Source organism: Undibacterium sp. JH2W, from assembly GCF_049340425.1.
GTDB lineage: Bacteria > Pseudomonadota > Gammaproteobacteria > Burkholderiales > Burkholderiaceae_D > Undibacterium.
The window spans coordinates 1-115,343 of sequence record NZ_JBMPOT010000002.1 but is presented as its reverse complement, the minus strand read 5'-3'; the positions used below and the strand labels follow the sequence as shown (position 1 = coordinate 115,343).

Genomic DNA, 115,343 nt, shown 5'->3' with positions numbered 1-115,343 from the left:
TAGGCAACCCTGTCGCCAACTTGCACATACTTGACGCCAGGTCCAACTGCTTCAACGACGCCGGCGGCTTCCATGCCCAAGCCACCAGGCAAGCTTTGTGGATAGAGCCCCGTACGGAAATACACATCGATGAAATTCAAGCCGCAAGCCTTGTGGCGAACCATGACTTCACCAGCGCCCGGCGCTGCCAGTTCCACATCCACATATTCCATGACTTCCGGGCCACCCGTCTGCTGCATGCGAATTGCCTTGACCATTTATATCCCCTAAGTGAGCTGAGTGATTACATGAAGCTGTTTCCAACTTAAGTCTTTTTCACAGACAGCAAATACATGCCACCCATGACCAATGCCGTGCCTGCCATTTGCCAGCTGGTGATAGGTTCCCCCAAGAAATAGGCACCCAGAAACAAAGTCGAGACCGGGCCTATCATGCCTGCCTGTGAAGCAGTGGCTGCGCCTATGCGCTTGACTGCGATCATGGTCAGGAACACGGGCAATACCGTACACATGATGGCATTCACCATGGAAAGTGAATATACAGCAAGCGGTTGCACCAACATGCTGGCGGGACGCAAAATAAAAAATTGCCCTATGCAGGCAGCACTGGAAACGCACATTGCATACGAGACCAGACGCAAAGAACCCAGCCTTTGCACCAGTTGACCCGACTGTATTAAATAGATGGCATACGAAATCGCCGCCCCCAGCACCAGTGCAGACCCCAGCATGACATAGTCACCACCCAGCTTGAGGTCATGAAAAAACACCAGGACTATACCCAGGTAAGACACTAATAATGCTGCCCATTCGATCAAGCTGACAGCACGCTTCAAAAAGAAAGCGGATATCAACAGGACGAAGGAAGGTGTCAGGAACAGGATCAGGCGCTCAAGACCGGCACTGATATATTGCAGCCCCAAAAAATCCAGAAAAGATGAGAGGTAATAACCTACCAGCCCCAAACCTACCAGACGCCAGCGATCTGCCTTGCTCAGACTGCCAGCCTTGTGCATTTGCCAGATAGCAATTGCAGCGAAAATCGGCAGTGAAAATGCCATACGAAAACAGATCAGGGTTACTGCGTCAACGTGATAGCGATAAATCAGTTTAGCGACGATGGCTTTGGTAGAAAACAGGATTGCCCCTGTCAGGGCAATTGCCAGCCCTGTTAAATAATGACGCCGGGCAAGAACACTTGATGGATCAGTTTGCATAAGTATCTAAATAAGGAACTAAATAAGACCAGCGATAGCGTTAACTGTTACATCGCTCAAATTTGCGACTTCACACTTCAATTAGCTTCATGGAAGCATTTTATTTTCCACTTGGAAAATATTTAACAATCCCTGACAGGAAATATTACATTTAGTTGCCAAATTTGACTTTGCGTAACCATTAAGTCATGCATCTTTGATTACACTTCTTTGCATGAACCACATCGCAGGAGAATAGCAAATGTACACGCCACGCTCACAATATGCAGACCAACCGGTACTCCGCCCGACACGTACCCAGACTGAGTTACCACAAAGGCAGACCAAAAAAGTGTCTCCAAAGCAAAATGATAGTTCCCTGAACAGCATTTTCAGGCGTCTGGCCAACAGCAATAGCCAGGATCAAGTATAAATCTGTCCCCAACATCGTGTGCTAAGGCTATTGGGCTGTTGCTGCGACAGCCTTTATTTTTTCAGAATGGAACCAAGCACGCCGCGAATGATTTCGCGCCCTACCGTAGAGCCCATGGTCCTGACTGTGGACTTGATCATGGTCTCGACCACATTATCCTTGCGTCGCAAACCACCACCGCCTAGTAAATTGCCAAATACACTCTTCAGTGTATCGCCCACGCCACCACCACTCTCCTGTTGCTGTACAGACGGCGTCGCAGGTTCGGAACTGGCAACTTGCTTGGCGGAAACAGAGGGGGCATGTCCCCAGCCATTGGCATCTGCTGCTGATTCATTCCTGTTGGCAGGCCTGTTATCAAGCTCTGATGTAGTCGCGGCTCGCGCAGCCACCCTCCCTGTCAGCTTTTCATAAGCAGATTCACGGTCTACATGTTTTTCATAGACACCAGCAACGATGGAAGTTTGTATGACTTGCTGACGTTCATCTGCCGTTATCGCACCTATTTGCGATGAAGGCGGCACGATCAGGGCACGTTGCACGATGTTGGGCCTACCTTTATCGTCCAGGAAGGAAATCAGTGCTTCACCGACACCCAGCTCGGCAATCACCGCCGCCGTATCCAGCTTGGGATTGGGTCGGAAGGTTTCTGCCGCAGCCTGGACTGCCTTTTGATCTCGGGGCGTATAGGCACGCAAGGCATGCTGGACACGATTGCCGAGTTGCCCTAGTACAGTATCTGGGATATCTAGCGGATTTTGTGTGACGAAGTACACGCCGACACCTTTCGAACGTATCAGTCGCACCACCTGCTCTATCTTTTGCAGCAAGACCTTGGGCGCTTCATCAAACAGCAGATGGGCCTCATCAAAGAAAAACACCATCTTGGGCTGATCGACATCACCCACTTCAGGCAAATGCTCATACAACTCGGACAGCATCCATAGCAAAAAGGTGGAATACAGGCGTGGTGACTGCAGCAATTGATCTGCCGCCAGGATATTCACAAAACCACGGCCATCGCCATCAGTCTGCATCATGTCATCCAGGTTCAGCATGGGTTCGCCAAAGAATTGCTCGCCGCCCTGCTCCGAGATTGTCAGCAGTGAGCGCTGGATAGCGCCGACACTCGCGGCAGAGATATTGCCGTATTCGGTCTGGAATTCAGAGGCATTCTCGGCCAGGTATTGCAGCATGGCACGCAAATCCTTGGTATCTAATAGCAGCAAGCCATGGTCGTCAGCGATCTTGAAAGCCAGCTGCAAGACGCCTCCTTGTGTTTCATTCAAGTTCAGCATACGGCCCAGCAGCAAGGGCCCGAGGTCGGATACCGTGGCACGCACCGGGTGACCCTGCTTGCCAAACACGTCCCAGAATGTCACAGGGCAAGCCTGCCACTTGGGCTCATCCAGTTGCAAGGCTTGCAATCTTTGCTGCATCTTGCTGGTGGCGCTACCAGCTTTGGCCATGCCAGACAGATCACCTTTGACGTCTGCCATGAAGACTGGCACGCCAATTCCAGAAAATGCCTGAGCCAGGGTTTGCAAGGTGACGGTCTTGCCAGTACCCGTAGCACCAGTGATACAACCATGGCGATTGGCCCAATCTGACAGTAAATTCAAGTCGAATTCGGTGTTTTTAGCGATCAACAAAGGTTTTGACATAGTTTTGGAGGGTGATTTGGGGAAGTCGGTCGGTGCCACTATGGTAAAATACTGGTCTTCATTATAAAACCAAGCCAGGCAAAATTGCCGCCCTCAGGGTGAGCTATTGTCAATTCAGGAAAGAGCGATCATGGCAGGACATAGTAAATGGGCCAATATCAAGCATAAAAAAGCAGCAACCGATGCCAAGCGCGGCAAGATATGGACGCGTCTGATCAAGGAGATCACGGTTGCAGCACGCATGGGTGGTGAGGATGTCGATTCCAATCCCCGCCTGCGTCTGGCAGTAGACAAGGCGGCTGACGCCAATATGCCAAAAGAAAACGTCACGCGCGCGATACAGCGCGGCGCGGGCACACTGGAAGGTGCAAATTACGAAGAGGTGCGCTATGAAGGTTATGGCATAGGCGGTGCCGCCATCGTGGTTGACTGCATGACCGACAACCGCGTGCGTACCGTGGCAGAAGTGCGCCATGCCTTCAGCAAATACGGTGGCAATATGGGTACTGAAGGCTCGGTGGCCTTTTTGTTCCAGCATTGCGGCCAGATGCTCTTTGCCCCAGGCACGAATGAAGATGCCCTGATGGAAGCTGCCCTGGAAGCCGGTGCTGACGATGTCGTCACCGACGATGAAGGCGGCATAGAGGTCATCTGCGCACCATTCAGCCTGTCTGATCTGCGTGCCAGCCTGGAAAAAGCCGGTTTCAAGGCAGAAGTCGCTGAAGTCGTCATGAAACCAAATACTGAGACTGTATTTGCCGGTGACGAAGGCATCAAGATGCAAAAGCTGCTGGATGCCCTGGAAAACCTCGACGATGTACAAGAAGTATTCACCAACGCCATCATAGAAGATTAAGATGAAATTACTCGTAGTCGGCTCTGGTGGCCGTGAACATGCTCTCGCCTGGAAACTCGCACAATCTGAACGCGTACAAACTATTTTTGTCGCCCCCGGCAATGGTGGTACGGCTGCTGACAGCCGTCTGAAAAACATCAACATCACAGACCCGGCAGCGTTGGCAGACTTTGCCGAGCAAGAAAATATAGGCATTACCGTAGTCGGCCCTGAAGTGCCGCTGGCTGCTGGCATCGTCAATATCTTCCGCGACCGTGGCCTGAAAATCTTTGGCCCGACCAAAGAAGCCGCACAACTGGAAAGCTCCAAGGATTTCGCCAAGGCTTTCATGCACAGGCATGCTATTCCTACGGCTGAATACCAGACTTTTTCTGAACTGGCCCCTGCGCATGACTATATCAATGCCAAGGGCGCACCTATCGTCATCAAGGCTGATGGCCTGGCGGCAGGCAAAGGCGTGGTGGTTGCCATGACCGTTGAAGAAGCGCATGCAGCAGTCGACATGATGTTGTCTGACAATAAGCTGGGTGATGCTGGCGCGCGCGTGGTCATCGAAGAATTTTTGGCAGGCGAAGAAGCCAGTTTCATCGTCATGGTGGATGGCAAGAACATTCTGGCACTGGCGACCAGCCAGGACCACAAGCGCCTGCTCGACAATGACGAGGGCCCCAATACTGGCGGCATGGGTGCCTACTCCCCTGCCCCTATCGTGACGCCACAACTACATGCCCGCGTGATGCGCGAAATCATTGTGCCTACCGTGCAGGGCATGGCCAAGGATGGCATCGTATTTACCGGCTTTTTGTATGCCGGCCTGATGATCGATGACCAGGGCAATCCAAAAACCCTGGAATTCAATTGCCGCATGGGCGACCCGGAAACCCAGCCTATCATGGCACGCCTGAAGACAGATTTCCTGCATGTCGTTGAACATGCGGTCAATGGCACACTGGACACAGTAGAGCTAGAATGGGACAGGCGCACTGCCATGGGTATCGTCATGGCAGCTGCTGGCTACCCTGATACGCCACGCAAAGGTGACAAAATCACTGGCATCCCTGCAGAAACAGCAGAAACTGTGACCTTCCATGCCGGTACATCTTTAAATGAAAAAACTTTGAATGTGACTGGTGGCCGTGTCTTATGCGTGGTTGGCCTGGGTGACACCGTCAAGCTGGCGCAAAAACATGCTTATGACGTGGTGGAAAAAATCCATTTCGATGGCATGCAATACCGCCGTGACATAGGCTGGCGTGCGCTGAACCGCAAACACTAAATCCTTAGGTCCAAGTCTGGCGTATATTTCGATATACGCCACCGATCTTTTAAAGCGGGTTGAGAATAGTCCAAAGACTAGTCCAGCCCCTTGCGCTTTTTAGAGTAGATAGCAGAATGACAGACACACTCGCGGTTAAAAATTACTTCCTGGGCTTGCAGGCTGGTATAGTCGCGGCTCTGGAAGAAGTTGATGGCCACACTTTTATTACGGATAGCTGGGAACGCCCGGAAGGCGGCGGAGGTATCTCGCGCGTAATAGAAGAAGGCAAGGTCTTTGAACGTGGCGGCGTGAATTTCTCGCATGTCATGGGTAAAAACCTGCCACCGTCTGCTGCTGCCAGCCGCCCTGAGCTGGCTGGCCGTCAATGGGAAGCCATGGGTGTCTCGCTGGTCCTGCATCCGCGCAACCCCTATGCACCTACCGTGCACATGAATGTACGCTTTTTCACCACCCGCGCTGAAGGCCAGGAAGATGTCTGGTGGTTTGGTGGCGGCATGGACTTGACGCCTTATTACGGTTTTATTGAAGATGCGGTGCATTTTCACCAAACCTGTAAAATAGCCGTCCAGCCTTATGGCGCAGACTTGCATGCCCGCTTCAAGAAATGGTGTGACGAGTATTTTTACCTGAAACACCGTAAAGAAGCACGTGGCGTAGGTGGCATCTTCTTTGATGACTTCAATGAGCAGGATTTTGCCAGCAGTTTTGCCATGATGCGTAGCGTCGGCGATGCCTTTATTCCGGCTTATCGCCCTATCCTGGAACGTCGCAAAGACCAGGAATATGGCGAGCGTGAACGTGATTTCCAGGCGTATCGCCGTGGCCGCTATGTAGAATTCAACCTGGTATTTGACCGTGGCACGCATTTTGGCCTGCAGTCTGGCGGCAGGACAGAATCCATACTGATGTCCATGCCCCCCGTCGTCAAATGGCGTTATGACTGGAAGCCGGAGGCAGGCAGCCAGGAAGCAGTACTGGCCACAGACTTTCTGGTACACCGGGAATGGGTATAGACACTGCGACACCACCTTGTATCCTGGTACTGGGTGGCAGCTTTGACCCTGTGCATCTGGGGCACGTCGCCCTTGCTCATAGTCTGGCAACGGTATTGCAGCCGGATGAATTGCGTATCATTCCCGTAGGCCAGCAATGGCAAAAGAATGAGTTGCAAGCCACCGCGACACAAAGACTGGCCATGCTGAAGCTGGCCTTTGAAGACTGGCAACTCTGCCCTGTCAGGATAGATGAGCAAGAAATCATCCGCGCAGATCAGGGTAAAAGTAATTACACCATCGATACCTTGCACCAGCTACGCAGAGAAGTTGGCGACGAGGCATCACTGGTATTTGCCATGGGTGCAGATCAGTTGCAAAATTTGCACACCTGGCGCAATTGGCAGGCCTTGCTTGAGGTAGCGCATTTATGTGCTGCATCACGCCCGGGTTTCAGCCTCGATATCAGCAGCCCCGACATTGCTGACATCTGGAAGAAAAATGCCATCAGCGCCCTGGAAATGCGCACACGGCCAGCCGGTGGCACTTATCTGGAGAGAAATCTGGCGCAAGATGTATCTGCGACCCAACTACGTACTGAATTAAAACAGCATAACCCGACAACAAGATTGCTAGTCCCGCACAAGGTGCTAGACTACCTACAACAACAAACTATCTACCAATAAAAATATGGATATTAAAAAACTGCAAACTCTGGTCATTGACGCTCTGGAAGACGTCAAGGCACAAGACATACAATTATTTGAAACCACTCACCTGACCAGCCTGTTTGACCGCGTTTGTATCGCCTCTGGTACATCCAACCGTCAAACCAAAGCTTTGGCAGCGTCCGTACGCGACAAAGTCAAGGAAAACGGCGGCACTATCGTCAGTATGGAAGGTGAAGCGACTGGCGAATGGGTACTGGTCGATCTGGGTGATATCGTCGTCCACATCATGCAACCAGCCATCCGCGCTTACTACCGCCTGGAAGAGCTGTGGGGCGACAAGCCTGTCAAATTCGGCGCGGCCAAGCGTACTTCGGCTAAAAAGGTCGAGACTGAAGAAGACAGCGACAAGCCTAAGCGCGTCCGCAAAGTGGCTGGCAAAGCTGCTCCGCTGGAAGTCACGCATGACATGATGGCTATCCAGACCACGCTGGACGATGAAAAGAAACCAGCACGCAAACCACGTGTCACTAAAACTACTGGCGATGCTGAAGGCAAGCCAGCACGCAAACCGGCCGCCCGCAAAGCTGCTGATGGCACTGCTGCTGCCAAACCTGCCAAGATACCAACCGGTGGCCGCGTCAAAGTGGCAGCGACTAAAACTGCCGTTGCTTCTGCCAAGCAAGCCGCAGAAAAACGCACTGCCAATGCTGCCGCAGCGCCAGCTAAACGCGCTCCGGCACGTAAGAAAGCGACAGAGGAATAATTCTCTGTCTCGTTTTGAATCCAAATGGCTGCCTCGTGCAGCCATTTGTTTAAGCAATACGCAGTTCCAAGACCCTATTTGCAGCAAGCAGAATAAAACATGCAATTGATCATCGCCGCCGTCGGCCACAAAATGCCCTCCTGGATAGAAACCGGCTTTCAGGAGTATGCCAAACGCATGCCGCCAGAATGCCGCGTCATCCTCAAGGAAATCAAACCGGTAGAACGCTCAGGCAGCAAAACGGCAGAAACCGTCATGGCACTGGAGCGTACCAAAATCGAAGCCGTGATACCCAAAAATGCCCGCATCGTCGCCCTGGATGAACGCGGCAAGGACTGGACCAGTGTCGCCCTGTCGCAAAACCTCACGCAATGGCAACAGGATGGCCGCGATGTGGTCTTCATCATCGGTGGTGCAGATGGCCTCGATGCAGAATTCAAGGCCAAAGCAGATACCCTGATACGCATTTCCAGCCTGACCCTGCCGCATGGCATGGTAAGGGTGCTGCTGGCTGAACAGTTATACCGCGCCTGGTCAATTACCCAGAACCACCCTTATCACCGGGTATAAGTCATACCAAGGAGACCGCCATGCTAAAAGAAAATAAAATCTACCTGGCATCAAAAAGCCCAAGACGCCGCGAATTGCTGCACCAGGCAGGCATAGAGTTTGACCTGCTGTTGCTACGCGATGCCGCACCGCGCGGGCCGGATGTAACCGAGATGGTCTTGCCCGGCGAAGCACCAGAAGCCTATGTCAGCCGCGTCACCCAGGAAAAAGCAGACAAGGCATGGGAAATCATGCATATGCGCAAAATGCTGCCGCGACCAGTACTGGCAGCCGACACCACCGTGGTACTCGGCAAACAAATACTGGGCAAGCCTGCCGACAAGCAAGAAGCCATACAAATGCTAAGTATGCTGGCAGGCCAGACACATATGGTGCTGACCAGCATTGCCGTGCATTCTGCACTGGGCAGTGCCGCTGTCACCCAATGTTCAGAAGTCAGTTTTGCTAAGCTGGATGAACAACAGATACTGGCCTACTGCAATAGCAATGAACCCTACGACAAAGCCGGTGGCTATGGCATACAGGGCGCGGCTGCCCGTTTTATTTCACACATCAAAGGGAGTTATTCTGGCATCATGGGATTACCTTTATTTGAAACCTGCCAGCTGCTGCGTCAGGCAGGTATCTTTATTCCCTAAATTGAAGTATCAGAGAAGCTTATGAGCGAAAACCTCCTCATCAATATCACCCCTCAAGAAACCCGCGTTGCCCTGATGTTCCAGGGCGCGGTACAAGAACTCCATATAGAACGTACATTATCACGCGGCCTGGTAGGCAATATCTACCTGGGCAAGGTCGTGCGCGTCTTGCCTGGCATGCAGTCTGCCTTTATCGACATAGGCCTGGAACGTGCCGCCTTTTTGCACGTGGCTGACATCTGGGATGCGCGCTCGCAAGATGCCAATGGCAATACCAATGCACCGCTGACACCAATAGAAAAATTGCTGTTCGATGGTCAGTCCGTCACCGTACAAGTCGTCAAAGACCCGATAGGCACTAAGGGTGCACGCCTGTCCACCCAGGTTTCTATCGCAGGCCGCATGCTGGTCTACTTGCCGCAAGATTCGCATATAGGCATCTCGCAAAAGATAGAAAATGAAGCAGAACGCGAAGCCCTGCGCACCAAGGTACAGAACTTGCAGCAGCCAGAAGAAAAAGGTGGCTTCATCGTCCGCACCATGGCAGAGGATGCCTCCGATGAAGACTTGAAGGCCGACGTCGATTACCTGCGCCGCACCTGGTCCACCATACTGCAATTAGCCAAGACCCAGCCACCGACTACCCTGCTATATCAGGACCTGAATCTGGCACAACGCGTCTTGCGCGACTTTGTCAATGAAGAGACTGACAGCATACAAGTCGACTCGCGTGAAAATTACATCATGCTGCAAGAGTTTGCAACACATTACATGCCATCCGTACTCGGCAAACTGCAACACTATATAGGCGAACGTCCGCTGTTTGATTTGCATGGTGTGGAAGAAGAAATCGAACGTGCCCTCGGCCGCCGTGTCGATCTGAAATCTGGCGGTTACCTCATCGTCGACCAGACCGAGGCCATGACCACCATCGACGTCAATACCGGCAGCTTTGTTGCAGGCCGCAATTTCGATGACACCATCTTCAAGACCAATCTAGAAGCAGCCCACGCCATAGCCCGCCAGCTACGCCTGCGCAACCTCGGCGGCATCATCATTCTCGACATCATCGATATGGAGAATGAAGAGCACAAGACTGCTGTATTGTCAGAACTCAACAAAGCATTGTCGCGCGACCGTACCAAGTTATCCGTATCCGGCTTCTCTGCCCTGGGCCTGGTAGAAGTCACCCGCAAACGCACACGCGAATCCCTCGCCCATGTCCTGTGCGAACCCTGCCCCGCCTGCAGCGGCAAAGGCCAGGTCAAAACCGCCCGCACCATCTGCTACGAAATCCTGCGCGAACTGCTGCGTGAAGCCAAACAATTCAACCCCAGAGAATTCCGCATCATGGCCTCACAAGTCGTAGTCGACATGTTCCTCGAAGAAGAGTCCCAGCACCTGGCCATGCTCGGCGACTTCATCGGCAAACCCATCTCACTGCAAGTGGAGAATGTGTTTCATCAGGAGCAGTACGATATTATTTTGATGTGATCTGTGAAGAGGCTGGACAGAAAAGTCTTCATGATCGAAGCAGTCGCAGTCCCTTCAATACAAGAGTAATCGTCATGCACAACATGCGAAGCAAGACTGCAATGGTTTTGCTTCAGTATGTCAATTAGCGGCCAGGTAATCCTGATGAGCACACCCCCACCCAGTCCAAGACTATTCGTCATTTTTGCCAAGGAGGCACATGTAGCGCTGATCTTCGCTCGTGGGCCGACCAGTTGGTTCCATCTGACTCGCTGGGATACCCGCAATGACACATTCGAATCCGGCGCATGGATACGTGGTCGGCTCTATCCCGAGCGCTGTGATCTTTCACCAGATGGTGAGCTATTAGTTTATTTTGCACACCAGGGACGACGCCGTCGTACCAGTTACACCTCGGCCTGGACAGGCGTCAGCCGTATGCCCTGGTTGCATGCACTAGGACTCTGGCCGCAGGGCCATACCTGGGGCGGCGGTGGTTATTTTGAAATGAATCGCTGCCTCTCTCTTGCCACGGGCTGGGTGTATAAAGCTCACCATGACCATATTCCGCATGGACTGGACGTTTTCTACGGTGGAGGAAAGCGCCAATCATCTAGCAATGAAGTCGCTGGTGCAGAATGGTCAGGCCGCGACCAAAACAAGCGTCTGGTATTTACTGCCAATGGAAAACTGCGCTGGCAGCGTGATGACCAGACTGTGCAGGTATTAGCCGACTTCAACGGCGACAAACCCAACCCGTGCGAAGCACCGGATTGGGCTAAACGACCATTGACGGACTAGACCTTAGGGATATCCTGAATCAAGATATTTGGACGTCCCAGGTTTCATCAAGCTTTCATCAGATAAAACAAAGCAACGGAAGCAACCCCTATGCATAAAACAATCCAGAACCAGGGGCCGCTAAAAAATGCTGTTGGCGGTTTTTTCAATTTCTGAGTCGCCCTGGGGTTTGCGCGTTTAAAATCTGCAGCATACTGCCTGTTCAAAAATCGGATGGCGAGAACTTTGCCATTTTCTTTGAACTTCAAAGGGCGAACGTTCGCATTTCTTTTTGCCCATAGCACTGTCAGATATCCCAGCCAGCCAAATGCAAAGAAAATGATAGTCCCTACTTTTCCAATTCCTAAAAAATTAGCCACATCAAGAAGAACCATGTGATGTGCCAATTTCTGGTACAGGAAAAAACATGACATAAAGAGCGAGAAATAAACAAGTCCCCTGAGCGCCGTCATGAAAACACCGCCCTCCAATAGAGTCAACGCCCATTCATTACTAGATGCATGCGTGGCGCACATGGGGAAATCGATAGAAGACACTTGCTCGCCAATAGAAACCGAGACCACATTATATGAACCGGTACTGCGTACGATATATGCCTTGACATTACTCAAGCGCCCTGTTGCTCCACATGCGGGACAACGGCCAGGCCAGTTAATGCCGCCGTCAAGCCGGTTCAATGCTACATGAACTACTTCGGACATCTGTCCTCCTTTCAATAAATTTGGCTGAAAATTCAAGCCTGCATCAACACCGCAAAAAAAACTAATATATCAATAAAATAAGCAGTGATTGAAAAAATATTTTACTGGTGTCAAATGCAGCCAGACATCTTGTCAGCTCATTACAGTTTTAGCCTTCCGGACGACTATTGAACCTTCCCAGAAAATTCATTTCATTAATTGAGGTTTAGTAACTGCTGTGCATCCATTGCCGCTATGCGCCCTTCATCCGTAGGCACGACCCAGACTTCTATGCTGCTGTTTGGAGTATGGATAGCCATGATCTCGGCACCACGTGCCGCCTTATTTTTGTCTGCATCGACTTGCACGCCAAGATAGGCCAACCCTTCAGCCACTTGCTGCCTGAGTATGGCATCGTGCTCTCCTATACCACCGGTAAATACCAGCACATCCAGACCATTCAGGCAGGCGCTCAAAGCACCGCATTCGCGTATGACGCGATAGGTGAACAGGTCTATGGCAAAGCTGGCTTGTGGGTCACTGCTGGCGCGCAGAGTGCGCATGTCGGCGGAAATGCCTGATACACCGAGCAGGCCGGATTCTTTATAGAGCGTGTTTTCTATGCGTTTTACATCCCAGCCCTGCTGCATCAGGTGTAGCAAGACACCGGGGTCGAGGGCGCCGCAGCGGGTGCCCATCATCAGACCGTCGAGTGCTGAAAAACCCATGGAACTGGCAATGCTTTTGCCGTTTTTCATGGCGCAGGCGCTGGCACCATTACCGAGGTGCAGCATGATGACGCGCCCGGCGGCCGGATCAAATGCGCGTGCGGACTGCTGGGCCATGTGACTAGCAACATAGCGGTAAGACAAGCCGTGAAAGCCATAACGGCGTATGCCAGTCGCCCGCAGGGATTGCGGCAGGGCCAGCGTGGTTTCGCATGTGGGCATGTCGGCATGGAAGCCGGTATCGAAACAGGCTATCTGCGGCACCTCGGGATAGGCACGGCGGAAGGCAAGCACGCCTTCCAGATTATGCGGCTGATGCAGTGGTGCCAGTGTATCCAGAGTATGCAGGTAAGCCAGGGCTGCGTCATCTATCACGATGGAAGATGAAAACCGTTCGCCACCGTGCACGATGCGGTGGGCAACGGCGGCTATCTGCATGTCTGCACTATGGTTCATCAACACGCCGTGCAGGGCTTGCAGTGCTGCAGCGAACTGGTCGCCACCTGCGGCGCTGATATCCGCTTGCTCGAGTGCCAAGGTCTGTGCTTCGGTACCTGTACGACATTGTATGACGGGCTTGCCACCGGGTTGTAAACCCTCAATGACACCTGTCAGATTACTGCCAGTCACGCCCTCGTCTGTAAACGGATAGAGCGCAAACTTGATGCTGGATGAACCTGAATTCACCGATAGGATGACGGGTTGCTTCATGGTGCGTTCTTCCGGTATTCGTGCGCCAGTAATTTAACCAAAGCGGCAGAAGCAACCCGGGAAGATGGGCCGTCGGCACGACTGGTCAGAGCGATAGGCACTTTGGCACCGAGGACAACGCCACAGGTGGCAGCGCCTGCCAGATATTCAAATTGCTTGCCCAGCATATTGCCGGATTCCAGGTCAGGCACCATGAGTATGTCGGCATCGCCAGATACAGCCGAGACTATCCCCTTGATTTGTGCTGCCCGGGCAGAAATGGCATTATCAAATGCCAGCGGGCCGTCAACAATGGCACCGGTGATTTGCTTGCGCTCTGCCATCTTGCACAAGGCCGCGGCATCAATGGTGGAATTGATTTTTGGGTTGACCGTTTCAACTGCCGACAAGAGCGCAACCTTGGGTTCAGTGATGTTCAAGGCATGGGCCAGGTTGATGGCGTTTTGCAGGATATCGGCTTTTTCCGGCAGGGTCGGATAAATATTCAAGGCTGCATCTGTCAATAGCAAAAGCTTGTGGTACATGGGTACATCCAGGTGATAGACATGCGACAGACGCCGTTTAGTGCGCAGGGCAGCACATTCAACGACGGCATGCATGAGTTCATCCGTATGCAGGCTGCCTTTCATCAGGGCTTCTACCTTGCCGATGGCGGCCAGTTCTACGGCTTTTTCAGCAGCGGCATGGCTGTGTGGTACATCGATTTGTTCATAGCTGCCTATATCAATATTGGCAGCAGCAGCGACAGCGACCAGTTTCGCCAGCGGTGCAATCAGGATAGGTATGATCAGGCCATGTTTTGCAGCATCGACCGCGCCTTGCAGGGAATCGACATCGCAGGGATGAACAACAGCACAAGGTATTGCCGCCAGGTCTTTGACACTATCAACCAGGTGCTGCTGGCGTTCGCCCAGATTGAACATGGCCATGGTGGGCAGGTGGGCGCGTGGGCGGCTGACTTTTTCTGTGGGAGCAATGACCAGAGCATCGCCATATACGACCTTGTCACCCTTCTGGTTCCTGATTTCACAATCGAGGGTCACGCGCTTTTTTGCATCATCTTTGGCAACCACAGTCACTGACACGGTCAGCGTGTCACCTATGCGCACGGGTTTGACGAAATGCAGATTTTGTTCGAGGTAGATCGTACCTGGCCCTGGCAGACGCGTACCCAGTATGGTGGAGATGAGCGCCCCACCCCACATGCCATGGGCGATCACGCCATGGAATAGCGTGTGCTCTGCATATTCAGCATCCAGGTGGGCGGGATTGACGTCACCCGAGACGGTAGCAAAGGCCTGGATATCGGTGTTCGTCAGCGTACGTATCTGGCTGGCGGCCTGCCCTAGCTGCAAGTCTTCATACACGACATTGGAGATCAGGTCTTGTTCATTCGTTGCTGTGTTGATGGTATTCATTTGTTTTGGACTTTCAATAGTAGGACTTACGCAAAATTGTCCCAGCAAGGCGCGGCGACGAAGACAGTACTTTATTAGTACGGCAAGGAGCCGCAACGTAGCTGGGGCGGTTTTGCGTAAGTCAAAATTAATTCACGATGTGATAGCCGCCATCAACATACAAGGTCTGCCCTGTCATGCCGGATGAAGCATCACTGACCAGGAACGCAGCCAGTCGACCTATCTCATCGAGTGTCACCAGCCTGCCCAGAGGGGAACGGGCAACCGCTTTCTGCATCAGTACATCAAAGTCTTGCAGGCCAGAAGCTGCACGGGTAGGCACAGGGCCTGGGGATATCGCGTGTACCCGTATTCCTGCCGGACCAAGTTCAGTCGCCAGATAGCGCACTGTTGATTCCAGTGCTGCCTTGACTGGCCCCATGATGCCATAGTGGGCAACGGCTTCGTCTGCCCCCAGATAGGTCATGGTCATGATGCTGGCACTCTTGCTTAAATGCGGTTCGCATAGCCGGGCGAGACGGGCGAATGAATGGCATGAGACATTCATGGCACGTAAGAAGCCTGCACTGGAACTGTCAATCACGCGGCCATGCAAATCATCCAAAGGCGCCCAGGCAATAGAGTGGATAACAAAATCCAGTTCCCCCAGTTCCTGCACTGCCGCGTCAACCAGTGCTTCCAGCGAGCCCTCCTGCTCCACATCACATACGACGAGCGTAGATTCCAGCGCTGTCGCCAGGGGTGCAACAAATTGCTGTGCCTTGGCATTCACGCAGGACAAGACTGTTTTTACGCCCAGTTGCCGCATCATGGCCGCACAACCATAGGCAATACTGTGTTCATTGGCCAGACCTATAATCAGGCCGCGCTTGCCTTGCAATGAAAATGTAGAACTTGCAGCAGTCATCTTTTTTACCCATCTCGATTGAACTTGAACCAGGTGTTTGCCTGCTCTATACATCAGGAAAACTGTTTTTTGAAACGCACTATCGTCGTCAAACTCACCAGTACGGCTATCAGCAATATGCCTGAAAACATGGGCCACAATACGCTGAAACCCGCCCCTTTCATCAAAATACCGTAACTGGCATTGATGTAGTAATACAGTGGTGATACATACATGCCCAGTCGCATGATGGTGGGCATGGCTTCAGGAGGTGTCCATGCGCCCGACAAAAACATCATGGGGGCGATAATAAGTATCACCATCATGCCTGCCTGCGCCATATTGCGCGTCATGGTAGCGATCAATATGCCTATGCCAGCCAGGGTACCGACATACAAGGTAGTCAGTGCAAAGAACAATAACAAGCTGCCCGCGACCGGCACCGCAAAGACCGGCACCAGGATGCCGAATAGCCCAAGAGCGGTACCACCCAGGATCACCGCTACCATCGCGACTATCTTGGGTATCATGATCTGTAGCGGTGACAGAGGTGATACAAGCAACTGCTCTATGGTGCCACGTTCTTTCTCCCTGACCATGGCGGCTGCAGGCAGCAATAGCGAAAACAGGGTAATTACATTCAATAATTCTGAAATACCCATGAACCAGGCATCGTTCTGGTTAGGGTTAAACCAGACCCGGGTCTGGTTATTGATCAGTGGTGCATCCACAGCCCCTCCTACCCCGCCAACGCCACCAATTCCAACACCATAACGCTGCGCGGTCTGCTCCAGGCCATAGCGGGCAACGATTTGGCTTGCATCCACGGCTGCCAGAAAGCCCTGCACAGAATTGGAGGCATCAATCTGCATCTGTACAGATGCCGTGTCGCCACGCGCCAATTTGTCCGAAAAGCCTGGCGGTATATCCAGCACCGCCATGGCTTTGCCATCATCCAGCAATTGTTGGCCCTGGCTGGCATGCGTGATGGCACCTGCCCAGCGAAACTCAGGTGACATAAAGCGCCCTGCCAGTTCGCGTGATGCCGCGCTGCGGTCCAGATCAAACAATACTAAGGCCGCATTATTTAACTGGAATGACACACCAGAAGCAGCATTATAAATATCAGCAGAAAATGCATACAGGACAAACACCAGCAAGATGGGGTCACGCATGAGTTGCAATAATTCTTTCCAGGTCATGGCCTGCAAGCGGCTCCACCAGATACGATCGAACAAACTACTCATTTCATCATACTCCGCATCAATTTTTTGGCCGCTTGGAAAATCCAAGAAATCCTGCTGTAAACAAGGCTATGGCATACAAAGCCAGGATCAACATGTCTTGCCACAATGCCGCAATACCAACCCCCTTGAGAAAGCTACCCATGGCGATCTCTGCGTAATACATGCCGGGCAAGGCATGAGCAATGACAGACGCAATGGCAGACAGCGAAGGGATAGGAATGATCATGCCTGAATAAAGTACTGCAGGTACCACCGTCACAATGGCCGTGCCTACCATGGCTGCCACCTGGGTATTGACCATTACTGATACCAGCAAACCTATGCCGGTGGTGCAAATCACATACAGCATGGTGGATATCAAAAAAAATAGCGGATCACCCTTGAATGGCGCACCAAACAGTAGCAGGGCAAACGCGGTCAGTGCACAGGCATTGACGATGGAAATCCCTACATAGGGCAGTAATTTGCCTATCAGGTATTCACCACGTGACAAGGTGGATGAATAGACGTTATAGATGGCACCGGATTCCTTCTCCCTGACTACCCCCAAGGCAGTCAGAAATGGTGGTGACAGCATGAGGATGACCATGATGAGTTTGGGCGCTATCGACCAGATGCTCTTGACTTCCTGGTTATACAGATAGCGTGTCTCCAGCTTGACCGATTGCATGCTGCTGCGCAAAGTCTCTTGCCCTATGCCTGTCAACGCAGAAAAATGGGCCGACAAATTATCGAGGTTCATGGCGGCGTTGATAGCCGTAACATAGCCCTTTGCGGTTAAAGCACGGAACGGGAAAGTACCGTCTATCCAGGTTTGCACCGTCGTTGCCTGGCCTGATTTCAAACGGGTGCCAAAATCGGGCGGGATAATGATGACTGCCCGCAAGCTGTTATCGATCAGCAGTTTTTCTACCTCCTGCTCCCTGTGCGCATAACCCTGGAAAGAAAAATAACGCGAGTCACTGAAGTGATGTGCATAGTCACGGGAACTGACAGACTGGTCATAATCCACAATCGCCAAGGGAATGTTTTCCACATCCAGCGACAGGCCATAGCCAAACAGCAGCATCAATAGGGATGGCACGACAAAAGCCAGGACAAAAAACAGGCGGTCGCGCACGATCTCGCGCCATTCCTTATACGCCACTACGCTGATACGCCGTAGATTCATGCTTGCTCTCCCCTGGCTTTGGCATCTTCTGCTTCCAGTCTGGTGACGATGTGGACAAAGACATCTTCCATGCTCAAACGCTTTTGCTGGAATTGCATGTCAGGTGTCTGCAGAAGTGCATGAAGACGAGGCAAATCCTGTTCAGGTTCCGGCAGCATCACGTGGATGCGTGAACCGAACAATGCAGCACTGAAAAAACCATTCTTGTGCAAAATTTCCAGCATGGCCTGCGCCTGATTGGCATCCCCCGCTGTCTTCAATTCATACAATTTGCCAGCCTGCGCCTCCACGTCTGCCTTCAATTGATCTGGCGACGCATCTGCGACTATGCGTCCGGCGTACATGAGGGCGATATGGTCACAATGTTCTGCCTCTGACATATAGTGGGTAGTGACCAGGATGGTGACGTTTTCTTCGCGCGCAAGTCTGAAGAGGACTTCCCAAAAGGCACGACGCCCCAAAGGGTCCACACCTGAGGTAGGCTCGTCAAGGAACAGCACTTGCGGCCTGTGTATCAGTGCACAGCCCAGTGCCAGACGCTGGCGCAAGCCCATGGGCAGGCTGGCTGCCAGTGCACTTCCGAAGGGACGCAAGCCTGCCATATCCAGTATCCAGTCCATACGGGCTGCTGTTTCCAGTCTGGTCAGACCATAGATACCTGCATACAGGCGTATGTTTTCCAGCACTGAAAGATCAAGGTAAAGGGAAAACGCCTGCGACATATAACCTATGCGTTCACGTATCTGCCGACCGGCGTCCCGCATGTCAGCCCCCGCCACCCTGCCTTTGCCGCTGCTGGGGCTGAGTATGCCAGTCAGCATCTTGATGACCGTGCTTTTACCTGCACCATTCGCACCCAGCAAACCGAAAATCTCGCCTTGCGGTACACGAAAGCTCAGATCATCTACTGCCTTGAAAGCACCAAAAATACGCGAGAGATTTTCTGCCTCTATCGCCATGCCTTGATCGGCATGGCGTTGGGCAGGTAGATCAGTGGAGTCAGGATTTTTCTGAGCTGCTTTGCTGGTCAATAACTTTTTTTTCCGCAGAAGCGCGATAAAGACATCTTCCAGTTCTGGCTCCAGCACCTCGCTGTGACTGATAAGGACATCAGGTACACATAGCTGCACTTGTGCACAGGCCTTGCCTGCATCGGTCTCATCGACGAATACGCGTATATCTTGCCCCAATACTTCCATCTGAGGGAATTGCTGGCCGAGTTGATGGACAGCAGCTATCTGTTGCTCCGCCTTGCTGCATACAATGCTGACCACAGAGCCTGCCGCCAGGGTCTTGATTTGCTCAGGCTCGCCTGACGCCAATATCTTGCCTGCATGCATGAGCGACACGCGGTGAAAACGGCTGGCTTCATCCATATAAGCGGTGGACACCAGTGCTGTGATGCCTTTTTCCTTCAGCAGGCGCGCGAGAATGCTCCAGAACTCGCGACGGGATACCGGGTCAACACCTGTGGTTGGTTCATCCAGTATCACCAGTTGCGGCTCATGGATAAGGGTGCAAACCAGCCCCAGTTTTTGCTTCATGCCGCCAGAAAGGTTTTTCATGGGACGGTCACGGAATCTTTCCAGCCTGGTGCTGCGCAGCAGGGCTTCCTTGCGCTCGCTTAGTTCAGCCTTGCTTAGCAGCCGCAAACCTCCGAAGTAATCGATGTTTTCTTCTACCGACAGGTCGCCATACAGATTCTGCCCCAGCCCCTGGGGCATGAGGCCTATCCTGTCCTTGATCAATTCACTGCTTTTTTCAGAATTGATCAGTGTGCCAAATACCTGCAGGTCGCCAGAGTCGTGGGCCAGCACGCCTGCGACAGATTTCAGCAAGCTGCTCTTGCCCGCGCCATCAGGACCAATCAGGCCATAGATTTCGCCAGCTTCAACCCGCAAGTCTATGCCATCCATGGCAATCGAGTTGCCGTAGGATTTCATCAGTGCGCGTGCGAGGACGACTGGCGTGAAAATCGTCGCGGTTGGCTGCATTTGTTTCATTATCGCGGGCATTTATTTCCAGCGTGGCTTTTGCCAGGCTTGCTCATCTTTCCAGCGTATGACGGCGTCTGCCGGTAGGCCAGGTGTCAGTTTGTGCTCGGGATTTTTTTCTATACTGAGCTTGACCGCATACACCAGTTTGACCCGCTCATCGGTGGTCTGCACCTCCTTGGGTGTAAATTCGGCTCTCGTGGCGATATAGCTGACCTTCGCTTCATAGAACTGCTCACCCTGCGAATCCACGTAAATACGTGCAGGCAAGCCCAGGCGTAATTGACCAATTCTTGATTCGGCTACATAGACCTTCAGGTACAAATGATCAAGATCGACCATCTCCAGGATGGACCCGCCAGGCATGACAACTTCACCTGGCTCACGCAGGCGTGTCAGCACCACACCAGAACCTGGTGATTTGATGAGCAGATCGGCGAGTACGGAACTGGCTTCTGTCACCGCAGCATCTGCCCTGTCGTGCTGGGCTTTTAAAGCTGCAATATCCTGTTGCCTTGCCTTGACCTTGTCGTTACCCAGTTGCGCCTGCGAGAGCCCTTGCCTGGCACGATTCACTGCTTCTTGCGCAGCCTTGACATCTGACTGTGCCACCTGCCAAGCCAGGTCAGCCTGCTCGTACCTATGCTTTTCGATCACACCACGCTCAAACAAGTCCTTGTGGCGTTGTGCATCAAGTCTGGCTTGCTGTTCGACTGCCATGGCCTTGGCATAAGCAGCCTGTGCCTGGCTGACTGTTGCATCTGCCAGGTTAATACCCAGAGGCACCTCTTTTTGAGCCACGTCGAGGGCACCTTGCGCCGCACGGACTTGTGCCTCAGTTGCATTGGCAGCCTGGCGGGCCTGCTCGACCTTGGCCTGGACACTGTCATCTTCGAGTTGTGCAATGACGGTACCGGCCTTGACGCTATCCCCCTCCCTGGCAAACACCTTGCTGATGCGGCCAGGGTATTTGGCAGCGGCAACGATGCGGTCGCCCTCAATGCGGCCATTGGCAACGATCAGGCCTTCTGGCATCTTGCGTGACTGTGCCAGATAATAAAAATAGCCACCAGCGATGAGCACGGCAGCAACGCCGAGTAAGGCCGGGCCCAGCAATTTGGATTTATTTTCCATCATTTTTCCTGGATACTGATAGGTAATATGAAATACGTCGCTTACAATTTGCCTGAGGCATGCAGCAATTGCAGGCGTGCGAATTCATGGTCATAGAGTGCGTTATCGCGATTGGAGAGTGCCTGCAAGCGGCGTGCCTCTGCATCAAGTACATCACTGTTTGGTGCCAGCCCTGAGCGGTAGCGCTCGCGTGCCAGCGACAGTGTTTCTTCGGCCTGTTCTACCGCCTTTTCCACCAGTTGCATGCGCGCCCTGGCCTCTTGTTGCGTAAGCCAGGATTGCCGTACCTGCAAGGCGATGCGCTCTCGGGTGTCTGCTTCCATTTCACTAATCGCCCGTGCGTTGGCAGAAAGCTGTGAAGCCTGATGACGTATCAATCCACCGTCAAACAAATCCCATTTCATCACCACGCCTACATACCAGCCCTTGTCCTCAGCCAGATAACGGTTTTCCAGCTTGCTATAACCGGCCGTGACGCCTATCTGCGGCAAGTGTCCGGCGGCAACGCTATTGGCCTGTTTTTTATAGGCCAGGCTCTGGCTGGATAACTCCTGTAATTCCTTGCGATCATTGTTCGCAGACTGCAAAAGAGCAGGCAAATCTGCCATGGCTGGCTCTTTGCTAAAACCGGCGATATCCTGTATCTCGACCGCTCTTTCATACTCGCGCCCCAACCAGCGATTCAATGCTGCGCGTGCCAGCTCCAGTGCATTGCTTGCCTGCAGCCCCAGTTGACGGGCATTTGCCATCGCCACCTGGGTCGCCAGCAAATCGTGTTTGGCGACATAGCCTTTGTCAAAGAGTGCCTGTACATCATCTACATGCTTGCTGACAGCAGCTATATGGCTGTTACTGACATTGACCGCATGCTCGGCCCGCAATACGGCTATATAGCTTTGCGCAATCGCCAGCTTGAGATCGCTGCGGGTAAGCTGGGTACGTGCCAGCGTAGCCTCGGATTGCGCCTGTGCAGCCTCAACGCCGGAAGAGATTTTGCCGCTGGTATATAAAGGTGCAGAAATACTAAGGCCACCGAAATAGGCCGAATCCTGCGCAAACGGCAGCGTAGTACCTTTCAGCATGGGCAGCGCCGGTATATTCACTTTGGCTGCAGGTTCGCTTTCGGTACGCATATAGCCGCTCTCCAGGCTCAGCTTAGGCAGGTAATTGGCTTGCGCAGAAGCCAGTTGATGTTGCGCCGACTGTTCTTTTTGCTGCGAAGCAGCAAGCACATGATTACGCTGCAAAGCGATGCCCCAGACTTGCTCAAGGTTCTCAGCTGCCAGGACAGGGGAACCCATGAGCAAAAGTTTGATGCACATCAAACTTTGTGCAAAAGCCTTGATCTTCCTTACGTTTTCACCTGGCTTTGGCACTACTGCGCAAGTATCCATCAGCCAGTTCACAGGCGCTATTTGTGCATATCTACAGAGAGAAAAAGGTCTGAACAGGGTCATCATGAATTCGCCAAAAGAGAGTATCCTCAGTGTATTGCTGCATTTGCACAATGCAATTGATTCTAATCAATTCAATAGAACGACATGTTTGCCAGAATAGGCTCACATCAACGAGGATGCACCAATGAAAACTGATTACAGCCCAGCAGTCACTCAACGAAAAACGGAGCCAAAGACCGGACATCAAGACCCTGCCCGTCCGCTTTGTTATCTCGGTGACGATGAGGCTGAAGTACACCCTCTGGACATGGCCTTGCAAAACCATATTGCCAAATTAACCGGCGGCATCTCACCTGCCAGCGTGGCTCTGGCCTGGATGGATTGGGGTATGCATCTCGCCGTATCTCCAGGCAAACAGTTGGAACTGGGTAATCTGCTGCAAAAACAAATCGCAAGTTGGCCGCAACTACTGGCACCGGCACTGACAGGCAAACCCGCAGAGACCGAAGAAAGTGCAGCCACTGATACCCGTTTTGCCTATGAAGGCTGGGCCAACTGGCCTTTCAATGCCATGAGCCAGTGCTTCCTGCAAAGGCAGGCGTTCTGGCAGGTCGCCACCAAGGGCGTGCGCGGCGTCACTGCGCATCATGAAAATGTCGTCAACTTCATGTCCAGGCAATTGCTGGACATGATAGCCCCCTCGAATTTCCCTTTGCTCAATCCTGAAGTTATCGCCAACACCCAGGCGACGGGCGGCAAGAATCTGATGACTGGTGCGGCGCACTGGATGCAGGATAATGGGCTGGAATTCCAGCTACCAGGTGCTGAAGCCGGGGAGCATAGGACTGCGCAACTGGCATATCAGCCTGGCCGAGATGTCGCTGTCACTGAGGGCAAGGTGGTATTTCGCAATCACCTGATAGAGCTCATACAATATGCTCCACAGACAGCCAAGGTGTATGCAGAACCTGTCCTGATCGTACCTTCGTGGATCATGAAATACTACATCCTCGATTTGTCACCACATAATTCCATGGTGCGTTTCCTGGTCAACCAGGGTCATACTGTTTTCATGATTTCCTGGAAAAATCCTGGTAAGGAAGACCGTGGTCTGGGCATGCAAGATTACCTTGATAGCGGGCTGTTTGCAGCGCTGGAAGAAGTGGGTAAGTTGACCCAACACAAGGCTGTACATACTGTTGGTTACTGCCTCGGTGGCACCCTGCTAGGCATCGCTGCTGCCGCACTGGCCAGTGACCATGCCAAAGAATATAACCAGCATTTGCCGGCTGTGCAGACAGTAAATTTGCTGGCTGCACAAACTGATTTCAGCGAGCCGGGCGAACTTGGCCTGTTCATTGACGAAAGCCAGATTGCCATGCTGGATGCACAAATGTGGGAACAAGGCTATCTGACAGGCGAACAGATGACGGGCTCATTTCAGTTACTGAATTCACGTGACCTGATATGGTCAAAAATCATGCGTGAATATCAATTGGGTACACGTAACTCACCGAATGATTTGATGTCCTGGAATGCCGATACCACCCGCATGCCTTATCGCATGCATAGTGAATATTTAAAACACCTGTTCCTGCACAATGATCTGGCAGAAGGCCGCTATGAGGTGCATGGCCATGCCGTGGCATTGAATAATATACGCGCCCCCATGTACGTGGTTGGTACAGCCCGCGACCATGTTTCGCCGTGGCGTTCTGTCTATAAAATCCATGTACTGACAGATGCACCTATCGATTTTGTGCTGGCATCTGGTGGCCACAATGCAGGCATAGTTTCAGAACCTGGCCACGCAAACCGCAGCTTTCAGCACTTGCCATCTGACCAACGCGGCCAGTCTTTCCAGCAAGCTGAAGACTGGCTCAAGGTGGCAGCAACAGAGACAGGCTCATGGTGGACACATTGGCAAGCCTGGCTCGCCAGGCATTCCAGCAGCATGCAAATCAAGGCAAGAGTGGTAGCCGATAAGGAGCTGGATGTTGCGCCGGGTAGTTATGTATTTGAAAAATAAGCTTAAATAAGCGCATTTGGAACTTGCTGTAATACCATAAGGAGTAAAATATTTTCTTGATATAGCGAATCTCAAGCTAGGAAAAGATCGCAGTGATAATATTAAAAAAAGCACATCGGAAAAGAAGGTTTTTCCTGAGTGCCATTCCCTCACTGTTTTTCACTGCAGGCTGGGCAGCGGAACCGCGCAAACTCGTCTTGCTGATCGCAGAATCGAATGCCACCAATACTCCGCAAGTGCCTTACAACCCCATATTTCAGCAAGCCGTGGGCTATGTGGAGAAGGAATTGCATCTGCAATTCGAATATAGGCGCTACCCCTGGAAACGCTTATTACAAAGCCTGAATGAGGGCGAAGGACTGGCTTTTGGTTTGTCAAAAACCAGGGAGCGTGCACAAACCCTGCATTTTTCCTTGCCCGCTTTTGCTACCCATGTCTGGCTGGTGGTCAGGAGTGATCAAGCTTTTGAGTTTTCCCGCCTCGCGGACTTGCAGGGCAAGACCGTGGGCATGGTACGCGGCTCTACCTATGGCGATGAATTTGACAAGGCAAAATCCGAGCTATTGCTGATAGAAGAAGATTTGTATTCACTTCCCTCGCGCCTGAAAAAATTATTGAGCAGGCGCACTGATGTCATGCTATTCAGTCACCATGACCCTGACCCGCGCAAGGTTGAGGCCATGCTTAATAAAGTCATGCCCGACATAGCGCCTGACACCCCCATGCCGCCCGGTATTTCATTCAAGGTACTTGATCGCTTTTTGTCCGTAGATTACATCCACTTTGCGATACTGGCATCCAGGGACGATGGCATCATAGAGCAAATCGACAAGGCGATCAGGAAAGGACAGCACGATGGCTCTTTGTCAGCCGTCAATTTGACAAAGAAATAAAGCACTGTCAGTGCTTTACTCTATGGTCTTTTCCATCTCCTGCCGATACAATTTGACCTGATCTCGCCCACCTGCCTTGGCAGCATACATGGCGATATCAGCCTTCTTGGCTAATTCGATTTCTGTTGCCCCATGATCGGGATAGATGGCAACACCTATACTTGCCGATACGGAGTGTTCATTGCCTGCAATGGCAAACATCTGTCCGAGTGCTGCACGTATTTTTTCCGCCAGCGAACAGGCACTTTGCTCATCACTGACATTCAAAGTCAGCGCCACAAACTCATCGCCGCCTATACGCCCTACCGTATCAGAATCGCGCAGGCAATTCTTCATCCGTTCAGCTGCCTGCTGCAATAGAATATCGCCCACTGCATGCCCATAGGTATCATTCACAGGCTTGAAGCGATCCAGATCTATATACATGAGCGCCAGGCGGGTATTGTTTCTCTTGGCCAGCGCCAGTCCCTGCGCCAAGCGCTCAAAGAACAAAGTGCGATTTGGCAAATGCGTCAGACTGTCGTGATGCGCCAGATAGGCAAGTTTGTCATTGACCTCTTTACGTTCACTGACATCCACCTTGACAGCGACATAATGACGGGTCTTGCCCTTGCTATCCTTGACAGGGGCAATGTGCGCCTCCTCCCAGTATGCCTCCCCGTCTTTGCGGCGATTAATCAGCTCCCCCGTCCAGACATCACCACGCAAGAGTTGCGCCCACATAGCCTGATAGGTTTCAGCAGGTACTTGGCCAGATTGCAGGATATTCGGCTTTTTACCTATCACTTCTTCAGCAGAATAACCTGTCTCCAAACTAAAGTGTGGATTGACATATTCGATCACACTATCGGCGTCAGTGATGATGACCGATGTCGGACTGTGCTCTATGGCAGAAGAAAGGAGATTGAGTCTTAATTCATTTCTTTTTAATTCATCCAGGCTGTATGCCAGTTTGTGATTTACCTTGAAAATATACAGTGCCACGCCACCAACTATACTGACAAAAAACAGGATGAGCATGCCCCAAAAATAAAACCAGCGTAAATTCACGTCAGGATTTGCTTCATACAAAAAATCGTCCAATGGGAAATTGGCTGGCAGCATACCAAGTTCTGCATAAGTATCTGCTATATGACGCCAGCGCCCTGGATTCATATACCCTATCGCTATCAGTTCACGGCTCAGCAAATAGCTGGTTTGTGCTGCTTCATAGTGGAAGAATTCCTTGTTGTGCTGCCCGGCATCTGCGCCTCTATAGCGCTGCAATATCATATCGATGATTTCTTCCTGATGATTCATCGCGTATTCCCAACCACGCAAACTGGCAGCACGAAATGCTTTTACACGTTCAGGATGAGCATGAATCTCGCTCTCGCTGGTGAACAGATTATCGCCATAAAAATCAATACCGGCAGCGCGTGGGGTGTAGATGTTATATGCAACGCCTGCCTGCCCCAGACGAAATGGTTCATTGGTCAAGTATGCAGAAATAACGTCGACTTTACCCTGCACCAAATCATCAAGATTGAAGCTATGCTCAATTTGTTGCAATTGTTCGAAAGGCACATTTTCGCGCTTGAGATAGGCAAGCAATTCCTGCGACTGGGGCTCCAGCATCATGCGCTTGCCCTTGAGCTCATGCACAGTCTGCGCATCCGTCTCTTTTCTGGATATCAAGATCAAAGGGGAATGCTGGAATATGACAGCCAGGGCCACTACAGGTTTGCCTGCTTTGCGGGCAAGTATCAGGCTGCTGGTACCAACGCCATATTCTGCCTTGCCAGTAACGACCAAATCAATGACGTCCAAGCCTGGCTGGGCGGGCAAGATATCAACGTCAAGACCAGCTTCCCTGTAATAACCCAGCTCTTTTGCTGCGTAGTACCCGGCGAACTGAAACGCATGCGTCCACTTGAGCTGCAGATGTACTTTGTCAACAGCCAAACTGGCCGGCGCGAGCAGGAGTTGCATGCATAAGCATGTCAGGCTAAGCCACAACTTTCCATGCTTGGTCATAAGTGAAATGTGAAAGTAATATCAATAATCCAGGCAATTTATACCAAGCAGCTTAGTGCGTATGCATAGCAGGTGCAAGCATGCTCTTGCCATTGACGGGGCAATAACTTGTTTCCATCTTACAATAACTGGCAATGTCAATTGCGGCTTTACACAATCATTTACAGTCGCAATCGTTTGCGAATGCGGCTCAAGGCCTCAGGCGTAACACCGAGGTAACGGGCGATATCACGCAATTGTAATTGTTCTGCCATGTCGGGATGGGTTTTCAAGAATGACAGATATCTGTCTTCTGGCGTCATGGTCAGCAACTCGCGTTCTCTTTGCTCTTTTCTGACTATATGTTGTTCTAGCAGCTGTCGTATGGCTTTTTGCCAGGGCGGGTATTGCTCACACAATGCGCGTATGGGTGCATAGTCAACTTGTTCGAGCACGCATTCATCAATAGCGGTGGCAAAATAATCCGTGACCAGCCCGGATATCAAGACATTTGGACAAGCAAAGAAATCCCCTGGACCAATAAAAGATTTGATCCACTCCACGCCATCAATTCCCAGGTAAGTCAGCTTCACAATGCCACTGATAACTACAAAGACATAGGGTTGCCGTTCACCAGCCGCGAACACCAGTTCCCCCTTGTGGAAGCGCAATTTTTTCGTGAAAGGACGCAGGACATCCCATCCAGGTAAGGCCGTGCCTGCGGCCTGCTCCATTAAACGTCTGGTATGGGTCATGACTCAGCGGACAAAGGCAAACGTGTGGATGTCAAGATAGCCTGTAAGGGTTGCCATACCATTTGGCTATCGAGCTTGTTCATGCAGTCGTGATGCACTAATGGACATTCTCTTTGCCGGCAAGGCGCACAAGCCAGGCGCAGTGACAGGGAATGGGCTATATCAGAAAATGGCGGGGCATGATCGGGATCTGTCGGACCATAGATGGCGATGACGGGCCGGTTGAATGCCGAGGCAATGTGCAACAAACCAGAATCATTTGACACCATGACATTGCTGGCGGCGATCAATGCCAGCGCCTGATCCAGCCTGGTCTTGCCAGCAAACTGATGTACCGTTGGACAGGCTGCCGCAATCTGCTGGCACACCTCAATATCCTTGGGAGACCCCAGCAAAACGATTTGTGCATCAGGATGCGCTTGCAGGATGGTTTTTGCCAGTTCTGCAAAGTGACCAACAGGCCAGCGCTTGGCATTACCAAATTCTGCGCCGGGGGCAAAGCAGATCAAGGGCTGCAGCGCCGACAAACCCATCTCCTGCAAGACTATGCCTATCTGTGCAGTCGTCATTTGCAAGCATGGTTTGGGAAAATTCTGTGTAAGATCAGCTACAGGTTCACCTGCCAGTGCTGCATAAAACGCCACCATGGCGCGCGGCACGGGCTTGCTGTCATGATGCATGACGTTAATCAGGCCGTAACGGCTTTCGCCCTTGTAGCCTACCCGTTTTTTGATACCTGCCATCCAGGGCAGCAATGCAAATTTCAGGGTATTTGGTAAAACATAAGCTGCTGCATAGCCACGCTGACGCAATATCTGCGCATAGCGCCAGCGTTCACGCAATTGCAGTGAGCCATGCTTGAATGGTGTTTCCAGTACTGTGTCCACCTCCACCATGGCGCGCAAAACCGGAGCCACCCAGGCGGGTGCCAGTACATCGATCGCAGCTTGCGGATGATCGCGTTTCAGTAACTGTAGTAAAGGCTGGGCCATGACGGCATCACCTATCCAGTTGGGTGCAATGACGAGGATACGGTTTGCAGGACTTTGCACAACGACACTCATCTTGGCATGCGCCCCATGAGGAAGAACTCGTCATTCGGGCGCATGGAAATCACATTTGCCATGCGATTCGATAATCCAAAGAATGCGGTAATGGCAGCGATATCCCAGATGTCCTCATCATCAAAACCATGGCTATGCAATGCCGCATAGTCTGCCTCATTGACGCTTTGCGAATCCAGGCAAACCTTGATGGCGAAATCCAGCATGGCGCTTTGGCGGGGCGTGATATCAGCCTTCAAATGATTGACGGCGACCTGGTCAGCCACCAGGGTATTTTTGGCATAGATGCGCAAGATGGCACCGTGGGCCACCACACAATACAGGCAATTGTTTTTGGCGCTGCTGACAGTGACGATCATTTCTCGTTCTGCCTTGCTCAGATTGCCCGTTGTCTTGAGCATCAAAGCATCATGATAGGCAAAGAAGGCACGGAATTCATCTGGCCTGTGTGCCAGCGTCAGGAATACATTCGGCACAAAACCGGCTTTTTCCTGCACCGCCAATACCTTCTCCCGTATATCCTCAGGCAAGTCTTTTATTTCTGGAACAGGGAAACGGGAAATCGCAGTAGTCATGGCTTCTCCTTTATCAATCAAGCAGCAAACTGCAAACGATGCAGGTTGGCATAAGTGCCGCCATTATCGAGTAATTCTGCATGCGTACCCATCTCTATGATCTTGCCATCGACCAGCACGGCAATACGACTGGCGCGCTCAATTGTTGATAAGCGATGGGCAATCACCAGCGTGGTGCGACCCAGCATCAGCTCATCCAAGGCAGCTTGTACGGCACGTTCAGATTCACTGTCGAGTGCTGAGGTAGCTTCATCCAGGATGAGGATAGGCGCATTTTTGTAGATGGCGCGGGCAATCGCCAGACGTTGCCTTTGCCCACCGGACAGGCGCATGCCATTGTCACCTATTATGGTATTCAAACCTTCAGGCAAATCGCGCACGACATCGCTGAGGTGCGCGGCCTGCACTGCTGCTGCCACACGGGCAGGATCGGGATTGGAATCACCATAGGCTATATTCGACACCAGGGTGTCATCAAACAAGACCACATTCTGGCTGACCATGGCGATTTGTTCACGCAGGCTGGATAAGGAAATGTCTTGCAAGGAAATGCCATCAAGCAGGATGTCGCCAGAATCTGGCGTGTAAAAACGTGGCACCAGATTCACCAGCGAAGTCTTGCCACCACCGGACATGCCAACCAGGGCGATGGTTTCGCCGGGTGCGATGCTGAGGTTGATGTCTTTCAAGGCTTCCTGCTCTTGTCCCGGATAAGAGAAGCTGGTGTGTACAAATTCCAGCTTGCCTTGCGCGCGTGCTGGCAAGGCTGTGCCGCTATCAGTTTCTGGTGAGGTATCAATCAGGGCAAAAACGGATTCTGCTGCTGCCATGCCACGCTGCATGGGTCCATTCAAGTCTGCCAAACGTTTCAAGGGTGTCAGCAATAACATCATGAGGGCGACAAATTCTATAAAAGTCCCTGCCGTAGTGGCGTCTTGTGCTGCCTGTGACACTGCAAACATGATAACGACAGCCACCGCAATCGCTGCCGCCAGTTGTGTCAGCGGCGTAGTGGATGCCACAGCAATCGTCGTGCGCATGGCATAGCCACGCAATTTCTCATTCTTGGCTTCAAACCTGTCCTGCTCATATTTCTGACCACCGAAAATCCGTATCACCTGGCTGGCGCGGGTAGCTTCTTCTATGACCTGAGTCAGTTCATTGCTGACATCGAGCTGGCTTTGGTTAAGCTTGCGCAAGCGTTTGCTGACACCGCGTACCAGATAGGCCATGACGGGCATCATGACCAGGGCAATGATGGTCAGCTTCCAGTTACTCCACAATAAGGCAGCCAGTAAAACGACCACGGTCAATGAATCACGAAACAGCGTAGTCATAGACACCTTGAGCATCTCAACGATTTGCTGCGCCTCAAACATGATGGTGTTGATGATGCGACCACTGGATTCACTCTGGTAAAAACTGATAGGCACATTCAGGATGCGGTCAAATACCCTGGCACGCAATTGGTTTAGCAGCCTGGTGGAGATCCAGGTCATGAGGTAACTGGTGGTGAAGGTACAAATACCTCGCAACAAAAAAATCCCTATGATGGCGGTTGGCACCATCCATAAGGCCAGGTTTTTTGCATTGCCATGAAAACCATGATCCAGGATATAGCGCAACACTTTGGGGAACATGACTTCGGTCGAAGCCGTACCCAGCATGGTCAGCAAGGCCCACCATACCCTTGAACGGTAAGGCGTGATGGCCAGCCACAAGCGGCGAAACACATCGATGGTTTCTTTATTGATCAAACTCATAGTATGAAATTCATATCCTGTCTTGGCACAAGCCCGTTAAGCTGGCTTGCACATAAATAATCTATCTGTGGTGCGACTAATTTTTATTGCGCATGCCCGCCAGCGGTATCGCCAACAAAATCATGAAAGCCATGCCAAACACGCCGTCGCGCAATATCGCATTAAACATGCCACCCAGCATCATGGCGATAGTCAGCATCAACAAGGGCATGGCCATTTCCCTGGTATTGAGGTTTTCATGTACAGACATGCGAAAAGCGATCCAGAACTGTGCCCCCCAGATAACCAGCAGAGCCAGCAAACCCACCACACCCAACTCAGTCAGATATAAAAGATAGTCATTGTGCGGCGTGGTCATGGTGGCACTGCTGAGACCTTTGGCTTCTTGCTGGTAGAGATGCATCCAGGTAGCGATACCATGCCCTGTCCATGGTTCTTCAGCAATGATGTCACTGGTAATCTTGTAGATTTCCAGACGCATGCCATCTTCATTGACTTTGCGGCCCTGGGAAAAATCGCGCAATTGATGGACAGTACACAGGCCACGCAATTTGAAAATCTCCCATGGACTGGCTTGCACCAGGCGCACTTCACAAGTCGCTGGTGGTGGCAGGCTCAAGGCATATTTCCAGGTACCACCCACTGCGGCCAGCAAGATCAGCGGCAATACCACAGTGCGCCAGGACCAACCCAGCTTGCGCAAAACCAGTACGCCACACAAGATGAAAAACAGCAGACTGGCCGTCCTGGTCTTTGCCAGCAAAATCAGGGCAGCTGCCACATACACCAGGGCCAGCACTCGCCATAACAAATGATCTTTGTGTCTGCGCAATTCATGCAACATCCAGGCTGCAGCCACCGCCATCAATATGCCCAGCAAGATGGATTTATTACCTTCATAAATCACATAGCTGCGAAACAGGGTATTGGCAGGCAAAAGGTGCAGGAAATTCGCCACAAACAGCGTCGAGGCCAACATCGCACCAGCAAAAAATACCTGCATGGCACGTCTTTGCCATGGCCCTGAAGTGACACTCAGGAAGGGCAAGAGAAATAAATAAGTCTGGTAATGCCAAAAGCCTGGCCAGAATTCCTTATGTATTTCTGCCGGCACATCCTGCATGGCAGCCAACACCATGCTCACCAGGCTAAGCCCCAATATGGGCAAGAGCATGGGACTATGCCTGACCCTGTGTATGCGTTTCAGGTAACTGCCGGATACCAGCAAGCTGATATAAAACAGCAATACCCCACCGTACATGAGGCCCACCGGAAAAAACAGGGTCAGCGGCAAGACTGTCAATATTTGCTGTGGCAGGTTTTGGCGCCAGCCAGTCAAGGGCTCCATTTGCGTGGAGTCGCTCTCTGCTGGCGATGCAATCGCTATATCCATGGAATCAGGCGTATTCAATTTTGACGTTTTTCATGGATAGCCACTCACCCAGGTTTTGCCGCAAGACATCGTCCGGGTTCACCCGCCACTGATCTGACAGATACATTTCTGCACTGGCATCGGCATTTTGATAGCGTATCAATACCGGGCAACCATCGGCATTCAAATGTGGTTTCAGCATCTCGTGCAGTTTTTTGGTGTCTGTACTTGATGTCAAAGTCAGGCGCAAGCCTTGCGAAAATTGTACGCGGGCGCGGCCTATGTCCATGACTTTTTCTGCCGAGATGCGCAAGCCGCCAGAGAACCTGTCTTCAGACACTTTGCCCAGTACCGCAAGGAATTCATCTTCCTTGAACAGGGATTTGAATTCTTCCATGAGTTCGCTATACACCGTTACCTCAACCACGGCAGTGCCGTCATCGAGGCTGACGATAAGCAGTTTGCCGCGCTGTGTCATCTGCGTACGCACACCAGTGATAATGCCGCAAATCAGGCGCAAGTCGCGTGAAGGTTCCAGCTTGGCCAGGGTAGTCTTGATGAACTGGCGTACTTCTGGCGCATAAGAATCAAACAAGTGGCCGGACAGGTAAAAGCCCAGCGCCAGTTTTTCTTCTGTCAGGCGTTTCTTGTCTGTCCAGACTGGCACATCCAGATAATCTGGTGGCGCGATCAAATCGTCGTCATCACCAAACAGGCTGACCTGGTTTGCCGCGGCTTCTGCCTGCACCGCTGCTTCCAGTGCAAAATCAACAGTCGCCAGCAAGATGCCACGGTCTTTGCCCAGGCAATCCATGGCACCGGCACGTATCAGCGACTCTACCGTACGGCGGTTGACCTGACGCTTGTCAACACGTTTGCAGAAATCGAATAAATCCTTAAATGGTCCGCCTTCTTTTCTGGCGGTGATAATGCTTTCTATTGCATTTTGGCCTGACCCTTTGACAGCACCCATACCATAGCGTATCTGACTGGATTTTTTACCCGCTTCAGCAACTGGCATGAAACGGTATTCAGACTGATTAATATCTGGCGGCAGCATTTTGAGCTTGCAGATATCAATCGCATCTTCGACCAGGATCTTGACCTTGTCAGTATCATCCATGGCCAGCGACATATTGGCGGCCATGAAGGCAGCGGCATGATGTGCTTTCAGATAAGCAGTGTGATAAGACAGCAAGGCATAAGCGGCAGCATGGGATTTATTAAAACCATAACCCGCAAATTTTTCCATCAAATCGAAAATCTCGTCGGCTTTTTCTTGTGGCAAGCCATCTTTGGCTGCACCATCACGGAAAATCTGGCGATGCTCGGCCATCTCTTCTGCTTTTTTCTTACCCATGGCACGACGCAGCAAATCCGCGCCACCGAGTGAGTAGCCACCGACCACCTGGGCCATCTGCATAACCTGTTCCTGATACACCATGATGCCGTAGGTTTCAGACAAAATGCCTTCGGTACGCGGGTCAGGATAATCGAAGCGTTCACCGTGTTTACGTTTGCAGAAATCCGGGATCAGGTCCATAGGACCCGGACGGTACAAGGCCACCAGCGCGATAATGTCTTCAAAACGGTCGGGACGCGCATCTTTCAGCATGCCTTGCATGCCGCGGCTTTCCAGCTGGAACACGGCCACGGTTTTAGCCTTGGTCAGCAACTCGTAGGATGGCCTGTCATCCAGCGGCAATTTGGCCAGATCAAAATCTGCCATGGCCGGGTCCATCATCTTGATATAGCGCACTGCGCGGTCAAGGATGGTCAATGTGGTCAAACCTAAAAAGTCGAACTTGACCAAGCCTACGGCCTCAACGTCATCCTTATCATATTGCGAGACCACACCTGAGTCTCCGCCCTGGGTATACAGCGGGCAAAAATCTGTCAGTTTGCCTGGTGCAATCAATACACCACCGGCATGCATACCGATATTGCGGGTGATGCCTTCTACCTGTTGCGCCAGGTCAAGCAGGGTTTTGACTTCTTCTTCGTTTTCCTGGCGTTCGGCCAGCAGGGGTTCTTCAACAATCGCTTCGGCTATCGTGACTTGCTTGCCTGGTTTGAACGGAATCAGTTTGGAGACACCATCGCAAAACATATAGCCAAAATCAAGCACACGACCGACGTCACGTATCGCGCCCTTGGCCGCCATGGTACCGAAGGTGGCAATCTGCGACACCGCTTCTTTACCATAACGGTCTTTGACGTACTGAATGACGCGGTCACGCCCCTCTTGGCAAAAGTCAATATCAAAGTCGGGCATGGATACCCGCTCTGGGTTCAGGAAACGTTCAAACAGCAGGTTGTACTGCAAAGGGTCAAGATCGGTAATCAGCAGCGAATATGCGACCAGCGAACCGGCACCAGAACCACGGCCAGGTCCTACCGGCACGCCATTATTTTTTGCCCACTGAATAAAGTCAGCAACGATGAGGAAATAACCGGGGAAACCCATCTTGATGATGGTGTCGGTTTCAAACTTCAGGCGTGCCTCATAACGGGCACGCTCTTTTTCGCGCTTTTCTGCATTCGGGAATAAGTGATTAAGACGGAACTCAAGACCACGCTGTGACTCATGCACCAGGAAGTCATTGATGGTCATACCTTCAGGCGTAGGAAAATCTGGCAGCTTGGGCTTGCCCAGTTCCAGCATCAGGTTACAGCGCTTGGCGATTTCGACAGAATTAAGCAGTGCTGCTGGCAGGTCGGCAAACAGCTCTGCCATCTCGGCCTGGGTCTTGAAGCATTGTTGCTCATTAAACCTGCGCACGCGGCGGCCATTGGCCAGCATATCGCCTTCAGCAATACAGACGCGCGCCTCATGGGCGGTATAGTCATCCTTGCTGATGAATTGCACAGGATGGGTTGCGACGACCGGCAATTTGAACCTGCCTGCCAGGGCCACGGCAGCGCGCACATGGTTGTCCATGTTTGCCTGGCCTGCCCTTTGTATTTCTATATAAAAATGATTAGGGAAAATACTGGCCCAGCGTCTGGCGTTTTGCTCTGCCAGCTCAAGATTGCCATTATCGATAGCGACACCAACATCACCAAAATGTGCGCCAGAAATAGCGATGAGGCCACCGCCCTTGCCTTCTTCAAAAATACTCTGCAACCACTCATAGCGGATTTCTGCCCGACCCTTATGCTGATTCGTCAGCCAGGCCTGTGCCAGCAATTCGCACAACTGCAAATAACCGAGCTTGTTCTTGACCAGCAAGAGCAACCTGGAGGGCTTGTCGCGATCAACATCATTGCTGACCCAGACATCGCAACCGGCGATAGGCTTCATGCCCTTGCCACGTGCAGATTTATAAAATTTCACCATGGCGAACAAATTCGCCAGGTCAGTAATCGCCATTGCTGGCTGCTTGTCTTTTACTGCTGCCTTAATGACATCGTCGATACGCACCAGGCCATCCACGATCGAATATTCGGAATGGATACGCAGGTGGACGAAACTGGGCTCATAAGGCTGGCTGGGCTGGCTGGCGACAACTTCTGGTGCCACGTCTGGGGATGTAATTAATTCTGTAGTCATCCCGCTATTCTACCTGTTGAGCAAGAGGTTCAGAAGCTTTGCCTTAAGAAGTTTTTAAATATACAACTTATATTAATTTAACATCAACTTTATGACGCGCAATCCATCATCCAGTCAATTAAATCTGTTTTAATTTATCTATTACGCAAGACTCTCACTAAGTTTTTTGCTACTGATTTGCATCAGAAAAACAACAAAACGCAAGATATAAACTGACCATCAAGCTGAAGTCTTTGTGTTTAAACTATGTTTGGATATCCCTGCTGTGTTACTCTAAATCAATGCATTTTCTGGTTCTGGGGCACATCTTGTTAGCAGAAAAAAAACGCATCATCCGCATAAGTTACTGCGGCTATCATCGCAGCAAACGCGTATCCAAGCCTCCTTCCAGACGCTCAGGCCGCGCTGCGCTGCTTTTTTTTCTTTTGCATCAAATGGCAACAGCCAGACCTGGCGACGAATCCATCTTCCTGGATGACATACCTGTCATCTTGTCTGCATCACGGCTATCACAACCCATTAATGAAACCCCGGTTGCAGTGACTATCATAGACAGGCAAATGATCAAGGATAGTGGTGCCTGGGATTTGTCAGAAGTCTTTCGCCTGGTGCCAGGCATGTATGTGGCCTATCATGCCGACCCTTATTTTTCGGCTGACAGCACGGTGGCTTATCATGGCATGGCCACGACGACGACATCTGACCGAATGCAAGTGCTAATAGATGGCCGGTCGGTGTATGCCAGCCTGTTTGGTGGCGTCAACTGGAGTGACCTGCCCATCGTCCTGGATGACATAGAACGCATAGAAGTCATACGCGGGCCAGACTCGGCCAGCTATGGGGCCAATTCCTACTCTGGCGTCATCAACATCATCACCCGCCACCCTGCCGAGACCCAGGGCAAGACACTCTCCATGGCATTTGGCAATGGCCGCAAGGAAGCGATTTTCCGCTATGGTGGTAAGACAGGGGCACTCAGCTACAGGCTGACCGCAAGTATCAGGGAAGATCAAGGCGAAGATGACAGCATCAAGAGGCCCACGTCGGTCTTCACTTTTTGGAATCTGAATAAATACGATAACAAGACCATACAAAATCTGAACCTGCGCGCCGACTACCAGCTCAATTCTGCCGACACCATGGAATTCCAGTTCGGCTATAACGGCGGGCCACGTGAAGTGGGTGAATACAATAATGTATCCGCCATCAGCCGGCAGGCTGAAAACCATTTTGAAATGCTGCACTGGCGCCGGGCACTTGAAGGCGGTGGTGAATTGTCAGTACAAGCCTTTCACACGGTAGAAAGAGTCTATGCACGCCTGAAGGATTCAGATGGTATCAGCGATGGGGATGCCATATTGCGACGTTACGATCTGGAAGTACAGCATACTTTTTCACCGTTTCAGAATGCACGCCTGGTCTGGGGTGGCAGTGTCCGCTATGACCAGACTTATGCGCCATATTATCTCGGTGTGGGTGACAACCAATATCTGTATGGTGATTTCCCTTACCATCTAAGACGTTTTTTTGGCAATCTGGAATGGCGCGCCCGCCCCGACCTGATCTTCAATGTGGGCGGTATGATAGAAAACAATACCTACACCGGCACTGACACCACGCCCAGGTTTGCCGTCAACTGGCATGTACAGCCTGGCCATACTTTGCGGCTCAGCCATTCACGTGCCACGCGTTCGCCTTCTGTCTATGAAAAAGTGTATGACAGCTACTGGCGTAGTGCAGATCTTTACCCTGGCTTGCCAGAGATGCAAACCGAAAGAGTCAAATCCACGGAACTGGGTTATATAGGAAAATATGGCAAACTCGATACGGATTTTCGCCTGTTTTATGATGACTACAGCCAGTTGATCGATGTACGCAATAAACGGTCGGCCGCCGGCGGCAACTTGAATGCCGGTACAGCCGTCATGCGTGGTTATGAACTGCAATTGAAGGCGCAACTGTCGGACAAGACCAGGCTGATCTATGGTCTGTCTGGTGGTGGCGTCAAGAGTAACAATGTGAATGGTGTAGTCTATAGCGACTCCTTACCCAAATACAGCCATAGCCTGATGCTCAGCCACAAAGCTAACGATCAGTGGAGTGGCAGTCTGGTCGCTTACCAGGTGGCGCAAACCAAATTCAATGCCACCGATTATAATCCTATCGAAAACCGCGGTTATTACATAGCTGGCAACCGGCGCGTAGACGGCAGGATCAATTACCAATTCAAAGTTGGCGGCAAATCGGCAGAATGTTCCCTGATAGCACAAAACATGGCTGATGCGAGGTATTTTGAATACCGCCACGATAATGAGTTGCCAGGTCGCGCGTTGAGGCTGAATTTCAAATTGAACCTGTAAATCATGTCCCGGTATTCAGTATCGCAACGGCGATATGCAGTAAAGCTGCTAGGCTTGCTCCTGAGCTTGTCAGGTTTGCTGTATGTGCAGGCAGCTGCAGCACTGGACAACATCTATATTTTATTGAGTGAAGAAGGCAGCGCCTATACCGAGTTTGCCAGTCAGTTAAATAATTTGCTGACACAGGCTGGGACAACAAAAAATGCCATCAAGGTATTCAATCTGGCCAATTACAAAAGTGAAGACTTGCCGCGCAATGCCAATAATCATTTACTGATTGCCGTTGGCACTCCCGCCATGACGGCAATGGCACAAAAGCCGCCAGCCATGGCTGTCCTGAACGTACTGGTATCACGGGATAGTTTTCAAAAAATTGCCCGCCAATACAACCGTCATCAAGATCCACATCATTTTTCTGCCATTTATTTTGATCAGCCCTGGCAAAGGCAATTGAACCTGGTACGTACGGTGTTGCCCGGGCGCAGCCGTATCGGCGTCTTATTGAGCAAGGATGCCAGTGACATGATTACAGGCTTGCAGGCTGCCAGCAAAGATCTGGACTTGCAAATCAATGTGGAAACTGTCAATGATGATTCCGAATTATTGCCAGCCCTGCGCCGCTTGCTGAACAATAGCGACAGCTTGCTGGCCCTGCCCGATGCCGCCATTTACAACCGCAATAATATTCCCAGCATCTTGCTGACCAGTTATCGGCAAAAAGTCCCCTTGTTCGGCTTTTCAGCAGCCTATGTCAAAGCGGGGGCATTAGCGGCAGTCTATAGTTCACCCAGCCAGATCGCGCAGCAAGTCGCGGATATCATCCCCAACCAGCCCAGTCACGCCTATCTGCCCTCGCCACAATATCCACGCCACTTCAGCGTCAATATCAATAGCCAGGTCAGCCGCTCGCTCAGCATAGATGTCGAGGATGAGGCCACGCTGACCCGGAAGTTAAGATCAACACTGGAGCGTGTCCAATGAAAAACTGGCCACTGGCTCATCGCATCCTGTTCCTGGCGTTGGCGCCGGTATGGGTTATCTCGGCCTTGCTGGTCTTGCTGGTGGTGATCGTTGGTATTACTGAAATTGATGGTGCCATCAAGGCACGCGGCACCGTTATTACCAGGCAACTGGCACCAGCCAGTGAATATGGTGCATTCTCGGGTAATCGTGAAGTGCTGCAAGCACTGACACAGTCGGTCATGAAAGAAGATGATGCCAAGGCCGTCGTCATTACTGATGCCGACAACAAAGTGCTCGCCGTCAGTGGCAAACCCAGCAAACTGGGACCCGAGCATGCACTGGCAGCCGACAATAACAAGGTGTTGCGCGGCGACTATGAATCCCTGATTTTTTCCGCACCGATTTACCAGGGCAAATCCGAGGCAGATGCCTTTGACTTGTTTGACCGCAGCCCCATAGACAAGGCTGGCAAGGCCAAACTACTGGGACGTGTTTACCTGGAGCTGAGCACCCATACCAGCCGTCAATCCAAGAATGTCTTTGTCGCTCTCAGCATACTCATAGGCCTGGTCGGCACAGTATGCGCATCCATACTCGCCATGCGCATGAGCCGTGACCTGACACGCCCACTCTCACGCTTGCTTGATGGCGTACACCGTATGGAAAAAGGGGCGCTGGATACCCGCATCACTGCCAATTCCGGTGGCGAATTGCAAGAACTGGAAGCGGGCTTCAACCAGATGGCAGAAAAGCTGGAAAGCAGTCATAAATCCATGATGGAAGTGAATGCCAATCTGGAAAACCTGGTCATCGCCCGCACCCGCGAACTGGAATTGCGCAATCATGATCTGGAATTGCTGTCCAGTACAGACAGGCTCACCGGCTTGTTTAACCGCTTGAAGCTGGAAAAAATACTGGAAGAAGAGCATCAGCGCAGCCAACGTTATGGCACGGCATTTTCCCTGGCTATTGTCGATATTGACTTGTTCAAACAAGTCAATGATACCCACGGCCATCAAACTGGTGATCAGGTCTTGATCACTATCGCCCGCATATTGCAAGACCACGTGCGCAGCATGGATGCAGTGGGGCGCTGGGGTGGAGAAGAGTTTTTGGTGATTTTCCGTGAAACCACCATCCATGCAGCTATTGCCACCTCAGAAAAACTGCGTTGCGCCATCGCCAACCATGAATTTGAAATCGTTGGCAAGAAAACCGCCAGTTTTGGCGTAACTGCCTACTACCATCCCGACAATGTCAATGAAATGATGAAACGGGCAGACAATGCCCTGTATCACGCGAAAAAATGTGGCCGCAACCGCGTCGAGTCCAGTGAAATGTGAGTAAAGAATCTTGCCAGATCACCCATTCCCCCTGCATTTTCCTCGATAAACCACCTCCAGACCCCTGGTCAAACCGACATTCCAGCGTCAGTATGAGCAAACTTCACGCCATCCATGCTGCGCTACGGTAAAATACTTGTCATCTCCATCTTATCGACCTTGGCAAAAGGTTAACATAGCGATCATTACCCATGAGCAAAGATATCAAAAATAACGATAATGCAACACCTGCACCAGTTTCCAACTTCCTGCGCGCCATCATCGACAATGACCAGGCTGCGGGTAAATACGCCCGTGACGGTTTGCCCACAGTCATCACCCGCTTCCCGCCAGAACCAAATGGTTACCTGCATATAGGCCATGCCAAATCCATCTGCCTGAACTTTGGCCTGGCACGTGATTATGCTGGCCGTTGCCACCTGCGCTTTGATGACACCAATCCTGAAAAAGAAGACCAGGAATATGTCGATACCATCATGGACAGCGTCAAATGGCTGGGCTTTGACTGGAACAACAAGGGCGAAGAACACCTGCACTATGCCAGTAACTATTTTGAGCGTCTGTATGAAATCGCCGAATATCTGATCGGTGCAGGCCATGCCTATGTCGATAGCCAAAGTGCTGCCGACATGGCCGCCAACCGTGGTGATTTTTCCAGGCCAGGTGTGAACTCGCCTTTCCGCGACCGAGCACCTGCAGAGTCACTGGACTTGCTGCGCCGTATGAAAGCAGGTGAATTCAAGGATGGCGAACACATCCTGCGCACCAGGATAGACATGGCCTCGCCCAATATGAATTTGCGCGACCCGGCCATCTACCGCATACGCCATGCCCACCATCACCGTACTGGTGACAACTGGTGTATTTACCCTATGTATGACTACACGCATCCATTGTCTGATGCGATAGAAAACATCACTCATTCGATTTGCACACTGGAATTCCAGGATCATCGTCCTTTCTATGACTGGATCATAGAACGCGCTGCCGAAGGTGGTTTCTTCAAAAAACCAGTACCGCAACAATATGAATTCGCCCGTCTGAACCTGACCTATGTCGTCACCAGCAAACGCAAGCTGCGCCAACTGGTAGAACAAAACATCGTCACCGGCTGGGACGACCCGCGCATGCCTACCATCGTCGGCATACGCCGCCGTGGCTATACGCCAGAAGCCTTGCAATTGTTCTGCGAACGCATCGGTGTCACCCGCTCAGATGGCTGGATAGACTACAGCACGCTGGAAGGCTGCCTGCGCGAAGACCTGGACCCCAAAGCACCACGTGCCACCGCCGTATTGCGCCCGTTGAAGCTGATCATCGACAACTTCCCGGAAGGCGAAAACATCGCCTGCACCGCACCTATCCACCCGCACCACCCTGAGTTGGGCAACCGCGAATTCACGATAGGTAAAGAACTGTGGATAGAACAGGAAGACTTCATGGAAGAGCCCGTCAAAGGCTACTTCCGCCTCTTCCCAGGCAACAAGGTGCGTCTGCGTTATGGCTATGTGGTTGAATGCACAGGCTGCGACAAAGATGAAAACGGCAATGTCATCGCCGTCCATTGCAACTACTTTGCCGACAGCAAATCCGGCACAGAAGGCAGCGCAAACTACAAAGTCAAAGGCAATCTGCACTGGGTCAACGCCGCCGACGCACTGGAAGCTGAAGTCCGCCTGTACGACCGTTTATTCAATGATGCCAACCCGGATGCTGGCGGCAAAGACTTCATGGCCTTGCTGAACCCGAATGCGCTGGAAGTGGTACACGCCTACGTAGAACCTGGCCTCGCAACGATCACGCCAGATACGCGTCTGCAGTTTGAGCGCCACGGTTACTTCGTCGCTGATCGTGTGGATTCTGTCGTTGGCAAACCGGTGTTTAACCGGGTGACGACTTTGAAGGATAGTTGGGCGAAATAATCGTCCGAAGTAATCGTCTTATGAGAGCTTTGTCAGAAAATTCAGTTTTACGTAAAAGCTCAGGTTCATCAAATGGCATTAGCTGCGTCATTTCGCCCTAGGCGAGATAACGCAGCTTTTAAAATCGCCACCATTGTTTTTGTTCGCCAAAATTCCTCGAAGCGAAAAACTCATATTTTGCTATTCACCAATCTCAAATCCGCCCTGCACCAGATATTTCTGGGCCATGACCACACTGGCAGTTCTTTCAGGATAAGCGTTCAGGCTTGTCGCCCTGAATACGGGCAAATTGTCGCGTAGCTGTAAAAACCTGACTATACGCCACCATACATCACCAGATTTTGCGATAATCAGCCAAATACCATATCTATTATCAAGATAAAAATGTTTGGAAAAATTCTAAGCCTGTTTCGCTCCAGGGAAGTACCTGCTTCTGCAAACACCATCGCGCAAAAGGATGCCTCCGCAACAGAGCCAGCCCTCAGGGCTGCTGCCTTAAAAGAGCAGGCAGACAATTTCTTGAGGTCGGATGCAGCTGTCCAGGCAGAACAATGCTACAGGGAAGCTATCGCTCTATACCCTGAATTTGCCGATGCCTATATCAACCTCAGCATAGCCTTGCGTGTGCAAAAAAAGTTTGCCGATGCTGCAAGCCCCCTGGACAAGGCCCTCGCCATCAATCCTGATGATGTCTACATTTATTACAATAAAGGAGTACTGGCGAAGGAGCAGGCAGATTATCCGGCAGCGATTGCTGAATTCCGCAAAGCGATAGAGCTTGATGGCAAGATACTCGATGCCTATTTTGACCTGGCTGACATCTATCTCAACACAGGTGACAAACTCAAAGCACATGCTCTGATGCACACGGCAGTTGAGCAATTCCCGCAAGAAGCAAGTGTGCTGATGTTAACCGCCACTCTGGACAGCGACAAGCAAAACTATGACAGCGCTCTGGCTTTGTATAACAAGGTACTGGTAATACAGCCAAATAACCTGGATGCGATCTGGCATATCTCATGGATTATGCATGAACAAGGGAGGCTTGTCGAAGCTGAAGTCAGCTACAGAAAACTGCTAGCCTTAGCCCCGGATCTCTATGAACCTAACTACAACCTTGGCGTCATGCTTGATACTCAATCAAAGAAAGACGAAGCGATTGCCGTGTATATTCATACGTTGTCCATCAAACCGGAGAATGGAACAATTCACTTTAATTTAGGCCAAGCCTATATTGACACTGGCAAACTGGAAGAAGCGGAGGCAAGCTTGCGCATTGCCATCACCCTGCCTTCAGACACTCAAAAAATGGCCTATCTTAGTTTAGGCAATCTTTTACGAGATACTGGCAGACAAAACGAAACTATTGAATACTATAGGGCGGCTACAAAATTAGATCCTTACTATTTCGACGCTTATAGCAGCATGCTGTTTAATCTAAGCTTTGGTGATCTAGAAACACCTGAGCAATACCAAGCCGAAGTCAACAGATATCACTCCAAACTACTCCCCTCCCCCCCCCCCTATATCGCTTGGACATGTCGCCCTTCATCACAAGAACATAGGCGTTTGCGAATAGGATTGGTCTCTGGTGATTTTGGTTTGCACCCTGTTGGTTTTTTTCTAGAAAATGTAATCAAGCATCTTAATCTACAGCAAATAGAGTTATACGCCTATTCCAACAAAACACGCGATGACGAACTGACATCACGCATCAAACCACTTTTTAGCAAATGGACATCTATTGAAAATATCGACGATCAAGGCTGTGCACACACTATACATGATGATGGTGTCGATATACTTATCGATCTCGCAGGTCACACAGCGCACAATCGCCTGCCTGTTTTTGCTTTTAAGCCCGCGCCAATACAAGTTAGCTGGCTTGGCTATTTTGGAACCACTGGCGTCCCCGGCATGGACTATGTACTAACGGACAAAATTTCCGTACCAGAGACACATGAAGAATATTTCACTGAAGAAATATGGTACTTACCATCAACTAGGTTATGCCTTACCCCACCGACTGATCCTGAGTGCCCCACTTCTCCTTCCCCTGCAATAAGTAACGGCTACATAACGTTTGGCTGCTTTCAAAATGTCAGGAAATTGAATGATTTCACTTTGCAAGTATGGGCAAAAATATTCAACAATTTGCCGGATGCCAAATTACGTTTTCAATGCTGGCAGATGGGAAGCGAATTAGAGTGCAAGAATATGCTGGAAAGGTTTACACAATATGGCATAAGTGCAGATCGTGTCAGCATCCTTGGGCCGGGTTCCAGAGAAGCTTATCTGGCAGCTCATGCAGAAGTTGACATCATTCTGGATACTTATCCCTATGCTGGTGGCACGACCACTTGCGAAGCCTTATGGATGGGCGTACCCACTATCACACTGGCCGGTCACACCATGTCGTCCCGCCAGGGTGCCAGCCTGCTCAGTTATGCTGGCCTGGATGACTGGATTGCCAGCAATGAAGATGAATACGTAGCACTCGCCGCCAAGCATGCCGGAGATGTTCCATACCTGTTGCAACTGCGCTCAGAACTAAGAGAAAAGCTTTTGCGCAGCTCACTGTTTGACGGAAAAAGATTTGCCAGGAACCTGGAAATCGAATTGCAAAAAATGTGGTCAGTATTTATTGCTGACCATACACAGCAGTAATCAGTTTTTGCCTTTGCCACTTCCTCGTTTGTCGACTTAAATTCGCCTATTTTCTGGAAAGACTGCATGCTGACAAACAAGAACGAGCAAGACCCCTGTCTTGATTGTGGCGCTTGCTGCGCCAGTTACAGAGTATCGTTTTATTGGGCTGAGGCAGATAGCCTGGGCATACCAGATGCCATGATAGAAAAACTGACACCATTGCATGCTTGCCTGAAAGGCACTAACCAGGCACTTCCACATTGTCAGGCATTGAGTGGTGAAGTTGGCAAAGCGGTCAAATGCAATATGTATGTCAACAGGCCCTCTCCTTGCCGTGAATTACAAATAGGCGACGACAAATGCCTGCGAGCCAGGGCCAGGTATGGATTACCTGAATTACCTGACTTGCCGGATGAAGCGCCAGTTCTCACATGCGAAGACACCTAGCTCACTTAGGTGTAGGATGCAGCCTGAGGAAATAAACAGGGAATAACTTTGAGCAACGATACTAATTTCACTAGCGAAGACAATAACCAGCACAATGAGGACACCACCGTCCGTGAGCCTCGTTTGTGGCGCGACAAAGGCTGGACAGCACAAGTCATCAAGAATGAAGATGACGAAGGCTGGGCCGTTGCCATGATCAAGGATGGTGAACCTGAGCCTGCCCTGGTTGGCCCATGGACCATGGGGCGCGATAAAAAAAATCCCAAGCCACTCGATGCCAATGCCTTTGGTACTCTGGTCAAAACAGCTTCGGAAGTAATACGCCGCCACGAACAGCAATTGCATGCAACGCTACATAAGAGCCTGATGGTGGCCACCGATGAAGCTGATTACAAAATCCTGCTCGACATAGTCCCGGATGAAGATGATCCCTATGCATGGCTGAGCGCGCAAGATGCTGGCAATAACGAGCTGGCCAAAGTCAGGGTTACCCCAAATTACAAATTAAACCAGCAAAATGCCAGGGCCTGGATAGCTGACGAGTTTCGTCGTCCGGAGTAAGACAAGATGGCATCTCAAGCAAGTTTCGTAGCATTCATACTTGACCAGTTAAGTGCCAGTGAAGGGCTCATCGCCAAGAAAATGTTTGGCGAATATGCGCTCTATCTGAACGAGAAAATGTTTGCCTTAATTTGCGATGACCAATTGTTTATCAAGCCTACTGCTGCCAGCCGCGCTTTTCTTGAACAAATAGGCCCGCTCAGTGAAGCGCCGCCTTATCCCCAAGCCAAAGCCTGGTTTTTAATTGAATCAGACTTGTTGGAAGACCGCGAGCAATTGGCAGCACTGGCGCAATGCACCGCAGCTTCTTTGCCTGTACCCGTGAAAAAGATAAAAAAAGCGAAAGCCTGAGCTTGAAATATTGTTGAGATCTGAGGATACTTGCGTCTTTAGCATTTTTTACCAAAGTTAACATCTCTATGAAAAAGCGCTTTCTTGCCTTGCTCTTGTCTGGCCTCTGCACATTGTCGCTGGCGGCTGAAACAACTTCGACACCATTGACCATCGGTTCCAGCCTGAGCTTGCATTCTCAAGCCCTGGGTGAAGAGCGCACTATCAATATCATTTTGCCCGAAGGCTATACAACAGAGACCGCCAGTAAATATCCCGTCATTTACTTGCTCGATGGTGCGGTCGATGAGGATTTGATACACATGGCAGGTGCGGTGCAATTTTCCAGTTTTTCCTGGGTCAATCGCCTGCCGGCATCCATCCTGGTTGGTATTGCGAATACCGACAGGCGTCGTGATATGACTTTCAAGGCGGCAGATAATTTTAGTCTGCCTGCTTCCATGAAAGCATATAGTGCAGCCTTCAAGAATGCTGGTGGGTCAGCAAAGTTCATGGAATTCCTGGAAAAGGAATTGCAGCCTTACATAGAAAAAAATTACAGGAGCAATGGCGACAAAACCCTGATCGGTCAATCACTGGCCGGCCTGCTGGCAACCGAAATTTTGCTGAAAAAACCGGCGCTATTCAATAACTACATCATCATGAGTCCCAGCCTGTGGTGGGACAATGAATCATTACTGAAACAGGCGCCAGCACTCTTGAAAAATCTCCCGTCCCAGCCCATGAAAGTGTATCTGGCCGTTGGCAAAGAGGGGCCGCAAATGGAGGGTGATGCGCGTGCTCTGTCACGAGCCATCACTCAGAGCAAAGCTAAAAACCTGAGCTACCATTTTGAATTTCTTCCCAGAGAAGACCATGGCAGCATCTTGCATGGTGCTGCCATGCATGCCTTCCAGCTCTTTTATGCAGAAAAGAAATGATCAAGTCATACAAGTCATAATCAGCGTGCCATGGCATCCTTGACGTCACTGATGGAGGTACCATGCACCCTGGTATATCCATACCAGGTAGCTGGATAGCCAGGTATCTCCATGACCCTGGTCATTTGATTGAATTCACCGCTTTTTTCTACATCGATATCAACGAAAGCGATCTGGTTATCTTTAAAGTCAGCACGCAACTGCGCGCAGGATGGACACCAGTCCGTGCCATACAGCGCCACTTTAGGCTTGCCACTTGCATCAAAATGCTTGCTGAAGTAAGTACGCTCAGCCGGGTTAAGATATTGCTGACCAAAATTCTGGCCCAACGCGGCAATCATTTCCCACTTGGAGTTGCTCAGAACTTTGTTATTGCCGATGAGGGTGACAGGCAATTGCCCATTGCTATATTTTTTCCATAGTCGGGTGTTGCTATCATTTTCATCATCCAGTACCACCTGGTTTTCCTGGAAAGGCACAGCACGTTCACGCAAAAATCTTGCGGCTGACTGACAAGGTTCTCCACACTGCGGTGCAGTAAATAACACAACTACCGGTTTGCCTGACTTATCAAAAGATATCTCATTTTGTGCATGGGTTTTCTTCCAATACCAGCCTGCACCAACGATCAACATTAAAATGAGTAAATTTCGCATGCGATACTTTCAAAAAAAATCATAGAGCCAGTCATTATTGATGACACCATACCTTAGTCATCCATGTTTGTCGTCTATACCTAAGTATGGTTTACCGTCTGAGGTGAACGCTATCATCTTGCGTCCCAACCACGAGTTGGTCTTGAAATTGCACAAACCGGCATCAGATATGAGCTAAATTAGCTATGTCACCGGAGAAAAGATGGCGTTTGACCCACTCAATCTGAAACAGGCTTCGGCTGAATTTGAAGGGGGCTTGAACCGTGTCATTGATGAGCGGGTAGGCCCTTTGATAGATAGGTCCATCCACCATATCAGCAGCGAATTGACCGAGGTCATACGTCAGGCTGGTGCACAAATGGACAGGAATATCGCCCTCTTGTCGGATGAAATCCATAGTCAGCGCAGCATGACCAAGGATGATATCAAAGAGCTCATTGATTATTCTACGACTCAGATAGGCGCGGCCATAGACCAGCGCATACTCGCCATCAAGCATGAGACTTCTACCCTGATCAATGAAAAAGTGGACTTGCTGAAGTGCGAACTGGAAGATGCTGCCATCACCAGTCGCAAGAGCATGTATGCCAATGTCGCCATTTCCATCGTTGCCGCACTGATGATGGCGACCATAGGGCTGGTCTACAAAAAAATATCGCTGGGCGAAGTGGACATGTTGAATGTGTTCAGGGTTTCCCTCCTATCCTGTGCCACCTTTACTTTTGTGCTGTCCATACTCAAGTTTGCGCAACGTTGGCGCAGCATGAAACGGGTAAAAAAAGGCGTGGCAACAGTCGCCATCAGCTATATGGGTATTTTGCGGCCCAATGGTGCTACTGGCCTGTTCTTGCTCAGCATATGCCTGCTGGCTGCCTGGGCATGGCTGTACCTGGGGAAAGTCTGGCCATTTTAAGCCCCTGCCATCCATCATATTTCGGCCCGGCAACAGACTTGATCAATTAGGCGTACAATTTAAAGCATATGCGCTGCGCGCATATGAATCAGCTTTTTATGGTGAACTTTTTTTGTGAGCGAACATCACAACATAAGAGCTTCACCTGGCTTGATGGCAGCTTTCTGCAGCGAAGCTTTGTTTCCCAGCGCCCTGGCTGCACTTACACCACGACCTATGCAAACCAAGAAATTCAATCCTGTCTACAATTCTTATCTGATTTATATTGGTGTCGCCATCGCATCTGGTGGCGTTGCCTTATATACACCGATTATAGTCTCTGAAACTGGCAAAGCCTTCTCAGGTTTTTGGGCAGCATCGATCTTGTTCGGTTTGAATCTGGGACGGGTGCTGGGCTCTTATATGGGAACCAGGCTACCCCGCCTGGCAAACCATCCTTTGGCAGTGACCGGCAATATCCTGCTGGAAGGCATAGCCTTGTATTTCATGGCATATCTACAACAAGCCTGGGCCCTGGCCTTGTTTGCCCTGTTGGCAGGTTTGGGGAGTGGCCTGTCCTTCCCTGGCTTGAAAAACTATTTGTTGAAATTGAAGGAATTGGACCAGACCTCTTTATTCAGCAAGCTGGCATTTGCCATTCGTATGGGCCTGGTAGGTGGTTACCTGACAGCCAGTTTTGTGCCGCATGACCAGTTAAAGCTGGTGTTTTTGATCGTCTTTATTACCTTCATTGTGTATGGTTTATTCATGCTGATCGCCATGCGTGCCATTACTGAGCATGAGCAACAAGGATGGGAGCAAGAGCAAGCAGCCCTGGCAGATCAAGCATCGCCAGCGCCCCCGGCAGCAAGTACAGAAACCGACAAGGCTATACAACTGCCGCTGATGTTTTATCTGTCCAACTCGGTGTTCTGGTGTTTTGCCGTGCAACCCATGATAGGCTTTAGCTTGCATATCCCCACGTTTACGCCTGAAATTCCAGTGTCCACCCCATTCTGGCTGGCGGCCCTCGTCATCATTTTCTTCCAGATCCCCATTTCCAAGCGCGCCGTGCGTACCCTGGATCATTTCCGCTTCCTGAAGATAGGCTATGCCTGCCTGTTCCTGAGTTTTGCCATCATGGTGGTGTTTACCCATAGTGCTGTGGCAGTCATCATATCTGCCATCTTGCTCTCATTCGGCCAAGTGTTTTATGGCCCTTCACTCGATGTGCTGGTAGCCCGGTTTGCCAATAAGTCAGCGGCGGATACAGGCAGGCTGATGTCACAGCAAATGTTTTATCAAAGCATGGGTACCATGGTGGGCAGCCTGGCGGGCGGCGTGTTGTTTGACTTGGCGCAAAGCATGAAAATGCCAGGACTTAACTGGTTCATGCTGACGCTGGCCAGCCTTGGAATGATGTTTTTAAGCAATAAAAAAATCCCGGCCCTTTATTACAACGCAGGCCAGAGAATATCTGGCAATAGCTAAACAGGACCTGCGCCGGAAGCTACCCAGGCTTCCGAATTCTTCATTCTGCCAACAAGCTATACAACCCTCGCCCAGAGGGAATGCTTGCATTCATTTCCCACCTGAAATTTCATCTGCACAACTGCAGCAGACTTGGCACAATTTTTAACAAAAATACAATTTAAATAACAAGGAATTGTCTTTGTGATTGCATTTTTTAATATACTATTAATTAATAGTCTTATCCTTTAATCATTAACAATCATCCGGACAAGACTGCTTTCATGAACTGGTTTAGCTGTCTCTGAATTGGCTGCATAAATTCAGATTTATCCCATGTTGCACAAACTTTGAAGGAACTTGAAAATGACACTCTACTCACCCAGGCGTGCTGCGGCCCCAGGCAATTTAGCCTCATCCCCATTGGGTCCTCTCGCCGAGCTGGAAGGCAATTGGTCTGGACGCGGTTTTAATTTGATTGCGGTCCCCAACAAACAGCACAATGCTGCGTTTCGCCTAATGCTGAATGCAACTGCTGAACGCATTCAGTTCACAGCCATAGGCGGTGAAGTTCCGAACCGTGGGTCTGTGCAAGATGATATCAAAATCTTTGGCCTGACTTACCTGCAACAGGTCAACGATGCCCCCACCATGGAAGGTTTGCATATAGAGCCTGGCATATGGCTGAACGTACCAGCCACCACAGATCCCAAGGCTGGCCCCAGCATCGTCAGGCAATCAACGATTCCGCATGGTGATTCTTTGCTGGCACAGGGAACAGGCTTTGAAGTTCCTGGTGGACCACAGATCGCCCTCGTTAGCTCCAAGCCGACTGGCTCTGGTATGGCACATGCACCGCTGGGTTATCTCGCCCCCTATCTGCACTCCAACCTGCCACCAGGCATGAAACAGAGCTATGTCGCCAATATGAATGAGGCTTTGACAGATGCCATACAAGGACAAAAAATCGTCAATACCACGGTGTTGTCAGTTGCCTCAATACCAGTAGGCGGCATAGTCAACATTCCTTTTGTCACTGCGAACGCGAATGCCACCAAGCTGGAAGCAATTTTCTGGATAGAAACGGTGGAACGTCCAGATGGCACCCAGTTCATGCAATTGCAGTACACCCAGACTGTGATCCTGAATTTCCTGGACATAGACTGGCCACATATTTCGGTTGCCACCCTGATCCGCACCTGAGTCTCCTCGCTTGCATTCATCATGCCCGGCCCTCAGGCTGGGCAAGTTCTTTCTCTCCACCAAAGCAGCAACAGCAAGTGGCAATCAAATGGACAATGAAAATCATTTTGATGTCGTCGTCATCGGTGGTGGTCCCATGGGCCTGTCCACTGCCTATCACTTAAGCAAAAGAAAAGCTAAAACCCTGGTGCTTGAGCAATTTACTTTCATCAACCAACTCGGTAGTTCAGCTGGTATCTCGCGCCAGTTCCGCATTCCCTACCCTGATGAATACATGGTGAAACTGGTCAAACAATCGATACCCTACTGGGATGAATTGCAAAGCCTGACACCTGTGCCCTTGATGGATAAAGTCGGTACCCTGTGGTTTGGTGACCCCGATGTACATTCAACCGAAGGCAATATCAGGCAAGCTGAACTTGCCTTACAGGCGCAAGATGTAGCCTATAGCAAGGTGAGTGCGGCTGAACTTGAGAGCAAGTATCAATTTAAAGATTTGCCCTCCACTTATACCGGCTTGTTCCAAGCCCAGGGTGCCAGTATAGACTTGAAGGCGACCCAGCAAACCCTGTATAACTGGAACCGCAAGTCCAGTTTTGTGACCATGAAAGAAGAGGCACCGGTTACAAAAATTGAGTATCGCCAGCAACAATTTGAAATCACTACTCCCGTCGGTCAATTCACCGCCAGAAAACTGGTGCTGGTACCTGGCCCTTATGCAGACGCCGTGTTTAAATTACTCAATTTCCAGGTAGCAGCAACTTACTGGAATATGGCATCCGCATTTTATAAAAAAACAGATCCGCGCATACAGTATCCAACCTGGTTTGTATTCCAGAATCCTGTTGGCAATAATGGTAATCAGTTCTATGGTTTCCCTGAAGTCAGCTGGAACTATCCTGGCTATATACGTGTAGCATCCGACTTTGTCATCTCACCGCTGAACTCGCCAGAACAACGTACTCTGATCCCCAATCCAGAAGAACTGGGCTATACCGCTGCCTGGGTCAAACACCATATGCGTGGACTGGACCCGGTGCCACACTACACCTCAACCTGCCTGGTCGCCCTGAGCAAGATCGCCAATAAAGAATTGATCGTTGACTTTGCGCCAGCCCATGTGCCAGGACACAAGGACATCGTTATCTATGCCACAGGCTGGGCAGGCAAGTTCGTCCCTTTGCTGGGAAAAATCCTGGCAGATCTGAGCCTGGACGGGCATACCCCCTACGATATTTCGCACTTCGCAACCGGTATTAAATATTTCACTCAACTGAAGTAGTTCAGTCGTAGTTCACGCCCAAATGCAATCGCAATACCTTCATGCAATTCAAACCCAACCTTGAGTGAGAAAGATCATGACAAGCAAAACTTATTCTATCTTCGGTGCCGGAGCAGCTGGTCTGTATACAGCCTGGCGTTTGCTCAGTGGTAAGAGCACGGACAAAAACAAATTACTTGAAAAAGGCGACACCCTGGAACTGTATGACTGGGGACAGTATGATTTCAGTAAAGACGATAATGGCTCGCGTGCGCCTGGTGCCCGAGTCTGCACCTGGCATTACCAGAACGATACGAACAAGTCCTATGTAGAACTGGGTGGCATGCGTTATTCAGAATGGGATACCAAGGCAAAACATCATAATGATGGCAAGGCGTCTGGCCATAGATTGGTGACTACGGTCATACATCAATTGGGGCTGGACAAATACGTTGTCCCTTTCAATGAATCAGATAATCCACTGTACTATTTACGCGGCAAGAATTTTTACCTGAATGATGTCACCTCATTTAATCCTGCTCCCTATAATGTCAATAATTTTGGTGCCAGCACTTCACCGAATCAGGGCTTTACTACGGTAGAAAACCTGGCAGTGACTGCCACCACAGGGCCGCAAACCCGCAAGGAATGGGATCATTTTTACCAGCATGGAAAAATCACGGCAGAATTACCCTCATCTTCCATCTTCCAGAAAGGCGACAAACTCAAAGACATAGGTTACTGGAACCTGATGTTTGATCAACTGGGATCTGAAGGCTATAACTATGCAGCTGATGGCAATGGTTATACCTCGAACGTCATTAACTGGAATGCTGCAGTGGCTTTCCAGGCCAATAATGAATTCACTCCCGGCAATGAATACATGACCCTGACCACAGGTTATTCAGGCATGTTCAAAGCGCTGTTTGCTGCCATCACCGATCTGGCCCGTGACAAAGGAGTGCACTTCAATTACCAGCCTAACCGTCGCCTGCACTCCATACTGGAAATCGACAATACCATTCACTACGGCATTGCCAATCGAGATAATCCCAACAAAAAATCCAGTAGCGGCAAGACAGATGCGGCCTGGCTGGCAATGCCGCGCTATGCGCTGGAACTGGTCGCCCAGGCGACACGCTATGAAAGCCATCCCGGCCTGGATGTGCTAAATCACCAGAAAGTACAGTTATATATGGAAGCCAGCATCATGCAGCCTTCCTACAAGATAGGTATGTTCTTCAAAGACCCCTGGTGGCTGACGAAAGCGACCTATGCACCGCAACTTAGCAGCTATGAAGTCACCCAAAAGGTGATTGCACAGCTGGCAGAACAGGGGTTCCCTGCTGCTTATCTGGACAAACTCAGCCAGCCCACTGTCGCTGACCAGCAAGAGATCATGAATACACCGTATTCCAGTGCCGCCAGCCTGCTCCAGGCAGTTGAGCAACGCCTGCAGGAGAGACTGACGATACCGCAAGAAGGCCAGCTCCTGACTACATCCACCCGTGCCACCATAGGACCCAGCGTGACCGACAATCCGGTGCGCATGGTCGTCTATTTTGGCAATAACGCACTTGATCAAAGCACAGAACCTGTGTACGGCTTACTGGCAGCCTATGACGATGAAGCCTTTACCACTTTTTGGCAAGAACTGGAGCTCGGCCCTGAACAGCAAAGACATGTTCCTTTGTCTGAAAATACCGAGCCCCTGAAAGGCCCGCGCAAAGTGCCGGACCGTATGTTGAAGATGTTGCGCAAGCAGCTGGCAAATATCCATTTTGGCCCGAATGCCGATTTCAGTACTGTGCCTGAACCGCTGGAAGCCGCCTATATAGACTGGTCACTACCTCCCTTCAATGCCGGTTACCACGCTTGGGCAGCGCATTACGACATCGGCGATGTGCAGCAAAAAATCCGTAAGCCTTCACAATTGATACCGGGGGCGGATGCAAATATCTTCATCGTCGGTGAAGCCTACTCCAATGACCAGGCCTGGGTAGAAGGTGCTTACTGTACGGCAGAGTCGGTATTGAATGATTTTTTTGGTGTCGAACCCCTGATAGATAACCGCGAATATCCTTTCATCTGCTCGGCAAAGTAAATTCCCTCCTTAAACAAGTACAGGCATTTTTACCATGTCTGTACTTGCTTCCATCAGTTGCTCAAGTCTTGCCATCAACTTCCCCATCACTGCTGACAGAAACTGACACTGCAGCATCCTAAGATGACTTTGCCTTGAACAACATCATCAACGCAAACAACACCATCTCTTTTAGGAGCAAACACCATGATGACCCCAAGCTATGTACTTTTGTATGTTGACAGCCCGGAAGCCAGCGCAGCGTTTTACAGCAAAATCCTGGACCTGACACCAGTAGAAGCATCGCCCACTTTTTATTTGTTCATACTGGACTCCGGCCATAAACTGGGTCTATGGTCAAAACACACAGTAGAACCGGCGGCTACCTCCTCTGGCGGCAGTGAGCTGGCTTTTGCCGTAGGCGACAATGCAACGGTAGACAGTACCTATGACAGTTGGGCTACACGTGGTATGACGATAGCACAAACACCTTGCAGCATGGATTTTGGATATACCTTTGTGGCCCAGGACCCAGATGGCCATCGCCTGCGCGTTTTTGCACCAGCCTGATCATGAATACGCAACAGTCCCGTAACTGGATCGCTGTTGCCTCTGCTGACCACGTCGAACGTGGTCAGGCAGATGGCTACATGCAAGTCTGCCACGGCAAGGCAGCACCCTTGCGCCGCATGCGAGCAGGCGACCGGGTGGTGTATTACTCGCCCAGCCAGATATTTGGCAGCAAGATCAAATTGCAGGCCTTCACTGCCATAGGCAGGATCAAGCCACGCGATACCTACCAGGCCGATATGGGTGGGGGCTTTCTACCTTATCGGCGTGACGTAGCATGGAGCCCAGCCAGGCCAGCCTGCATACTGCCGCTATTGCAAACACTGGAGTTTTCGGCCAATGTAAAAAATTGGGGCTACCAATTCCGCTACGGCCTGTTTGCCATCAGCGAGCATGACATGCGCAGCATCGCCGCGGCAATGGGGGTAGAGGCCAGTTTATTCGACACTGGCGAATCATTCGCCTTGCGGCATCCTGAAACAAATTTACAACTCAGTCTGGATATAAACTGATACTGTCGCTAAGCTGGGACCGATCAGGCGCTACAATGTCGTCTGACATCATCTTGACATTGAGAGCAAGCTTGCAAGGACAACTTCAGCACCACATCTCCCATCATCTCGTGCGCCGCTCAGTGATCGGCGCTGCAGCAGCAATGGTATTTTTGCTGCTGGCAGCTTGCTCTTTCAAAGGTGAAGAAAAGTTTCTGGGCCTGACTGATTGGCTCAGAGTGCGTCATGTCACAGCCACCGGCGATCAATCTGCGCCTGCCATTGCAGGAGATCAGGCACTGCTCCAGTACGCCCTGCGCAAACCGCAAAAATGGGGCTTCATTGCCTATGATGACTGGGTGGACCTGGACTACGATAAGCTTAATGTGCTGGACGACAAGAATATTCTGGTGGCCAGAAGCCTGAAGTATGCAAAAGCCCGATATGGCAAAAATCTCAAACCGGCGGACCTGCAAGTCAGACTGATGACAGCAGACGGAGAGCAGGAAATCAATATCTGCGCCTCCTCCGACTCCATCAATGGCCCAGCCAATACCAATTTTATAGATTGCGTAGACAGCAAAGACGCCAGGAAATTGACCATCAAACGCATGGACTTTCAAGGCAAACTGCTGCAAACCCTCAGCATGGCAGCCAATGAATGGGAAGACTTGAGTACGCAAAAGAACATCGCCTACTATGATGAACACCAGCAAGCCTATATCCTGGAGGTTGGCAAAGGCAATACCTATTGCCGCCTTGTCATGCCAGCCAAGGAAAAGAGCCTGAGCTTCGTTTTGGACCTCAAGGATGCTAGCAAGAAGTGCGACGATATGGCAGCCTGGGCTGTCCTTACCCAGAAAAAATTAAGCAATGCACATGCATTTGAAGACCTGGGGAAAAATGCTCAAATCTGGAAAAAACTCACGAAAGACTATCCAAGATGGGCAGAAATCAGAGCCAGTGCCACCAACAATACGAAAGAAGCCTTGCCCGCCAAATAAGTCCGCATGAGAAGCAGCATTTCGCCACAAGCATTTATCGGCATCCACACTTGTTATAATTAAACCGCACTGCAACAGAAACAGAGGGGCTGGATTTCACTGACCAGCCAGAGAACCAGCGGCCTATATAGAATATGCAAGCAAAAAATCAAGATTACAGCACATGATAGTCAGAAGCTTAATGGTCATTTTTGCCATCATCTCGATTTATTTTGGCATAGACAATCTGCAAAAACTCAATGCCATGCGGGTACCCGTCAGCGAATTCGAGCAAGTTGACGGCAATCTTGTCGTCATGGTTCATGATGTCGACAATAATCCCGGCTATGTCGTCAATGGCAGTTTCAACAAACAGTTGTTGCAGCTGACCTTTAGCTACAACCTCAATGGCGTTGAAAGAACTACGGACACCATCTCCCCCATATGCACTCGCTGCGAAGCCAAGCATGTACTGAGAATGACGGGATTAAGACCGGACGAACTGATCCCTGGCGCACCACTCAAGGTCTACGTTTCCTCCTCTGACCCCAATCAGGCTTACCTCGCCCTGCCAACTTCAGGTGAACAACAGGCACAAATGTGGACAGTGTTCTTATGGCTGATCTTCGCACCAGGCATGTGCATGCTGTTCTACAGGCTCGAAGGTAAAGGCAAAAGACCGGACGAGGATGTGGTCAAAGCGCCTTAATCACTTCTTACATCCCTTTCCAATCACGAAAATCCTGGCTCGCACAAAGCTTTAGTTGCGTTTGACAACAATGGATCTTTGCGCTTATGATAGTTGCGAAAAGCAACCAATTTTTAAATAAAATGAACGATGGTACCAGCACTGGCACTCTGATCAGGGAATTTGTCCGCCTCTACGTACGCAATCAACGCACACATGCGGGCTGTGGTGATGCCGCATCGACAGTGCAATGTCATTTGATGACAGAATTATTGCGAGAAGATGGCTTGACGCAACAAGCACTGGTGCAGCGTCTGAGCTTGGATAAAAGCTGGATCAGCCGTGCCACGGATGCCCTCGTGGCAGAGGGTGCGATCAAGAAAACCATCAATCCAGTCAATCGCCGGAGCGTCAATCTGAGTCTGACTCCGGCAGGTCGTCAGCGCGCCAGCATATTGGATGGGCAACTGAATCAGCATGGCGATCACTTATTGGCTACCGCAAGTGCAGAGCAGCAGGAACTAGTACGCACAGCCATGCAGGTATTACTGGCTACCGTGCAACAGCGCACTGACAGTGCTTGCACAGTAGTCAAGAAAAAGACTGCCAGGAAGCAAACAAGATTGCATTTGGACCGCAATAAACTAAGCATCCAAGCGGCCAATGAAAGCGATTGGTCAAAGATAGCAAGGCTATTGCAAGACCTGGATTTGCCCATCGATGGTGCCCAGGAGCATATCCATCATTTCCATCTCATCTATGCAGATGATGAGATGCTTGGCTGCGCCGGACTTGAGGTTTATGGTAAATATGCCCTGTTACGTTCACTCGCCATTAAAACTGAGGCACAAGCTCAGCAATGTGGAAAACTGCTTTTGCAGCATATGATCGATATTGCCCTCGCAGCTGGTGTAGGTCACTTGTTTTTGCTGACGACAGACGCCGATGCTTATTTTCATAAACAGGGATTTAGAAAAATCGAAACCACCAAATTACCTGCCTCGTTGCAAGCATCCCGACAATTACAAGGTGCCTGCCCGGCGTCGGCAATTGCCATGCAGCTGAAAATCAAAAAAACAAATTAGTCAAATAACGACCCGCAAATGAAACACACGCCGCACGCCCTGCAGACTATTGCCATACTCGCGCTCACACAAATCCTGTCCTGGGGTTCCCTGTATTACGCCATCGCCATCCTGGCACCAGAAATCCAGCGAGAAATGGCCTGGCGGGCTGAGTTGGTGTTCGCAGCCTTTTCCTGGAGCCTGCTGGTGGCGGGCATGGTGGCCACCTATATTGGCATATTGCTTGACCGCCACGGCGGCAAGCTCATCATGGGTATGGGCTCGCTAATCTGCGGTAGCGGCCTGCTGATCCTGAGCATGGCACATAATCTGGCCACCTACTATTTCGCCTGGACCATACTTGGCCTGGCCATGGCAACGACTTTATATGAGGCGGCATTTGCCACTTTGACCCAGCAATTCAAAGAGCATAGCCGTCAGGCGATCTCTACCTTGACGCTGTTTGGCGGATTTGCCAGCACAGTATTCTGGCCACTGACCCAGCACTTGAATACACTATGGGGCTGGCGTGACACTTACCTGGTCTATGGAGTAGCGCAATTACTGCTCTGCCTGCCACTACATTTGCTACTACAGAAAAAAATCGCCACGCAGGAAATCACGCAAACGGTATTCAAACAAAAGAAAAGCTTCAGTTTGCAAGAAGCCATACATCACCCCACGTTCTGGAGACTGGCCTTTGCCTTTTCTGCCAACAGCTTTGTTTTCTCTGCCCTCTCCGTCCATCTGATCCCCTTGCTCAGGCAAATGGATCATCCGGCCAAACTGGCGGTATTCATGGCTGCCCTGATTGGCCCCATGCAGGTAGTGGGGCGCATAGGCGAGATGACGCTTGCCCGCAATGCCTTGCCACAAACGGTAGGTAAATTCACCTTCGCAGCCCTGCCCGCTGCCCTGCTGGTGTTGATTTTTCTGGGAATGCAAGCCTGGGCAGTTGCGCTATTTTGCATCTTCTATGGTTTGAGCAATGGCATACTGACTATTGTGCGCGGCACCATACCGCAGACCCTGTTTGGATCAGAAAATTATGCTGCTATTTCTGGTGCCATGTCAGGCCCCGCCTTGTTTTCCAAAGCAGCGGGACCATTGGTGATTGCCAGCCTGATACATCACACCAGCACACCTTACCCCATTCTGGCTTGTTTATTGCTGTTCTCACTGGCTTCGCTGACATTTTATTTTGTCGCCGTGAAAAGCAGCCGCCCTTAAATTTTGTCCGTCTTGCTTTCCACTTCATAGGCACTATATTTCCTGGCATCGCCCTTTACTTGCAAGGCCGGATATTTAAGCCCGTTCAAGACGATCTTTTCCATGCTGGCGGCAAACAAGTCTACATCCAGGGCATCTGCCAGCATGACCAGGTAATTCAACACATCAGCCATTTCATGGCGGATAGCTGTTCTGGCCTGCTCATCCAGCTCTTCTGCCCTGCCAGTAGGCAGCCACTGGAATATCTCCAGCAACTCTGCAGCCTCGACTGTGAGTGCGCTCGCCAGATTTTTAGGGGTATGGAATTGCGCCCAATCGCGTTCGGCAACAAATTCACGTAAGCGACGACGGATTTCGGTATATTGATCGACGGCTGGAGTAGTTTGCTGCATGTTGGCTCTGCAAAGAAATAAAGAAAGCGCAGATTGTAAGCGAGCACACAACGCTGATAGAAAAACTTTGTAAGCTAAATTTACAAGCGCATTTTCAATCATATATTGCAATGCAAAAATAATGCTTACAAATTAAGCAGCTAAGCGATAGAATGCAGAATAGTAAAATAATGCTGCATTGCGCCAAATTTAAGACTTACCACTTCATTTCACCCACTCTGGAGAGTTTCATGTCTTTGCTTACTGAACAATTATCATCTGCTGCCCAGAATCAATTGGCGACGCAAATTTCGGTCTTCCAGGCCTGGTCACAAACCGCCTTTGGTGGACTGGAAAAACTGATCGCCCTGAACTTCAATACTGCCAAACAATCCCTGGAAAATGCCAATAGCGTGACCCGTGAATTATTTGCCGTCAAACAAGCACAAGAGTTGCTCGATGTGAGCCGCGCCCACGGCCAGCCACAGCTGGAGAAACTCTTGTCCTATGGACGTGAATTAGTCAGTATCAGCAGAGATACCAGAGCAGAATTGTGGCAAATCGTCAGCACACCAGGAGCGGCAGCAAGTACAACAGCAGTCTCCACGATAACGGCCAAGACCAGCGCCCCTGAAGCCCTTGCGCCTTCCGTGTCTGTGAGCAAACCAGCCACAAAAAAACCGGCAAAAGCCAAACCTATTGCAGCAACCAAGCAATTGACCTTGCTGGCAGAGTCAGAAGCCAAACCAGCAAAAACACCAGGCAAACCCAAACCAGCAGCGAAGCTTGCAGACCAGGCTCCAGCCAAAGCGGCAACCCAAGCAGCAGACAAGGCTCAGGTCACCAAGCAAGCTGAAGTGAAGCCCACATCAGCCAAGCCAGTAATTCAAAAGAACCAGCCTGGCAGCAATATTGTGGCAGATGAAGTAAAACCAGTTCCTCCCCTTGCAACGGCTACAGTAGCAGCCGTAACAACACCAGCACCAACTGCTGCGACTACAGAAAAAAATCCAGAAAAGAAAACCGTGTCTACCAAAAAAACCGCCGCAAAACCCGTCAGTAAAGCCAGTCTGGCCAACAGTGAACCAGCAGCAACTGAAGAGAAAAAATCAGCAGTAAAATTTCCTTTCCCGGCTGTATCCAGCCTCAAGAAAGCCCCGGCTTTCCCCGCCAATGGCGGCAAACCAGCCTACAAGGCAAAATCCAGCGCCGCCACCGGTGCCAAAAAGCCAGTACGCCAATAATTGAAGCAGGCCCCAAAAAGCCGCAGCATGGGTTACATGCTGCGGCTTTTTTATGTCCGAACCCGGTTCTGTGGCTTAAGCCCGTCCAACTCCGATCAAACCAGAAAATGTATCTCTGAAGTAAATATTTTCTCGATTTTCTGGGGAATTTGGCATCTATCTCATTGCATCGCTTAGAATGAAATAAACATCTGGCGATAACACAATGAATATTTACCAATTGGCATGCGCCACAGGCTTGTGGATACTCAGCCAGGCTGCCCTTGCAGAAGATAGCATCACAGTGGCATGGCGTATCAAGCCTCCCCATCAATACCTGGAAAATGGTGTGGAGAAAGGCATTTTGCTGGAGCGAGCCAAACAAGTTTTCAGCAGTGCCCAAATCCCCCATCGTTTTGTAGAAGAACCCGCAAAACGCATCTGGAGTAATTTTTCCAGCGGCACCAGAAATTATTGTTCATTCGGCTGGTACAGAATCGTCGAGCGGGAAGCGCTGGTGCAGTTTTCTGAGATCTTTCATACCGACCCACCCCATACTTTGCTGGTCAGCCCTGTGGCTGCCCAGCAAGTTGCAGCTCACCGTACACTCAAGTCCTTGATGGCAGATACCAGTCTAACCGTGGGCGTAGTTGGTGCAGTCTCATATGGGCCGGAACTTGATGCCATGATTAGCACCACAAAAAACAAGGTGGAACGCAGCACTACCCTGCCCATGATTATGGCGCGTATGGTAGCTGCCAATCGTGCCTCCTATATGCTGATAGACAGAGAGGATTGGGAATATCTGAAGGACAAAGAGGAAAGCATAGGCCTGACTACGCAAATGGATTTGCAAGGCATGCCCGCTGGCTTGAATCGTTATATCGTTTGCAGCAAGGATGTCCCTGTGGAGCAAATGCGCAAGATCAATAGTGCTTTGCTCAAAATCTATCCAACAAAAAAATAGCAGCTTACTTTTGCATAGCACACTCAAGATCCTATGTTTTTAAACAACAAAATTTTCAATAATTTGCCAGGATAAAATATTCAAGATTTAAATTCGAGATAAGCATGCATTCTCCAATTAATATTTCCCCTTATATTTATTTCTTATTTACTTGTAAGTTTTTCCTTTTAGGGCCGACTCAAGTGCTGTAGCATCAAAATCCCACCGTAGCTAATGCATAACAGGCAATAGCTATAATTTAACGGCCTCGCTACAGGCTTAATTCATCCTGACGGAGTAATAAATGAAATCGACATCCTTGAGCAAAGCATTGAAACAAGTTGTTAGTGCGTCCGTAGTTGCCGCAGCAGCAATAGCTGCAGCGCCTGTAGCAGCTGTCGCCGCATGTGCGCCCAAAACTGCATGCGCGGCTAAAAAAGGCTGTTGCGCCGCCAAAAAAGGATGTTGTGCAGCGAAAAAAACTTGCTGCGCTGCTAAAAAAGGCTGCTGCGGAGCGAAAAAAGCAGGCTGTGGCGCCAAGAAACATGCGAAGAAAGCCTGTTGTGCTGCCAAGAAATCTTGTTGCGCCGCCAAAAAAGGCTGCTGCGCAGCGAAGAAATAAGCACTTAGTCAATCAGGCGGCGACAGTGCATGCTGACTGCCGCCGTCTTTGCATACCTTCCTCATCTCTTCCACATGCAGTCAAGCAAACTCCCACAGCGATTAACATCCTTCCCGGGTTGGAAGCAATCGGGTAAAACAGAATTGCAGTCAGCATGGCGTGCCGCTATTGATCTGGTTGGCAGTATGCAAGCACTGAACCAGCGCGGCCAGCAAGTGGTAGGTCATATGATAGGTGATGCTGTTTTCACCGAATGGCAGCACTATCCAGAAAACGATGCCCGCGATGATAAAAATGCTTCGCAATATTTTTATCACGCCCATCCTGGCCAGCAAAGGCCATTTGCAGAACACGGCCATTTCCACTTGTTTGTACATGCAGAAAAATTGGGGATGCGGCCAACAACCACTCGCTATTCCCCAGCCCCCGCCCATATCATTGCCGTATCTATGGATGCGCAAGGTTTGCCATGCGGTTTCTTTGTGGTCAATCGCTGGGTGACCAAGGGTCCCTGGCTCAGTCTGGCGCATTGCAAGCAGGCTTTGCAGCATTTCAAGCTAAGCTCCCGCAAGGCTGATAAAGATATCAATACCTTCTTGCGCGCCTTGGTGCAGTTATATTATCCACGCATCGTTGCGCTGCTGGAACAGCGTGACAAGATCATGGCCAATCTCTGTGAAGAGAGAGATCGCCGCAGCGTATTTGCGGACACTGAGATAGAAGTACTGTGCTATTTGCCCATAGATTTAATGGCAGATATTGCAACGCTGGAGAACCGGCAATCCGCTTGAGCCTGAATTACCAGCGATAAAAACTTTTAAAAATGAGAAATAAGCTGTAAGGAAATCATCAGTAGCGCGACCTATGAACATGCTTGTCTTCTCAAGTATTCATACTACCTTTGGAGTATCGCCATGACATTTTCAATTTTCCGCCGTAGCAGCCTGAGTTATTTACTTGTTGCAGCCAGTCTGATGCTGAGTGCGGGTTTTGCCACAGCCGCCCCGATAGCCCCCATATTTTCCACCGCAGCAGGTGCCATACGCGGGTATGACCCAGTTGCTTATTTCAAGCAAAACAAACCAGTCAAAGGCAAGAAAGAACTTAGCTATCAATGGCAAGGCGCCGACTGGCATTTTGCCAGCAAGGATAATCTGGAAGCCTTTAAGGCTGACCCGGAAAAATACGCACCACAATATGGTGGTTACTGCGCCTATGGCGTAGCGCAGGGCTATACCCCGGAAATTGATCCGGCTGCCTACAAGGTAGTGGATGGCAAGCTTTACCTCAATCTCAGCAAAGATGTGTTGAAGCGCTGGGTCAAGGATATCCCGGGCTATGTGAAAGATGCCAATGAAAACTGGCCACAGTTAAAAGCTGGCACTTACGTGGAAAAATAAATTTCCATTCATCCCAGCCTTTTTACAGGCTGGGATGTATTGCCTGTCGTCAGAGAGTTTCCCACTCATTCCTTAACAAGGCATACATGGCAATATCCCTGTGCTTGCCGCGTGTGAAAATGGCGCCGCGTGCAATACCTTCTTTTTGAAAACCACAATTGATTGCCACTTTTTCTGAGGCGATATTGTCAGTGTTCATATGAATTTCCAGCCGGTTGATCAGCATGGTACTGAACAGATAGTCCCTGAGCAATTTGACGGCTTCGGTCATGATGCCTTTACCGTGCAAACTTTTAACGAACATGCCATAGCCAATTTCGCGGGAATTGAAATAAGGCACGGTCTTGAAATGAAAAACACGGCCTATGATTTTCTCATTTTCATCGATGATCAAAAAAGTCTCGAACTGCTCTTTGGAGCGTGATTCATCTTCAAACTTCTTCTCTGCCACACCTGGCAACATCAATTCCTGGGATAAAAAATCACCCTTGCCATCAGGGTGATTCATCAAATCCATCAGGGTCATGACATCTTCTTTCCTGACGTGGCGCAGGTGAAAGCAACTTCCTTTGATCATGTATATACTCCTGTATTAAACAATTGTATTGGTCTGCAAATATTCAGGATGGACAAAGACTGATCGTAAGAGTTCCCGAAGTCACAGGGAATGTGCAGAGACGCCTAGGTTTCCAGCAAACGTCTTTGCCTTTCTTTTTCTTCAAAGATGGCGGACTCAATTTCTTCCATGACAGCACCCAGATCAACCGGACGGGTATCTTGTGCAACAACGCCTGTCAATACGGTTTCAGGTGTCAGCAAGCCTGCGGTAAACAATTTCCAGATTTCCTTGCCAAACTTTGTACCATTGAGTTCTGGTGCAAACTGGCCGAAGTAGGTCGCCAGATTGTTCACATCGCGTTCCAGCATGACACCTGCTTCGGTATTGCTGGCCGCATCTATCGCCTGTGGCAAATCGATGATGACCGGACCTTCTTCATCAACAAGGATATTGAACTCAGACAAATCACCATGGATGACACCGGCACATAACATCAGCACAACCTGATGCAATAACTGGGCGTGGTATTTTCTTGCAAGCTCTGGTGTCAATTCCACATCGTTGAGACGGGGCGCAGCATTACCATCAGCATCTGTCACCAGGTCCATCAGCAATACGCCTTCATGACAGATATACGGCCTGGGAACTTTGACACCGGCAGCAGCGAGACGATACAGGGCATCGACTTCGGCGTTTTGCCAGACTTCTTCCTGCATCTTGCGGCCATAGCGCGTGCCTTTTTCCATCGCGCGGGCCTGGCGGCTATTCTTGACCTTGCGGCCTTCCTGGTAAGAAGCTGCGTTTTTAAAACTGCGCTGGCTGGCTTCTTTATAGACCTTGGCACAACGAATTTCTTCGCCACAGCGCACGACATACACAGTGGCTTCCTTGCCGCTCATGAGCTGGCGCATGACTTCGTCGATCAAACCTTCTTCTTGCAGGGGCTGCAGTCGTTTTGGTGTTTTCATCCGGTCTGCGTGCTCAGGCTTTACGTGGCTTGCCGCCAGTTTTTACCAGCTTGACTGGTGCATGCCCGCGTGACTTGTTGCGCATATCATAGATAGTCTTGGCATCCTGCTCTGCCCGCTCTTGCGTACGCATTTCGGGAACGTCATCGTGCAGGGTAAAGAAATCAGCAGCCTGAGCGCGCATCACATGCTTGATGGCTTCATCATCGCTAAGGTCAAATCTCTCTGTCATTAAAGTCGTGACTTCATCCAGATATTCTTCATAGGTCATCATGCTGGTTTTTCCTGTCTGTCATGAAGTGCGTTTGGAAACTGCGGCTGTGAATGCATTGCATACATGGCAATTTTTGTAACGAATATGGTCAATAAAATAAGCGTACTTAGTGGACGTACTCTATAGGGCAGCTTGCTGCCTGAAAGATTACGCCGAAAGACCAGTATTGTACACGTGCTACCCGCTGACAACGGTGTTGCGCCGGTTCTCGGCTACAATGCCGCCTTCCCCAAAAAATTCCAGCAGGATATTATTGTATGAGTATCATCATCCATGAGGCCTTGCGCGCCTATATAGACCCCCTGACCGAGCATGAATTTGCTGCTCTGGAACGCAGCATCCTGACTGAAGGTTGCCGTGACGCCCTGGTGTGCTGGGGCGAAATCCTTATCGATGGGCATAATCGCTATGCGATTTGCCAGCGCCATGACCTGCCCTACAATATTGTTCAAAACGACAACTTCAGCAATATCGAAGACGTGCAATTGTGGATGATAGACAACCATCTGGGTCGCCGCAGTGTCACCGACTTCCAGCGCGGCATGCTGGCCTTGCGTAAAAAGGAAATCGTCCTGGCCCGCATGAAGGCGCAGGAGGAGCAGGCTCCCTCAGACAATGCGGAGAGCGAAGTCGCCGTCCCCGTCGTCAAACCCACGCAAAGCCGCCAGGAGATCGCCCGTCTGGCAGGCATCAGCAGCAATGCCGTAGTGCAGATAGAAAAAATCCAGAAAGCGGCAGCACCTGAACTGGTGCAGGCAGTGCGCGATGGCACCATCTCCATCAGTGCAGCAGCAGCGATTGCCTCCCTGCCCAATGAAGATCAGGTCGCTGCAGTTGCAGGGGGCCGCAAGGAATTGCAACAAGCCGCCCGCCAGGTCAGGGAAAAGGTGCGCGAGCAAAAAGCCCCGGCCAAGGCTGTTGCAGCCGAAACCGCAGCGCCAGCAGCGATGGAAGGCAGACAAGATAGTGCCAGCAGCAACGTTGGTAGTGTTGACGAACTCAGCAGCCTGCGCCAGCAAGTCTTGCACCTGCAAACCGAGAACAGTGAATTGCTGAGCCAGATTGCGGCACTGAAAGCCCAACTGGCAGGCTAAACCCAAACCAAAGGTGGCGGATATGACAAAACCCCGGCAAAGCCTGTCCAGCCTGTTTCTGAAGCAGGTGCCGGCGACTGAACGCGAACATATCCGCCGCCTCGAAGAAATACAAAAAACGCATGAAGGCCGCCCCTTCCATTTCGATGACGGCAATCTGCGCATCATGTACCTGAACCCAAAATGCATGCAAAGCGCGATGAAGCTGGATGCGCCGGATGAACTGGTGTGCGCCTACTCACGTACAGTCATGGGCTTGCTCATGTTCCACCCGCAGCCACGGCATATCCTGTTGATAGGCCTGGGCGGTGGTTCGCTGGTCAAATACTGCTATCGCCATTTGCCAGACTGCCGCATCACCGTGCTGGAAATCAATGCAGACGTCATCGCCATGCGTGAGCTGTTTATGCTGCCGCCAGATGATGACCGTTTGCAAGTCATCCATTGCGACGCAGTGACCCACTTGCAGGAAAATACTTATGATGCCGATGTCTTGCTGCTGGATGCCTATGATGAAAATGGCCTGGTTGCAGATTTGAATACGGCCGAGTTTTATGCGGTTTGTCATGCCAATCTGGTGGCAAATGGCATCATGGTTGCCAATGTCTGGGGCAAGCCCAGTGCCCTGGCTGGCATGTTGAGCCGCTTGCGCCAGCAGTTTGCGCGCCAGGTCAGCTGGACTCGTTCACCTGACAGCTACAACCTGATTGTGTATGCCATCAAGGGCATATCGATTTCGATTGAAGAAAATGCGGTAAAGGCGCTGTCAGACCAGCATCCGACATTGCAATTCCATGAACTACAAAGCCGTATGTTAAGCCTGTCCTCGTCTGCCGATTACGCTGATCAAGAAAAAGAACTGGCTGCACTCAAACTAAGTCTCGGAACTATCATGGTGCCTGATGTCAATGTCCCGCAAAACTATGCGGACTGGAAAAAGCAGTTAGATCAATAAAGAGTAGCGCGATGTAAGGTAAACGCGCAAGAGACGACCAATGAACATCCACCCACTGAGGATAGTTCATGAAAGCCCTGCTCTTATTTGGCGTTTTTGCCTGTGCAGTTAGCAATATGCAAGCTGCAGAAATCTGCAGTAAATCCAGCCCAGCACACACCGTCGCCCTGCTGGAGCTTTACACGTCTGAAGGTTGCGACAGTTGCCCACCCGCCGATAAAACCATCAGCCACCTGTATCAAAGCACTGGCCTCAACAGTGAGCAAGTCATTCCTGTTTCCCTGCATGTTGATTATTGGGATTACCTGGGCTGGAAAGATGTGTTTGCCAAAAAAATATATACCGACAGGCAAAGAAATCTGGCTGAGTTGGCAAACACCCGTACTGTCTATACTCCAGAAATCTTCATCGCTGGCAAAGAACTGCGTAGCTGGCGCAATGGCATGGCAGATGACATACGCCGTATCAATCAAAAAACTGCCTTAGCATCATTGCGTCTGGGCATAGAAAAACTCGCTGACAACAAGCTGTATTTCAATCTGCAAGGCAATAGCAAGCAAGATGCGAAGCTGCATTTTGCCCTGCTTGAGCAAGGCCTGGTCAGCAAGATACAGGCAGGTGAAAATCGCGGAGCCACTTTACAGCATGATTTTGTTGCCAGGGAATGGGGCGAGCCTTACCAGCTCACTGCCGGTAAGCCAGCAGATTTTGCTACGCAGTTAAGCTTGCCAGCCTATGCCAAACGCAAGCAACTGTCGGTGCTGGCATTTGCCCAGGATAAGCAAGGTAATATCCTGCAAGCATTGAGCCTGCCACTATGTGAGGCGCTGCAGCAGTAATACTGCTTGCGCCAGATTTCGCCTCGCTGGCGACAAAATCCACGGCCCTTATCTTATTTTTTCAGCAAGCAAGGCGTAAATGGCTTAGACTTTCTGTACTCCCCGCCAGCCACGAAAGAGCCATCATAGTGAATATACTCGTCGCCTTGCTACATCACATTGCTGCCTTTACCCTGGTCAGCACCCTGCTGGCAGAACTCGTACTGATACGCCAGCCGCTGACGCTGTCATCGGCCAGAAGCCTGCGCTTCATAGACAGTATCTATGGCATGAGCGCCATGCTCATCATCGCGCTGGGTGTGTTGCGCGTCATCTACTTTGAAAAGGGCCAGGATTACTATCTGCATAATCATGCCTTCATGCTCAAGATGACGGCCTTCATCGTGGTGGGTTTGCTGTCTATTTACCCGACTGTAGTATTCCTGCGCTGGGGCAAGACCATCAAGCTAAACCAGTTGCCAATTCTTCCTGAGACTCAAGCCAGGAGCATACAAACGATTTTGAAACTGGAATTAATCGGTATTGTCTTCATTTTGGCAGGTGCAGTTCTCATGGCCAAGGGTTACAGTATGTAAAACAGCATTGTTTTCTTCAAGGTTTCACACAAGAAAAGTTGTATAAATGGCTGACTTCTGGCAATCTTTCTACATTATCCAGTGCCGCCAACCTACTTGGCCGCACGTTTTTTCGGGACATTGCCATGTACGATGAAAACGACTTCACTGCCGTATCCAAATTCTTGAAACTGGGCATCAAGATCACGTTCAGAAATCCCATGGGGCAAAACCCCTCCTTCCAGTCGACTTTTCCTACGCCCAAGGGTGCCATCGTCACGCTAGATGAAAAAAGTCTGTATGACGTAGAACGCAAATTGCGCAGCTTGATAGGCAGTGATGCGCCCGTCAAGACCAAGCTGGCACCATTTACCTATCTGGGCACGAATTTCCGCGGTTTGCTGTATTGCACCAAAGGGTCCAATGAATATATCGTCCAGGAGACGCATGACCTCTTTGGCACAGAATCCAAGCGCATAGTGCGCACAGCAGAGCATTTCATACAATTGCTCACTTAAATCCCGTCCTAACGGGAATACATCGCCGGATACCCTGCACCTTCGTCAATTACCGACGATATGCTGGCATTCGCCGAATTTGAGGCGACAAGCGTCTGCACTTTCAGTATCTTGACTTCACGGAACACCAATACTGAAGTTTTTGATGAATGAAAGGATAGCTATGTCTTCCCATTTAGAAAATCAGCGTCACAGCAAGGGAAATTTGTTTTTTGGCCTGGCCCTGATCGTTGCCGGTAGTGTCTTTCTCTTGGACCATATGGGTCTGATCCATGCACTGGATTACTGGTTTTTGCTGCCAGCCATGATCGCCATCGGTGGCCTGGTGGACATTATCAGCCCCGACAAACCCGAGCATGTCGCCAAAGGCTGTTTCAGCCTGGTGTTCGCTCTGTGGCTGTATATATCGATAGAACAACTGTGGGGCTGGACCTTCCACAACAGTTGGCCCTTGTTGCTGATTGCCTTTGGTATCCGGCATTTGATAGGCGGCTTGCTGGCCAGCAGAAACACCCAGGAATAATTTTCCACTCTCTATAATTTTCGGATAAACATCATGAAAAACGATAACCCACAGAGCCGCATCCTGGTCGGTGCCCTGCTCCTGATTTTTGGTGCATTGGCTTTATTAGATAATCTCAATTTGTTCAATGCCCGCGAAATCTTCCATTTCTGGCCCATGGTCTTTATTTTTATCGGTGCCCTGAAGATCTCGAAAAGTGACACTACTGCCGGCTACGTCATAGGCTGCGGCTTTATTGGCCTCGGTGGTCTTTTGTTACTGCATCATATGGGCATCATTTACTTCCGTGTGCGTGACTGGTGGCCAGTTTTCCTTATTTTTGCTGGCTTGATGGTGATATTCAAGGGCAAAATCGGCGACCATGAAAAAATGATCAACAATGGCACGAATCAGGATGCTGTCTGCAATATCGTTGCCGTCATGAGCGGCAACAAGCTGCAAAACAGTTCTCAGGAATTTCGTGGAGGTGAAATCAATTGCATCATGGGTGGTGTTGAGCTGGACTTGCGCAATGCCTCCATGCAGTCAGAAGCGACTTTGAATGTATTTGCCATGTGGGGTGGCATAGTCTTGAAAGTGCCCAATGACTGGACCGTGGTATCGCATGGGTCCCCCATACTCGGTGGCTTTGACGACAAAACCGTCCCCCCTATGTTGAATGCAAAGAAACTGTATATCAAAGGCTATGCTGTGATGGGTGGCGTTGAGATTCTTAATTAACGCTGGATAAAACCGACCTGTATGCATCCAATTTTGTCAGATCGTCGCCGCTTCCTGGTCTATATCAGCACCTGGATGTTGATTGCAGTATTAATCGCCAGATTGCTGGTGGCGAATGATTTGGCAAACTGGACATATGCCTTATGGTTTTCAATGCCTATTGCCTTGTTTACCGGGTTCTTGACTTCTTCGGCTTATTTTGTTTGCCGTTCACTCCCCTTCAACCAGCGCAGTTTTAGTATAGCCACCCTGGTATTTTGCAGCGCGGCCATGATTTCCGGCATGAGCTGGCTGGGGCTTTGCCATGGCTGGAACAAGGTGCTGGTGGCTGTTACCGACGAGACTAGCGCAGTACACATCACCACCCATTTATCAGTACTGTTTTTCATCACCGGCTTTGCAATTTACCTGCTGGCCTTACTGGCATTTGACGTGTACATCGCCTTTGACAATATACGTGAGGCCGAAAGACGTGAAGCAGCATCGCGCCTGCTGGCCAGGGATGCTGAACTACAAGTCTTGCGTTCGCAAATCGATCCTCATTTCTTGTTCAACAGTCTCAATTCCATCAGCGCCCTGACTGCCATCGATGCCACCGCAGCACGCAGCATGACCATCGCTCTCGCCGATTTTTTCAGGCAAACCCTGGCAATCGCAGAGAAAGAAAAGATCAGCCTCAAAGAAGAATTGCGCCTCTGCGAGAATTTTCTGGCCGTGGAAAAAATTCGCTTTGGTGAAAAACTGGGCATAGAATTTGCGGTTACAACAGAGGCTGAAAATGCCTTGATCCCGCCTATGGTCTTGCAACCTCTTCTGGAGAATGCCATCAAGCATGGCATACGTAATCTACCCAAGGGTGGCGTGATCGTGGTAACGATATTCCAGCGAGACCGCTGGTTACATATAGCAGTAGAAAACCCGCTCAGCCCTGCCCCCGCAAGCAGCACAGGCAATGGCCTGGGCCTGAGTAATTTGCGCCAGCGTTTTTTCGCCTTGTATGGCGAACAGGCACGCGTCACCTGGCAGCAGACAGACGAAAAATTTATACTGGAAATGGCAATGCCTTTTGAACAGGACAACAATGAATCAGTCTATAAATAAGCGCTTGCAAGTCTTGATCGTCGATGATGAAGAACTGGCCCGCAGGCTCTCCATGGAATATCTGCGTTCACATGTTGACCTGGAAGTCATAGGCGAATGCGAAACTGGCCTCGAAGCCGTAGATGCCATCAGCAAACTCCATCCCGACCTGGTTTTGCTGGATATACAGATGCCACAATTGACTGGCCTGGAAGTGCTGGAAATGACAGGCAGGCGCAGCGGTGTCATCTTCACTACAGCCTATGATCAATATGCCCTGAAAGCCTTTGACTTGCACGCGGTGGATTATTTATTAAAACCTTTTTCCCAGCAACGCTTTGATGAAGCCATCAGCAAAGCTCGCAAATTATTGGCGCAGGAAACCTCATCGTCCACGCAAGCCCTGGAAACACTATTGACACAGCAAAGTGAAAAACTGCAACGCCTGTTGATACGTGACCGTGGTCAGGTCCATGTGGTGCCGCTGGAAAGCATAGACTATGTCGAAGCACAGGATGACTACATCCTCATTCATGCTGCCGGTAAATCGTATATGAAGACCCAGAGCCTGTCTGAGCTGGAAGCGCAACTGGATGCCAGCAAGTTCGTGCGTGTGCACCGCTCTTTCATGGTTCAGATTACTGCTGTGCAAGCCATGGAAAAAATCAGCAAAGATAGCCAGGTTGCCATCCTGAAGAATGGCATGCAAGTGCCGGTCAGCCGTGCTGGTAATGAGCGGATGCGGGCTTTGCTGAATTAGAATTTCGTAGGAGCGGCTTTAGCCGCGAAAATCTTGCCGTTTCGGTCAATTTGCAGCTAAAGCAGCTCCCACCGCAGCTCCCGCAAATGATGGGCTTGCGTTCCAATCTCAGGAATACATTCCTAATTGATCGCCTTCAGCACCAAAGCCAGTTCCGTCCTGGTTTCTTGCATCAGTGCATCGATATTATCCTGATCGATGTTCAATAGTTTGAAACTGGCTGGCACCGTGCTCCAGTCCAGTTCTGCGATGGTTTCATTGACGAAATGCGCATCCAGAAAATCTGCTACAGTCACAACATCAATCAGGCCAACCTTATGGGTAGGACCAGGCTGGTGGTTACGGTGGTCGAGTACGGCGACACGGATATCTTCGGAAATCTCCCAATCTTCCAGGATCGCGCTACCTATGCTGGCATGCCAGTGATCGATCAAGTCCCACAATACCTGCTGGGAGCTGAACAACTCTTGATAATGATTGGCCCGGTTCAAAATATAAAACTTGCCTATATCGTGCAACAAGCCCGCCAGCATGGCCTTGTCAGCACTCAGGCGCGTGTATTTCCTGGCAATCACCATAGCCAGCGCTGCTACCCGCAGGCTGCGTCGCCATAAGCCATCCATCTGCGCCGACAGGCTACCATTGTATTTGTTCTCTGCCAGTTGCTTCATGCCTACGGAAATGGCAATATTGCGTATCGCTGCAAATCCCAGCAAGCTGGTGGCTGCGCGCAGATCTCCTATTTTTCGTCCCTGGGGATTAAAGCTGACAGAATTACTCAAGTGCAGCACTTTGGCTGACAAAACAGGCTCAGTACCTATGATGCGCGCCACCATGTCGGTAGAAATGTCCGGATGGCTTAGCGCCTTCCTGATCTTCATGGTCGCCCCCAAAGAAGTAGGGAAAACCAGCTTCTTGGCAGACAATTCCGCAGTAAAAGCTTCCAGGAAAGCAAATTCGGTCGTTTTTTGGTCTGTCATGATAGCAATAAGAATGCCGACGATTTTTTATTGTACCTTGGCAAATCCTTTTTTGCAGACTTGGCAATGACTACTTACATGATTTATCAATTGTAGCAATGTAACAAGCTTGATATTCAACAATAGCTTGGGCCGGCCTAAGCTCCCTTTTAATCCCGCATTCATGCAGTTCGTCGCAATCCTGCTGTCATAAAAATGGCCAGAAGCTATCCTGTCTACATTGCAGCACACCACACAACAAAGAAAACCAGGGAAACCAAGATGAAATCTGCTCAAACCGACCAAATCCTGATCTTGCTGCGCCAAAGCGCACATGAATTTTATTATTTCTGCCGCAAAGCTTTTATCGCCATGATGGAATTGCCGCTGCCACACTTGCTGGCGATATGCCTGGCAATTGCGATTGCCTTGATGATATTGCCACTGGCACTGAGTATTTTCATTACTTTCATGATTTTCAAGCTCATCGTCATCTTGCTGGCTGTTAATTTGAAAAAGAACCAGAAGCAGGCAAGACAATTGCACGAAGAATCATAATTAAGTGAGGTACAAAGCCTCACTTATGCGGCAAAACAATAGCTGGCCAGAAACTACAGTGACGTAGCCGCCCTGGCCGCCTGCTCATACAAGCCAGACAAGACACGTAAAAAGCGCGCCAACTCGCTTAATTCAAAGCTTTCTGTACCATCACCTGTCAGTGCAGATACCAGTACCTGCTCACGGATTTCCGAATAACGCTGGCAAACATCCCTACCTGCTTCATTGGTCGAATACAAGATTTCCTTGCCACGTTTTTCTGTTTGCACGAGTTTCAAGGCCTGCAATTTTTTCAATGAATAATTGACGATATGGGTATCTTCTATATTCAAGATGAAGGCTATGTCGGCCAGTTTCTTTTCCCTGGCGCGATGATTGATATGGTGCAGCACCAGCACATCAGTGATGGTCATGTCTTTCATGCCCACCGCCGCCATGCATCTGACTGCCCAGCGGTTAAAGGCATTGCTGGCGATAATCATTCCAAACTCAAATTCACTCAATTCTGAACTCCTGCCCTCAGCCAGATGGGAAGAGGAGACGATGGGTACTCTAGGGGTAGCGCTGGATGCAGCAGGGCTCAGCCCAGTCTTTTTTTGAGGTTTTTTTGTGGACATATTGATTATTTATAATTTAAATTGAATGAAAGATGCACAAAGTGCTTTGTTTAATTTTATCTTCTTTGTTAAAAAAAACAGTCTTTTTGCACTGATTTATCAATAAAAAATCGATATTTTGATCAATGAAGCACGTTTATCCATCAACATCACCATCTACATCAACAACGCATATCATCAGTAGACAAGTCTGTCACAAACATCTTGCCTGGTGCATGCGAGATACAGAAAGGCAGTTTGCTGAGCTCAGCCACATATTGCGGCGTAACGCCGCAAGCCCAAAAGACCGGTAATTCGTCCTCTGCAATATCCACAGCATCGCCATAGTCCGGCAAAGCCAGATCCTGTATGCCTAGCGCCGCTGGATTGCCTATATGTACAGGTGCACCATGTACCTGCGGATAACGTGCCGACACCTCTACTGCCCTGGCAATATCCCGGCTTTTGACTGGACGCATGCTGACCACCATATTGCCGCAGAAACGTCCGGCAGGGACACAAGGCAGGGAAGTGCGATACATCGCCACATTTTTATTTTGCTGAATATGGCGCAAGGGTATACCAGCATCCTGCAAGGCCGCTTCAAAAGAAAAACTGCAACCCAATAAAAAACTGACCAGGCCATCCGGCCCGCTGGTATCCCAGATATCTCTGATATCGCCTACTTCTTTTTGCAATTGCCCATGTTCATAGATGCGGTAAGCGCCAAGGTCGGTGCGGATATCCGAGCCTGGTGCACATTGCGCTTCAAACAGGCCTGCTTCCAGCACTTCCACCAAAGGGCAAGGCTTGGGGTTGCGCTGGCAAAACAGTAAAAAATCAAAAGCGTATTCCCTGGGCACTATCATCAGATTGGCTTGCACATGACCATGGGCCAGTCCAGATGTCGGGCCTGTGAATTCTCCAGTACGGCACAGCTTGCGTAATTCTCTTGTGCTGATTGCCGAATAGTTTTTTAGCCTGTTGTCATCTGCTTGCATATCAGACTCCCAGGTAGGCTTTTTTGACATCTTCATTATTGAGCAACTCTTGCCCTGTGCCCTGCATGACGATGCGACCTGTCTGTATCACATAACCATGATGAGCAATCGCCAAAGCCTTGTGCAGGTTTTGCTCGACCAGCAATATCGACATACCCTGTTGATTGATCAGTTGTATGGTATCGAGCACCTTGGTGACGAATTTGGGTGCAATCCCCCAGGATGGCTCATCGAGCAAAAGCATCTTGGGCTTGGCCATCAGGCCACGTCCTATCGCCAGCATCTGCTGCTCACCGCCACTCATGGTACCTGCGAGTTGATAGCGCCTTTCCTTGAGGATGGGGAATAGGTTGTACATAGTATCTATGGACTCAGCTACTTCGTCATCATCGCGGCGTGTGTATGCCCCTAGCTGCAGATTTCTTTCTACTGTCAGACGGGCGAAGATGCGTCGCCCTTCCGGCACCAGCGACAAACCCAGGCCTACTCGTTTACAGGCCGGTATTTTTTCCAGTGGCTTGCCATCGAATACAATCTGACCCGCATCCGCCGCATTCAAACCTGCGATTGCCCGCAAGGTAGTGGACTTACCATTGCCATTACCACCGACCAGGGCAACAATCTTGCCTTTCTCTACATCGATATCGACCTTGGACAAGGCCAGCACACCGTCATAACTGACTCTCAGATTTCTTACTTGCAGCATCATTCATCTCCCAGATAAGCAGCGATCACTTTAGGGTCCTTGGATACTTGTTCAGGACTGCCTTCGGCAATCTTCTTGCCGTAATCAAGCACGACGATGGCGTCAGCAATCGGCATGATGCCTTCCAGCACGTGTTCAACGATGAGGCAGGAAATACCTTCTTCACGGATTTTCAAGACTACATCGACGGTCTCTCTTACCTCAGTCGGGTTCAGCCCAGCCATGACTTCATCCATCAACAACAGGCGTGGTTTGACTGCCAGTGCACGTGCCACCGCCAGGCGGCGCTGCTCACTGATAGTCATACTGCCTGCTGGCTTATCCTTGAATTGCCCCAGGTTGACAAAGCTCAGCAATTTCCCTGCACTCTGCCTGGCATCGGCGACATTCTTGTTGATCAAAAAAGCTCCTACCATGACATTTTCCAGCGCGGTCATGCTGGTGAAAGTACGTGCCACCTGGAAGGTACGGCCTATGCCAGCACGCGCACACTGCTCAGGGCTCATGCCGGATACCTTGATGTCATTCATCCAGATTTCACCGGTAGTCGGTGGCGCATAACCGGCGATGCAATTGAACATGGTGGTCTTGCCTGCACCGTTCGGGCCTATCAGGCCAACGATCTTGCCAGCGCCTACTTCAAATGAGACATCCTGGTTGGCGGTGATGCCGCCGAAGCGTTTGCTGACGCTTTCTACTCGCAACAAGCTCATGCTGCCTCCCTTTTTGCCTCTTGAACGTCCTGTTCTTTTTGTGCCTTGACTGCTTTTCTGCGCGCAAAAAATTGCTTGATCCACCCCAATACCCCTGTCGGGTAATACACGGCAATCACCACGATCAAGGCCGCATAAATAACCAGGTCAGTACCGCGACCAGAGCCACCAAACAGGGCACGCGTACCCTCCTCAATGAAGGTCAAGACACCTGCGCCTATGACTGGCCCTAGCAAAGTGCCTACCCCACCGAGGATAGATACCAATGCCATCTTGATCGACAAGCCAGTGTGCAGGACTGAGCCTGGGTCTATATACAATTCCTTTTGTGCATACAGGCTGCCGCCGATGGCGGTAAAGAAACTGCTGACGGCAAAAGCGATTTGCTTATAGCGGCTGAGGTTGATACCCAGGCTGCGTGCGGCATCTGGTTCATCCTTGATGGCACGGAAGTAGTAACCCAGATAGCTGTGTTCTATCCAGTAATTGACCGCCAGCGTCAGCAACAAAAGACCGAGGGCAATGTAGTAATACGGTGCCTTGTCAGTAAATATCATGCTGCCCCAGCCTTGCTGATCCATAGGCAGGGTCAGGCCAACAGCTGCACCGGCATATTCCCAGTTAGTGAAGATGATCTGGATGATTTCAGCCACCGCAATAGTCGCCATGCCAAAGTAATGCCCGTTGAGACGAAAGCATGACCAGCCTATGACCAGACTGACAGCTGCTGCCAGTATGCCGCCACAGATCATTGCCACCCAGGCGTTCAGGCCAAATTGCGTCAGCAACAATGTCGAGGTGTAAGCACCCAGGCCGTAAAAAGCGACATGCCCCAGTGAAACCTGGCCTGCATAACCACCTACGATATTCCAGGCCACGCCCAGTTGTGCTGCCATCAATATCAAGATCGCCAAGTTCTGATGCGAAGGGTCTTTAACCACCACAGGCACCAGCAATGCAGCAAGCAGACATAAAGCCAGCAGGATGTATTTGACCGAGGAATTACCATGTGAATCTGGTGCCAGCAATTCATGCGCCGAGATCACGGTTTTGTCTTGTATGTTCATTTTTGTACCTTCTCTTCTACGCTATTGCTTACCCATCAGTCCTTGCGGACGGAACATCAACACCGCCAGGAACACGCCAAGCACCAAGGCTAATTTGTATTGCGGCCCTATCAGAAAACCACCCATGACTTCGATAACACCGACGATGATCCCGGCAAACAAGGCGCCAATCACGCTACCAAATCCACCCAAATTCACCACGACAAAAGCAATCAGGATAAAGTTCGCCCCCACTTCCGGGAAGATAGGAAAAAAGGTTGACAGCAAGGCGCCTGCCACACCAGCACAGGCCGCGCCTATCCCCCAGGCCATGGCAAACATTTTTTGTGAATCTATGCCCATCAGTTGCGCCGCTTCCTTGTCTGCCGCAGTCGCTTCCAGTGCTGCCCCGGCACGCGTCTTGGTGAGGAAAAGGTAAATTCCCATAGTCACCAGGATGGCACCAACACCCGCTGTCACTTGCGGCATGCCCACCTGTATGCCGAATATCTGAACAGCTCCGGATACGATGGAATGATCCACCGTCCTGAAATCTGGTTTCCAGAAAAACTGGGCCAGACCGCGGAACAACATCATCAAACCGAAGGTGGTAAAAATCTGCGACAGCATGGGTGCATTGGTGATCTTCTTGATGATGAGCTTGTACAACATCGTGCCCAGCGCAAACAAGAACAGTGCCGTTAAAGGCAGGGTAAATATGGGGTCCAATGCAAACAGCGAATACATCCAGAAACTGGAATACATGCCGAACATCAGAAACTCACCATGGGAAAAGTTGACGACATCCATGACGCCAAAGATCAGCGTCAAACCTATCGCCACCAGCGCATAGATCAAACCGATCAAGATCCCTGACGCCAGGGTTTGAATAATAATTTCAAGGGACATTTTCTCCTCGCACTTCCTATATGTATATCCGACCTCAGGTATCGCCAGATATTTTTTTCTGAGTTTCTAACTTGCCCGACCAAAGACCGGGCAAGCGTGCTTCATGTTTTTTCGAATTTATTACTTGCGTTGATCCCACTTGGGCATAGGCCAAACCACATCTTTAGTCGCCAGGTCAAAAGGCCATACCGTGTTGTATTTACCATCAATGATCTGCACCAGGATGCCGGAACCAAGCACGTTTTGACCATGCTCATCAAATTTCACACCCTTCCATGGCATGATGAGTTTATTGGCGGGGATATTGGTTTCAGTCAGTGCTTTGCGGATGGCTTCTGGCTCGGTAGAACCGGCGCGGTTGATCGCATCAACCAGGGTCATCAAGCCAGTAAAGGTGCGCGAAGAATTGCCAGTAAAGTCAGCCTTGTATTTGCTGTTATACAAATCATTGACTTGCTTGATCAGCGGGTTATTTTTTGCCAGGTCTGGCGACCAGACTTCGCGGGTGATGACGTAGTCAGCGTCCTTGCCCAGGGTGCGGCGGAATTCTGTGTCGGTAAATCCTGCATTGTTCGCCAGAATCATCTCAGGTGAAAAGCCCAGTTCCTTATAGGTTTTCATGGACATGATGGCGTCACCCAGGTAGGAAGACTGCATGACGACTTGCGGGCTGGCTGATTTCAATTGCTGCACTTCAGAAGTCAGTTGCGTGCTCTTGGCTGGATAGACGATGGTCTTTACCAGGTTATAGCCCTTCTCTGCCGCCAGCTTGGTTTCAAGCTTGGTGGTTTCATTACCCCACAAGGTATTTTCATTGAAGGTAGCCAGTTGTTTGACCTTGATACCTTTCTTGGCTTCCAGCTCTTTGAAAAAATCAAAGAAATTATGAACAAATAAATCATCATGCGCCGTAGTGCGGAAGAACCATTTGAAGCCGCGCTGTGTCAGGGTAGAAGACGATGATTCAGGATTCACATAGGGGATTTTGTATTTTTCTGCCACCTGGCTGGAAGTCGCCGTCACATTACTGAAATAGGCGCCAACGATGGCAACTACTTTTTCCTGGGTAATCAGTCTTTCAGTTTCTGTCGCGCCGATTTGTGGATTACCCTGATGGTCGGCAAACACCAGTTTGATTTTTGCGCCTTTCAGATTAGGCAAGCCGCCGCCCGCAGAAAATGGCAGATTAGGTACACTCTTGGCACCGTTGTTGACGATGTCGGCGGCTAGTTCCAGCGCGTTTTTCATTTCACCGCCAGATGATGCAGCAGCGCCGGACAAGGGATAAATCACTCCTATCTTGATTTCTTGCTGCGCATAGGCAGAGTAGCAAAAACTCAGGCCCAGGCTGGCGAGCAAGCCAGCGCGGGCAATTTTTTTGATGGTATTTGTAAACATTATTAAACGCTCCAATTTAATTAAATGTCAGCCCTCTCTTATAACTTTGATGAGAGCCAGTTCCTGATTTCCTGGTTTGCTACTTCTGCCCTTGCCTGATTTTTTTTGCAATTGCCAGCCAAGGATTTACTTCATCGACCTTTCAGTCGTGTATTTCAATAAAATTGCTACCTCTTCATTGCTTGCCGTTTTCAGCCACTCCCTGACAAACTGTTCACCCAGTCTGTCGAGGTTATTTCTTAATAATGCATCTACCCGGTCTATCTTGATCTTGTTATTACGTAGCTGGTTTTCAAAACCTGCATCACTATCACGACTCATAGCCCAACCGCGTTTTTCTGCTGACTCTGCCGCATCCATCATCTTCTTTTGCGTCCCGGCATCCAGCCTGGAAAACACTTTCTGGCTAATGAAGACGATATTTTTTGGTATCCATGCATGGGCCTGGTAGTAGTACACCATCCTGCTCCACGCCTTGGTTTCCACCCCGGTCCAGCTTGAGGTAATCATTACGTCCAGCTTGTCGCTGGCAATTGCCTTTTCCAGGTCTATCACTTGTACTGGTACTGCGGTCGCCATCGCCAATTCAGCGATACGTTCACTGGCCGGGTTATAACTGCGCATGCGCATGCCCTTGAAATCTGCCAATGAACTCAAGGGCTTTTTCGAATACAAATTCTGCGGTGGCCAAGGCACGGAATACAGCAATTTCAAACCACGCTTGGCCAACGCCTTCTCTACTTCTGTTCTCGATGCCTGCCAGAGATGATGCGCATCTTCATAACCCCTGACTGTGAATGGCAATGAATCCAGGCCAAACACCGGTATTTCTTTCGCCAGGCTGGACATGATGACTTCACCCGCCTCTGCTTTTTCATTTACCACGCCAGAAAATATCTCTGCCGGTTTTAACAAGCTGCCAGCAGCAAACACTGTCATCTTCACCTGGCCATTTGTGGCACTTGCGACTTCCTTGGCGAACTGCTGCAAATTCATGGTCTGAAAATTATCTGCTGCATAGGCCGTGGCAATACGTATATCCATAGTCTCTGCATATACATTCACTGTAAATGCCATCGCCAACATGCAAAAAACAACAAATCGTCTACAAATATAATCAAATAAGTAAGCAGATAAGTGAGTAGATAAGCAGGAGAAACTTGGCTTGCCTTGAATTGAATCCAACATTATTTACCCTTTCAACACATCACATCGTAAACGTTTTATCGATAAAACGTCAATAAAATATCTTACATTTAATCTGATTAACTACTACAATAACATCAAAGGAAAAATCTACAAGATGTTTATAAAAATTTTTTCCTTATAGTAGATATAGATAAAAAAACCGCACCACGCTGTAGCGGCGATGCACAAGAACAGTGAACTTTTTTGCTTTTTAAATATTGGATATCCATTGCACCTGAACATTCCGGGCGTAAGCTGTAAACAAATTACTGTCTGATTTTTGACACAAAATTTGCAGCCCGAAATAAAAATGGCTCCAGACCGGGACAAGACTTTGCCGCTAAACGGCAACATCTCTTTATGAAAGGTGGTTGCAAAATGAATAAACAGAAACAGGCACACAATGACTTCGTTGAAGATCAACGCTGGCAATTCTGGATAGATAGAGGTGGTACGTTTACTGATATCGTGGCGCGCCGCCCGGATGGCAAATTACTGACCCATAAACTGCTGTCAGAAAATCCTGAGCAATATAAAGATGCTGCCGTAGCAGGCATACAAGGCTTGCTGGGTTTGAGCGCCGACCAGAATATCTCGCCTGAGCTGGTGTCAGCCGTCAAGATGGGCACCACCGTCGCCACCAATGCCCTGCTGGAACGCAAGGGCGACCCGACTGCGCTGATTATCACCAAAGGTTTTCGTGATGCCTTGCGCATCGCTTATCAAAACCGCCCTCGCCTGTTTGACCGCCATATCATCCTGCCAGAACTCTTGTATGAAAAAGTCGTGGAAGTTGATGAACGCATAGATGCACATGGCAAAGTCTTGCAAGCCCTGGATGAAGCTGCGGTCAAAAATGAATTGGCTACCCTCTATAAAGATGGCTACCGCGCATTAGCGATAGTGCTCATGCATGGCTATCGACATACCCAGCATGAAGGCATCATAGGCAAACTGGCTGCTGAAGCAGGCTTCACGCAAATCTCGATTTCCCACCAGGTCAGCCCGATGATGAAGCTGATCTCGCGCGGCGACACCACGGTAGTAGATGCTTATCTGTCTCCTATCCTGCGCCGTTATGTTGACCAGGTTGCCAGCAAGATGGATGGCGTGCGCCTGTTCTTCATGCAAAGCAATGGCGGCCTGACAGATGCACATCGCTTCCAGGGCAAGGACTCCATCTTGTCAGGCCCGGCAGGTGGCATAGTCGGCATGGTGCGCACTGCCCAGACTGCGGGATTTGACAAGATCATCGGCTTTGACATGGGTGGTACATCGACTGACGTGTCCCATTACGCCGGTGAGTTTGAGCGCGAATTTGAAACCCAGGTCGCCGGTGTCAGGATGCGGGCGCCGATGATGAGCATACATACTGTTGCTGCTGGCGGCGGTTCCATCCTGCATTTTGACGGTACCCGCTATCGCGTAGGCCCTGACAGTGCAGGTGCCAATCCTGGCCCCACCAGTTACAGGCGCGGTGGGCAGTTGGCGGTGACTGATTGCAATGTCATGCTGGGTAAAATCCAGCCCAGCTATTTCCCTAAAGTGTTTGGTCCCAAAGCTGATATGTCGCTGGACCGTGATGCTGTCGTTGAGAAATTCACAGCCATGGCTGCAGAGATAGAAAAAGCCACAGGCATACGCAAGTCCCCTGAAGAAGTGGCAGAAGGCTTTATTGAAATTGCCGTCGGCAATATGGCCAATGCGATCAAATTTATCTCGGTACAGCGTGGCCATGATGTGACTGACTATACCCTGACTACCTTTGGCGGCGCAGGCGGCCAGCATGCCTGCCTGGTGGCCGATGCTTTGGGCATGACCAAAGTATTTGCCCACCCATTCTCAGGTGTATTGTCTGCTTACGGCATGGGCCTGGCAGACCAGACTGCCATGCGCGAACTGGCAATGGAGCTGCCACTCGCGCCCACCTCCATACCTACATTGGAAAAAGAACTGGCACGCTTGTCCGACGCCGCCAGCAATGATTTGCTGAGCCAGGGTGTCACACCAGAAAACCTCAGCGTCAAGCAACGTGTGCACTTGCGCTATGAAGGGACGGATTCTGTCATCGTCGTGGCCATGCAGGATATTGCCAGCATGATTCATCAATTTGAATCTGCCTACAAAAAACGCTACTCCTTCCTCATGACTGCCAAGCAGCTCGTCATAGAAGCGATTTCTGTCGAAGCCATAGGTAATTCCGGCGAAGGCAATGAAAGTGTAGAGCATTTGCCTCCACGGGAGAATGCGCAGCCCTTGAAGCCCGTGGAAATCGTCCAGTTATTCTCTGGCGGGCAATGGCATGACACAAGCTTGTATGACCGCGATGATATGCGCCCCGGCGACAAGATCAAGGGGCCAGCCATCATCGCAGAAAAAAATGCCACCAACATCATAGAACCAGGCTGGGGCGCGGAAGTGACAGCACTAGACCACCTGGTATTCACTCGTCTGGAAGCTCGCCCCAAGCGCCAGGCCATAGGTACCAAGGCTGACCCGGTCATGCTGGAAGTGTTCAACAACCTGTTCATGAGCATCGCCGAGCAAATGGGCTTGCGTCTGCAAAATACTGCCTTCTCGGTCAATATCAAGGAGCGCCTGGATTTCTCATGCGCCCTGTTTGATGCAGAAGGTAATCTGATCGCGAATGCACCGCATATCCCTGTGCATCTGGGCTCCATGGGTGACAGTATCAAGACCATCATCCGCGCCAATGCAGGCAGCATGCAGCCGGGTGATGTGTATATGCTCAATGACCCCTACAATGGTGGCACCCACCTGCCTGACGTCACAGTCATCACACCTGCCTTCAATGCGGAAGGTACCGAGGTCTTGTTCTACGTAGGTTCACGCGGTCACCATGCTGACATAGGCGGCATCACACCTGGTTCCATGCCAGCAGACAGCACAGTGGTCGAAGAAGAAGGTGTGTTGATCAATAATTTCAAGCTGGTCAGTGCTGGCAAGTTCCTGGAAAAAGAAACCATAGCCCTGCTCTCTTCCGGCAAATACCCTTGCCGCAATATCCATCAAAACCTGGCTGACTTCCAGGCACAAATTGCTGCCAATCAGAAAGGTGTCGATGAATTACTCAAGATGGTGCAGCACTACGGCCTGGATGTCGTGCAAGCCTATATGGGCCATGTGCAAGACAATGCCGAAGAAGCCGTCAGACGTGTCATCACGGCATTGCAGGACAGCCATTATGAATACAAGCTCGACAATGGTGCCATCATCAAAGTGGCCATTCGTGTTGATCATGCATCACGTTCTGCAGAAGTGGATTTCACTGGGACCTCACCGCAACTGAACAATAACTTCAATGCGCCGAGTGCGATATGCATGGCTGCCGTATTGTATGTATTCAGGACCTTGATCGATGATGACATCCCGCTCAATGCCGGTTGTTTGAAACCGCTGAAAGTGATTATCCCTGAAGGCTCGATGCTTAATCCGCGCTATCCGGCTGCTGTAGTGTCCGGCAATGTGGAAACCTCAAGTTGCATCACCAATGCTTTGTATGGTGCACTGGGCGTGGTGGCATCTTCACCTGGCACCATGAATAACTTTACCTTTGGTAATGATGATTATCAATACTATGAAACCATCTCTGGCGGCTCTGGTGCGGGTGAAGGTTTCCATGGTACGGATGTAGTGCAAACCCACATGACCAATTCACGCCTGACTGATCCCGAGATACTGGAATGGCGTTACCCCGTCAGGCTGGAGAGCTATGAGATCAAGCCAGATTCAGGCGGTGCAGGTCGCTGGCATGGCGGCAATGGTGGCGTGCGCAAGATACGTTTCCTGGAAAACATGACGGCTTCAATACTCTCGAATAATCGTGTGTTTGCCCCCTTTGGTGCAGCAGGTGGCGCCTCTGGTGCCTGCGGTAAAAACTACGTCATCAGAAATGATGGCAAGACCGAGGAACTGGGTTTTGTCGCCAGCACCGACATGCAGCCTGGCGATATCTTCGTTATTGAAACGCCGGGTGGTGGTGGCTACGGAAAAGCATAAACACTCGTTGCATATTTGAAGCTTGTAGCACAGGCTGGGTGAAGAGCTATCACCCAGCCTTTTATTTTGTGACAAACAGTCGCGAAAATTCCGCAAACCCAAGAGAACTAATATTTCCCCAACTCAATTTCAACTTTTTAACAACGTTAACATGATTTTTTATCGATGAATTATTAATAAATTATATGTAAACCAATGATTTTTCATCGATAATAAATTGCCGACTGCAATCGCAGGAAATCCGGTTGGTAATCGCGGCCAAGGATCACATTGCTGATCCAGCACACACCATGCAAAGGCGATTTTTTAGTGCGCATCATTTCCTTATCTATTTTTGAGAGTATCAAATGAAAAAGACTTTCCTTGCCTTAAGCATGATGGGTGCTATTGGCTTTATGAGCACTTTCGCCGGTTCTGCTGCGGCACAATCCACCGTCACTATTTACGGCATTGCTGACACTGGCATCGCCATAGAAAAAGGTGGCAGCGCTGGCTCTGTCAACAAACTGACCAGCGGCATAGGCTCAGGCTCACGCCTGGGCTTCAAGGGCACAGAAGATCTGGGCGGCGGCCTGTCTGCCTTCTTCCTGCTGGAGAGCGGCATCAATATCGATGCCGGCTCATCAGGCCAGGGTGGCTTGATGTTTGGACGCCAGGCTTATGTTGGCGTCAAGGGTGATTTTGGTACCTTGACTGCTGGTCGCCAATACACGCCAGAATACCTGACCCTGGCCTTTGCGGATCCTTTTGGCACAGGCTTTGCGGGTGATGCTGCCAATATCATGCCCAACTCTGGCACAGGTGCCAGCCGCATGGACAATACTTTGAAATATGCAACGCCTTCTTTTGATGGTTTTACGGGTGAGCTGGCATATGGCTTTGGTGAGACTGCCGGCGACAACTCTGCGGGTCGTCAAATTGGTGCTGCGATTGGCTACACCTCCGGCCCATTTGCAGTACGTCTTGGTTACCACAACCGTAACAATGACACGGCAACACTGAAAAATACTGACGATGGCAAAACCACCTTGCTGGCGGCGACATATGATTTTGGTGTAGCCAAAGCCCATCTGGCTTATGGCATCAACAAGGGGCTGAACAGTTCACCATTGCGCAATACCGCTAACCCTTATGGCAGCCTGATCGCGCCAACTGCATCGACAGATTCCACAGACTTTTTGCTGGGTGTGACTGTGCCTTTTGGCAGCAACAAGATACTGGCATCCTATATCCGCAAAGACGACAAGACCGCAAAGAACCAGGATACCAGCCAACTGGCAGTGGCTTATGTGTATTCCTTATCCAAACGCACTGACCTGTATGCAGCCTATGCCAGGATAGATAACAAAAATGGCGCTGGCTACACAGTAGGCAGCGCCATTGAGGCGGGTTCTGGTGACAGTGCACTGCACCTGGGTATACGCCACAGCTTTTAAGTAAAACCTGCAGTGTAGTTTTACGCCGGAATAATTAAGGATTATTCCGGCACTGCGTTTAAATTAACGATGCAGATTAATCGCCTCACGCGTTTCCAGCGCCACACGGCGGATCGCTTCTGCCATGCTTTCGCCCGCCACTGGTGTGGCATATAAAATAGCACGCGAAGAGTTAATCATCATGCCCGTACCTGCGGCTGTTTTACCAGCCTGCACAGTCGCCGCGATATCACCACCCTGAGCACCTATGCCTGGCACCAGCAAAGGCATGTCACCGATGACTGCACGCACCTGTGCCAGCTCTTTAGGAAAGGTCGCGCCTACCACCAGCGCGCATTGGCCATTGGTATTCCATTTATCGGCCACCAGCTGCGCCACGTGCTGGTACAACGGCTTGCCGCCAACATCAAGAAATTGCAAGTCAGAGCCGCCTGCATTGGAAGTACGGCACAGCACGATGGCACCGCGGTCTTTCCATTCCAGATAAGGTGCGACTGAATCAAAACCCATGTAAGGATTGACGGTCACAGCATCAGCGTCATAACGCTCGAAAGCTTCGCGGGCATATTGCTCTGCTGTCGCACCAATATCACCGCGCTTGGCATCGAGTATCACAGGGATATGCGGATAAGCAGACTTGATATAGCGACAGATTTCTTCCAACTGGTCTTCAGCACGCAGGGCTGCAAAGTAGGCAATTTGCGGTTTGAAGGAGCAAGCCAGGTCAGCAGTTGCATCCACCACGGTTTTGCAAAATGCATAAATGGCATCTGGCTTGCCTGCCAGTTCTGCCGGGAGGCGGCTAACATCCGGGTCCAGCCCTACGCACAGCAGGGAATTATTGGCCGTCCAGACAGCGGAAAGTTTTTCTATGAAAGTCACGATTTACCTCTTACAGTGGGGCGTGGCAGTGCACGCATAATGGGCGACATTATACCTTGCAGCACTCTTGGAGTTGGCCTGCACGTCAGCAAGTTCAGCACAGCAGATACAAAAACTGTTTATCATGCCTGCATATCCCCCCTACACACATTGCCAGAATGCCAAAATGAAAACACCCACAGAAACACCTATCAATATGCTGGCACTGGAAAATCAATTCTGCTTTGCGCTTTATTCATCATCCCTGGCGCTGACCAAGGCTTACAAGCCCATGCTCGATGCCCTGGGCCTGACTTATCCGCAATATCTAGTCATGCTGGTCTTGTGGGAACAGGATAATGTGCTGGTCAAAGATATAGGCCATGCCCTGTTCCTGGATTCTGGCACCCTGACGCCTCTGTTGAAACGCCTGGAAGCGAATGGGCTGTTGGAGCGCCATCGCGATGAAAGCGATGAACGCCAGGTGAGGATCACGCTGACCCCGGCAGGCAAGGATTTACGCAATGCCGCCCTCGACATCCCACAAAAAATTCTCTGCGCCAGTGGGCAAAGCAAGGAAACCCTGATGCAATTGCGCAGCCAGCTCAGTGATTTGCGGAATGAACTATTAAATCCTTGAACTATTGAGTCCTTGAGTTAATAAACCTTTAACATTTTTCTCATTTGAACTAATCTGGCTTGCGGATGCTATCGCAATGATAGAAAAAGACAATCGCAATTTAGATTGCGCACAATTAAATTGTTCGATATAGTTTATCCATCGACTCAGCAGTCGAACCTAAACAACCAGTCAATTTAAATCAGGAGTTCACCATGCAAGTACTTTACACAGCAAATGCAACAGCAACTGGCGGTCGTGATGGCCGCGCCGTTTCCAGCGACAATCAATTAGCCGTCAAACTGACGACACCAAAAGAACTCGGTGGCGCCGGTGGCGAAGGTACCAATCCTGAGCAATTGTTTGCTGCCGGTTATTCCGCCTGCTTTATCGGCGCGATGAAATTTGTTGCCGCTGCTGGCAAAATTGCCCTGCCAGTTGATGTCTCTGTCAATGGTCTGGTTGGTATAGGCCCGAATGGTAAAGGCGGCTTTGGTCTGGCCGTGACGCTGAACATCAGCCTGCCTGGCATGGATAGCGCAGCAGCAGAAGCACTGGTACACAAGGCACATGAAGTCTGCCCGTATTCCAATGCAACACGCGGCAATATCGAAGTGACTTTGAATGTCTTGTAATTAATGTCGGGGCTGTTGAGCCCCAAAAAGACCAGGAGCCAGGCTTGCAGAATGATTTTCTGCAAGCCTTTTTATTTCGCCCTCACAAAATCACAATCATATAAAAATCCCAGCATTGATGTAAAGCATGCTTGACATATTTATTTGTTGATCTATGATGACAAGCATGCTTTACATCTCTCCGGATAAAACTGCCTAGGCAAGACTTGCTCTCTGTCCTGAAAAAATCAGGATTAGTCTTCGAGGCATTTTTTATGCGCTCATATGTAAAGCAAACTTTACTTATTCTAACGACTACTCTCTGGAGAAAATGATGCGTGAGAAACAAGCCCAAGCTATTTATTTACGTGAACTTTTTGCGGCACTGGCGATGTATTGCCTGTTTGTATTCGGCAGCAACTACATCGCCGACCCCATGGCTACCAGCCCGGCGCGCAGCGCCATCATCGCCAGCCCCATTCTGCCAGCCTTGTTGATGGTCTGGAGCATAGTCCGGCAATTCCAGCGCATGGATGAATATATGCGCCTCTGGTCACTGGAAAACCTGGGCATGGCAGCAGCGCTGACTGCGGCTTTCGCCCTCAGCTACGGTTTCATGGAAACCACAGGTTTCCCCAAACTCAGCATGTTTGTCACCTGGTCTCTGGTCATGGGCTCCTGGGGTGTGATCACTTGCCTGCGTAGCTGGAAAGAGAAATCGCAATGAAAAATATCGTCAGAGAATTGCGCAGCCAACACGAATGGAGCCAGGCCCACTTGGCCGACTTGCTGGAAGTATCTCGCCAGACTGTGAATGCGATAGAAACTGGCCGTTACGACCCCAGCCTGCCATTGGCTTTCAGTATTGCCAAACTGTTCCAGCTACCGATAGAGAAAATATTCGAGGCTGAATAAAAATGAGGCATGACCTATACCTGGCAGGGTGCGCCGTGCACGCCATCTCTTAACATAGACAAACAAAGCTATGCACGAAACCATAGGCTCTTGAAAATTTTTGCCATGAGGGTGGTGCGCGCATCGCGTACCCACAAATTGATGCAAACTATATCAGTTTAATAAAAACCAATCTCAACAATAAAAAAAATCCCTGCCCAATCAATGAGCAGGGACTTTTTTTATGAAGAAGCGACATCAATGCTGATGTGCTACTTCTGCTTTCTCCAATACGTCCAGCACAGGCGCAGGTGCTTTCAAGTTTTTGCCTGCCTGGCCTTCTGCCGGGATTTCCACCCAGTCCAGCCTGCCTTTTTCACACAACTGCGTGACCTTGAAATACACCTTGCCAGCCTTCTCAGGCAATTTCACCTGTATGGCAAACTCATCATAATGCGCATCTGGCAAAGGGCCGCCAGTCCAGCTCACTTCCCGCACATCCTGGCTGATGGTTTTGCCATGCGAGTTATACGGCACACTCAAGGGCAAGATGCTGGCATCGATTTTCCACCCTGCCTTGGGCATGGGCTTGGCACCGCTGACGCTTTCAGGAATGCTGACCTTGACAGCCGTAGTGGCACTGCCCTCACAACCATGGCCTATCTTGAATGTCAGTTTGTGATAGGCCCCTGCATTGGCAGTGGCCTGCTCCAGCGTGACATGGGCATAAGCTGTTTGCACCAGCAAATTCCCGGCGGCAAAAAGACTATATATCAGTAATTTTTTCATGTCATTATCCTCGGTGTGTTTTGTTGATGCGCAGGCAGCGGCTGCCATTCCATGACATGCGGCCTGGCTTCATGTGTGATGGCCTGATGCAAATAAAAGGCATAGGCATGCCACACTGACAGGGCGCATATGGCCGCCAGATTAAAGCATTGCAGCATCTTAAGGCCAGCAGCAATTCCGGTTTTCTTCATAGCGCCACCCATCAGTGTTGCGCAGCCTGGTTCAAAGGCTTGGCGGTCGCCTTGATTTCTATGGTTTCACGCTTCTTGTCCTTGCCTTCCACAACCAGGGTGATCGGCACGGCATCACCGTCCTTGACCTGGCCCTTCAAGTCCATCAGCATCACATGATAGGCACCAGGCTTGAGTTCCATCACCTTGCCTGCGGGCAGGTCCATGCCATCGACAGCACGCATTTTCATGACATTGTCGACCATTTCCATTTTATGGATTTCAGCAACACCAGCAACGGGTGAACGCACTTCCAGCAAACGTACATCCTTGGCAGACTTGATTTGCATGAAAGCACCAGTGGCTTTTTGCTGTGCCACGGTAGCACGCACCCAGGCATCGCTGACTGTGACCTGGGCCTGTGCAGACATGCTTAGTACAGTTGCCGCCAGCGCCATCATGAGTTTATTGAATGTAGTCATTTTTTATCCTTTAAATAATTTACTGATTTTATGCAGTCATCAACGCGCGCAAATCTGCCGCGCACTGCTCTGCCGTTTGTTCATGCTTAAAAGCCAGGCGTATCTTGCCCTTGGCATCAAACACATAGCTGATGGAGGTATGGTCCATGGTGTAAGAACTGCCGCTGGGTACTTTCTGGTAAAACACCCTAAAGGCGGCAGCCACTTCCTGCGTTTGTTTCATGTCACCATACAAGCCCAAAAAGCCGGGGTCAAATGCTTGCATATATTGTGTCAGCAACTCCGGGGTATCTCTTTCCGGGTCTATGGTAATAAAGATTACCTGCAATTGCTCAGCCCTGTCAGCCAGTAATTTACGTATGTGCACAGCACGACTCAGGGCGGTAGGACAAATATCCGGGCATTGGGTAAAACCAAAAAACACCAACACATACTTGTCCTTGAAACTGGCCAGGCTGTATTCCTTGCCATCTTGCCCGCGCAAATGAAAATCATTGGCATAAGGAGCTCCAGTGATATCTATGCCCGTGAAAGCGACAGGCGTGCGGCTGCAAGCCAGCAATGACAAGCTGCCTAGCAGCGTCAAAACAGAACGACGTTTCATTTTGATTTCTTTTTTTCATTCACCATCGTCGATGGTGATGGATTAATAGCGCTTTAGCATGTACAAGTGCATACAACTAAAACAGGAAGAGATTCAAACCAGATAGACAGGCGGGCCGCGCGGCTGGGCTGCAATCCAGGCAAATAAAGTATGTGGAGATTGATAAAACAGTAAGGGAGCAGCCTCAGGCATATTGAGCTGCGGCAGGCTGGCGACAGACCCATGCAAGACAAAATCATACCCCGCATGTGGCAGACAATAAGCACAATGCGCAGCCATATGCTGCTTGTCTTGCGCAGGCTTGCCAGCCACCAGCTTGATGAGTTTGCCAGTCACAGCATCGATCAGTTTGACACCCTCGACACTACACACCTCAAGCACGCCTGGCTTGTTGCCAACGCTGCTAATATCACCAATAGTCTTGCCCACACCCATCCCGCCAGCCATGGCTGGCAGCAAACCATTAAGCACATTGAACAACAAGGCAAGACATGCAAGCCATATCGTCAAGTGCCGGAGTCGGTGAGAAATACGCATGTGCAGATTATAACTAAAGCAGACCAGATTAACCATCAGCCAAGAATTGCGTACTTCAATACTTTTGAGTAAGTTGCTCAAAATAATTTCTATATGTTTGTAAATTTATGCCTTCCCACGCGAATAAAAGAATAAGAGTTTACCGATGCACTGCAATTGCATACCAAACATGAATGCACTATTTCTGGGGAATATCATGGCTGTTCTACTACGCGTCTCGCATTTAGTCTGCTTCACCTGCTACTCTGATGTGACATTTCCCTGGCCTGACAGGGCCAGTACAATTACTGTGCCAAGCACGCCGCTGGGGCAATCATGCTGCATCACTTGGCGCATCCTGTGATTATCACTAGCACTGACAGACAAGATTTAAATATCCAGCAGCAGCTTAGCCACTAACGATTTGCACAGACTCTAGGTATATGGACGAAGAACTTTTCTTGCAACAACTCGCTACCCACAAGCGCCTGCTCTACAAGGTAGCTTATGGTTATTGCCGCCACGCTGAAGACAGGCGTGATCTGGTGCAGGACATGGTCATGCAGTTGTGGCGCTCCTTCCGTAGTTTTGATCAGCGTGTGCAGTTTTCTACCTGGATGTATCGCATCGCCATGAATGTCGCGATCTCGCATTATCGGAGCGAGACGCGGCAAGTGCGCGACACGGTACCGCTGGAAGAATTTGGTCTGGATATCGCCGAGGCAGAACAGCTTTACAGTGCCCAGAGTGACAATATGCGCATGCTGGACAAACTCATCAGTGAACTCGATGAGTTAAATCGCGCCCTGATCCTGCTATTTATGGATGGTCATGGCAATGATGAAATAGCCAACATCATGGGCCTGAGTGCCAGCAATGTTGCCACGCGCATGACGCGCATCAAACAGAAACTGCAAACCCGCTTTGCAGAAGGAGGCTAAGATGAATCTCGATCTATTAAAAGCTGAATGGGTAGCCAGGGACCAGCGCCTGGAACAGGCAGTCAGAATGAATACGCAAATGTTGCGCCTGACTTTACTGGAGCAGCACAGGCGCGACATTACCAAATGGGGCTGGACAGATAAATATGAAATCATCGCTGGCACGCCCGTGCTTATCTTTCTGATCTGGTTCCTGGGGCATCACATCAGTGAATGGCAATTTGCCTTGCCCGCCTATGCCATGCTGGCCTGGACGGCTGCCATGCCCGTCCTCAATCACAGGCTACGCCATGCTTTGCAAGAGATGGATTTTGGCCAGCCCATCACGATGGTGCAAAAACAATTGGCTGAACACAAGGCGCGTCGGTTGAGCCTGTTCAAATGGGCATTTTTACTGGGGCAGATAGTCTGGTTCATCCCTTTCATTGTGGTGTTTTTTAAAGGCGTGTTTGGCGTCGACCTGTATCTGAAAACCGAAAACTTCATAGGACCCAGTCTGATCGCTGGCATCCTGTTTATCCCACTGGCGATAGCTGTTTCCAAACTGCTGTCGGGGCGGTTAAAACACTCGGCACGCTTCCAGGCTTTCACGGACATGCTGGCTGGCAATGATATTATTCAAAGCCGCCAATTCCTGAGCAAGATTGCGCAGTTTGAAGAAATGCCGCGTGAAGCAGAGTGAAGTGGCTTGTTTGTGTAGCAGAGCATGAACCGTGCTATGGTTGATGGCAATCACTTTGACGATACATCTGTAACGCTATCTTCCAAAAAACATGATCCCCTATTTCAATAAAGAGCAAGTCAGCACTGCCCTGTCCTATGCCGCACTGATACCAGCCTTGCGGCAGGCTTTTACTGAAGACATGGTCGTCCCCAAGCGACATGCACATACTTTGTCCGAGACAGATAGTTCCAGCCTGTTATTGATGCCGGTATGGCAGCCGCAAGGGCATCTGGGTGTAAAGCTGGTGACGGTGGCACCGCACAATACGGACTTGCCAACTGTGCACGCAATCTTTATTTTGTTTGATACCAGAACCGGCGCTCCACTGGCTTTGATGGATGGTGAAGAATTGACTTTGCGGCGTACGGCGGCAGCCTCTGCGCTGGCATCGTCATATGCTTCACGTAGCGACGCGCAGCATTTGCTATTGGTGGGAAATGGCAGCCTGGCACCGCATATCGCTGTTGCGCATTGCCAGACCAGGGTAATTACTGATATCAGCATCTGGGGCCGATCAATCGGGAAGTCGGAAACTACCGCACAAGTGATACGCGAACATGCAGAGTTTCCCGCACATATCAGGATACATATTGTTGAAGACCTGGCAGCAGCCTGCCATGCGGCCGACATCATTTGCTGCGCGACGACCAGCAAGACGCCTATCGTATTAAGTGAGTATGTCAGAGCAGGTACACACCTGGATCTGGTTGGCGGCTTCAAGCCCGACATGCGTGAAGTGGATGATACGCTAATGAGCCGGGCGACCGTGTTTGTCGATACCTATGCAGGTGCCTTGTCGGAGGCTGGGGATATTACGCAGACACTGGCGAATGGTAGCTTATCAAGGTCAGCGATCGTTGCCGAATTGACGGAGCTATGCTCTGGTAAACATGCCGGGCGCAAGGATGATGCAGAGGTGACGGTGTTTAAGTCGGTGGGGACGGCGCTGGAGGATTTGTGTGCGGCGAATTTGGTGTGGGCGGGGTGATGATTAGATTTAAGCAAGCTACGATAAATGCGTAGGTTGGGCCGGGCGTCTCATCAGCCCAACACTGGGCATCAATAAACGTATACGTTATTTAAACGCCCATCCTCGTAGGTTGGGCTACGGAGTATCAGCCCAACACTGGGTCTAAAAAAACGTATACGTCATTTAAATGCCGAGTGTTGGGCTGGTGAAGCGTAGCCTAGCGAGGCCCGGCCCAACCTACGCATAGCATATACATTCAGCAAAGTCATAGACCTTGCCATTTCCAAATCAGTTCTTAGGAAACCCACCCAACAAAGCCGCACGTTTTTGTGGCTTGACTGGTGTGCTGGCGTTTGATGGCGATGCCATGGAAGTCGTCGTATTGCTACTGCTTGAACTGGCACCCGAACTTGGTTCGTAAGGCTTGAGGAACCATGGATCAATTTTTTCTTTTGGGGGCTGGAAGCTACGCGTCGGGCGTTCGCTTCTTTCACCGCGCTCAGAACGGTCACGACCACCTGAACGATCACCGGATTCGCTACGCTCACGCGGTGCGCGGTGTTCGGGCTGATGTACCGATGTCGCCACAAAACCAGCCAGATGCAGACGCACGATTTTTTGCTTGATCATTTTTTCTATGTCGATCAGCAGACGTTCATCCTGATCTGTATGCAGGGAGATAGCATCACCCTTGGCACCGGCGCGGCCAGTGCGGCCTATGCGATGGACATAGTCTTCGGCATTATATGGCAAATCAAAATTAATGACACAAGGCAGCTCGGCGATGTCCAGGCCGCGTGCAGCAACGTCGGTCGCTACCAGCACTTCAACTTCACCTTGCTTAAAGGCTTCGAGTGCGGCCATGCGCTCTTGCTGTGACTTGTCGCCATGAATCGCCGATGCTTTTACACCTTGCTTGACCAGATGCACAGCCAGGCGTGAAGCACCTATCTTGGTATTGGAAAACACGATGACTTGCTTCAAGCCGCGCTCACGGATGATGAAGGACACAGCATCACGTTTTTCTTCCGCTGATACCTTGTACAAAATCTGCGTGACATTGTCAGCAGTAGCATTGCTGCGCGCCACTTCTATGGTTTGCGGATTGGTCAGGAAACTGGCTGCGAGCTTTTTGATCTCTTGTGAGAAAGTCGCAGAGAACATCAGGTTCTGGCGCTTCTTCGGCAGCAGGTTGATGATGCGCTGCAAATCAGGCAAGAAGCCCATGTCCAGCATGCGATCAGCCTCGTCCATGACCAGGATTTGGACTTGCGACAGGTTGACAGTTTTTTGCTGCACATGGTCAAGCAACCGGCCAGGTGTGGCGATCACGATCTCAACGCCATTGCGCAAGATTGCCGTCTGCGGTGCCATGTCCATGCCGCCAAATACCACCGTAGAACGCAAGGGCGTGTGACGGGAATAGGCTTTGACGTTTTCTGCGACCTGGTCAGCCAATTCACGCGTCGGTGTCAAAATCAGCGCACGTACAGGGTGGCGGGCCGGTGAAGCACTAGTGCTTGCATGGGCCAGCAGCAACTGGATAATAGGTAAAGAAAAGCCTGCAGTCTTGCCTGTGCCGGTCTGGGCAGCGCCCATGACATCACGGCCTTGCAAGACTACCGGGATAGCCTGTTCTTGAATGGGGGTTGGGTGCACATAACCCTGATCTGTCAGGGCGCGCAAGATTTCCGGCGCCAAGCCGAAATCAGCAAACTTCACTTCTGGTGTAGTTTGTTCAGTAGTAGGTAGATCTGGGGACTTGATATCAGTCATGGTAATTGGTGGGCCTCCCGTGAGTCGAACACGGTACCAACGGATTATGAGTCCGCTGCTCTAACCAACATGAGCTAGAGGCCCAATTCTTTCTGCAAGCTCTGCCTGCTTTAATCTGAGGATAATCCAGGATTGGACAAATACTTCAGGTTTGCAGGAAAAGCCCGATGCTGCCACCTGCAAAATACTGTGCCAACAAAAAAGCTCAGCACAATATCAATTGAATGGGCACCGAAAAAACCGACGCCCATTATATAACATTAATTACCTTCTAGGAAGCTTTTCAGCTTATCAGAACGTGAAGGATGACGTAATTTCCTCAAAGCCTTGGCTTCTATTTGACGAATACGCTCCCTGGTCACATCGAATTGCTTGCCCACTTCTTCCAAAGTATGGTCGGTCGACATCTCTACACCAAAACGCATGCGCAATACTTTTGCTTCACGTGGGGTCAGGGAATCGAGTACATCCTTGACGACATTGCGCATGGAGGCATGCAGAGCCGCATCAGCCGGTGCCAGTGTGTGATTGTCTTCGATGAAGTCGCCCAGATGGGAATCATCATCGTCGCCTATCGGTGTTTCCATGGAAATCGGCTCTTTCGCAATCTTCATGATCTTGCGAATTTTATCTTCCGGCATTTCCATCTTGATCGCCAGCGTTGCAGGATCAGGCTCTACACCTGTCTCTTGCAAAATCTGACGGGAGATACGATTCATTTTATTAATCGTTTCTATCATATGCACAGGAATACGAATCGTGCGCGCCTGGTCAGCGATAGAACGGGTAATAGCCTGGCGTATCCACCATGTTGCATAGGTAGAGAATTTATAACCGCGGCGATATTCAAACTTGTCGACAGCTTTCATCAAACCGATATTACCTTCCTGAATCAGATCCAGGAATTGCAGACCACGGTTGGTGTATTTCTTGGCGATGGAAATAACCAGACGCAAGTTGGCCTCGGTCATTTCACGCTTGGCTTTGCGCGCCTTCATTTCACCAGCAGACATCTTTTTATTGATGTTACGCAGATCAGGCAAAGGCAATACTACACGTGCTTGCAGGTCTATCAGTTTTTGCTGCAGTTGTTGTACTGAAGGGATATTGCGACCCAGCACAGCACTGTAGGAATGACCGGAATTCACTTCACCTTCAACCCAGCTCAGATTGGTTTCATTGCCAGGGAAAACCTTGATGAAGTGGGAACGTGGCATGCCGCAACGATTGACGACAACTTCCAGTATCTGCTTTTCCACATGACGCACTTCATCAACCTGGCCACGCAGGGTGTCGCACAATTTTTCAACGACTTTTGCAGTAAAACGTATGCCCAGCAATTCGCCAGAAATGGCTTCCTGTGCCTTGACGTAGGTCTTGGAGTTGTAGCCCTCTTTTTCGTAGGACTTGCGCATTTTGTCAAAATTCGTAGAAATGATTTCGAATTTTGCCAGTGCATCGCGCTTTAATTGTTCGAGTTGTTCAGCAGAGATTGCAGCTGCGCCTGCGGCACCGCCATCATCGTCTTCTTCTTCCTCTTCTTCTTCCTCTTCTTCTTCATCTTCTTCAGACGACTCTTCGGCAACCACGACAACTACCGGCGCAGCTTGCTCGTCGGCATTCGGGTCAACCAGGCCATCGACGATTTCATCAATCTTGATTTCATCGGCGGCGATGCGTTCAGCCGCAGCCAGGATTTCTGCAATCGTGGTTGGACAGGCTGAGATCGCCTGTATCATGTCTTTCAGGCCTTCTTCGATTTTCTTCGCGATGACGATCTCACCTTCGCGCGTCAGCAACTCAACCGAACCCATTTCACGCATGTACATGCGCACAGGGTCAGTGGTGCGACCAAAATCGGAGTCAACAGTAGACAGTGCAGCTTCAGCAGCAGCTTCAACTTCATCATCGTCGGTCGTGACAGTGACGACGTTATCCGACAATAACAGGGTTTCAGCATCAGGGGCTTGCTCGTAGACGGCCACACCCATGTCGTTGAAGGTACCGATGATGCCTTCGATAGCTTCAGGGTCAACGACGTTTTCTGGCAAGTGATCGTTGATCTCTGCGAACGTCAGGTAGCCGCGGTCTTTACCCAGTTTGATCAGGGTTTTCAGTTTCTGGCGACGGCGCTCGAGTTCTTCTTCAGTAGCCTCAGGGTCAGAAGAGAAAGCATCTTTGAGCAAAGCCTTTTCTTTGGCCTTGCGGTCTTTGGCCTTGGCCTTGTCGATGGCTTTCATCTCAGCGCGCTCTACTGCATTGAGTGCTGCGATTTCTTCATTCTCTGGCTGGTATTCTTTTGGCTTGCGGCCACGGCGACCAGGCACCTTCACCCCGGGCAATACATAGCCGGAAGTGTCGATTGCGGCAAGCACCGCAGCATCGGTCGTCTGGCTTACGGTAGGCGCAGAACCGGATTTGATTTCCTGCACCTCTGGTGCAGCTTTCGTTGAATTCTTGGTTGGCTTAGTCACTGTCTTTGAATCGGTTTTGTTAATTGTCACAGAAGCTTTCGATGATACGGATACTGGTTCTGGCCGGGCTGCAGATGCACTCCTGGTTTTTCCACTGAGCTGGGATTCGGCCGCCTCTGCTGGCTGAGTCCCTTTTCTTGCCGGTGGTGTCGCATTCTTGCCGCTCACTTCCTTACCAGCCGTTTTTGTCGCAGACGCGGATTGTGCATCCGTGTCTTTGGCTTTTGTTGCCGTTTTCAATACTGCTTTACTTGTTGCCTGTTTTGTTGCCTGCGTCACCTTGACGGTCTCGGCTGCCAGTGAGGTCTTTATCACTTTAGGCGCTTTAACGTCTTTCGCAACCCCTTTTTGCTCCGCTGCCTTGTCTGCTTTACTGACATTCACAGCCTTACTACTCGTACTCCGTGCAACAGACGCTGCAACTGTCTTTGCCTTGGTGCCAGCACTTGCTGCGGCTTTCACTGCCTTGCTCGTCGCTGTGGCAGGCGCTTTTTTAGGCGCGGCTGCCACGGCTTTTGTTACCGTAGTGGACTTCAGGGTTTTCGCGGGTTTCTTCATTGCGCTAGCCATTGAATCAAACCATCCGGAACTGAGGAAGTCGCCTGTGGGCACATCACAAAAAAGAAAATGCGCTGCCAGCAGATCTAGTGATCGGCATCGCAGAGCAAAATCTGGTTTGTTGCAGACTTCCCGAGTCTCAGCGCCAGTGTTTTGGGTTACTCGGAGGAGCATTACGCTCACCTAAACAACACATTCTGTGCAAATGTAAAAGCTTCGCCCAGAATGAAACAACCTAAGACCTTGAATCGAAAGCCTTTAATTATACCACGCCAACCTACTTTACTCCAGCCTAAGACTGTGCTTATATCAACTTAGTGGCAATTTGGTGAATAAATTTTAGGCAAATACTGGAGAAAAAAGAGGCAAAATAGCTACTTCGCACCACGCTAGCCTGTTAAATTACTTGATAAACAATTAAATAATTTGATACCTATCCTGATTTCAATAGTAGAAATGAAGTCAAAACTGGAAATAACAAGACCCAGATGCAAACTGCCGAGGCAGCCCGGTCATGTATGAGAAAAACTTCCAACGTTGGAAATTGCTTTTGTTTAACGCAAGGCGGCTTCAGCGGCTGCCTGCTTCCTGAGCTGGTCTTGCAATTGTGTAATCTCACGATAACGGGCCACATCTTCAGGGGCACGCAAACCACGCGCCGCCAAACCCTCCATTTCCATCTTCAGCACTTGATGACGCATCTGGCGCAAGGCACCAGCCAGTTCCAATCTGACAATATCGATATCCGTTTCAGCCTGCTCCGCCATCTCGGCAATCAAGGCATCAAAATCAGAACCAAGGGAGCGCAATTGCTCGGCCAGCGCAGCAAACTGGGCATTTTCACCCATGCTTTGTGCTGTAAATACCAGGCTACGTAGCATATTGGCCCCATCAGGTGCCAGCGCAGCAGCGTCTGCCAGTACGCTTTCATCCAGCATCATGGCCAATGAAGGATGTGCCACCAGGATGCGCATGATCTGCAGCTCCAACCCTACCGGCGCATTGCGCTTACTCTTGGGTGGTGCCAGCTTGATACGGGCCACTGGCTGACTGAGTTCAAACATGGTTTCAATTTCAGCCGGACTGGTTTGCGTAACCTGCGCCAGATTGCGGACGAGTTGCAAACGCATGCCGGATGACTGCATGGCCTGCAACAGAGGCTTGGCATCAAACTGGGTGCGGGCGCGCCCTTCTGCGGTCGTCAAATCATTGTCACCTATCATTTCGCGCATGAAGAATTGCGATAGCGGCATGGCATCCCTCACTTCCTGTTCAAAGGCATCCGTACCAAATTCACGGATATAGCTATCGGGATCATGCTCTTTAGGCAAGAACAAAAACTTGATGACCTTGTCGTCATTGGCATGCGGCAGGCAGGCATCGAGTGCACGCCTTGCCGCACGGCGACCCGCACTGTCACCATCGAAACTGAAAATCACATGATCAGTCTGGCGCAAGAGTTTTTGCACATGGGTAGGCGTACAAGCAGTACCCAGGGTTGCCACCGCCTGCGGGAAACCCATTTGCGCCAGCGCCACCACATCCATATAGCCTTCAGTGACGAGCACATAACCAGCTTCACGTATGGATTGGCGCGCCTCAAACAAGCCATATAATTCCAGGCCTTTTTGAAACAGTGGGGTTTCTGGCGAATTCAGGTATTTGGGCTCACCCTGCTCCATGATACGCCCACCAAAACCGATGATCTGGCCTTTGGTATTACGGATCGGGAACATGACGCGGTCGCGGAAGCGATCATAACGCTTGCGACCACCACCCTCCTCTTCACTCTTATCGATGACCAGACCAGCTTCGACCAGGGCCGGGATATTGTAGTCAGTGAAGACACTACGCAAACCATCCCAGGCATCTGGCGAAAAGCCAAGACCAAAGCGCGCTGCTATCTCACCAGTCAAACCACGCTTCTTCAGATAAGCGATGGCTTGCGGTGCGGTACGCAACTGCTGCTTGTAATATTCACCTGCCTTGGTCATGACTTCTGACAAGGCCAGGCTTTTTGCCGTGACTTCTGCCCGCTGCGCAGGCAAGAGCCTGTCCTCTTCCGGCACGATCATGCCATTGTTTTGCGCCAGATCACGGATGGCATCGACATAGCTGAGACCAGAATATTCCATCAAAAAACCGATGGAACTGCCGTGCGCGCCGCAGCCAAAGCAGTGATAAAACTGTTTGGTCGGGCTAACGGTAAAACTGGGGGACTTTTCGTTATGGAAGGGACACAAACCCATGTAGTTTGCGCCACCTTTTTTGAGCTGCACGTATTTACCCACCACGTCGACAATATCAACGCGGGCCAGTAAATCCTGTATAAAACTTTGTGGTATCAAAGCAGGACGCCAGCTAAAGGATAAAACAAAAGTCTAAGCAGATGACCAGATTACTTGGACAATGCCGCTTTGACCAAACCAGAGACCTTGCCCATATCAGCACGACCCGCCAGCTTTACTTTCAATACATCAATTACTTTACGCATATCTTGCGGACCTGCTGCACCAGTTTCTGCCACGGCAGCAGCCACAGCGGCCTGCACTTCTTCATCCGACATCGCCGCTGGCATATAGACAGACAAAACTGCTAGCTCAGCTTTTTCTATATCAGCCAGATCCTGACGACCACCCGCTTCAAACTGGGTGATGGAATCTTTACGCTGCTTGAGCATTTTTTCTATGATAGCCAATACCATGCCATCATCCAGCTCTACGCGCTCATCGACTTCTTTTTGCTTCATGGCAGCCGTCAGCAAGCGGATAGTGCCCAACTTGACTGTTTCTTTGGCGCGCATCGCAGCCTTCATGTCATCGGTGATCTGTTCTTTCAAACTCATAAGCTGCTCCTGAAATTATTTAAATGGATACTGCGCAAATTTGCACAAGGATCCGGCATCAATCTCATACCTTACTTCGGACATATGCAAGCTAACGTACAATGCCGGCGACAAAGACAACAAAGCCCGCTGCGGCTGACCGGAGCGGGCATGCAAACCTAAGCTTTAATGAACTACCCGCGATGCACCCGGCAAATTGCCGGACACAACAGCTGGATTAATACATCTTCTTAGGCAATTGCTGACTACGAATACGTTTGTAGTGACGCTTAACAGCGGCAGCCAACTTACGTTTGCGTTCTGCTGTTGGCTTCTCGTAGAACTCGCGAGCGCGCAATTCGGTCAACAGACCGGTCTTTTCGATAGTGCGCTTGAAGCGGCGCATGGCAACTTCGAACGGCTCGTTTTCTTTAAGGCGAATTGTGGTCATGTAAGTTCAAACCATGGAAAGATTTATAGGAAGACCGAGATATTAACAGGAAAATTAAATTAATGGAAGAAAGTTGATTAAATCTTGCGCAAAAACTTGTGGCAGACAACAAACATTCATCAAACTCACTTCTGGTTTCACCTGAAAATCCCGGCATTTACTGGGGTATCCCTGAAAAGGGTCAATATCACGCAGGAAAATACGTCATAAGCTGCGTATACTACCACCCAGTACATATTCATGCAAAAATACAACGCAAATTTTAAATTGCCAGGCCCGCTGCTGTGCCCGATGCCCAGGCCCATTGGAAATTATACCCCCCCAGCCAACCCGTCACATCCACCGCTTCGCCTATGAAATACAAGCCAGGCACTTTGTTGGCCATCATGCTTTGCTGGGACAATTCACGGGTATCTACGCCACCGCGGGTAACCTCAGCCTTGCGGTAACCTTCAGAACCATTGGGTATCAATTCCCAGCGGTTTAATTTCTCTCCCAACAGGCGCAAACGCTTGTCTTGCATGTCCGCCACTCTGGCATCACCAGCAAAGCCGTGGGCAGTCAGCAAGCCATCAACCAGGCGCGCTGGCAGGTATTGCGATAAATGATTTGCCAGATTCTTTTTGATGGTGGATTTATTGCCTACCAGGTCTTCTGCCACATCCACCTCTGGCAAGAGATTAATGCGTATGGCCTTGCCTGGCTCCCAAAAGCTGGAAATCTGCAAGACTGCCGGGCCAGACAAGCCGCGATGCGTGAACAGCAAGTCTTCACGAAATACCGTGCGGGATTTTTTCTCGCCTGTCTCTATATCCACTTCCAGCGAAATGCCAGACAAGGGCACGAAAGGCTCCCAGGCCTTGGCATCAAAGGTCAAAGGCACGAGAGCAGGACGAGGCTCGATGATCTTCAAACCAAATTGACGTGCTACCTTATGCGCAAAGTCAGTCGCGCCTATCTTTGGGATAGACAAGCCACCACAGGCAATCACCACTTGCGCAGTGCGAATTACACCTGTGCTGGTTTGCAGCAAGAAACCACCCTGCTCCTGTTTTTGCACATCATCGACTTTGCATCCCATGCGCCAGTCGACTTTACCAGCGTCACATTCAGCCTTGAGCATACGGATGATATCTTCAGCACTGTCATCGCAAAACAATTGCCCTTTATGCTTCTCGTGCCAGGCAATCTGATAACGCTTCATCAGAGACAGAAAATCTTGCGGGGTATACCGCGACAAGGCGCTTTTACAAAAATGCGGGTTTTCAGAAAGAAAATTACTCGGGCCAGCATGCAGGTTAGTGAAATTACATCGACCTCCACCCGAGATACGGATTTTTTCTGCCAGACGGGTGGCATGATCAATCAATACCACGCGCTTGCCACGCCGGCTTGCAACAGCAGCACACATCATCCCGGCTGCGCCTGCGCCTATCACGGCAAGATCAAATTGATTACTCATGGTATTTACTTTCGGTGCTTTCAAAAATTCAGGCGAGATTGTAGCGTACGGCAGGCAGAATTTACCTACCTGGTCCAATCTTACTGAATACCCTTGAGATAAGCGCAAAACATATCTGCCATAGCGTCAGCATAGGTTTTGATCTCTGCCTGGGTATGGCGCGTCCCAGAAAAACTGCTGCCGACCGAACTCAGGGTAGTGGTAATCAAGTCACCGGCAAGCGTGCGCGTAGCCGCCGATGCCCTGGGCAATACTTCTTCCATGAACAGGTCAATAGTCTGGTCTGCCGAGGCCCGTACTTCCTGCGCCTCTGGCGCATCGCGATAGAGCGGAGCCGCATCACTGAGGGCCAGACGCGTTTCAGCTTCATCGCATTCCGAAATGATGAAAGCGTGGACCAGTGTGCGCAAGCGATCCAGCGGCGGCTTGCTGATATCTTCCAGAATGTGCCGCAGCATATCCGTGGTCTGCTGCCACTCGTCAGTTTGCAAACGAAAAAGGATGGCAGCCTTATTTGGGAAGTATTGATAAACCGAGCCTATGCTGACTCCAGCCCTCTCTGCCACTCTGGCAGTCGTAAAACGCGCTACTCCTTCTTGCGCCAATACCTGCGCCGCGGCCTGCAGGATTGCCGTGACCAGCCCGGTTGAACGGGCCTGCTGTGGTTGCTTGCGCGTGGAAACCTGGGGACGACGACGGGTGGCCATAGTAAGATAAACAGTAGAAGCGAACAAGAAACAGCAAACTCATGCTTTTGCAATGCGATGAATCCATCACATCTTAACCCAAGCCGCCCTATCCCTCAAACAATCCATCATCGCCACAATCATTACAACGAAAACAATTTTTTGGCTAAGCAAAACCTGAGCTTTTAGCTGATGAGGCGTCTTTCATTGCCTCGATTGCACCGGCTTACTAAGGGAATTTCTATGGACAATCAAAGGCTTAACAAGCAGCGCCAGGCTATGCGAAAACGCGAGGTCCAATGCGATTAGTCAACGCGAATAATTGTCCGTATCATTTTTCACCAATGCGACGAATTAATCACGTTTCATCTGTAGCCATCTGTATAGCAGATGGCACTCCATTATTTGCATTCGATTTAGAACTGGATACACCCATGACCAATACATTGACCTCGACCCGACTGGCATCCCTGCTTGAACGCCTGTTCAAGCAGGCAGCAGCCGCAAGCAGCCCCGCTATCGCCAGTATCTCGCGCGAAGAACGCGAGCGCCTGATGCATAGCAAGACCGAATACCTGGGTTTTTATAGCTTGCTGAAAGATCTCTGGCTGCCAGTTTCACGCGAGACTGGCGTACTGCTCTACATGCTGGCGCGCAGTAGCAATGCAAGCAACATCGTCGAATTCGGCACCTCTTTCGGCATTTCTACTCTGCACCTGGCTGCGGCACTGCGCGATAACGGCGGCGGCAACCTGATTAGCAGCGAATTTGAGCCATCCAAGGTGGTGCAAGCACGCAAACATCTGGACGAAGGCGGCCTGGCTGACCTGGTCGAGATACGCGAAGGTGATGCGCTGATGACGCTGGCAGTTGATCTTCCTGCGTCTGTCGATCTGCTATTACTCGATGGTGCCAAGGCGCTCTATATCGACGTACTGAAGCTGGTCGAAGGCCGTTTGCGCTCCGGCGCGCTGATCGTAGCTGACAACGCCGACTACAGTCCGGATTACCTGGCACATATACGCGCCCCCGGTAGCGGTTACCTGTCTCTGCCATTTGGTGGAGATGTAGAGGTCTCGATGTGGCTGGGCTGAATTCATGAAACTTCACATAAACCATAACAAATTTAAGGAAATATAATATGCACGTATTTGTCACAGGAGCCACCGGCTGGGTAGGCTCTGCAGTAGTTCAAGAACTGATAGACGCAGGTCACCTAGTGACCGGGCTTGCCCGCTCTGCCGAAAAAGCGGCAGCGCTCGCCGCCACGGGGGCGAAAGTCTTGCTCGCCACACTGGAAGATCTTGATGTCTTGCGCACAGCTACCGATCAGGCTGATGCCGTCATCCACACCGCCTTCAATCATGATTTTTCAAAATTCATAGCGAATTGTGAACAGGACCGCCAAGTCATCGAGGTGCTGGGAAGTGCTCTGGAAGGATCAAGCCGCCCACTCATCGTGACCTCCGGCCTGCTGGGAATGGCGCGTGGAGCAAGCGAGCTGGACCTGCCCCATCCAGGCTCACCGCGCAAGTCCGAACCAAGTGCCAGGGCATTGGCTGAACGCGGCATACGTGCGGCAACTGTGCGACTGGCACCGTCAGTCCACGGCCTTGGTGATTATGGTTTTGTGCCACTCTTGATACGCCTGGCGAAGCAAACCGGTGTATCAGCCTATTTGGGTGAAGGTCAGAATTGCTGGTCTGGCGTGTACCGGCAAGATGCTGCGCGCGTCTACCGTCTCGCACTTGAGCAAGGTGTCACTGAATCGGCCTACCATGCCATTGCCGATGAGAGCATATCCTTTAAAACGATAGCCGAAATGATAGGCCGCCAGCTTGGCTTGCCAGTTGAATCGCGCGAAGCTGAACACTTTGGCTGGTTTGCCAAAATGGCCGGTGCGAACATGGCGGCTTCCAGCTTGCGAACCAGGGAGTTGCTGGGCTGGAAACCAGAAGGCCCTTCTTTGCTCACTGACCTGGATCAAACAGCCTACTACGCAGCTTGAATGCGTAGATAAGTCGACAACTGCTTCACAAGAACCTGGCAATGCTGACACCAGCAGTTGCCAAGTTTTTTTGATTTATACCGCCTGCATCAATCTGAGGGCACGGTCAATTTAATACTCTTGGTATTTGCTTTCAATACTCAAAAAAAACAGACGAAATTGTAGTCCAGCCGACATTTTGGATAGAAAGAACATTACAATGAATTTCAATTTATAGTCAAAATTGAAAGCATTTATTTTCCATGCTCAATCTTAAAAAGAAACTCTCCATGCGTCCTGCATACATCGTCAAATGTCTCATTTCAAGCTTGCTTGCAGCAAGCACTTTTAGCAGTTTTGCGGGAGTGATTACTTTAACACCCAACGCCCAGATTAACTCAGCATATGATTTCCAGAGTTTGACTTGCAGCGATCAATTATTACCAAATCGCCTGGTCATCAGCGGTGGCGTCAGTGCAGAAAGCATACGCCCTAAAGATGGTAGCGATCAACTGGACAAACAGATGGCAGCCATACGCAACTATGTCGAAAGCAAGGGTGGCAACTTGCTGGAAAAAGAAAAATTGAGGGCCGCGCGCAATCTGGAAAAGAGCAACGATACCCAATCAAAATTCCCTTACATACAGGTACAGCGCATAGAGGCAGAATTTCCGCTCACCGCAAATGCCGATGAAGCCATAGAAAAATTACTCAAACTGGGTATGGATAGGTATGGCAGGGATGCAGGTATTGATGCTTACAGTGGCAGGGAGTATAAAAATCTGAGTTTCTACCGTATCAACAAACAGGATGAAATACTGGCCGACATGGTGTCCCGCTGCGTACGCAAGGAAGTGCAAAAAATCTGCCCGCAAGACGGTAAAAACCTTTGCAAAGACAAGATCAATATCCAGACTGCAGTAATACAGACCGAGGCTTTCAGCAACCGTGATGGCTATAAAAATGCGCAGCATATTTCCATCATAGAAAATGGCACGCAACTACGCCCGGAATCTATAGAGTCTTTAGGCTCGCTAGCCATACGCCTGCGCTTGATTGTCGGTATAGCGGTAGCACATAGCGCTGCAAGCAATGGCGATGCCAATGTCACCAACAAGAAGGTGAGCGAATGAAAAAATTTGCTCTCGTCGCTACAACATACTTGATGGCAACAAGCGTAAACTATCCCACAATTGCGCATGCAAGAGATGTGGCCATGCAAAGCAGCCCGGCAAAACCAGATGATTTGACTTACCCCAACGACAGACAAAATAATCAAGCTTTATCGATAGAAGCACGCCTGTTTTACTCGACCCTGATCGGCCGTCCCTATGGCCTGGCGAGTGAAGACCTGTACTTTGCCAGGTTGCCCAAAAATCTGTCTTATGCAGGCTTTAGCATTGCTGCGGCGGCCAGACAAGCCTTGCGTATTCCTGACGGTGGTTTGATTAATAGCCGTACCCGGCTGGAAGAATTTTTGAGTAGCGCCACCGTGCCCTTTGCAATACAAGACTTGCCCAAGGATATGCCCGCCGGTATGCGTGCCGATGATCTGGCGATGCTGCACATCTATGCATTGGTCATGTCCGACCAGACCGAGCCAACTGTGCAATTACTGGAAAAATACCTGAGCAGCAAAAATGATTTTACCCGCCATTTCGTTATCATGGCTTTGCGCAGCATAGGTACGGCCCAGGCCCGCGAACTGATCAAAACCCGCAGCAAAGATAGCGCAGACAGCGTGATGGCACGTGATGCACTGGGCATGGTGGTACCCAACTTCAGTGAACCAAGATTGTATGCTGCAGAAGTCCCAGTCGCCCAGCGGTTTCGCGAGAACTTGCTGAGCCAGGCAAAAACTGCCGGAACTGCTTCTATCCTGCCCACTTTTTTGTTGACTTTTGTAGGCGAAGATAGCAACCCTGCTCAACTGGCTGCAGAAAAAGACTTCTTGATGAATCTGTACAAGACTGCCGACAATGCCTTGTGGCGCAAGTATATGTATGGCTATGCAGCCCTGGCATATCGTTTCAAGCTGCCCTATGAGCATTGGCTGGAAATGGCCAGGAGTGATAGTGATCCTCACCGCCGTTCTTTTATTTTGCGCTCCATGGCCATGCAGTATCCAGATCGCTTCCATAAGGACTCTCTGCCACTTTTTGAAAAAGAAAAAAATGGCGCAGTACAAGTGGAATTTTTTTCCCTGTATTCCAGTCTGATCACGGGCGAACAATCCTTTGGCCCCTATGACGCAATCTGGATGCCCAATCTGCGCTACCGTTTAAGCTATCCCTACCTCAAAGACACACGCAAAGCACGCTCAAACAAAGCCTTGTTTGCCTTTTGGGCACAGGGCCGCGTGCCGGAAGATACGCACTGGCCAGTATGGATGGCGGATCTGATGCATGCCGAAAATGAAAAGGATTTCATGCTGGGCTATCTGCAAATGAAAACCCATAGCACTTATTCTGCCTATGCCCTGAGGCAGGTAAAAAACCGTAATATGCTACCTGTCATCAAATACCTCATCAAACATGAAACCCAGGCGGACGTCAAAAAAGCCACTCAGGATGTCTACGATGAACTGCTGGGCAATGACAAGCAGGCGGACTGTTGCACTGATGAATCCTGCCTGCTTGGACTTGTGCGAATGAAAACACTGAACGAGATCAATATCAGCAGCCAAGGTGCCGCTAGAAAATACCTGACACAACTGAGCAACAGGAAAATTTCTGTGGAATTCCTCGATGATCTGCACAGGTCAGCAAGAATCAGAGGTGGAGGCAAACAAGGACAGATATGGGAGCATTGGCTAGGTTGTTGGAGACCCGCTGGTGGCCAGATGGCAAATCCGAAGCCAGAGCAAAACCAGACCTAAAATGCCGACTTCGCAAGGGAAAACATAGCGTGTTTTGGCGTTAATGAACATTAAAAAAAGTAGCATGGGTGTCACAGGCGTTTTCAACAAAGCTGGTCATTTAATTAAGGTCTTTCATACCAGTATTTTTTTCAAAATTCTGCCTTGCCATGAAAATTTTCATGGCAAGCTTGGCCCGCATCAAGACCACTTGAGAGCACCGGACTTTTTATTGCCCCATTTTTAAGCATTAAATGAAACATGTCCAGGGCAAAAAAATAATACCCAACAGCAAGAATGTTGTTTGAAATTCGCAACATTTTTGCAGCAAAAACTGCATTTCCTTATTTGGATTTAAGTAATTCTTGACTTGTCTGCTGGCAAGAGAGATAACAGATTCGCCGCCACGCAAACGATTACGCAAACGATTGCGGTGGCAACCGTAGCGAAATCCCAGATTTCAACACGCCCCAATTCAGGGATGGTGCAGATGCACCATTTCAGAACACCATTGTTTAACTCAACTTGGGAACTTACCATGCGCAAAACCATTTCTCAGCAATTGCATAAGGGAGTCAGTCTGAGCGTGATCGCTCTGGCAGTCACTGCCGCCTTCCCCCTGCAATCCGCCTGGGCTCAGGATGCCAAACCTGCAGCCAAAAATGACGGTACACAATTGGAAACTGTCATCGTTACCGCTAACCGCCGTGCAGAAAACATCAAGGAAGTACCGATGTCCATTTCTGCCATCAAAGGCGAAGCACTCGATACTTATAATGCCAGCGGCCAGGATATTCGCTTCCTGGCAGCGCGCGTTCCTAGTTTGAACGTGGAATCCGACTTTGGTCGCTCCTTCCCACGTTTCTATATCCGCGGCCTGGGCAATACCGATTTCGATTTGAATGCATCCCAACCAGTTGGTCTGGTCTACGATGATGTCGTGCAAGAAAGCCCTATGCTGAAAGGCTTCCCGGTATTTGACGTAGACCAGGTAGAAATCCTGCGCGGCCCGCAAGGCACGCTGTTCGGTCGCAACTCTCCGGCAGGTGTTTTGAAGTTTGACTCTACCAAGCCTACCCGTCGCCTGGAAGGTTATGCCAACCTCGGTTTCGGCAATGACAAGGCCATCAATCTTGAAGGCGCGATCAACGTGCCTTTGAACCAGGACTGGGCAATGCGTTTCTCTGGTCAATCCCAGTCACGTGATGATCGCGTAACCAATCCACGTCCTACTGGTGAGAAAAACCTCGAAGGTTACCGTGACAATGCAGCACGTCTGCAATTCTCATATAAAAACGGTGATTTCAGCGCCCTGGTGAATTTGCATGGTCGTGACATGTCGGGCAATGCCACCCTGTTCCGCGCCAATATCATACAAAAAGGCACGAATGAGATCGTCCCTGGCTTTAACTATTCCAACTATCCTACTGATGGTTTAAATACGCAAACCCTGCAATCCTCTGGTGGCAGCCTGCGCCTGCGCTGGGATTTACCAGGCATGAGCCTGCATTCCATCACAGCCTATGACAAGGCAAAATTCTATAGCCGCGCCGACGTTGATGGTGGCTATGGTGCATCCTTCGTGCCCACCATGGGCCCAGGCTTTATCCCTTTCCCGGCTGAAACAGCCGATGGCTTGCCGCGCCTGAGGCAGATCACACAAGAGTTGCGCGTTGAATCCAATACCAAAGACGCCTTGCAATGGATAGGTGGCTTGTACTACTTCAGCGAAGACTTGCAAGTTGACAGTTTTGACTACAATTCCCTGGCACCAGGTAATCCACAAGACGGTTATGCAGTACAACACCAAAATGCCAAATCCTGGGCAGCCTTTGGCACTTTGAACTATGCAGTAACTGACCAGTTCAAACTGCGCGGCGGCATCCGTTATACCAGCGACAAAAAAGACTTTGATGCACAACGTACCTGGACACCAGGCACGGCATTTGGCACACCAGGTACGCCAGTACTCAGAGCCAATCCATCTGCTACCAATATCAGTTGGGATTTAGGCGCGAACTACACGCTGGATAAAGCAACATCCGTATTCGCCCGTATCGCAACTGGTTATCGTGCACCTAGTATCCAGGGTCGCGTACTGTTCGGTGACAGCATCTCGGTTGCCAATTCAGAAAAAAATCTGTCTTTCGAAGCCGGTATCAAGAAAGACATCCTGGATAACACCGCACGCATCAGCGCTACTGTATTCCAGTACACAGCCAAAGACTTGCAATTGACCGCAGGTAGTGGTGGCGTGAATCAGAATAAACTGGTAAATGCAGACAAAGCCGTAGGTCAAGGCTTTGAAATGGATTTGCAAGCCAACCTGAGCCGCAACTGGAAAACCACACTGGGCCTCAGCTATAATGATACCGAAATCAGGGATGGCAAACTGTTCGTCGCTCCTTGCGGCAATGGCTGTACTGTCACCAATCCAGCAGGCCCGGTTGCTGGCACCGTCCTGATCGGTGGCAACCCACTGCCACGCGCACCTAAATGGGTAGGCAACTTCTCGCTGCGTTATTCCACACAAATCGGCGAAGGCACGCTGTATGCCAATACCGACTGGTCTTACAAAGACACTTACAACATGTTCTTGTATGAAGCCAAGGAATACAAAGCCAAGTCCCTGCTCGAAGGTGGCTTGCGTGTAGGCTATATGTGGGCTGACGGCAAATATGAACTGGCTGCTTATGGTCGCAACATCACCAACAAGCAACAAGTCATCGCCGCCATCGACTTCAACAACCTGACAGGCATCCTGAACGAACCACGCAGCTATGGCGTGCAATTCAAGGCTAACTTCTGATTTTTGTTAAGCTGATAAAAACGCCGGAGTGATCGGGCGTTTTTTTATGGGTAACGTGTTTGAGGAATGATCAAAAGTACTTCGGAATATGACTGGCCGTCGTACTGGTTTGGGTTTGGGTTTGGGTTTGGGTTTGGGTTTGGGTTTGGGTTTGGGTTTGGGTTTGGGTTTGGGTTTGGGTTTGGGTTTGGGTTTGGGTTTGGGTTTGACGTTGACGTTGTTTTTGACTTTAGCAGTTCCCATGTGTCGACGCCATTTGTGCGTTACAGAAAATGGAAAAAGAAAGGCCGACGTTTGAGCAAAGCGAGTTTTCGGACTTTCCCATTTTTTGTAACGCACAAACGGGAACCCCGCAGGGGCGGCGACGCCTGGGTCGCCTTCTTTTGCTTCCTTTTCTTGGCGAGCTGTATAGAACAGAGACATGGGTAACACCTGTATCAGGACATAGGTAACACCTTTAGGTGATCATAAAGATACCTAAAGGGAGTCGCCAACATGACTTGGAAAACAGTAAATATCATGGATCTACGCT

The 115,343-nt window shown here is 50.3% G+C and carries 107 protein-coding genes and 1 tRNA gene (1 of these 108 running past the window's edge); 59 read left to right on the top strand and 49 right to left on the bottom strand.

Annotated elements, in window-relative coordinates; all coding sequences use genetic code 11:
• The 3 genes from ACO0LC_RS02830 to ACO0LC_RS02820 form a co-directional block, all read right to left on the bottom strand.
• Positions 1 to 257: the 5' portion of a quinone oxidoreductase family protein gene (locus ACO0LC_RS02830; protein ID WP_423000430.1), read on the bottom strand. 718 nt of this gene lie to the left of the window's left edge; 257 of the gene's 975 nt are visible here — the first part of the coding sequence; the start codon lies at positions 255 to 257; the stop codon falls past the left edge of the window.
• Positions 258 to 304: 47 nt separating this feature from the next.
• Complete coding sequence (locus ACO0LC_RS02825; protein ID WP_423000428.1) at positions 305 to 1,216, bottom strand: DMT family transporter; 912 nt, start codon at positions 1,214 to 1,216, stop codon at positions 305 to 307.
• A gap of 465 nt (positions 1,217 to 1,681) precedes the next feature.
• Complete coding sequence (locus tag ACO0LC_RS02820) at positions 1,682 to 3,292, bottom strand: helicase HerA-like C-terminal domain-containing protein (protein ID WP_423000426.1); 1,611 nt, start codon at positions 3,290 to 3,292, stop codon at positions 1,682 to 1,684.
• Positions 3,293 to 3,422: 130 nt separating this feature from the next.
• Between ACO0LC_RS02820 and ACO0LC_RS02815 the strand changes: the two genes are divergently transcribed.
• From ACO0LC_RS02815 to ACO0LC_RS02775, 9 genes are all read left to right on the top strand, one after another.
• Positions 3,423 to 4,148: a YebC/PmpR family DNA-binding transcriptional regulator gene (locus ACO0LC_RS02815; RefSeq protein WP_423000422.1), complete on the top strand. Its 726-nt coding sequence runs from the start codon at positions 3,423 to 3,425 to the stop codon at positions 4,146 to 4,148.
• A gap of 1 nt (position 4,149) precedes the next feature.
• A complete protein-coding gene (gene purD / locus ACO0LC_RS02810) occupies positions 4,150 to 5,424 on the top strand; it encodes a phosphoribosylamine--glycine ligase (RefSeq protein ID WP_423000419.1) in 1,275 nt (424 codons plus the stop codon).
• A gap of 116 nt (positions 5,425 to 5,540) precedes the next feature.
• Positions 5,541 to 6,440 carry an oxygen-dependent coproporphyrinogen oxidase gene (hemF, locus tag ACO0LC_RS02805; RefSeq protein WP_423000417.1) on the top strand — a complete coding sequence of 300 codons (900 nt, stop codon included), beginning with the start codon at positions 5,541 to 5,543 and terminating at the stop codon, positions 6,438 to 6,440.
• Positions 6,431 to 7,105 (top strand): nicotinate (nicotinamide) nucleotide adenylyltransferase, encoded by a 675-nt coding sequence (gene nadD, locus ACO0LC_RS02800; protein ID WP_423000415.1) that lies wholly within the window; start codon positions 6,431 to 6,433, stop codon positions 7,103 to 7,105. The genes hemF and nadD overlap by 10 nt, the downstream gene beginning before the upstream one ends.
• A 4-nt stretch (positions 7,106 to 7,109) precedes the next feature.
• Positions 7,110 to 7,853, top strand: a complete 744-nt coding sequence (gene rsfS, locus ACO0LC_RS02795; RefSeq protein ID WP_423000413.1) for a ribosome silencing factor — start codon at positions 7,110 to 7,112, stop codon at positions 7,851 to 7,853.
• 99 nt (positions 7,854 to 7,952) lie between these two features.
• Positions 7,953 to 8,423 carry a 23S rRNA (pseudouridine(1915)-N(3))-methyltransferase RlmH gene (gene rlmH, locus ACO0LC_RS02790; RefSeq protein WP_423000411.1) on the top strand — a complete coding sequence of 157 codons (471 nt, stop codon included), beginning with the start codon at positions 7,953 to 7,955 and terminating at the stop codon, positions 8,421 to 8,423.
• Between the two features lie 20 nt (positions 8,424 to 8,443).
• Positions 8,444 to 9,061, top strand: a complete 618-nt coding sequence (locus tag ACO0LC_RS02785; protein ID WP_423000409.1) for a Maf family protein — start codon at positions 8,444 to 8,446, stop codon at positions 9,059 to 9,061.
• Positions 9,062 to 9,082: 21 nt separating this feature from the next.
• On the top strand, positions 9,083 to 10,555 hold the full coding sequence (rng, locus tag ACO0LC_RS02780) for a ribonuclease G (protein WP_423000407.1): 1,473 nt from the start codon (positions 9,083 to 9,085) through the stop codon (positions 10,553 to 10,555).
• 144 nt (positions 10,556 to 10,699) lie between these two features.
• The gene (locus tag ACO0LC_RS02775; protein WP_423000405.1) at positions 10,700 to 11,335 is read left to right on the top strand and encodes a hypothetical protein; all 636 of its coding nucleotides are present in this window, start codon (positions 10,700 to 10,702) and stop codon (positions 11,333 to 11,335) included.
• Between the two features lie 47 nt (positions 11,336 to 11,382).
• On the opposite strand, the gene ACO0LC_RS02770 is transcribed toward ACO0LC_RS02775, so the two are convergent.
• The 9 genes from ACO0LC_RS02770 to ACO0LC_RS02730 all read right to left on the bottom strand — a co-directional run bounded on the left by ACO0LC_RS02770 (position 11,383) and on the right by ACO0LC_RS02730 (position 22,605).
• Positions 11,383 to 12,036 carry a hypothetical protein gene (locus tag ACO0LC_RS02770; RefSeq protein ID WP_423000403.1) on the bottom strand — a complete coding sequence of 218 codons (654 nt, stop codon included), beginning with the start codon at positions 12,034 to 12,036 and terminating at the stop codon, positions 11,383 to 11,385.
• 194 nt (positions 12,037 to 12,230) lie between these two features.
• Positions 12,231 to 13,454, bottom strand: coding sequence for an acetate/propionate family kinase (locus tag ACO0LC_RS02765; RefSeq protein ID WP_423000401.1), 1,224 nt, complete (start codon positions 13,452 to 13,454; stop codon positions 12,231 to 12,233).
• Entirely contained in the window at positions 13,451 to 14,872 is a 1,422-nt protein-coding gene (locus ACO0LC_RS02760) for a bifunctional enoyl-CoA hydratase/phosphate acetyltransferase (protein WP_423000399.1), read from the bottom strand. The genes ACO0LC_RS02765 and ACO0LC_RS02760 overlap by 4 nt, the downstream gene beginning before the upstream one ends.
• A 127-nt stretch (positions 14,873 to 14,999) precedes the next feature.
• Positions 15,000 to 15,779, bottom strand: coding sequence for an enoyl-ACP reductase FabI (gene fabI / locus ACO0LC_RS02755; RefSeq protein ID WP_423000397.1), 780 nt, complete (start codon positions 15,777 to 15,779; stop codon positions 15,000 to 15,002).
• Positions 15,780 to 15,832: 53 nt separating this feature from the next.
• Positions 15,833 to 17,005: an ABC transporter permease gene (locus tag ACO0LC_RS02750; RefSeq protein WP_423000395.1), complete on the bottom strand. Its 1,173-nt coding sequence runs from the start codon at positions 17,003 to 17,005 to the stop codon at positions 15,833 to 15,835.
• Between the two features lie 16 nt (positions 17,006 to 17,021).
• Entirely contained in the window at positions 17,022 to 18,176 is a 1,155-nt protein-coding gene (locus ACO0LC_RS02745; protein ID WP_423000393.1) for an ABC transporter permease, read from the bottom strand.
• On the bottom strand, positions 18,173 to 20,179 hold the full coding sequence (locus tag ACO0LC_RS02740) for an ATP-binding cassette domain-containing protein (RefSeq protein WP_423000391.1): 2,007 nt from the start codon (positions 20,177 to 20,179) through the stop codon (positions 18,173 to 18,175). Before ACO0LC_RS02740 ends, ACO0LC_RS02745 begins: the two co-directional genes overlap by 4 nt.
• Positions 20,180 to 20,191: 12 nt before the next feature.
• Positions 20,192 to 21,304, bottom strand: coding sequence for an HlyD family secretion protein (locus ACO0LC_RS02735; protein ID WP_423000389.1), 1,113 nt, complete (start codon positions 21,302 to 21,304; stop codon positions 20,192 to 20,194).
• Positions 21,305 to 21,345: 41 nt separating this feature from the next.
• Positions 21,346 to 22,605 (bottom strand): TolC family protein, encoded by a 1,260-nt coding sequence (locus tag ACO0LC_RS02730; protein ID WP_423000387.1) that lies wholly within the window; start codon positions 22,603 to 22,605, stop codon positions 21,346 to 21,348.
• Between the two features lie 280 nt (positions 22,606 to 22,885).
• Here ACO0LC_RS02730 and ACO0LC_RS02725 point away from each other — a divergent pair, with 280 nt between their 5' ends.
• Together ACO0LC_RS02725 and ACO0LC_RS02720 are read left to right on the top strand one after the other, a co-directional pair.
• The gene (locus tag ACO0LC_RS02725) at positions 22,886 to 24,730 is read left to right on the top strand and encodes a PHA/PHB synthase family protein (protein WP_423000385.1); all 1,845 of its coding nucleotides are present in this window, start codon (positions 22,886 to 22,888) and stop codon (positions 24,728 to 24,730) included.
• Positions 24,731 to 24,822: 92 nt separating this feature from the next.
• On the top strand, positions 24,823 to 25,623 hold the full coding sequence (locus ACO0LC_RS02720; protein WP_423000383.1) for a substrate-binding periplasmic protein: 801 nt from the start codon (positions 24,823 to 24,825) through the stop codon (positions 25,621 to 25,623).
• Between the two features lie 15 nt (positions 25,624 to 25,638).
• On the opposite strand, the gene ACO0LC_RS02715 is transcribed toward ACO0LC_RS02720, so the two are convergent.
• From ACO0LC_RS02715 to dnaE, 7 genes are all read right to left on the bottom strand, one after another.
• On the bottom strand, positions 25,639 to 27,594 hold the full coding sequence (locus ACO0LC_RS02715; protein ID WP_423000381.1) for an ABC transporter substrate-binding protein: 1,956 nt from the start codon (positions 27,592 to 27,594) through the stop codon (positions 25,639 to 25,641).
• Between the two features lie 206 nt (positions 27,595 to 27,800).
• A complete protein-coding gene (locus ACO0LC_RS02710) occupies positions 27,801 to 28,373 on the bottom strand; it encodes a Crp/Fnr family transcriptional regulator (protein ID WP_423000379.1) in 573 nt (190 codons plus the stop codon).
• Positions 28,370 to 29,425 (bottom strand): lipopolysaccharide heptosyltransferase II, encoded by a 1,056-nt coding sequence (waaF, locus tag ACO0LC_RS02705; RefSeq protein ID WP_423000377.1) that lies wholly within the window; start codon positions 29,423 to 29,425, stop codon positions 28,370 to 28,372. The genes ACO0LC_RS02710 and waaF overlap by 4 nt, the downstream gene beginning before the upstream one ends.
• Positions 29,426 to 29,433: 8 nt before the next feature.
• Complete coding sequence (locus ACO0LC_RS02700) at positions 29,434 to 30,012, bottom strand: peroxidase-related enzyme (protein WP_423000375.1); 579 nt, start codon at positions 30,010 to 30,012, stop codon at positions 29,434 to 29,436.
• 17 nt (positions 30,013 to 30,029) lie between these two features.
• Positions 30,030 to 31,775, bottom strand: a complete 1,746-nt coding sequence (gene msbA / locus ACO0LC_RS02695) for a lipid A export permease/ATP-binding protein MsbA (protein ID WP_423000373.1) — start codon at positions 31,773 to 31,775, stop codon at positions 30,030 to 30,032.
• A gap of 76 nt (positions 31,776 to 31,851) precedes the next feature.
• A complete protein-coding gene (locus tag ACO0LC_RS02690) occupies positions 31,852 to 33,168 on the bottom strand; it encodes an O-antigen ligase family protein (protein ID WP_423000371.1) in 1,317 nt (438 codons plus the stop codon).
• A 4-nt stretch (positions 33,169 to 33,172) separates the two neighbouring features.
• Entirely contained in the window at positions 33,173 to 36,700 is a 3,528-nt protein-coding gene (gene dnaE / locus ACO0LC_RS02685; protein WP_423000369.1) for a DNA polymerase III subunit alpha, read from the bottom strand.
• Between the two features lie 434 nt (positions 36,701 to 37,134).
• Here dnaE and ACO0LC_RS02680 point away from each other — a divergent pair, with 434 nt between their 5' ends.
• From ACO0LC_RS02680 to ACO0LC_RS02640, 9 genes are all read left to right on the top strand, one after another.
• Positions 37,135 to 39,060, top strand: a complete 1,926-nt coding sequence (locus ACO0LC_RS02680) for a TonB-dependent receptor plug domain-containing protein (protein ID WP_423000367.1) — start codon at positions 37,135 to 37,137, stop codon at positions 39,058 to 39,060.
• A 3-nt stretch (positions 39,061 to 39,063) separates the two neighbouring features.
• Complete coding sequence (locus ACO0LC_RS02675) at positions 39,064 to 40,041, top strand: ABC transporter substrate-binding protein (RefSeq protein ID WP_423000365.1); 978 nt, start codon at positions 39,064 to 39,066, stop codon at positions 40,039 to 40,041.
• Positions 40,038 to 41,366, top strand: coding sequence for a diguanylate cyclase (locus tag ACO0LC_RS02670; protein WP_423000363.1), 1,329 nt, complete (start codon positions 40,038 to 40,040; stop codon positions 41,364 to 41,366). The genes ACO0LC_RS02675 and ACO0LC_RS02670 overlap by 4 nt, the downstream gene beginning before the upstream one ends.
• A 191-nt stretch (positions 41,367 to 41,557) precedes the next feature.
• On the top strand, positions 41,558 to 43,288 hold the full coding sequence (locus ACO0LC_RS02665; protein WP_423000361.1) for a glutamine--tRNA ligase/YqeY domain fusion protein: 1,731 nt from the start codon (positions 41,558 to 41,560) through the stop codon (positions 43,286 to 43,288).
• Positions 43,289 to 43,672: 384 nt separating this feature from the next.
• Positions 43,673 to 45,955 (top strand): tetratricopeptide repeat protein, encoded by a 2,283-nt coding sequence (locus tag ACO0LC_RS02660; RefSeq protein ID WP_423000359.1) that lies wholly within the window; start codon positions 43,673 to 43,675, stop codon positions 45,953 to 45,955.
• A gap of 66 nt (positions 45,956 to 46,021) precedes the next feature.
• Positions 46,022 to 46,384 (top strand): YkgJ family cysteine cluster protein, encoded by a 363-nt coding sequence (locus ACO0LC_RS02655; RefSeq protein ID WP_423000357.1) that lies wholly within the window; start codon positions 46,022 to 46,024, stop codon positions 46,382 to 46,384.
• A 48-nt stretch (positions 46,385 to 46,432) separates the two neighbouring features.
• Positions 46,433 to 46,945, top strand: coding sequence for a hypothetical protein (locus ACO0LC_RS02650; protein WP_423000355.1), 513 nt, complete (start codon positions 46,433 to 46,435; stop codon positions 46,943 to 46,945).
• Between the two features lie 6 nt (positions 46,946 to 46,951).
• Positions 46,952 to 47,296, top strand: coding sequence for a TfoX/Sxy family protein (locus tag ACO0LC_RS02645; protein WP_423000353.1), 345 nt, complete (start codon positions 46,952 to 46,954; stop codon positions 47,294 to 47,296).
• Positions 47,297 to 47,364: 68 nt separating this feature from the next.
• The gene (locus ACO0LC_RS02640) at positions 47,365 to 48,216 is read left to right on the top strand and encodes an alpha/beta hydrolase (protein WP_423000351.1); all 852 of its coding nucleotides are present in this window, start codon (positions 47,365 to 47,367) and stop codon (positions 48,214 to 48,216) included.
• A gap of 20 nt (positions 48,217 to 48,236) precedes the next feature.
• Here ACO0LC_RS02640 and ACO0LC_RS02635 read toward each other — a convergent pair whose 3' ends face one another.
• The gene (locus ACO0LC_RS02635) at positions 48,237 to 48,872 is read right to left on the bottom strand and encodes a glutaredoxin family protein (RefSeq protein ID WP_423000349.1); all 636 of its coding nucleotides are present in this window, start codon (positions 48,870 to 48,872) and stop codon (positions 48,237 to 48,239) included.
• Positions 48,873 to 49,074: 202 nt separating this feature from the next.
• Between ACO0LC_RS02635 and ACO0LC_RS02630 the strand changes: the two genes are divergently transcribed.
• The 11 genes from ACO0LC_RS02630 to ACO0LC_RS02580 all read left to right on the top strand — a co-directional run bounded on the left by ACO0LC_RS02630 (position 49,075) and on the right by ACO0LC_RS02580 (position 60,807).
• Complete coding sequence (locus tag ACO0LC_RS02630; protein WP_423000347.1) at positions 49,075 to 49,785, top strand: hypothetical protein; 711 nt, start codon at positions 49,075 to 49,077, stop codon at positions 49,783 to 49,785.
• Between the two features lie 216 nt (positions 49,786 to 50,001).
• Positions 50,002 to 51,255 carry an MFS transporter gene (locus ACO0LC_RS02625; RefSeq protein WP_423000345.1) on the top strand — a complete coding sequence of 418 codons (1,254 nt, stop codon included), beginning with the start codon at positions 50,002 to 50,004 and terminating at the stop codon, positions 51,253 to 51,255.
• A 345-nt stretch (positions 51,256 to 51,600) separates the two neighbouring features.
• Complete coding sequence (locus tag ACO0LC_RS02620) at positions 51,601 to 52,437, top strand: heme-binding protein (RefSeq protein ID WP_423000343.1); 837 nt, start codon at positions 51,601 to 51,603, stop codon at positions 52,435 to 52,437.
• A gap of 88 nt (positions 52,438 to 52,525) precedes the next feature.
• On the top strand, positions 52,526 to 53,719 hold the full coding sequence (locus ACO0LC_RS02615; RefSeq protein WP_423000341.1) for an FAD-dependent oxidoreductase: 1,194 nt from the start codon (positions 52,526 to 52,528) through the stop codon (positions 53,717 to 53,719).
• Between the two features lie 76 nt (positions 53,720 to 53,795).
• Complete coding sequence (locus tag ACO0LC_RS02610) at positions 53,796 to 55,802, top strand: hypothetical protein (protein ID WP_423000339.1); 2,007 nt, start codon at positions 53,796 to 53,798, stop codon at positions 55,800 to 55,802.
• A gap of 186 nt (positions 55,803 to 55,988) precedes the next feature.
• Complete coding sequence (locus tag ACO0LC_RS02605) at positions 55,989 to 56,351, top strand: VOC family protein (protein ID WP_423000337.1); 363 nt, start codon at positions 55,989 to 55,991, stop codon at positions 56,349 to 56,351.
• A gap of 2 nt (positions 56,352 to 56,353) precedes the next feature.
• Positions 56,354 to 56,863, top strand: coding sequence for an EVE domain-containing protein (locus ACO0LC_RS02600; protein WP_423000335.1), 510 nt, complete (start codon positions 56,354 to 56,356; stop codon positions 56,861 to 56,863).
• Positions 56,864 to 56,934: 71 nt separating this feature from the next.
• A complete protein-coding gene (locus ACO0LC_RS02595) occupies positions 56,935 to 57,846 on the top strand; it encodes a hypothetical protein (protein WP_423000333.1) in 912 nt (303 codons plus the stop codon).
• Positions 57,847 to 58,009: 163 nt separating this feature from the next.
• On the top strand, positions 58,010 to 58,534 hold the full coding sequence (locus ACO0LC_RS02590) for a hypothetical protein (protein ID WP_423000331.1): 525 nt from the start codon (positions 58,010 to 58,012) through the stop codon (positions 58,532 to 58,534).
• Between the two features lie 122 nt (positions 58,535 to 58,656).
• The gene (gene arsN2, locus ACO0LC_RS02585) at positions 58,657 to 59,598 is read left to right on the top strand and encodes an arsenic resistance N-acetyltransferase ArsN2 (RefSeq protein ID WP_423000329.1); all 942 of its coding nucleotides are present in this window, start codon (positions 58,657 to 58,659) and stop codon (positions 59,596 to 59,598) included.
• Between the two features lie 18 nt (positions 59,599 to 59,616).
• Positions 59,617 to 60,807: an MFS transporter gene (locus ACO0LC_RS02580; RefSeq protein ID WP_423000327.1), complete on the top strand. Its 1,191-nt coding sequence runs from the start codon at positions 59,617 to 59,619 to the stop codon at positions 60,805 to 60,807.
• On the opposite strand, the gene ACO0LC_RS02575 is transcribed toward ACO0LC_RS02580, so the two are convergent.
• Entirely contained in the window at positions 60,804 to 61,199 is a 396-nt protein-coding gene (locus ACO0LC_RS02575; RefSeq protein WP_423000325.1) for a nucleotide pyrophosphohydrolase, read from the bottom strand. The two genes, ACO0LC_RS02580 and ACO0LC_RS02575, sit on opposite strands and share 4 nt — an antisense overlap.
• Before the next feature lie 230 nt (positions 61,200 to 61,429).
• Between ACO0LC_RS02575 and phaP the strand changes: the two genes are divergently transcribed.
• Positions 61,430 to 62,422: a TIGR01841 family phasin gene (gene phaP, locus ACO0LC_RS02570; RefSeq protein WP_423000323.1), complete on the top strand. Its 993-nt coding sequence runs from the start codon at positions 61,430 to 61,432 to the stop codon at positions 62,420 to 62,422.
• A 205-nt stretch (positions 62,423 to 62,627) separates the two neighbouring features.
• Positions 62,628 to 63,368 carry a hypothetical protein gene (locus ACO0LC_RS02565; protein ID WP_423000321.1) on the top strand — a complete coding sequence of 247 codons (741 nt, stop codon included), beginning with the start codon at positions 62,628 to 62,630 and terminating at the stop codon, positions 63,366 to 63,368.
• 258 nt (positions 63,369 to 63,626) lie between these two features.
• On the opposite strand, the gene ACO0LC_RS02560 is transcribed toward ACO0LC_RS02565, so the two are convergent.
• Complete coding sequence (locus ACO0LC_RS02560; RefSeq protein ID WP_423000319.1) at positions 63,627 to 63,941, bottom strand: hypothetical protein; 315 nt, start codon at positions 63,939 to 63,941, stop codon at positions 63,627 to 63,629.
• A gap of 171 nt (positions 63,942 to 64,112) precedes the next feature.
• Between ACO0LC_RS02560 and ACO0LC_RS02555 the strand changes: the two genes are divergently transcribed.
• Positions 64,113 to 64,760 (top strand): DUF6969 family protein, encoded by a 648-nt coding sequence (locus ACO0LC_RS02555; protein WP_423000317.1) that lies wholly within the window; start codon positions 64,113 to 64,115, stop codon positions 64,758 to 64,760.
• A gap of 123 nt (positions 64,761 to 64,883) precedes the next feature.
• Positions 64,884 to 65,369 carry a YHS domain-containing (seleno)protein gene (locus tag ACO0LC_RS02550; protein WP_423000315.1) on the top strand — a complete coding sequence of 162 codons (486 nt, stop codon included), beginning with the start codon at positions 64,884 to 64,886 and terminating at the stop codon, positions 65,367 to 65,369.
• A 49-nt stretch (positions 65,370 to 65,418) separates the two neighbouring features.
• Here the strand turns inward: ACO0LC_RS02550 and ACO0LC_RS02545 are convergent, their stop codons facing one another.
• The 3 genes from ACO0LC_RS02545 to ACO0LC_RS02535 form a co-directional block, all read right to left on the bottom strand.
• Entirely contained in the window at positions 65,419 to 65,946 is a 528-nt protein-coding gene (locus ACO0LC_RS02545; RefSeq protein ID WP_423000313.1) for a GNAT family N-acetyltransferase, read from the bottom strand.
• A gap of 104 nt (positions 65,947 to 66,050) precedes the next feature.
• Complete coding sequence (locus ACO0LC_RS02540; protein ID WP_423000311.1) at positions 66,051 to 66,896, bottom strand: PA4780 family RIO1-like protein kinase; 846 nt, start codon at positions 66,894 to 66,896, stop codon at positions 66,051 to 66,053.
• Between the two features lie 13 nt (positions 66,897 to 66,909).
• On the bottom strand, positions 66,910 to 67,167 hold the full coding sequence (locus ACO0LC_RS02535) for a hypothetical protein (RefSeq protein ID WP_423001023.1): 258 nt from the start codon (positions 67,165 to 67,167) through the stop codon (positions 66,910 to 66,912).
• 260 nt (positions 67,168 to 67,427) lie between these two features.
• Here ACO0LC_RS02535 and ACO0LC_RS02530 point away from each other — a divergent pair, with 260 nt between their 5' ends.
• From ACO0LC_RS02530 to ACO0LC_RS02490, 9 genes are all read left to right on the top strand, one after another.
• Entirely contained in the window at positions 67,428 to 68,264 is an 837-nt protein-coding gene (locus tag ACO0LC_RS02530; RefSeq protein ID WP_423000309.1) for a hypothetical protein, read from the top strand.
• 22 nt (positions 68,265 to 68,286) lie between these two features.
• Positions 68,287 to 69,219: a fused MFS/spermidine synthase gene (locus tag ACO0LC_RS02525; RefSeq protein ID WP_423000307.1), complete on the top strand. Its 933-nt coding sequence runs from the start codon at positions 68,287 to 68,289 to the stop codon at positions 69,217 to 69,219.
• A 68-nt stretch (positions 69,220 to 69,287) separates the two neighbouring features.
• Positions 69,288 to 70,058: a DUF1223 domain-containing protein gene (locus ACO0LC_RS02520; RefSeq protein ID WP_423000305.1), complete on the top strand. Its 771-nt coding sequence runs from the start codon at positions 69,288 to 69,290 to the stop codon at positions 70,056 to 70,058.
• 128 nt (positions 70,059 to 70,186) lie between these two features.
• Positions 70,187 to 70,633 (top strand): DUF2214 family protein, encoded by a 447-nt coding sequence (locus tag ACO0LC_RS02515; protein ID WP_423000303.1) that lies wholly within the window; start codon positions 70,187 to 70,189, stop codon positions 70,631 to 70,633.
• Positions 70,634 to 70,758: 125 nt separating this feature from the next.
• Positions 70,759 to 71,130, top strand: a complete 372-nt coding sequence (locus ACO0LC_RS02510; protein ID WP_423000301.1) for a hypothetical protein — start codon at positions 70,759 to 70,761, stop codon at positions 71,128 to 71,130.
• A 163-nt stretch (positions 71,131 to 71,293) separates the two neighbouring features.
• A complete protein-coding gene (locus ACO0LC_RS02505) occupies positions 71,294 to 71,653 on the top strand; it encodes a LiaF transmembrane domain-containing protein (protein ID WP_423000299.1) in 360 nt (119 codons plus the stop codon).
• Positions 71,654 to 71,686: 33 nt separating this feature from the next.
• Entirely contained in the window at positions 71,687 to 72,373 is a 687-nt protein-coding gene (locus ACO0LC_RS02500) for a LiaI-LiaF-like domain-containing protein (RefSeq protein WP_423000297.1), read from the top strand.
• A gap of 21 nt (positions 72,374 to 72,394) precedes the next feature.
• Complete coding sequence (locus tag ACO0LC_RS02495; RefSeq protein WP_423000295.1) at positions 72,395 to 73,474, top strand: sensor histidine kinase; 1,080 nt, start codon at positions 72,395 to 72,397, stop codon at positions 73,472 to 73,474.
• The gene (locus tag ACO0LC_RS02490; protein ID WP_423000293.1) at positions 73,455 to 74,213 is read left to right on the top strand and encodes a LytR/AlgR family response regulator transcription factor; all 759 of its coding nucleotides are present in this window, start codon (positions 73,455 to 73,457) and stop codon (positions 74,211 to 74,213) included. The genes ACO0LC_RS02495 and ACO0LC_RS02490 overlap by 20 nt, the downstream gene beginning before the upstream one ends.
• A gap of 122 nt (positions 74,214 to 74,335) precedes the next feature.
• Here the strand turns inward: ACO0LC_RS02490 and ACO0LC_RS02485 are convergent, their stop codons facing one another.
• Positions 74,336 to 75,193 carry an HDOD domain-containing protein gene (locus ACO0LC_RS02485; protein ID WP_423000291.1) on the bottom strand — a complete coding sequence of 286 codons (858 nt, stop codon included), beginning with the start codon at positions 75,191 to 75,193 and terminating at the stop codon, positions 74,336 to 74,338.
• 261 nt (positions 75,194 to 75,454) lie between these two features.
• Here ACO0LC_RS02485 and ACO0LC_RS02480 point away from each other — a divergent pair, with 261 nt between their 5' ends.
• Positions 75,455 to 75,730 (top strand): hypothetical protein, encoded by a 276-nt coding sequence (locus ACO0LC_RS02480; RefSeq protein ID WP_423000289.1) that lies wholly within the window; start codon positions 75,455 to 75,457, stop codon positions 75,728 to 75,730.
• Between the two features lie 53 nt (positions 75,731 to 75,783).
• On the opposite strand, the gene ACO0LC_RS02475 is transcribed toward ACO0LC_RS02480, so the two are convergent.
• The 8 genes from ACO0LC_RS02475 to ACO0LC_RS02440 all read right to left on the bottom strand — a co-directional run bounded on the left by ACO0LC_RS02475 (position 75,784) and on the right by ACO0LC_RS02440 (position 83,143).
• Positions 75,784 to 76,347 (bottom strand): winged helix DNA-binding protein, encoded by a 564-nt coding sequence (locus tag ACO0LC_RS02475; RefSeq protein WP_423000287.1) that lies wholly within the window; start codon positions 76,345 to 76,347, stop codon positions 75,784 to 75,786.
• Positions 76,348 to 76,508: 161 nt separating this feature from the next.
• Complete coding sequence (locus tag ACO0LC_RS02470) at positions 76,509 to 77,327, bottom strand: putative hydro-lyase (RefSeq protein WP_423000285.1); 819 nt, start codon at positions 77,325 to 77,327, stop codon at positions 76,509 to 76,511.
• A 1-nt stretch (position 77,328) separates the two neighbouring features.
• Positions 77,329 to 78,033, bottom strand: a complete 705-nt coding sequence (locus ACO0LC_RS02465; RefSeq protein ID WP_423000283.1) for an ABC transporter ATP-binding protein — start codon at positions 78,031 to 78,033, stop codon at positions 77,329 to 77,331.
• Entirely contained in the window at positions 78,033 to 78,746 is a 714-nt protein-coding gene (locus ACO0LC_RS02460; protein ID WP_423000281.1) for an ABC transporter ATP-binding protein, read from the bottom strand. Before ACO0LC_RS02460 ends, ACO0LC_RS02465 begins: the two co-directional genes overlap by 1 nt.
• Positions 78,743 to 79,813 carry a branched-chain amino acid ABC transporter permease gene (locus ACO0LC_RS02455; protein WP_423000279.1) on the bottom strand — a complete coding sequence of 357 codons (1,071 nt, stop codon included), beginning with the start codon at positions 79,811 to 79,813 and terminating at the stop codon, positions 78,743 to 78,745. The genes ACO0LC_RS02460 and ACO0LC_RS02455 overlap by 4 nt, the downstream gene beginning before the upstream one ends.
• Before the next feature lie 21 nt (positions 79,814 to 79,834).
• Positions 79,835 to 80,701, bottom strand: a complete 867-nt coding sequence (locus ACO0LC_RS02450) for a branched-chain amino acid ABC transporter permease (RefSeq protein ID WP_423000277.1) — start codon at positions 80,699 to 80,701, stop codon at positions 79,835 to 79,837.
• A 120-nt stretch (positions 80,702 to 80,821) separates the two neighbouring features.
• The gene (locus tag ACO0LC_RS02445; RefSeq protein ID WP_423000275.1) at positions 80,822 to 82,099 is read right to left on the bottom strand and encodes an ABC transporter substrate-binding protein; all 1,278 of its coding nucleotides are present in this window, start codon (positions 82,097 to 82,099) and stop codon (positions 80,822 to 80,824) included.
• Between the two features lie 126 nt (positions 82,100 to 82,225).
• Entirely contained in the window at positions 82,226 to 83,143 is a 918-nt protein-coding gene (locus tag ACO0LC_RS02440) for a TRAP transporter substrate-binding protein (protein ID WP_423000273.1), read from the bottom strand.
• A gap of 522 nt (positions 83,144 to 83,665) precedes the next feature.
• Here ACO0LC_RS02440 and ACO0LC_RS02435 point away from each other — a divergent pair.
• Entirely contained in the window at positions 83,666 to 87,307 is a 3,642-nt protein-coding gene (locus ACO0LC_RS02435) for a hydantoinase B/oxoprolinase family protein (RefSeq protein ID WP_423000271.1), read from the top strand.
• A gap of 347 nt (positions 87,308 to 87,654) precedes the next feature.
• Positions 87,655 to 88,743: a porin gene (locus tag ACO0LC_RS02430; protein WP_423000269.1), complete on the top strand. Its 1,089-nt coding sequence runs from the start codon at positions 87,655 to 87,657 to the stop codon at positions 88,741 to 88,743.
• A gap of 63 nt (positions 88,744 to 88,806) precedes the next feature.
• On the opposite strand, the gene pyrF is transcribed toward ACO0LC_RS02430, so the two are convergent.
• Positions 88,807 to 89,625 (bottom strand): orotidine-5'-phosphate decarboxylase, encoded by an 819-nt coding sequence (gene pyrF, locus ACO0LC_RS02425; RefSeq protein ID WP_423000267.1) that lies wholly within the window; start codon positions 89,623 to 89,625, stop codon positions 88,807 to 88,809.
• Positions 89,626 to 89,791: 166 nt separating this feature from the next.
• On the opposite strand from pyrF, the gene ACO0LC_RS02420 reads away from it, so the two are divergent.
• From ACO0LC_RS02420 to ACO0LC_RS02405, 4 genes are all read left to right on the top strand, one after another.
• Positions 89,792 to 90,244: a MarR family winged helix-turn-helix transcriptional regulator gene (locus tag ACO0LC_RS02420; RefSeq protein ID WP_423000265.1), complete on the top strand. Its 453-nt coding sequence runs from the start codon at positions 89,792 to 89,794 to the stop codon at positions 90,242 to 90,244.
• A 194-nt stretch (positions 90,245 to 90,438) separates the two neighbouring features.
• A complete protein-coding gene (locus ACO0LC_RS02415) occupies positions 90,439 to 90,858 on the top strand; it encodes an organic hydroperoxide resistance protein (protein ID WP_423000263.1) in 420 nt (139 codons plus the stop codon).
• A 313-nt stretch (positions 90,859 to 91,171) separates the two neighbouring features.
• A complete protein-coding gene (locus ACO0LC_RS02410; protein WP_423000261.1) occupies positions 91,172 to 91,564 on the top strand; it encodes a hypothetical protein in 393 nt (130 codons plus the stop codon).
• Positions 91,561 to 91,752 carry a helix-turn-helix transcriptional regulator gene (locus ACO0LC_RS02405; protein WP_423000259.1) on the top strand — a complete coding sequence of 64 codons (192 nt, stop codon included), beginning with the start codon at positions 91,561 to 91,563 and terminating at the stop codon, positions 91,750 to 91,752. Before ACO0LC_RS02410 ends, ACO0LC_RS02405 begins: the two co-directional genes overlap by 4 nt.
• 237 nt (positions 91,753 to 91,989) lie before the next feature.
• On the opposite strand, the gene ACO0LC_RS02400 is transcribed toward ACO0LC_RS02405, so the two are convergent.
• From ACO0LC_RS02400 to ACO0LC_RS02380, 5 genes are all read right to left on the bottom strand, one after another.
• Positions 91,990 to 92,520 carry a YcnI family protein gene (locus ACO0LC_RS02400; protein WP_423000257.1) on the bottom strand — a complete coding sequence of 177 codons (531 nt, stop codon included), beginning with the start codon at positions 92,518 to 92,520 and terminating at the stop codon, positions 91,990 to 91,992.
• Positions 92,517 to 92,711 carry a hypothetical protein gene (locus ACO0LC_RS02395; protein WP_423000255.1) on the bottom strand — a complete coding sequence of 65 codons (195 nt, stop codon included), beginning with the start codon at positions 92,709 to 92,711 and terminating at the stop codon, positions 92,517 to 92,519. Before ACO0LC_RS02395 ends, ACO0LC_RS02400 begins: the two co-directional genes overlap by 4 nt.
• 11 nt (positions 92,712 to 92,722) lie before the next feature.
• Complete coding sequence (locus ACO0LC_RS02390; protein ID WP_423000253.1) at positions 92,723 to 93,172, bottom strand: copper chaperone PCu(A)C; 450 nt, start codon at positions 93,170 to 93,172, stop codon at positions 92,723 to 92,725.
• A 28-nt stretch (positions 93,173 to 93,200) separates the two neighbouring features.
• Positions 93,201 to 93,776, bottom strand: coding sequence for an SCO family protein (locus tag ACO0LC_RS02385; RefSeq protein ID WP_423000251.1), 576 nt, complete (start codon positions 93,774 to 93,776; stop codon positions 93,201 to 93,203).
• Positions 93,777 to 93,869: 93 nt separating this feature from the next.
• Positions 93,870 to 94,286, bottom strand: a complete 417-nt coding sequence (locus ACO0LC_RS02380; protein ID WP_423000249.1) for a DUF2946 domain-containing protein — start codon at positions 94,284 to 94,286, stop codon at positions 93,870 to 93,872.
• Between the two features lie 449 nt (positions 94,287 to 94,735).
• On the opposite strand from ACO0LC_RS02380, the gene ACO0LC_RS02375 reads away from it, so the two are divergent.
• The 3 genes from ACO0LC_RS02375 (at position 94,736) to ACO0LC_RS02365 (ending at position 96,945) form a co-directional block, all read left to right on the top strand.
• Positions 94,736 to 95,233, top strand: a complete 498-nt coding sequence (locus tag ACO0LC_RS02375) for an RNA polymerase sigma factor (protein ID WP_423000247.1) — start codon at positions 94,736 to 94,738, stop codon at positions 95,231 to 95,233.
• A gap of 1 nt (position 95,234) precedes the next feature.
• Positions 95,235 to 95,915: a hypothetical protein gene (locus tag ACO0LC_RS02370; RefSeq protein WP_423000245.1), complete on the top strand. Its 681-nt coding sequence runs from the start codon at positions 95,235 to 95,237 to the stop codon at positions 95,913 to 95,915.
• A gap of 91 nt (positions 95,916 to 96,006) precedes the next feature.
• The gene (locus tag ACO0LC_RS02365) at positions 96,007 to 96,945 is read left to right on the top strand and encodes an ornithine cyclodeaminase family protein (protein WP_423000243.1); all 939 of its coding nucleotides are present in this window, start codon (positions 96,007 to 96,009) and stop codon (positions 96,943 to 96,945) included.
• 270 nt (positions 96,946 to 97,215) lie between these two features.
• Here ACO0LC_RS02365 and ACO0LC_RS02360 read toward each other — a convergent pair whose 3' ends face one another.
• The 8 genes from ACO0LC_RS02360 to ACO0LC_RS02325 all read right to left on the bottom strand — a co-directional run bounded on the left by ACO0LC_RS02360 (position 97,216) and on the right by ACO0LC_RS02325 (position 107,179).
• Positions 97,216 to 98,703 carry a DEAD/DEAH box helicase gene (locus tag ACO0LC_RS02360; RefSeq protein ID WP_423000241.1) on the bottom strand — a complete coding sequence of 496 codons (1,488 nt, stop codon included), beginning with the start codon at positions 98,701 to 98,703 and terminating at the stop codon, positions 97,216 to 97,218.
• Between the two features lie 6 nt (positions 98,704 to 98,709).
• Positions 98,710 to 98,787: transfer RNA gene (locus tag ACO0LC_RS02355), tRNA-Ile, on the bottom strand.
• Between the two features lie 176 nt (positions 98,788 to 98,963).
• Positions 98,964 to 101,735, bottom strand: a complete 2,772-nt coding sequence (rpoD, locus tag ACO0LC_RS02350) for an RNA polymerase sigma factor RpoD (protein WP_423000239.1) — start codon at positions 101,733 to 101,735, stop codon at positions 98,964 to 98,966.
• A 554-nt stretch (positions 101,736 to 102,289) separates the two neighbouring features.
• Positions 102,290 to 104,083: a DNA primase gene (gene dnaG / locus ACO0LC_RS02345; protein ID WP_423000237.1), complete on the bottom strand. Its 1,794-nt coding sequence runs from the start codon at positions 104,081 to 104,083 to the stop codon at positions 102,290 to 102,292.
• Positions 104,084 to 104,133: 50 nt separating this feature from the next.
• Positions 104,134 to 104,580 carry a GatB/YqeY domain-containing protein gene (locus tag ACO0LC_RS02340; RefSeq protein ID WP_422638820.1) on the bottom strand — a complete coding sequence of 149 codons (447 nt, stop codon included), beginning with the start codon at positions 104,578 to 104,580 and terminating at the stop codon, positions 104,134 to 104,136.
• Positions 104,581 to 104,797: 217 nt separating this feature from the next.
• The gene (gene rpsU / locus ACO0LC_RS02335; RefSeq protein WP_005877634.1) at positions 104,798 to 105,010 is read right to left on the bottom strand and encodes a 30S ribosomal protein S21; all 213 of its coding nucleotides are present in this window, start codon (positions 105,008 to 105,010) and stop codon (positions 104,798 to 104,800) included.
• Positions 105,011 to 105,272: 262 nt separating this feature from the next.
• Positions 105,273 to 106,472, bottom strand: a complete 1,200-nt coding sequence (locus tag ACO0LC_RS02330; RefSeq protein WP_423000235.1) for an NAD(P)/FAD-dependent oxidoreductase — start codon at positions 106,470 to 106,472, stop codon at positions 105,273 to 105,275.
• 80 nt (positions 106,473 to 106,552) lie between these two features.
• Positions 106,553 to 107,179, bottom strand: coding sequence for a TetR family transcriptional regulator (locus tag ACO0LC_RS02325; RefSeq protein ID WP_423000233.1), 627 nt, complete (start codon positions 107,177 to 107,179; stop codon positions 106,553 to 106,555).
• 413 nt (positions 107,180 to 107,592) lie between these two features.
• On the opposite strand from ACO0LC_RS02325, the gene ACO0LC_RS02320 reads away from it, so the two are divergent.
• The 5 genes from ACO0LC_RS02320 (at position 107,593) to ACO0LC_RS02300 (ending at position 114,811) form a co-directional block, all read left to right on the top strand.
• Positions 107,593 to 108,252, top strand: coding sequence for an O-methyltransferase (locus tag ACO0LC_RS02320; protein WP_423000231.1), 660 nt, complete (start codon positions 107,593 to 107,595; stop codon positions 108,250 to 108,252).
• A 47-nt stretch (positions 108,253 to 108,299) separates the two neighbouring features.
• Positions 108,300 to 109,166 (top strand): SDR family oxidoreductase, encoded by an 867-nt coding sequence (locus ACO0LC_RS02315; RefSeq protein WP_423000229.1) that lies wholly within the window; start codon positions 108,300 to 108,302, stop codon positions 109,164 to 109,166.
• 242 nt (positions 109,167 to 109,408) lie between these two features.
• Positions 109,409 to 110,278: a hypothetical protein gene (locus tag ACO0LC_RS02310; protein WP_423000227.1), complete on the top strand. Its 870-nt coding sequence runs from the start codon at positions 109,409 to 109,411 to the stop codon at positions 110,276 to 110,278.
• A complete protein-coding gene (locus ACO0LC_RS02305) occupies positions 110,275 to 112,023 on the top strand; it encodes a hypothetical protein (protein ID WP_423000225.1) in 1,749 nt (582 codons plus the stop codon). Before ACO0LC_RS02310 ends, ACO0LC_RS02305 begins: the two co-directional genes overlap by 4 nt.
• A gap of 517 nt (positions 112,024 to 112,540) precedes the next feature.
• Positions 112,541 to 114,811 (top strand): TonB-dependent receptor, encoded by a 2,271-nt coding sequence (locus tag ACO0LC_RS02300; protein WP_423000223.1) that lies wholly within the window; start codon positions 112,541 to 112,543, stop codon positions 114,809 to 114,811.
• Between the two features lie 6 nt (positions 114,812 to 114,817).
• Here the strand turns inward: ACO0LC_RS02300 and ACO0LC_RS02295 are convergent, their stop codons facing one another.
• Positions 114,818 to 115,234, bottom strand: coding sequence for a hypothetical protein (locus ACO0LC_RS02295; RefSeq protein ID WP_423000221.1), 417 nt, complete (start codon positions 115,232 to 115,234; stop codon positions 114,818 to 114,820).
• Positions 115,235 to 115,343 lie beyond the last annotated feature (109 nt).

Excerpts from the sequence above, each read along its gene's own strand:
- ACO0LC_RS02825 (WP_423000428.1), bottom strand. The coding sequence starts at position 1,216 with ATGCAAACTGATCCATCAAGTGTTCTTGCCCGGCGTCATTATTTAACA.
- ACO0LC_RS02820 (WP_423000426.1), bottom strand. The coding sequence starts at position 3,292 with ATGTCAAAACCTTTGTTGATCGCTAAAAACACCGAATTCGACTTGAAT.
- ACO0LC_RS02815 (WP_423000422.1), top strand. The coding sequence starts at position 3,423 with ATGGCAGGACATAGTAAATGGGCCAATATCAAGCATAAAAAAGCAGCA.
- purD (WP_423000419.1), top strand. The coding sequence starts at position 4,150 with ATGAAATTACTCGTAGTCGGCTCTGGTGGCCGTGAACATGCTCTCGCC.
- hemF (WP_423000417.1), top strand. The coding sequence starts at position 5,541 with ATGACAGACACACTCGCGGTTAAAAATTACTTCCTGGGCTTGCAGGCT.
- nadD (WP_423000415.1), top strand. The coding sequence starts at position 6,431 with ATGGGTATAGACACTGCGACACCACCTTGTATCCTGGTACTGGGTGGC.
- rsfS (WP_423000413.1), top strand. The coding sequence starts at position 7,110 with ATGGATATTAAAAAACTGCAAACTCTGGTCATTGACGCTCTGGAAGAC.
- rlmH (WP_423000411.1), top strand. The coding sequence starts at position 7,953 with ATGCAATTGATCATCGCCGCCGTCGGCCACAAAATGCCCTCCTGGATA.
- ACO0LC_RS02785 (WP_423000409.1), top strand. The coding sequence starts at position 8,444 with ATGCTAAAAGAAAATAAAATCTACCTGGCATCAAAAAGCCCAAGACGC.
- rng (WP_423000407.1), top strand. The coding sequence starts at position 9,083 with ATGAGCGAAAACCTCCTCATCAATATCACCCCTCAAGAAACCCGCGTT.
- ACO0LC_RS02775 (WP_423000405.1), top strand. The coding sequence starts at position 10,700 with ATGAGCACACCCCCACCCAGTCCAAGACTATTCGTCATTTTTGCCAAG.
- ACO0LC_RS02770 (WP_423000403.1), bottom strand. The coding sequence starts at position 12,036 with ATGTCCGAAGTAGTTCATGTAGCATTGAACCGGCTTGACGGCGGCATT.
- ACO0LC_RS02765 (WP_423000401.1), bottom strand. The coding sequence starts at position 13,454 with ATGAAGCAACCCGTCATCCTATCGGTGAATTCAGGTTCATCCAGCATC.
- ACO0LC_RS02760 (WP_423000399.1), bottom strand. The coding sequence starts at position 14,872 with ATGAATACCATCAACACAGCAACGAATGAACAAGACCTGATCTCCAAT.
- fabI (WP_423000397.1), bottom strand. The coding sequence starts at position 15,779 with ATGACTGCTGCAAGTTCTACATTTTCATTGCAAGGCAAGCGCGGCCTG.
- ACO0LC_RS02750 (WP_423000395.1), bottom strand. The coding sequence starts at position 17,005 with ATGAGTAGTTTGTTCGATCGTATCTGGTGGAGCCGCTTGCAGGCCATG.
- ACO0LC_RS02745 (WP_423000393.1), bottom strand. The coding sequence starts at position 18,176 with ATGAATCTACGGCGTATCAGCGTAGTGGCGTATAAGGAATGGCGCGAG.
- ACO0LC_RS02740 (WP_423000391.1), bottom strand. The coding sequence starts at position 20,179 with ATGAAACAAATGCAGCCAACCGCGACGATTTTCACGCCAGTCGTCCTC.
- ACO0LC_RS02735 (WP_423000389.1), bottom strand. The coding sequence starts at position 21,304 with ATGGAAAATAAATCCAAATTGCTGGGCCCGGCCTTACTCGGCGTTGCT.
- ACO0LC_RS02730 (WP_423000387.1), bottom strand. The coding sequence starts at position 22,605 with ATGGGTTCCCCTGTCCTGGCAGCTGAGAACCTTGAGCAAGTCTGGGGC.
- ACO0LC_RS02725 (WP_423000385.1), top strand. The coding sequence starts at position 22,886 with ATGAAAACTGATTACAGCCCAGCAGTCACTCAACGAAAAACGGAGCCA.
- ACO0LC_RS02715 (WP_423000381.1), bottom strand. The coding sequence starts at position 27,594 with ATGCAACTCCTGCTCGCGCCGGCCAGTTTGGCTGTTGACAAAGTACAT.
- ACO0LC_RS02710 (WP_423000379.1), bottom strand. The coding sequence starts at position 28,373 with ATGACCCATACCAGACGTTTAATGGAGCAGGCCGCAGGCACGGCCTTA.
- ACO0LC_RS02700 (WP_423000375.1), bottom strand. The coding sequence starts at position 30,012 with ATGACTACTGCGATTTCCCGTTTCCCTGTTCCAGAAATAAAAGACTTG.
- msbA (WP_423000373.1), bottom strand. The coding sequence starts at position 31,775 with ATGAGTTTGATCAATAAAGAAACCATCGATGTGTTTCGCCGCTTGTGG.
- ACO0LC_RS02690 (WP_423000371.1), bottom strand. The coding sequence starts at position 33,168 with ATGGATATAGCGATTGCATCGCCAGCAGAGAGCGACTCCACGCAAATG.
- dnaE (WP_423000369.1), bottom strand. The coding sequence starts at position 36,700 with ATGACTACAGAATTAATTACATCCCCAGACGTGGCACCAGAAGTTGTC.
- ACO0LC_RS02680 (WP_423000367.1), top strand. The coding sequence starts at position 37,135 with ATGGCAACAGCCAGACCTGGCGACGAATCCATCTTCCTGGATGACATA.
- ACO0LC_RS02675 (WP_423000365.1), top strand. The coding sequence starts at position 39,064 with ATGTCCCGGTATTCAGTATCGCAACGGCGATATGCAGTAAAGCTGCTA.
- ACO0LC_RS02670 (WP_423000363.1), top strand. The coding sequence starts at position 40,038 with ATGAAAAACTGGCCACTGGCTCATCGCATCCTGTTCCTGGCGTTGGCG.
- ACO0LC_RS02665 (WP_423000361.1), top strand. The coding sequence starts at position 41,558 with ATGAGCAAAGATATCAAAAATAACGATAATGCAACACCTGCACCAGTT.
- ACO0LC_RS02660 (WP_423000359.1), top strand. The coding sequence starts at position 43,673 with ATGTTTGGAAAAATTCTAAGCCTGTTTCGCTCCAGGGAAGTACCTGCT.
- ACO0LC_RS02655 (WP_423000357.1), top strand. The coding sequence starts at position 46,022 with ATGCTGACAAACAAGAACGAGCAAGACCCCTGTCTTGATTGTGGCGCT.
- ACO0LC_RS02645 (WP_423000353.1), top strand. The coding sequence starts at position 46,952 with ATGGCATCTCAAGCAAGTTTCGTAGCATTCATACTTGACCAGTTAAGT.
- ACO0LC_RS02640 (WP_423000351.1), top strand. The coding sequence starts at position 47,365 with ATGAAAAAGCGCTTTCTTGCCTTGCTCTTGTCTGGCCTCTGCACATTG.
- ACO0LC_RS02635 (WP_423000349.1), bottom strand. The coding sequence starts at position 48,872 with ATGCGAAATTTACTCATTTTAATGTTGATCGTTGGTGCAGGCTGGTAT.
- ACO0LC_RS02630 (WP_423000347.1), top strand. The coding sequence starts at position 49,075 with ATGGCGTTTGACCCACTCAATCTGAAACAGGCTTCGGCTGAATTTGAA.
- ACO0LC_RS02625 (WP_423000345.1), top strand. The coding sequence starts at position 50,002 with ATGCAAACCAAGAAATTCAATCCTGTCTACAATTCTTATCTGATTTAT.
- ACO0LC_RS02620 (WP_423000343.1), top strand. The coding sequence starts at position 51,601 with ATGACACTCTACTCACCCAGGCGTGCTGCGGCCCCAGGCAATTTAGCC.
- ACO0LC_RS02615 (WP_423000341.1), top strand. The coding sequence starts at position 52,526 with ATGGACAATGAAAATCATTTTGATGTCGTCGTCATCGGTGGTGGTCCC.
- ACO0LC_RS02610 (WP_423000339.1), top strand. The coding sequence starts at position 53,796 with ATGACAAGCAAAACTTATTCTATCTTCGGTGCCGGAGCAGCTGGTCTG.
- ACO0LC_RS02605 (WP_423000337.1), top strand. The coding sequence starts at position 55,989 with ATGATGACCCCAAGCTATGTACTTTTGTATGTTGACAGCCCGGAAGCC.
- ACO0LC_RS02600 (WP_423000335.1), top strand. The coding sequence starts at position 56,354 with ATGAATACGCAACAGTCCCGTAACTGGATCGCTGTTGCCTCTGCTGAC.
- ACO0LC_RS02590 (WP_423000331.1), top strand. The coding sequence starts at position 58,010 with ATGATAGTCAGAAGCTTAATGGTCATTTTTGCCATCATCTCGATTTAT.
- arsN2 (WP_423000329.1), top strand. The coding sequence starts at position 58,657 with ATGAACGATGGTACCAGCACTGGCACTCTGATCAGGGAATTTGTCCGC.
- ACO0LC_RS02580 (WP_423000327.1), top strand. The coding sequence starts at position 59,617 with ATGAAACACACGCCGCACGCCCTGCAGACTATTGCCATACTCGCGCTC.
- ACO0LC_RS02575 (WP_423000325.1), bottom strand. The coding sequence starts at position 61,199 with ATGCAGCAAACTACTCCAGCCGTCGATCAATATACCGAAATCCGTCGT.
- phaP (WP_423000323.1), top strand. The coding sequence starts at position 61,430 with ATGTCTTTGCTTACTGAACAATTATCATCTGCTGCCCAGAATCAATTG.
- ACO0LC_RS02565 (WP_423000321.1), top strand. The coding sequence starts at position 62,628 with ATGAATATTTACCAATTGGCATGCGCCACAGGCTTGTGGATACTCAGC.
- ACO0LC_RS02550 (WP_423000315.1), top strand. The coding sequence starts at position 64,884 with ATGACATTTTCAATTTTCCGCCGTAGCAGCCTGAGTTATTTACTTGTT.
- ACO0LC_RS02545 (WP_423000313.1), bottom strand. The coding sequence starts at position 65,946 with ATGATCAAAGGAAGTTGCTTTCACCTGCGCCACGTCAGGAAAGAAGAT.
- ACO0LC_RS02540 (WP_423000311.1), bottom strand. The coding sequence starts at position 66,896 with ATGAAAACACCAAAACGACTGCAGCCCCTGCAAGAAGAAGGTTTGATC.
- ACO0LC_RS02535 (WP_423001023.1), bottom strand. The coding sequence starts at position 67,167 with ATGACCTATGAAGAATATCTGGATGAAGTCACGACTTTAATGACAGAG.
- ACO0LC_RS02530 (WP_423000309.1), top strand. The coding sequence starts at position 67,428 with ATGAGTATCATCATCCATGAGGCCTTGCGCGCCTATATAGACCCCCTG.
- ACO0LC_RS02525 (WP_423000307.1), top strand. The coding sequence starts at position 68,287 with ATGACAAAACCCCGGCAAAGCCTGTCCAGCCTGTTTCTGAAGCAGGTG.
- ACO0LC_RS02520 (WP_423000305.1), top strand. The coding sequence starts at position 69,288 with ATGAAAGCCCTGCTCTTATTTGGCGTTTTTGCCTGTGCAGTTAGCAAT.
- ACO0LC_RS02510 (WP_423000301.1), top strand. The coding sequence starts at position 70,759 with ATGTACGATGAAAACGACTTCACTGCCGTATCCAAATTCTTGAAACTG.
- ACO0LC_RS02505 (WP_423000299.1), top strand. The coding sequence starts at position 71,294 with ATGTCTTCCCATTTAGAAAATCAGCGTCACAGCAAGGGAAATTTGTTT.
- ACO0LC_RS02500 (WP_423000297.1), top strand. The coding sequence starts at position 71,687 with ATGAAAAACGATAACCCACAGAGCCGCATCCTGGTCGGTGCCCTGCTC.
- ACO0LC_RS02495 (WP_423000295.1), top strand. The coding sequence starts at position 72,395 with ATGCATCCAATTTTGTCAGATCGTCGCCGCTTCCTGGTCTATATCAGC.
- ACO0LC_RS02490 (WP_423000293.1), top strand. The coding sequence starts at position 73,455 with ATGAATCAGTCTATAAATAAGCGCTTGCAAGTCTTGATCGTCGATGAT.
- ACO0LC_RS02485 (WP_423000291.1), bottom strand. The coding sequence starts at position 75,193 with ATGACAGACCAAAAAACGACCGAATTTGCTTTCCTGGAAGCTTTTACT.
- ACO0LC_RS02480 (WP_423000289.1), top strand. The coding sequence starts at position 75,455 with ATGAAATCTGCTCAAACCGACCAAATCCTGATCTTGCTGCGCCAAAGC.
- ACO0LC_RS02475 (WP_423000287.1), bottom strand. The coding sequence starts at position 76,347 with ATGTCCACAAAAAAACCTCAAAAAAAGACTGGGCTGAGCCCTGCTGCA.
- ACO0LC_RS02470 (WP_423000285.1), bottom strand. The coding sequence starts at position 77,327 with ATGCAAGCAGATGACAACAGGCTAAAAAACTATTCGGCAATCAGCACA.
- ACO0LC_RS02465 (WP_423000283.1), bottom strand. The coding sequence starts at position 78,033 with ATGCTGCAAGTAAGAAATCTGAGAGTCAGTTATGACGGTGTGCTGGCC.
- ACO0LC_RS02460 (WP_423000281.1), bottom strand. The coding sequence starts at position 78,746 with ATGAGCTTGTTGCGAGTAGAAAGCGTCAGCAAACGCTTCGGCGGCATC.
- ACO0LC_RS02455 (WP_423000279.1), bottom strand. The coding sequence starts at position 79,813 with ATGAACATACAAGACAAAACCGTGATCTCGGCGCATGAATTGCTGGCA.
- ACO0LC_RS02450 (WP_423000277.1), bottom strand. The coding sequence starts at position 80,701 with ATGTCCCTTGAAATTATTATTCAAACCCTGGCGTCAGGGATCTTGATC.
- ACO0LC_RS02445 (WP_423000275.1), bottom strand. The coding sequence starts at position 82,099 with ATGTTTACAAATACCATCAAAAAAATTGCCCGCGCTGGCTTGCTCGCC.
- ACO0LC_RS02440 (WP_423000273.1), bottom strand. The coding sequence starts at position 83,143 with ATGGATATACGTATTGCCACGGCCTATGCAGCAGATAATTTTCAGACC.
- ACO0LC_RS02435 (WP_423000271.1), top strand. The coding sequence starts at position 83,666 with ATGAATAAACAGAAACAGGCACACAATGACTTCGTTGAAGATCAACGC.
- ACO0LC_RS02430 (WP_423000269.1), top strand. The coding sequence starts at position 87,655 with ATGAAAAAGACTTTCCTTGCCTTAAGCATGATGGGTGCTATTGGCTTT.
- ACO0LC_RS02420 (WP_423000265.1), top strand. The coding sequence starts at position 89,792 with ATGAAAACACCCACAGAAACACCTATCAATATGCTGGCACTGGAAAAT.
- ACO0LC_RS02415 (WP_423000263.1), top strand. The coding sequence starts at position 90,439 with ATGCAAGTACTTTACACAGCAAATGCAACAGCAACTGGCGGTCGTGAT.
- ACO0LC_RS02410 (WP_423000261.1), top strand. The coding sequence starts at position 91,172 with ATGCGTGAGAAACAAGCCCAAGCTATTTATTTACGTGAACTTTTTGCG.
- ACO0LC_RS02405 (WP_423000259.1), top strand. The coding sequence starts at position 91,561 with ATGAAAAATATCGTCAGAGAATTGCGCAGCCAACACGAATGGAGCCAG.
- ACO0LC_RS02400 (WP_423000257.1), bottom strand. The coding sequence starts at position 92,520 with ATGAAAAAATTACTGATATATAGTCTTTTTGCCGCCGGGAATTTGCTG.
- ACO0LC_RS02395 (WP_423000255.1), bottom strand. The coding sequence starts at position 92,711 with ATGAAGAAAACCGGAATTGCTGCTGGCCTTAAGATGCTGCAATGCTTT.
- ACO0LC_RS02390 (WP_423000253.1), bottom strand. The coding sequence starts at position 93,172 with ATGACTACATTCAATAAACTCATGATGGCGCTGGCGGCAACTGTACTA.
- ACO0LC_RS02385 (WP_423000251.1), bottom strand. The coding sequence starts at position 93,776 with ATGAAACGTCGTTCTGTTTTGACGCTGCTAGGCAGCTTGTCATTGCTG.
- ACO0LC_RS02375 (WP_423000247.1), top strand. The coding sequence starts at position 94,736 with ATGGACGAAGAACTTTTCTTGCAACAACTCGCTACCCACAAGCGCCTG.
- ACO0LC_RS02370 (WP_423000245.1), top strand. The coding sequence starts at position 95,235 with ATGAATCTCGATCTATTAAAAGCTGAATGGGTAGCCAGGGACCAGCGC.
- ACO0LC_RS02365 (WP_423000243.1), top strand. The coding sequence starts at position 96,007 with ATGATCCCCTATTTCAATAAAGAGCAAGTCAGCACTGCCCTGTCCTAT.
- ACO0LC_RS02360 (WP_423000241.1), bottom strand. The coding sequence starts at position 98,703 with ATGACTGATATCAAGTCCCCAGATCTACCTACTACTGAACAAACTACA.
- rpoD (WP_423000239.1), bottom strand. The coding sequence starts at position 101,735 with ATGAAGAAACCCGCGAAAACCCTGAAGTCCACTACGGTAACAAAAGCC.
- ACO0LC_RS02340 (WP_422638820.1), bottom strand. The coding sequence starts at position 104,580 with ATGAGTTTGAAAGAACAGATCACCGATGACATGAAGGCTGCGATGCGC.
- rpsU (WP_005877634.1), bottom strand. The coding sequence starts at position 105,010 with ATGACCACAATTCGCCTTAAAGAAAACGAGCCGTTCGAAGTTGCCATG.
- ACO0LC_RS02330 (WP_423000235.1), bottom strand. The coding sequence starts at position 106,472 with ATGAGTAATCAATTTGATCTTGCCGTGATAGGCGCAGGCGCAGCCGGG.
- ACO0LC_RS02325 (WP_423000233.1), bottom strand. The coding sequence starts at position 107,179 with ATGGCCACCCGTCGTCGTCCCCAGGTTTCCACGCGCAAGCAACCACAG.
- ACO0LC_RS02320 (WP_423000231.1), top strand. The coding sequence starts at position 107,593 with ATGACCAATACATTGACCTCGACCCGACTGGCATCCCTGCTTGAACGC.
- ACO0LC_RS02315 (WP_423000229.1), top strand. The coding sequence starts at position 108,300 with ATGCACGTATTTGTCACAGGAGCCACCGGCTGGGTAGGCTCTGCAGTA.
- ACO0LC_RS02310 (WP_423000227.1), top strand. The coding sequence starts at position 109,409 with ATGCTCAATCTTAAAAAGAAACTCTCCATGCGTCCTGCATACATCGTC.
- ACO0LC_RS02305 (WP_423000225.1), top strand. The coding sequence starts at position 110,275 with ATGAAAAAATTTGCTCTCGTCGCTACAACATACTTGATGGCAACAAGC.
- ACO0LC_RS02300 (WP_423000223.1), top strand. The coding sequence starts at position 112,541 with ATGCGCAAAACCATTTCTCAGCAATTGCATAAGGGAGTCAGTCTGAGC.
- ACO0LC_RS02295 (WP_423000221.1), bottom strand. The coding sequence starts at position 115,234 with ATGTCTCTGTTCTATACAGCTCGCCAAGAAAAGGAAGCAAAAGAAGGC.